The sequence below is a fragment of the Nitrospiraceae bacterium genome (assembly GCA_021373015.1).
In the GTDB taxonomy this organism is placed as follows: domain Bacteria; phylum Nitrospirota; class Thermodesulfovibrionia; order Thermodesulfovibrionales; family UBA1546; genus JAJFTJ01.
This window is the reverse complement of record JAJFTJ010000014.1, coordinates 115,343-230,685: the sequence shown is the minus strand read 5'-3', so window position 1 is coordinate 230,685 and position 115,343 is coordinate 115,343. Positions and strand designations below refer to the sequence as shown.

At 38.8% G+C, this 115,343-nt stretch carries 115 protein-coding genes, 1 tRNA gene and 4 pseudogenes (2 of these 120 running past the window's edge); 43 read left to right on the top strand and 77 right to left on the bottom strand.

Going from position 1 to position 115,343, the window contains the following annotated elements; translation table 11 throughout:
* The 5 genes in view from LLF28_06725 to LLF28_06705 are tightly spaced (at most 58 nt apart) and all read left to right on the top strand, a layout consistent with a single transcriptional unit that may run on beyond the window.
* Positions 1-110: the end of a class I SAM-dependent rRNA methyltransferase gene (locus tag LLF28_06725; GenBank protein ID MCE5195131.1), read on the top strand. 1,051 nt of this gene lie to the left of the window's left edge; the window shows 110 of its 1,161 coding nt (coding positions 1,052-1,161); its start codon lies off the left edge, out of view; it ends in the stop codon at positions 108-110.
* A 58-nt stretch (positions 111-168) separates the two neighbouring features.
* The gene (nadD, locus tag LLF28_06720; protein ID MCE5195130.1) at positions 169-849 is read left to right on the top strand and encodes a nicotinate-nucleotide adenylyltransferase; all 681 of its coding nucleotides are present in this window, start codon (positions 169-171) and stop codon (positions 847-849) included.
* Positions 850-877: 28 nt separating this feature from the next.
* A complete protein-coding gene (gene rsfS / locus LLF28_06715; GenBank protein ID MCE5195129.1) occupies positions 878-1,222 on the top strand; it encodes a ribosome silencing factor in 345 nt (114 codons plus the stop codon).
* Positions 1,223-1,252: 30 nt separating this feature from the next.
* Positions 1,253-2,563, top strand: coding sequence for a tetratricopeptide repeat protein (locus tag LLF28_06710; GenBank protein MCE5195128.1), 1,311 nt, complete (start codon positions 1,253-1,255; stop codon positions 2,561-2,563).
* Positions 2,547-3,167, top strand: a complete 621-nt coding sequence (locus LLF28_06705) for an RNA ligase partner protein (protein ID MCE5195127.1) — start codon at positions 2,547-2,549, stop codon at positions 3,165-3,167. The genes LLF28_06710 and LLF28_06705 overlap by 17 nt, the downstream gene beginning before the upstream one ends.
* Before the next feature lie 2 nt (positions 3,168-3,169).
* Here the strand turns inward: LLF28_06705 and mnmE are convergent, their stop codons facing one another.
* Positions 3,170-4,555 (bottom strand): tRNA uridine-5-carboxymethylaminomethyl(34) synthesis GTPase MnmE, encoded by a 1,386-nt coding sequence (mnmE, locus tag LLF28_06700; GenBank protein MCE5195126.1) that lies wholly within the window; start codon positions 4,553-4,555, stop codon positions 3,170-3,172.
* A 153-nt stretch (positions 4,556-4,708) separates the two neighbouring features.
* Here mnmE and LLF28_06695 point away from each other — a divergent pair, with 153 nt between their 5' ends.
* Genes LLF28_06695 through LLF28_06685 form a run of 3 tightly spaced genes read left to right on the top strand, consistent with a single transcriptional unit; the run spans position 4,709 to position 6,186 of the window.
* Positions 4,709-5,203 (top strand): hypothetical protein, encoded by a 495-nt coding sequence (locus LLF28_06695; GenBank protein ID MCE5195125.1) that lies wholly within the window; start codon positions 4,709-4,711, stop codon positions 5,201-5,203.
* Positions 5,204-5,231: 28 nt separating this feature from the next.
* Positions 5,232-5,684: a cupin domain-containing protein gene (locus LLF28_06690; GenBank protein ID MCE5195124.1), complete on the top strand. Its 453-nt coding sequence runs from the start codon at positions 5,232-5,234 to the stop codon at positions 5,682-5,684.
* Positions 5,685-5,697: 13 nt separating this feature from the next.
* Complete coding sequence (locus LLF28_06685; protein ID MCE5195123.1) at positions 5,698-6,186, top strand: hypothetical protein; 489 nt, start codon at positions 5,698-5,700, stop codon at positions 6,184-6,186.
* A gap of 15 nt (positions 6,187-6,201) precedes the next feature.
* On the opposite strand, the gene yidC is transcribed toward LLF28_06685, so the two are convergent.
* The 4 genes from yidC to LLF28_06665 form a co-directional block, all read right to left on the bottom strand.
* Positions 6,202-7,776, bottom strand: coding sequence for a membrane protein insertase YidC (yidC, locus tag LLF28_06680; protein ID MCE5195122.1), 1,575 nt, complete (start codon positions 7,774-7,776; stop codon positions 6,202-6,204).
* Positions 7,777-7,785: 9 nt separating this feature from the next.
* Positions 7,786-7,995: a membrane protein insertion efficiency factor YidD gene (yidD, locus tag LLF28_06675; protein MCE5195121.1), complete on the bottom strand. Its 210-nt coding sequence runs from the start codon at positions 7,993-7,995 to the stop codon at positions 7,786-7,788.
* Between the two features lie 95 nt (positions 7,996-8,090).
* Entirely contained in the window at positions 8,091-8,231 is a 141-nt protein-coding gene (gene rpmH / locus LLF28_06670) for a 50S ribosomal protein L34 (protein ID MCE5195120.1), read from the bottom strand.
* Between the two features lie 59 nt (positions 8,232-8,290).
* Positions 8,291-9,901 carry an MBL fold metallo-hydrolase gene (locus LLF28_06665; protein MCE5195119.1) on the bottom strand — a complete coding sequence of 537 codons (1,611 nt, stop codon included), beginning with the start codon at positions 9,899-9,901 and terminating at the stop codon, positions 8,291-8,293.
* A 104-nt stretch (positions 9,902-10,005) separates the two neighbouring features.
* Here LLF28_06665 and tyrS point away from each other — a divergent pair, with 104 nt between their 5' ends.
* Positions 10,006-11,223 (top strand): tyrosine--tRNA ligase, encoded by a 1,218-nt coding sequence (gene tyrS / locus LLF28_06660; protein MCE5195118.1) that lies wholly within the window; start codon positions 10,006-10,008, stop codon positions 11,221-11,223.
* 26 nt (positions 11,224-11,249) lie between these two features.
* On the opposite strand, the gene hemC is transcribed toward tyrS, so the two are convergent.
* Positions 11,250-12,209, bottom strand: coding sequence for a hydroxymethylbilane synthase (gene hemC / locus LLF28_06655; GenBank protein ID MCE5195117.1), 960 nt, complete (start codon positions 12,207-12,209; stop codon positions 11,250-11,252).
* Between the two features lie 138 nt (positions 12,210-12,347).
* Between hemC and mqnE the strand changes: the two genes are divergently transcribed.
* Together mqnE and mqnC are read left to right on the top strand one after the other, a co-directional pair.
* Positions 12,348-13,406: an aminofutalosine synthase MqnE gene (gene mqnE, locus LLF28_06650; protein MCE5195116.1), complete on the top strand. Its 1,059-nt coding sequence runs from the start codon at positions 12,348-12,350 to the stop codon at positions 13,404-13,406.
* A gap of 154 nt (positions 13,407-13,560) precedes the next feature.
* A complete protein-coding gene (mqnC, locus tag LLF28_06645; protein MCE5195115.1) occupies positions 13,561-14,610 on the top strand; it encodes a dehypoxanthine futalosine cyclase in 1,050 nt (349 codons plus the stop codon).
* Positions 14,611-14,637: 27 nt separating this feature from the next.
* Here the strand turns inward: mqnC and LLF28_06640 are convergent, their stop codons facing one another.
* The 3 genes from LLF28_06640 to LLF28_06630 form a co-directional block, all read right to left on the bottom strand.
* Positions 14,638-14,883, bottom strand: a complete 246-nt coding sequence (locus tag LLF28_06640) for a hypothetical protein (protein MCE5195114.1) — start codon at positions 14,881-14,883, stop codon at positions 14,638-14,640.
* Positions 14,858-15,556, bottom strand: coding sequence for an ABC transporter ATP-binding protein (locus LLF28_06635; GenBank protein ID MCE5195113.1), 699 nt, complete (start codon positions 15,554-15,556; stop codon positions 14,858-14,860). Before LLF28_06635 ends, LLF28_06640 begins: the two co-directional genes overlap by 26 nt.
* Positions 15,557-15,689: 133 nt before the next feature.
* Entirely contained in the window at positions 15,690-16,919 is a 1,230-nt protein-coding gene (locus LLF28_06630; protein ID MCE5195112.1) for a lipoprotein-releasing ABC transporter permease subunit, read from the bottom strand.
* Between LLF28_06630 and glgP the strand changes: the two genes are divergently transcribed.
* Positions 16,918-18,717, top strand: coding sequence for an alpha-glucan family phosphorylase (gene glgP, locus LLF28_06625; protein MCE5195111.1), 1,800 nt, complete (start codon positions 16,918-16,920; stop codon positions 18,715-18,717). The two genes, LLF28_06630 and glgP, sit on opposite strands and share 2 nt — an antisense overlap.
* Before the next feature lie 58 nt (positions 18,718-18,775).
* Here glgP and LLF28_06620 read toward each other — a convergent pair.
* Positions 18,776-19,183 (bottom strand): annotated as a pseudogene (locus LLF28_06620) (peptidylprolyl isomerase).
* Positions 19,184-19,367: 184 nt separating this feature from the next.
* Between LLF28_06620 and LLF28_06615 the strand changes: the two are divergent.
* Positions 19,368-20,597 carry an OFA family MFS transporter gene (locus LLF28_06615; protein ID MCE5195110.1) on the top strand — a complete coding sequence of 410 codons (1,230 nt, stop codon included), beginning with the start codon at positions 19,368-19,370 and terminating at the stop codon, positions 20,595-20,597.
* 11 nt (positions 20,598-20,608) lie between these two features.
* Here LLF28_06615 and LLF28_06610 read toward each other — a convergent pair whose 3' ends face one another.
* From LLF28_06610 to LLF28_06535, 16 genes are all read right to left on the bottom strand, one after another.
* The gene (locus LLF28_06610; protein ID MCE5195109.1) at positions 20,609-21,094 is read right to left on the bottom strand and encodes a methylated-DNA--[protein]-cysteine S-methyltransferase; all 486 of its coding nucleotides are present in this window, start codon (positions 21,092-21,094) and stop codon (positions 20,609-20,611) included.
* Positions 21,095-21,195: 101 nt separating this feature from the next.
* A complete protein-coding gene (locus tag LLF28_06605; GenBank protein MCE5195108.1) occupies positions 21,196-22,188 on the bottom strand; it encodes an inorganic phosphate transporter in 993 nt (330 codons plus the stop codon).
* Positions 22,181-22,798 (bottom strand): DUF47 family protein, encoded by a 618-nt coding sequence (locus tag LLF28_06600; protein ID MCE5195107.1) that lies wholly within the window; start codon positions 22,796-22,798, stop codon positions 22,181-22,183. Before LLF28_06600 ends, LLF28_06605 begins: the two co-directional genes overlap by 8 nt.
* A gap of 76 nt (positions 22,799-22,874) precedes the next feature.
* A complete protein-coding gene (locus LLF28_06595; GenBank protein MCE5195106.1) occupies positions 22,875-23,912 on the bottom strand; it encodes a carbohydrate kinase family protein in 1,038 nt (345 codons plus the stop codon).
* Positions 23,866-24,438: a hypothetical protein gene (locus LLF28_06590; protein MCE5195105.1), complete on the bottom strand. Its 573-nt coding sequence runs from the start codon at positions 24,436-24,438 to the stop codon at positions 23,866-23,868. Before LLF28_06590 ends, LLF28_06595 begins: the two co-directional genes overlap by 47 nt.
* Positions 24,435-26,234: an excinuclease ABC subunit UvrC gene (gene uvrC / locus LLF28_06585; GenBank protein ID MCE5195104.1), complete on the bottom strand. Its 1,800-nt coding sequence runs from the start codon at positions 26,232-26,234 to the stop codon at positions 24,435-24,437. Before uvrC ends, LLF28_06590 begins: the two co-directional genes overlap by 4 nt.
* Complete coding sequence (locus tag LLF28_06580) at positions 26,227-27,381, bottom strand: cation:proton antiporter (protein ID MCE5195103.1); 1,155 nt, start codon at positions 27,379-27,381, stop codon at positions 26,227-26,229. Before LLF28_06580 ends, uvrC begins: the two co-directional genes overlap by 8 nt.
* Positions 27,382-27,440: 59 nt before the next feature.
* Positions 27,441-27,980, bottom strand: coding sequence for an NADH-quinone oxidoreductase subunit B family protein (locus tag LLF28_06575; GenBank protein ID MCE5195102.1), 540 nt, complete (start codon positions 27,978-27,980; stop codon positions 27,441-27,443).
* Positions 27,980-29,548: an NADH-quinone oxidoreductase subunit C gene (locus tag LLF28_06570; GenBank protein MCE5195101.1), complete on the bottom strand. Its 1,569-nt coding sequence runs from the start codon at positions 29,546-29,548 to the stop codon at positions 27,980-27,982. Before LLF28_06570 ends, LLF28_06575 begins: the two co-directional genes overlap by 1 nt.
* Positions 29,548-31,038 carry a hydrogenase 4 subunit F gene (locus LLF28_06565; protein ID MCE5195100.1) on the bottom strand — a complete coding sequence of 497 codons (1,491 nt, stop codon included), beginning with the start codon at positions 31,036-31,038 and terminating at the stop codon, positions 29,548-29,550. Before LLF28_06565 ends, LLF28_06570 begins: the two co-directional genes overlap by 1 nt.
* On the bottom strand, positions 31,038-31,697 hold the full coding sequence (locus LLF28_06560) for a hypothetical protein (protein ID MCE5195099.1): 660 nt from the start codon (positions 31,695-31,697) through the stop codon (positions 31,038-31,040). Before LLF28_06560 ends, LLF28_06565 begins: the two co-directional genes overlap by 1 nt.
* Positions 31,698-32,615 (bottom strand): NADH-quinone oxidoreductase subunit H, encoded by a 918-nt coding sequence (locus LLF28_06555; protein MCE5195098.1) that lies wholly within the window; start codon positions 32,613-32,615, stop codon positions 31,698-31,700. It abuts the gene before it with no gap.
* A 1-nt stretch (position 32,616) separates the two neighbouring features.
* Positions 32,617-34,650: a hydrogenase 4 subunit B gene (gene hyfB, locus LLF28_06550; protein MCE5195097.1), complete on the bottom strand. Its 2,034-nt coding sequence runs from the start codon at positions 34,648-34,650 to the stop codon at positions 32,617-32,619.
* A gap of 66 nt (positions 34,651-34,716) precedes the next feature.
* Positions 34,717-35,586 (bottom strand): phosphatase PAP2 family protein, encoded by an 870-nt coding sequence (locus LLF28_06545; protein ID MCE5195096.1) that lies wholly within the window; start codon positions 35,584-35,586, stop codon positions 34,717-34,719.
* A gap of 6 nt (positions 35,587-35,592) precedes the next feature.
* Entirely contained in the window at positions 35,593-36,069 is a 477-nt protein-coding gene (locus LLF28_06540; protein ID MCE5195095.1) for an NYN domain-containing protein, read from the bottom strand.
* Positions 36,070-36,096: 27 nt separating this feature from the next.
* Positions 36,097-36,621, bottom strand: a complete 525-nt coding sequence (locus LLF28_06535) for a hypothetical protein (GenBank protein ID MCE5195094.1) — start codon at positions 36,619-36,621, stop codon at positions 36,097-36,099.
* Between the two features lie 66 nt (positions 36,622-36,687).
* On the opposite strand from LLF28_06535, the gene mnmG reads away from it, so the two are divergent.
* From mnmG to LLF28_06485, 10 genes are all read left to right on the top strand, one after another.
* Complete coding sequence (mnmG, locus tag LLF28_06530; GenBank protein MCE5195093.1) at positions 36,688-38,583, top strand: tRNA uridine-5-carboxymethylaminomethyl(34) synthesis enzyme MnmG; 1,896 nt, start codon at positions 36,688-36,690, stop codon at positions 38,581-38,583.
* A complete protein-coding gene (locus LLF28_06525) occupies positions 38,561-40,393 on the top strand; it encodes a diguanylate cyclase (GenBank protein MCE5195092.1) in 1,833 nt (610 codons plus the stop codon). The genes mnmG and LLF28_06525 overlap by 23 nt, the downstream gene beginning before the upstream one ends.
* Before the next feature lie 48 nt (positions 40,394-40,441).
* Entirely contained in the window at positions 40,442-41,200 is a 759-nt protein-coding gene (locus LLF28_06520) for an outer membrane protein assembly factor BamD (GenBank protein ID MCE5195091.1), read from the top strand.
* 326 nt (positions 41,201-41,526) lie between these two features.
* Entirely contained in the window at positions 41,527-43,779 is a 2,253-nt protein-coding gene (locus LLF28_06515) for a vitamin B12-dependent ribonucleotide reductase (GenBank protein ID MCE5195090.1), read from the top strand.
* Between the two features lie 17 nt (positions 43,780-43,796).
* On the top strand, positions 43,797-44,138 hold the full coding sequence (locus LLF28_06510; GenBank protein ID MCE5195089.1) for a hypothetical protein: 342 nt from the start codon (positions 43,797-43,799) through the stop codon (positions 44,136-44,138).
* A 55-nt stretch (positions 44,139-44,193) separates the two neighbouring features.
* Positions 44,194-44,574, top strand: a complete 381-nt coding sequence (locus tag LLF28_06505) for a hypothetical protein (GenBank protein ID MCE5195088.1) — start codon at positions 44,194-44,196, stop codon at positions 44,572-44,574.
* 1 nt (position 44,575) lies between these two features.
* A complete protein-coding gene (locus tag LLF28_06500) occupies positions 44,576-45,076 on the top strand; it encodes a hypothetical protein (protein ID MCE5195087.1) in 501 nt (166 codons plus the stop codon).
* Between the two features lie 71 nt (positions 45,077-45,147).
* Positions 45,148-45,681, top strand: a complete 534-nt coding sequence (locus tag LLF28_06495) for a hypothetical protein (protein MCE5195086.1) — start codon at positions 45,148-45,150, stop codon at positions 45,679-45,681.
* A 109-nt stretch (positions 45,682-45,790) separates the two neighbouring features.
* Complete coding sequence (locus LLF28_06490) at positions 45,791-46,003, top strand: hypothetical protein (GenBank protein MCE5195085.1); 213 nt, start codon at positions 45,791-45,793, stop codon at positions 46,001-46,003.
* Between the two features lie 29 nt (positions 46,004-46,032).
* Positions 46,033-46,482, top strand: a complete 450-nt coding sequence (locus LLF28_06485; protein MCE5195084.1) for a DoxX family protein — start codon at positions 46,033-46,035, stop codon at positions 46,480-46,482.
* A 7-nt stretch (positions 46,483-46,489) separates the two neighbouring features.
* On the opposite strand, the gene LLF28_06480 is transcribed toward LLF28_06485, so the two are convergent.
* Complete coding sequence (locus tag LLF28_06480) at positions 46,490-47,320, bottom strand: ParB/RepB/Spo0J family partition protein (protein MCE5195083.1); 831 nt, start codon at positions 47,318-47,320, stop codon at positions 46,490-46,492.
* Positions 47,292-48,071, bottom strand: coding sequence for an AAA family ATPase (locus LLF28_06475; GenBank protein MCE5195082.1), 780 nt, complete (start codon positions 48,069-48,071; stop codon positions 47,292-47,294). The genes LLF28_06480 and LLF28_06475 overlap by 29 nt, the downstream gene beginning before the upstream one ends.
* 159 nt (positions 48,072-48,230) lie before the next feature.
* Here LLF28_06475 and LLF28_06470 point away from each other — a divergent pair, with 159 nt between their 5' ends.
* Entirely contained in the window at positions 48,231-49,622 is a 1,392-nt protein-coding gene (locus tag LLF28_06470) for a transglycosylase SLT domain-containing protein (protein MCE5195081.1), read from the top strand.
* A 3-nt stretch (positions 49,623-49,625) separates the two neighbouring features.
* Here the strand turns inward: LLF28_06470 and LLF28_06465 are convergent, their stop codons facing one another.
* The 7 genes and pseudogenes from LLF28_06465 to serA all read right to left on the bottom strand — a co-directional run bounded on the left by LLF28_06465 (position 49,626) and on the right by serA (position 55,145).
* Positions 49,626-50,315, bottom strand: a complete 690-nt coding sequence (locus tag LLF28_06465; GenBank protein ID MCE5195080.1) for a tetratricopeptide repeat protein — start codon at positions 50,313-50,315, stop codon at positions 49,626-49,628.
* Positions 50,315-50,971 (bottom strand): histidinol phosphate phosphatase domain-containing protein, encoded by a 657-nt coding sequence (locus LLF28_06460; GenBank protein ID MCE5195079.1) that lies wholly within the window; start codon positions 50,969-50,971, stop codon positions 50,315-50,317. Before LLF28_06460 ends, LLF28_06465 begins: the two co-directional genes overlap by 1 nt.
* Before the next feature lie 62 nt (positions 50,972-51,033).
* Positions 51,034-51,504, bottom strand: coding sequence for a ComF family protein (locus LLF28_06455; protein ID MCE5195078.1), 471 nt, complete (start codon positions 51,502-51,504; stop codon positions 51,034-51,036).
* Positions 51,505-51,534: 30 nt separating this feature from the next.
* Positions 51,535-51,756: pseudogene (locus LLF28_06450) on the bottom strand (double zinc ribbon domain-containing protein).
* Entirely contained in the window at positions 51,720-52,253 is a 534-nt protein-coding gene (locus LLF28_06445; GenBank protein MCE5195077.1) for a PilZ domain-containing protein, read from the bottom strand. Before LLF28_06445 ends, LLF28_06450 begins: the two are co-directional and overlap by 37 nt.
* Entirely contained in the window at positions 52,246-53,538 is a 1,293-nt protein-coding gene (locus tag LLF28_06440) for an adenylosuccinate synthase (protein ID MCE5195076.1), read from the bottom strand. Before LLF28_06440 ends, LLF28_06445 begins: the two co-directional genes overlap by 8 nt.
* A gap of 29 nt (positions 53,539-53,567) precedes the next feature.
* Complete coding sequence (gene serA, locus LLF28_06435; GenBank protein MCE5195075.1) at positions 53,568-55,145, bottom strand: phosphoglycerate dehydrogenase; 1,578 nt, start codon at positions 55,143-55,145, stop codon at positions 53,568-53,570.
* 161 nt (positions 55,146-55,306) lie between these two features.
* Between serA and LLF28_06430 the strand changes: the two genes are divergently transcribed.
* From LLF28_06430 to LLF28_06420, 3 genes are all read left to right on the top strand, one after another.
* On the top strand, positions 55,307-55,591 hold the full coding sequence (locus LLF28_06430) for a hypothetical protein (GenBank protein MCE5195074.1): 285 nt from the start codon (positions 55,307-55,309) through the stop codon (positions 55,589-55,591).
* Positions 55,592-55,606: 15 nt separating this feature from the next.
* Positions 55,607-56,014, top strand: a complete 408-nt coding sequence (locus tag LLF28_06425) for a hypothetical protein (GenBank protein ID MCE5195073.1) — start codon at positions 55,607-55,609, stop codon at positions 56,012-56,014.
* Between the two features lie 77 nt (positions 56,015-56,091).
* A complete protein-coding gene (locus tag LLF28_06420; protein MCE5195072.1) occupies positions 56,092-56,361 on the top strand; it encodes an Lrp/AsnC ligand binding domain-containing protein in 270 nt (89 codons plus the stop codon).
* Between the two features lie 84 nt (positions 56,362-56,445).
* Here the strand turns inward: LLF28_06420 and LLF28_06415 are convergent, their stop codons facing one another.
* From LLF28_06415 to LLF28_06360, 12 genes are all read right to left on the bottom strand, one after another.
* On the bottom strand, positions 56,446-57,585 hold the full coding sequence (locus tag LLF28_06415; GenBank protein MCE5195071.1) for an alanine--glyoxylate aminotransferase family protein: 1,140 nt from the start codon (positions 57,583-57,585) through the stop codon (positions 56,446-56,448).
* 148 nt (positions 57,586-57,733) lie between these two features.
* Entirely contained in the window at positions 57,734-58,288 is a 555-nt protein-coding gene (locus tag LLF28_06410; protein MCE5195070.1) for a hydrolase, read from the bottom strand.
* A 108-nt stretch (positions 58,289-58,396) separates the two neighbouring features.
* Positions 58,397-60,367 (bottom strand): acetate--CoA ligase, encoded by a 1,971-nt coding sequence (acs, locus tag LLF28_06405; GenBank protein ID MCE5195069.1) that lies wholly within the window; start codon positions 60,365-60,367, stop codon positions 58,397-58,399.
* An 85-nt stretch (positions 60,368-60,452) separates the two neighbouring features.
* On the bottom strand, positions 60,453-62,192 hold the full coding sequence (locus tag LLF28_06400; GenBank protein MCE5195068.1) for a sodium/solute symporter: 1,740 nt from the start codon (positions 62,190-62,192) through the stop codon (positions 60,453-60,455).
* Between the two features lie 4 nt (positions 62,193-62,196).
* Positions 62,197-62,508 (bottom strand): DUF485 domain-containing protein, encoded by a 312-nt coding sequence (locus tag LLF28_06395; protein MCE5195067.1) that lies wholly within the window; start codon positions 62,506-62,508, stop codon positions 62,197-62,199.
* 55 nt (positions 62,509-62,563) lie between these two features.
* Positions 62,564-63,229 (bottom strand): 3'-5' exonuclease, encoded by a 666-nt coding sequence (locus LLF28_06390; protein MCE5195066.1) that lies wholly within the window; start codon positions 63,227-63,229, stop codon positions 62,564-62,566.
* Between the two features lie 39 nt (positions 63,230-63,268).
* The gene (locus LLF28_06385; protein ID MCE5195065.1) at positions 63,269-65,170 is read right to left on the bottom strand and encodes a DUF294 nucleotidyltransferase-like domain-containing protein; all 1,902 of its coding nucleotides are present in this window, start codon (positions 65,168-65,170) and stop codon (positions 63,269-63,271) included.
* A gap of 243 nt (positions 65,171-65,413) precedes the next feature.
* Complete coding sequence (locus tag LLF28_06380; protein ID MCE5195064.1) at positions 65,414-66,760, bottom strand: sigma-54 dependent transcriptional regulator; 1,347 nt, start codon at positions 66,758-66,760, stop codon at positions 65,414-65,416.
* Positions 66,753-67,745, bottom strand: a complete 993-nt coding sequence (locus LLF28_06375; protein ID MCE5195063.1) for a PAS domain-containing protein — start codon at positions 67,743-67,745, stop codon at positions 66,753-66,755. The genes LLF28_06380 and LLF28_06375 overlap by 8 nt, the downstream gene beginning before the upstream one ends.
* Positions 67,746-67,785: 40 nt before the next feature.
* Positions 67,786-68,205 (bottom strand): DUF350 domain-containing protein, encoded by a 420-nt coding sequence (locus tag LLF28_06370; GenBank protein ID MCE5195062.1) that lies wholly within the window; start codon positions 68,203-68,205, stop codon positions 67,786-67,788.
* A 14-nt stretch (positions 68,206-68,219) separates the two neighbouring features.
* Positions 68,220-69,353 (bottom strand): glutathionylspermidine synthase family protein, encoded by a 1,134-nt coding sequence (locus tag LLF28_06365; protein MCE5195061.1) that lies wholly within the window; start codon positions 69,351-69,353, stop codon positions 68,220-68,222.
* On the bottom strand, positions 69,353-69,727 hold the full coding sequence (locus tag LLF28_06360) for a hypothetical protein (protein ID MCE5195060.1): 375 nt from the start codon (positions 69,725-69,727) through the stop codon (positions 69,353-69,355). The genes LLF28_06365 and LLF28_06360 overlap by 1 nt, the downstream gene beginning before the upstream one ends.
* A 157-nt stretch (positions 69,728-69,884) precedes the next feature.
* On the opposite strand from LLF28_06360, the gene priA reads away from it, so the two are divergent.
* Positions 69,885-71,798 (top strand): primosomal protein N', encoded by a 1,914-nt coding sequence (priA, locus tag LLF28_06355; protein MCE5195059.1) that lies wholly within the window; start codon positions 69,885-69,887, stop codon positions 71,796-71,798.
* Between the two features lie 164 nt (positions 71,799-71,962).
* On the opposite strand, the gene LLF28_06350 is transcribed toward priA, so the two are convergent.
* From LLF28_06350 to LLF28_06330, 5 genes are all read right to left on the bottom strand, one after another.
* Positions 71,963-72,709 carry a class I SAM-dependent methyltransferase gene (locus tag LLF28_06350; GenBank protein MCE5195058.1) on the bottom strand — a complete coding sequence of 249 codons (747 nt, stop codon included), beginning with the start codon at positions 72,707-72,709 and terminating at the stop codon, positions 71,963-71,965.
* Positions 72,710-73,012: 303 nt separating this feature from the next.
* Positions 73,013-74,398, bottom strand: a complete 1,386-nt coding sequence (locus LLF28_06345; GenBank protein ID MCE5195057.1) for a cation-efflux pump — start codon at positions 74,396-74,398, stop codon at positions 73,013-73,015.
* Positions 74,399-74,524: 126 nt separating this feature from the next.
* Positions 74,525-75,745 (bottom strand): U32 family peptidase, encoded by a 1,221-nt coding sequence (locus tag LLF28_06340; protein ID MCE5195056.1) that lies wholly within the window; start codon positions 75,743-75,745, stop codon positions 74,525-74,527.
* Positions 75,732-76,751 carry a dephospho-CoA kinase gene (gene coaE, locus LLF28_06335; protein ID MCE5195055.1) on the bottom strand — a complete coding sequence of 340 codons (1,020 nt, stop codon included), beginning with the start codon at positions 76,749-76,751 and terminating at the stop codon, positions 75,732-75,734. The genes LLF28_06340 and coaE overlap by 14 nt, the downstream gene beginning before the upstream one ends.
* Positions 76,752-76,766: 15 nt before the next feature.
* Positions 76,767-76,973, bottom strand: coding sequence for a hypothetical protein (locus LLF28_06330; GenBank protein ID MCE5195054.1), 207 nt, complete (start codon positions 76,971-76,973; stop codon positions 76,767-76,769).
* Positions 76,974-77,119: 146 nt separating this feature from the next.
* Here LLF28_06330 and LLF28_06325 point away from each other — a divergent pair, with 146 nt between their 5' ends.
* From LLF28_06325 to LLF28_06300, 6 genes are all read left to right on the top strand, one after another.
* Positions 77,120-79,546: a TIGR03960 family B12-binding radical SAM protein gene (locus LLF28_06325; protein MCE5195053.1), complete on the top strand. Its 2,427-nt coding sequence runs from the start codon at positions 77,120-77,122 to the stop codon at positions 79,544-79,546.
* Positions 79,528-81,033: an Rne/Rng family ribonuclease gene (locus tag LLF28_06320; GenBank protein ID MCE5195052.1), complete on the top strand. Its 1,506-nt coding sequence runs from the start codon at positions 79,528-79,530 to the stop codon at positions 81,031-81,033. The genes LLF28_06325 and LLF28_06320 overlap by 19 nt, the downstream gene beginning before the upstream one ends.
* A gap of 84 nt (positions 81,034-81,117) precedes the next feature.
* Complete coding sequence (gene larE / locus LLF28_06315; protein MCE5195051.1) at positions 81,118-81,936, top strand: ATP-dependent sacrificial sulfur transferase LarE; 819 nt, start codon at positions 81,118-81,120, stop codon at positions 81,934-81,936.
* 1 nt (position 81,937) lies between these two features.
* On the top strand, positions 81,938-83,119 hold the full coding sequence (locus tag LLF28_06310) for a (Fe-S)-binding protein (protein MCE5195050.1): 1,182 nt from the start codon (positions 81,938-81,940) through the stop codon (positions 83,117-83,119).
* Positions 83,120-83,155: 36 nt separating this feature from the next.
* Positions 83,156-83,803 (top strand): fructose-6-phosphate aldolase, encoded by a 648-nt coding sequence (fsa, locus tag LLF28_06305; protein ID MCE5195049.1) that lies wholly within the window; start codon positions 83,156-83,158, stop codon positions 83,801-83,803.
* Positions 83,804-83,814: 11 nt separating this feature from the next.
* Positions 83,815-84,030: a hypothetical protein gene (locus tag LLF28_06300; GenBank protein MCE5195048.1), complete on the top strand. Its 216-nt coding sequence runs from the start codon at positions 83,815-83,817 to the stop codon at positions 84,028-84,030.
* 3 nt (positions 84,031-84,033) lie between these two features.
* On the opposite strand, the gene LLF28_06295 is transcribed toward LLF28_06300, so the two are convergent.
* The 3 genes from LLF28_06295 to rpmB are packed head-to-tail and all read right to left on the bottom strand — an operon-like array spanning position 84,034 to position 85,079.
* Positions 84,034-84,450: a Tim44 domain-containing protein gene (locus tag LLF28_06295; GenBank protein ID MCE5195047.1), complete on the bottom strand. Its 417-nt coding sequence runs from the start codon at positions 84,448-84,450 to the stop codon at positions 84,034-84,036.
* Positions 84,451-84,453: 3 nt separating this feature from the next.
* Positions 84,454-84,891 (bottom strand): DUF721 domain-containing protein, encoded by a 438-nt coding sequence (locus tag LLF28_06290; protein MCE5195046.1) that lies wholly within the window; start codon positions 84,889-84,891, stop codon positions 84,454-84,456.
* On the bottom strand, positions 84,891-85,079 hold the full coding sequence (gene rpmB / locus LLF28_06285; protein ID MCE5195045.1) for a 50S ribosomal protein L28: 189 nt from the start codon (positions 85,077-85,079) through the stop codon (positions 84,891-84,893). Before rpmB ends, LLF28_06290 begins: the two co-directional genes overlap by 1 nt.
* A gap of 120 nt (positions 85,080-85,199) precedes the next feature.
* Between rpmB and infB the strand changes: the two genes are divergently transcribed.
* The 4 genes from infB to LLF28_06265 all read left to right on the top strand — a co-directional run bounded on the left by infB (position 85,200) and on the right by LLF28_06265 (position 89,889).
* A complete protein-coding gene (gene infB, locus LLF28_06280) occupies positions 85,200-87,713 on the top strand; it encodes a translation initiation factor IF-2 (GenBank protein ID MCE5195044.1) in 2,514 nt (837 codons plus the stop codon).
* Between the two features lie 61 nt (positions 87,714-87,774).
* Positions 87,775-88,122, top strand: coding sequence for a 30S ribosome-binding factor RbfA (gene rbfA, locus LLF28_06275; GenBank protein ID MCE5195043.1), 348 nt, complete (start codon positions 87,775-87,777; stop codon positions 88,120-88,122).
* A complete protein-coding gene (locus LLF28_06270; protein MCE5195042.1) occupies positions 88,119-89,066 on the top strand; it encodes a bifunctional oligoribonuclease/PAP phosphatase NrnA in 948 nt (315 codons plus the stop codon). Before rbfA ends, LLF28_06270 begins: the two co-directional genes overlap by 4 nt.
* A 25-nt stretch (positions 89,067-89,091) precedes the next feature.
* Positions 89,092-89,889, top strand: a complete 798-nt coding sequence (locus LLF28_06265; GenBank protein ID MCE5195041.1) for a hypothetical protein — start codon at positions 89,092-89,094, stop codon at positions 89,887-89,889.
* Here the strand turns inward: LLF28_06265 and LLF28_06260 are convergent.
* Positions 89,873-90,097, bottom strand: a complete 225-nt coding sequence (locus LLF28_06260; protein ID MCE5195040.1) for a DUF167 domain-containing protein — start codon at positions 90,095-90,097, stop codon at positions 89,873-89,875. The genes LLF28_06265 and LLF28_06260 overlap by 17 nt on opposite strands.
* Entirely contained in the window at positions 90,060-91,154 is a 1,095-nt protein-coding gene (locus LLF28_06255) for a nitronate monooxygenase family protein (protein MCE5195039.1), read from the bottom strand. Before LLF28_06255 ends, LLF28_06260 begins: the two co-directional genes overlap by 38 nt.
* Before the next feature lie 402 nt (positions 91,155-91,556).
* Between LLF28_06255 and LLF28_06250 the strand changes: the two genes are divergently transcribed.
* The gene (locus LLF28_06250) at positions 91,557-92,000 is read left to right on the top strand and encodes a hypothetical protein (protein ID MCE5195038.1); all 444 of its coding nucleotides are present in this window, start codon (positions 91,557-91,559) and stop codon (positions 91,998-92,000) included.
* 58 nt (positions 92,001-92,058) lie between these two features.
* Here LLF28_06250 and LLF28_06245 read toward each other — a convergent pair whose 3' ends face one another.
* Positions 92,059-92,988 carry a radical SAM protein gene (locus LLF28_06245; protein ID MCE5195037.1) on the bottom strand — a complete coding sequence of 310 codons (930 nt, stop codon included), beginning with the start codon at positions 92,986-92,988 and terminating at the stop codon, positions 92,059-92,061.
* Positions 92,989-93,082: 94 nt separating this feature from the next.
* On the opposite strand from LLF28_06245, the gene mutL reads away from it, so the two are divergent.
* The 3 genes from mutL to LLF28_06230 all read left to right on the top strand — a co-directional run bounded on the left by mutL (position 93,083) and on the right by LLF28_06230 (position 97,413).
* On the top strand, positions 93,083-94,750 hold the full coding sequence (gene mutL / locus LLF28_06240) for a DNA mismatch repair endonuclease MutL (protein ID MCE5195036.1): 1,668 nt from the start codon (positions 93,083-93,085) through the stop codon (positions 94,748-94,750).
* A 111-nt stretch (positions 94,751-94,861) separates the two neighbouring features.
* A complete protein-coding gene (gene selD / locus LLF28_06235) occupies positions 94,862-95,800 on the top strand; it encodes a selenide, water dikinase SelD (GenBank protein ID MCE5195035.1) in 939 nt (312 codons plus the stop codon).
* Positions 95,800-97,413 (top strand): DUF1957 domain-containing protein, encoded by a 1,614-nt coding sequence (locus LLF28_06230; protein ID MCE5195034.1) that lies wholly within the window; start codon positions 95,800-95,802, stop codon positions 97,411-97,413. Before selD ends, LLF28_06230 begins: the two co-directional genes overlap by 1 nt.
* On the opposite strand, the gene LLF28_06225 is transcribed toward LLF28_06230, so the two are convergent.
* From LLF28_06225 to LLF28_06190, 8 genes and pseudogenes are all read right to left on the bottom strand, one after another.
* On the bottom strand, positions 97,377-98,294 hold the full coding sequence (locus tag LLF28_06225) for a LysR family transcriptional regulator (GenBank protein ID MCE5195033.1): 918 nt from the start codon (positions 98,292-98,294) through the stop codon (positions 97,377-97,379). The genes LLF28_06230 and LLF28_06225 overlap by 37 nt on opposite strands.
* Before the next feature lie 3 nt (positions 98,295-98,297).
* The gene (locus LLF28_06220; GenBank protein MCE5195032.1) at positions 98,298-98,696 is read right to left on the bottom strand and encodes a ribonuclease HI family protein; all 399 of its coding nucleotides are present in this window, start codon (positions 98,694-98,696) and stop codon (positions 98,298-98,300) included.
* Positions 98,693-99,421, bottom strand: coding sequence for a C4-type zinc ribbon domain-containing protein (locus LLF28_06215; protein ID MCE5195031.1), 729 nt, complete (start codon positions 99,419-99,421; stop codon positions 98,693-98,695). The genes LLF28_06220 and LLF28_06215 overlap by 4 nt, the downstream gene beginning before the upstream one ends.
* A 34-nt stretch (positions 99,422-99,455) precedes the next feature.
* Positions 99,456-99,531: transfer RNA gene (locus LLF28_06210), tRNA-Ile, on the bottom strand.
* 38 nt (positions 99,532-99,569) lie between these two features.
* A pseudogene (gene rpoD / locus LLF28_06205) lies at positions 99,570-100,295 on the bottom strand (RNA polymerase sigma factor RpoD).
* Positions 100,296-100,901: 606 nt separating this feature from the next.
* Positions 100,902-101,135 (bottom strand): annotated as a pseudogene (locus LLF28_06200) (hypothetical protein).
* Positions 101,136-101,151: 16 nt separating this feature from the next.
* On the bottom strand, positions 101,152-102,837 hold the full coding sequence (gene dnaG, locus LLF28_06195; GenBank protein ID MCE5195030.1) for a DNA primase: 1,686 nt from the start codon (positions 102,835-102,837) through the stop codon (positions 101,152-101,154).
* Between the two features lie 45 nt (positions 102,838-102,882).
* The gene (locus tag LLF28_06190; GenBank protein ID MCE5195029.1) at positions 102,883-103,842 is read right to left on the bottom strand and encodes a hypothetical protein; all 960 of its coding nucleotides are present in this window, start codon (positions 103,840-103,842) and stop codon (positions 102,883-102,885) included.
* Between the two features lie 86 nt (positions 103,843-103,928).
* Between LLF28_06190 and selB the strand changes: the two genes are divergently transcribed.
* Complete coding sequence (selB, locus tag LLF28_06185; GenBank protein MCE5195028.1) at positions 103,929-105,812, top strand: selenocysteine-specific translation elongation factor; 1,884 nt, start codon at positions 103,929-103,931, stop codon at positions 105,810-105,812.
* Positions 105,813-105,844: 32 nt separating this feature from the next.
* Here selB and aroB read toward each other — a convergent pair whose 3' ends face one another.
* The 11 genes from aroB to ispD form a co-directional block, all read right to left on the bottom strand.
* Positions 105,845-106,945 (bottom strand): 3-dehydroquinate synthase, encoded by a 1,101-nt coding sequence (gene aroB / locus LLF28_06180; GenBank protein MCE5195027.1) that lies wholly within the window; start codon positions 106,943-106,945, stop codon positions 105,845-105,847.
* Positions 106,935-107,444 (bottom strand): shikimate kinase, encoded by a 510-nt coding sequence (locus LLF28_06175; protein ID MCE5195026.1) that lies wholly within the window; start codon positions 107,442-107,444, stop codon positions 106,935-106,937. Before LLF28_06175 ends, aroB begins: the two co-directional genes overlap by 11 nt.
* 67 nt (positions 107,445-107,511) lie before the next feature.
* Positions 107,512-108,690 (bottom strand): chorismate synthase, encoded by a 1,179-nt coding sequence (aroC, locus tag LLF28_06170; protein ID MCE5195025.1) that lies wholly within the window; start codon positions 108,688-108,690, stop codon positions 107,512-107,514.
* Positions 108,691-108,709: 19 nt separating this feature from the next.
* Positions 108,710-110,860, bottom strand: a complete 2,151-nt coding sequence (gene pilQ / locus LLF28_06165) for a type IV pilus secretin PilQ (protein MCE5195024.1) — start codon at positions 110,858-110,860, stop codon at positions 108,710-108,712.
* On the bottom strand, positions 110,860-111,360 hold the full coding sequence (locus LLF28_06160) for a pilus assembly protein PilP (GenBank protein MCE5195023.1): 501 nt from the start codon (positions 111,358-111,360) through the stop codon (positions 110,860-110,862). The genes pilQ and LLF28_06160 overlap by 1 nt, the downstream gene beginning before the upstream one ends.
* On the bottom strand, positions 111,357-111,974 hold the full coding sequence (locus LLF28_06155) for a type 4a pilus biogenesis protein PilO (GenBank protein ID MCE5195022.1): 618 nt from the start codon (positions 111,972-111,974) through the stop codon (positions 111,357-111,359). The genes LLF28_06160 and LLF28_06155 overlap by 4 nt, the downstream gene beginning before the upstream one ends.
* A complete protein-coding gene (locus LLF28_06150) occupies positions 111,974-112,519 on the bottom strand; it encodes a PilN domain-containing protein (GenBank protein MCE5195021.1) in 546 nt (181 codons plus the stop codon). Before LLF28_06150 ends, LLF28_06155 begins: the two co-directional genes overlap by 1 nt.
* A complete protein-coding gene (locus LLF28_06145) occupies positions 112,516-113,568 on the bottom strand; it encodes a pilus assembly protein PilM (GenBank protein ID MCE5195020.1) in 1,053 nt (350 codons plus the stop codon). The genes LLF28_06150 and LLF28_06145 overlap by 4 nt, the downstream gene beginning before the upstream one ends.
* A gap of 87 nt (positions 113,569-113,655) precedes the next feature.
* A complete protein-coding gene (truB, locus tag LLF28_06140; GenBank protein ID MCE5195019.1) occupies positions 113,656-114,558 on the bottom strand; it encodes a tRNA pseudouridine(55) synthase TruB in 903 nt (300 codons plus the stop codon).
* A 31-nt stretch (positions 114,559-114,589) separates the two neighbouring features.
* Positions 114,590-115,054, bottom strand: coding sequence for a 2-C-methyl-D-erythritol 2,4-cyclodiphosphate synthase (gene ispF, locus LLF28_06135; protein ID MCE5195018.1), 465 nt, complete (start codon positions 115,052-115,054; stop codon positions 114,590-114,592).
* Positions 115,055-115,059: 5 nt separating this feature from the next.
* On the bottom strand, positions 115,060-115,343 hold the 3' end of the coding sequence (ispD, locus tag LLF28_06130) for a 2-C-methyl-D-erythritol 4-phosphate cytidylyltransferase (GenBank protein ID MCE5195017.1). 424 nt of this gene lie beyond the right edge of the window; 284 of the gene's 708 nt are visible here — the last part of the coding sequence; its start codon lies beyond the right edge, outside the window — the gene reads right to left on this strand; the stop codon is at positions 115,060-115,062.

Genomic DNA, 115,343 nt, shown 5'->3' with positions numbered 1-115,343 from the left:
CTGGGAAACAAATCAAGATTCTCGAATACCGGTCTCAGGCAAAAGACCACCCTGTTCTTCTTTCAGTGCCAGAAACAGAATATTTAAAATGTGCATTCTTGTCCTTATGATTCAAAATCCAAGATTCATTTCCTTGACAATCAAGTCTTATGCATGATAAGTAACTACATGAAGGCAAATAACAATAAAAACATATTGAAAATCGGAATATTAGGCGGGACATTCAATCCAATCCACATCGGTCATCTAAGGGCTGCGGAAGAGGTATTGGAAAAACTCAAGCTCAACTTCGTAATTTTCATGCCGTCAGGAAGTCCTCCTCTTAAAAACAACGGTCTTGCAGACGCAAAACACAGATATAAGATGACAAGGTTGGCTACATTCAGAAACAGAAATTTTAAGATATCAGACATAGAATATAAAAAAAAGAGCATATCTTACTCTGTGAATACACTTAAGCATCTTTATAGGTTATATCCAGATGCCTCGTTTTATTTCATACTAGGCATAGATGCTTTTCTGGAAATCCCTAAGTGGTGGAAGCCCAAAGAGCTTCTTAAGCTCACAAATTTTGTTGTTATATCCAGACCGCCGTTTAAATTTTCTGACCTTTCTTCTTTCCCTTTTTCAAAGATAAGTGAAAGTGTATTAAAAAAAATCGAAACTGGAAAAACAGGAATTTATAGAACAAAACTTAAGACTAATAGAGATGTGATACTTTTAAAACTTACTCCGCTAGAAATATCATCAACTGTGATAAGAAAGCTGATTAAAGAGGGGAAAACTGCAAAATACCTGTTGCCAGAAGAAGTCGAATCCTATATAATTTCTAATAAGATATACAGGTAAATCTTTACGAAAGGAGGCGTTAGCTTACATAAAAAGCAAAGCTAAAGCCCAAGATGCAGCAAAGGCAGCAATAGAGAAAAAAGCCGGGGATGTTTTAATCCTCGAGTTATATAAACTTAGTGTTATTGCTGATTATTTTGTTATTTGTTCTGGAAAAAGCACAACTCAGGTCAAGGCAATTGCAGACGGAATAAGAGATTTTTTTGATAAGAAGCATCTCCATTCCATAGGAGTTGAAGGTATTGCTAATAGTCAATGGATATTGATTGATTATGGGGATGTGATTGTACATATTTTTGAAGAAAACACCAGGGAATACTACCAGCTTGAAAAGCTCTGGCTTGACGCACCAAGGATTTCATATGAATCTTAAATTAATTTATTACAGAGGTTATTACTGCTGATGGGCAAGCTCTCTATTTTTATAGTGGTCCTTTTTCTTACCGGACTTGCGCTCCTTGCAATCGACAACAAAGAAATCACAACTATAAAAATTCCCTTTGATGAAGTCTATGAAATTCCGAAGATTGCACTGATACTTCTCTCAAGCGTTGCCGGGGCTCTTGCAATGCTCATCGTCTTTACAATAAGAGACACTAAGCGTTTTATAGGCAACTGGCAGCACCAACGCAAGCAGAAAAAAGAAGCAAGGGTGCAGGAGCTTTATTCAAGGGCATTAAATGCTCTTCTTGCCCATGCTGAAGATGAGGCAAAAGAACCCCTTGAAATAATCCTGCAGGAAGAACCGAAACATCTTCACGCACTTCTGAGGCTTGGGGACATTGCCTGTTCAGAAGACAATTATCAGCAGGCGCTAATTTACTACAACAAGGTATTTTCTGCCTATCCTTTGAATCTGGAAGTGCTTTTCGCCTTGGAAAATCTTATGGAAAAAACAGGCAGATGGGCTGATGCCTTGAATTACATTGAGAAGATTCTTGATATTGATGCAGACAATCTGGCAGCGCTGTACAAAAAACGCGCTGTTCACGAAAGAGAAGAAAAATGGGATGAGCTTGTTGATGTGCAAAAAACAATTCTGAAACACGAACATGCGGAAAAAGACCGCCAGAGAGAGCAGATAAATCTCCTTGGTTACAAATATGAATACGGACGCAATTGCCTTGAGAATGGAGAACTTGAAAAAGCGCGCAAAGCATTCAAGACAATCATGAGACTAAACAGCAGTTTCATCCCAGCATATTTGGGACTTGCTGAGGTGAAGCTGAGAGAAGGCGAGACAGACGAGGTTGCCGATTACCTTGAAAAATGTTATGAGCAGACATCCTCACTGATAATACTTGCAAGATTTGAAGATCTTCTTATAAATCTCGGCGAGCCTTCACGGTTGATAAGGCTTTATCAAAACCTTATTGCTAAAAATCCCCAAAATATTATGCTAAGGGTTTTTCTTGGCAAACTTTACTACAGACTTGAGATGATTGATGATGCAATCAGAACATTCGATTCCATCGATACAACCGGTGTTACTATGGCTGAAATACATAAGATAATGGGCGATCTTTACCTTAAACGCGGACAATGTGACTTAGCTGCCATAGAATATAAAAAAGCCATGGGCATTAAGCCTGCATTCAGACTTCCATATTGGTGCTCTGTCTGCGGATATTCTTCAAAGGAGTGGGTGGGAAGGTGTCCTGACTGCAGCAACTGGAATACCTTCAGCCTTAATATAGATGACCGTAAAATCTAAAAGAAGCACTGTTGTATTAGACACAAGCCTGTTCGTTAATCCGGAAGTTCGCGACAGTTTCGGTAAGACTCCTACAGAAGCGCTCGAAAATTTTTTATCAATCGCAGCACAAGTTCCAACACTTGAGTTTTACATGCCGCCTTCTATTTTTGAAGAGCTTCTGAATTTCATAGAACCTGAAAAGATATCTGGTGATCTGCTTGTGCTACTTCATCAAAAACCGCCTAAAAAATATGAACTTACATGCCCTGCATTTCTGCTCTATGAACTCATCGAAGATATCAGGGAAAGGATTAACAAAGGTCTCAGGGTTGCAGAAAAAGCTGTGAGAGGAGCTGCAAAATCAGGCGAAGAAGAGGTCGTGAAAGACTTGAGAAGAAAATACAGAGAGGCATTAAGAGAGGGCATCATCGACAGCAAAGAAGATGTTGATCTGATTCTTCTTGCACGCGAGCTTGACGCCCTGCTTGTTACTGCTGATCAGGGGTTGATAAAGTGGGCTGAAAAATTCGGCATAAGATGGCTCATCTCAGCAAAATTCAAAGAATATATGCTCAGCTCTATAAAACGCGCTGATTACCTTGCCTCTGTAGAAGCAGACTAAATTTATTTCCCGATACAGAAGCTGCTGAATATCCTGTTCAATATATCATCAGTTGTAACAGCGCCGATTATCTCTCCGAGTTTATCAAGACTGTCCCGAAGCCCAATTGCAATTATCTCAACAGGCTTGTCTGTATTAAAAGCCTCTACCGCGTCTTTAAGAGAATCATACGCTGCCTGAATTAAAGTCTTATGCCTTAGGTTTGTGATTATAATTCCCTCTTTGTGCTCATTCCAGTTTTTAACAGAAGAATTAAAGATTACATTTTTTAATTCATCTATTCCGTGGTCTTTCAGGGCAGAAATCTTTATAATGCGCATCTGATATTTTGAAAAAGCACCTTTGAATTTTTTGCAATTCTCATCTCTCATAATGTCTGATTTATTTATCGCAATAATAGTATTCCTGTCCTTAATCTTTTCCAGAACCTCTATGTCTTCATTTTTTAAATCATGGCTTCCATCTATCACAGCTATGATCAGGTCAGCATTTTCGATCGCGCTCAAGCTCCTCTTTACGCCTTCAATCTCTGCCATGTCATGAGACTCTCTTATTCCTGCAGTATCAATTACCCTGAGAGGCAAGCCATTGATGTTCAGATATTCTTCAATGATGTCTCTTGTTGTGCCCGGCATCTCGGTAACTATCGCCCTGTTCCGTTGAAGCAAAGCATTAAGCAAAGACGACTTTCCGACATTCGGCCTTCCTACGATTGCAACGGCAAGCCCTTCCCTGAAAAATCTTCCTTCGTCATAGCTCTTTAACAAAGATTCGAGTTCCTGAATAATTTTTTTTATCGCTTCTTTCATCTCATCTTTTGTAGAAATTTCTATCTCTTCATCAGGAAAATCGATATATGTCTCGACTGTAACGCAGAGATCTGTGAGTCTTTCTCTTAGATCAGAAATCTTTTCTGAAAGCCTGCCTTTTAACTGTTCAAGCGCAATCTTTCCTGACTCATCTGTCCTTGCTTTAATAAGGTCAAGCACTGCCTCTGCCTTACTCAAATCAATGCGCCCGTTTAAAAAAGCCCTTTTAGTAAATTCTCCGGGCTCTGCAAGTCTTGCGCCGTGTTTAAGCGCAAGCTCCAGCACTCTTCTTAGAGGAAGCATTCCTCCATGACAGTTAATCTCGACAATATTTTCTTTTGTATATGTATGAGGCGCAAGCATCACTGAAACAAGCACTTCATCGATTGTCTCTTTTGTTTCAGGGTCTTTTATCACTCCATGGATGATTTTGTGAGATGAGATGTTCGAGAGTTTTTTGTTTTTTGAAGAATGAAAAAGTTTCTCTGCAATGCGCACAGCGTCTTTTCCGCTCAGCCGCACAATGCCGATTCCGCCCTCTCCGAGCGGAGTAGAGATCGCGGTAATTGTATCATCCAACAGATTCATTCAATGATTATAACAGAATGAGAGAGGGGTGGAAAATTCAAGAAACATTGACATTTTTTGCTTTATCAATTATTTAAGAAAGTGGTATTATTTTTTCAATGGTAGTTCTTATAATAATAGTCGTAAAGCAAGAAAAATTGCTGTATGACACTAAAAAAAATTAAAACTATTAGCTGGGCTAAGGCTATTTTTCTGCTTGTATTTTCCCACAATAAATTGATTAAACATTCAGTTGATTGTGCAATTGATCGTGAAATTCGTTCAGCGTCGATTTCGACATATTTGACACCTAATCAAGAATATGATTTGCGCTCAAAATACAATAATTTATTTAGAGATTCCGTATCACGTATTCGTTCGTCATTGCTAAGGGCTTTTTGCTTAGTACTTCTTTCAATCATAGCTGCACTTTCTTCTGCAGTAGCATTTAATTCATTGTCCATTAATAAGTCTTCAATATTAAACAGCTGGCTCCAATATGGAGGAATTGGTTTACTTTTGTGGGCTACTTTAGGGAGAGCAGAGTCAGAGGCTGAAACTTTTGATACTGGCTCATTACCAGAGCTTGTGGATACGTGGGTTTATAGATTTCTATATATTACTGGTTCTTACTCTCTAATACTGTCGGTAGCATGGTAATATGATTGCTACTAAGCAAAATAGTAAAATGAATAAAATAAAAATACTACTTTATGTTTTATGCATTGCTTTATTTTTGACGAGTTACTCCTCGGCTGAAGAGGGAACTGGTATTATAGTAGATGTTTTATCGAAAACCAGTTTAAGCTGGGATAGCAAACCTCTGCCTGAATATTCAGAAGGAAAACCAGAGATAACAATATTAAAAATAAAAATCCCTCCCGGAGCACAATTGCCTCTGCACAAACATCCTGTTATAAATGCAGGCGTATTACTAAGCGGAGAGCTTACTGTGATAACTTCAGACAATAAGATACTAAAACTCAAAGCTGGAGAAGCGTTTGTTGAAGTTGTGCATACTTGGCACTATGGAAAGAACGAAGGCAGCACGCCTGCTGAGATTATAGTTTTTTATGCCGGAACCTCCGGCATGATGATAACAGTGCATAAGAATGATTTTACAGAGATAGAATCGAAATAATTCGGAGGTAGATATGGGCTGTTTGTTTGTTATCGTCTTAGGCGGAATAACAGCATTGATGATATATTTTTTCGGGTATGTTTCATGGGTCATGATACTCTTGGCATCGCTATGGTTTATTGCAGTTATTTTCTCTTTTATATTTGGACACCGAGGTTTTGGCGGCGGTGGAAACACTGATTTCATGATTATGATTGCAGGCATAGGCATTACAGCAGCTATAATCATTCCTAAGTACGAAGCTCAAAGACCTTGCAAGCAGGCAAAAACAGCTTTGATAAAACTTGCTGACGCTGAACATAAATATTTTTCCGAGAAAAAAACCTTTACCAGAGATTTCTATATTTTTAATCTGCCAATTAACCCTGGAGTTGATATTTCGATAGTAAAAGCGGATGAAAAGTCTTTTGTTGCTATCGCATCCCACAAATTATGTGATAAGTATAAAAATGGCCAGCCTGATGTGCTTATCTGGGATTCTGCCAAAGACGGACTCCAATAACAACTCTTTGCTGACTTATCCCTCTGCTTTTTCCTGTGCAAGTTTCTTGTTAACAAAAAACTGCTGGATGATTGAGAGGATATTATTCACAAGCCAGTAAAGAACAAGACCTGACGCAAAATTAATGAACATGACGGTAAATATTATCGGCATGAACATCATTATCTTTGCCTGCATCGGATCCATTGAACTTGGTGTCATCTTCTGCTGTATGAGCATTGTGATGCCCATGATAATAGGCAGAACATAATAAGGGTCTTTGACTGAAAGATCTACTATCCAGAATATGAACGGAGCATGTCTTAATTCAATAGCAATCGAAAGTATGCTGTAAAGCGCAAAGAAAACAGGAATCTGTAAAAGCATCGGAAGGCATCCGCCAATAGGATTGACCTTGTGCTTTTTATAGATTGCCATCATCTCCTGCTGCATTCTCTTGGGGTCATTCTTGTATTTTTCTCTGAGTTCCTGAACCTTGGGTTGGATCTCCTGCATCTTCTTCATCGACTTCTGGCTCTTATTTATCAGAGGGATAAAAGGAATTCTGGTTATAATTGTTATTAAGACTATTGCCCATCCGTAATTTCCCACAATATTGTAAAAGATCTTAAGAAGCCAAAAAAGCGGTCTTGAGATTATCGAGAAAAAACCAAAATCAATTATATGTTCAAGCCCGATATTGAGCTTCTTGAGAACATCATGTTCTTTCGGGCCTGCATATATAAGAAATGAATTCACATCAGCTTTAGTTCTTAATGCAATAACAGGAGTTTCAACCTGCTTCTGTGATTTTGGATCATTTACCTGTGGGGTTACTGTCCATGACTTTGCCTCTTCCACCTGCCCAAGAGGAACTATTGATGAAAAAAAGTATTTATCTTCCTGTGCAATCCATTTAATCTTCCCTTTGTAGCTTTTAGGATCCTTAATTTTTTTTGCTTCGAGCTCTATCCTCTCAGCTTCCTTGAGAAGTACCGGGCCTGTATGCGAGCCGTCTGTATTACTGTGAATGCCGAAATCACTTCCTACTGTAATCCAGTATTCAGGAAGGCCTTTTACCTCATCCTTCAAATCGAATTTATAAGAGTCGCTGTAGAATGTGTATGTTCTTTTTATCGAATATCCTGATGCTGTGTATTCAAAAATAACCGAACCTGTTCTGCTATTATTGTCGAGTTTCATGTTTGTTCCTGAAACCCTGAAATTTACATTCGAAAAATTGAAATTATCCTGAGAACCAATGCTTAAGGCAGGGACAATGCTCTGTCCTGACTGAAGCATTATCCCGAGCCCGTCTTTATCCTTATATTTCTTGAGTTCCCATTTTTTAATTGTTCCGCCTGTGGACGAAAGCACTGCAGAATAAAGCTCTGTATCTATTGTTATCTCTCTGCCCTGTGACTGCGCTGTTTGTTTGGCAGGGAGAATTGGTTTTTGTTTCTGTGGTTCTTCTTTTTTCTCTTCTTTTTTAACAGCCTCCTGTTCTTTTTGTTCCTTGATTGGCTGCTGTTTTGGAGGTGTGACGAAAAATTGATATCCAATAAGTACTGCTAATGAAAGGACTACTGCTATAAGAGCTCTTTTTTCCATGTATATTAATTACCTCACTGGATCATATCCACCCGGGTGGAATGGATGACATTTGAAAATTCTTTTAATTGTAAGATATGCGCCTTTTGCCGCGCCATATTTTCTTATTGCCTCTGCTGAATATTCAGAACAGGTAGGGGTAAACCTGCAACTGCTTGGAAGCAAAGGCGAGATCAGATATTTATATCCTCTTAAAAATGCCAGCAAAATTGCTTTCATTGTCTTACCTGCCTTTTTGCATACGATAAAGCTTTTTGCCGGCGAGGCACAATAGCATATCTTTTAAGAAAAAATACAAACAACATTTTGCTGTTTTAAGCAGTAAGTTTTTTTCTTCCCTTTGACCTTCTGCGCTTGACGGTGTTTTGCCCTCCCCTTGTGCTCATGCGCTCAAGGAATCCGTGTGTGCGTTTTCTCTTCTTTTTATGTGGACGAAATGTTGTATATGTTCCCATAGTTTTTCTCCGAGGAAGAAGTATACCCTTTTAACAAAAATAAAGTCAAGATTCAGCGTTTATTTCTCTGACAATGAATAATAATCCCCGTGCCCCGGGAATATAAATCCTGCATTGTTCTTTGAACTGCCTGAATGTTTAATAAGGGATTTAAGATCTTCCATCTCATCCTTGAAAACATTGCTGTTGCTGTTTGGGCTGATAAGGAGATATTTATAGACATTAAGGGTTTTTTTGTCCTCTTCTGTTAGACTCCTGACATTTAACAGATAATCCGCTGTGAAAATGAGTCCGTATTTTTTATTAAAGAAAAATACATTCCCAAGTATGTGGCCGCCGAGACTCTCGAGAACCATAAATTCCAGACTTCCGATTGAGAAAGTGTCTGTTACATTAAAAACCCCTGCTTTGTCTGTTGATGAAGAAGAGAAATATTTTATTTTATCAGGGAATCTGCACTCGCTGAATTTATTTACAAGTCTCGTATAATATTTGTTCAGATCCAGAAGCTTGCCCGCTGTGCCCGATGCCCTGTTGCCATTCTCAATAACATATTTTGATTCTGGATGCAGAAAAACTTCGGTTCCGAATTCAACAGAAAAATATCCTGACATTCCTGCATGGTCAGCGTCAGCATGGGTCAGATAAATTCTTTTTATTTTTTCAGGGTCAAGTGATTTTTTTCTTAAAGCTGATTTAAAATCTTCATAATAAATTCCATACCCAGAGTCAATCATTGTCAACTCGTCGGCATGTTTGAATAAATATATATTCTCGCTTGTCGGCATCTTGAAACCGTATATTTCCACATCGCCTATCTTAAGCGCAGGCATTTCCTTCATAGAAAAACGACTGCCTGTTCTGCTTCTGGAAGCAGAGGCAAGAGTCAGCACTTTCTCGAAAATGTCTATTGCCTCAAGATTGTTCCCTGCCTCAGAATAAAATCTCACAAGGTCCGCTGACAGTTCCTGAGAAGAATCAACCAGTTCTTTTATCTCATGAACATCACTGTCTGATAAAAGTTTTTTCAGCCTGAGGAAAAATTTTTCCACATGTTTGAGTCCGATTATGTATTCAACCTTTTCATTGTCAGACCCTCTGTATAGAACCCTGTATTGATAACCATTTGCATTTATCACATCAAGCAGCATATCTATTTCTTTTGTGTCTTTCGTGGCAAGTGCAATATTGGCAGCCTCAGGATCCATGTCCTCGTTGTAGAACATATAAATCACATTTGCATTATGTCTCTTAAAAAGCTGTGCAAATTCAGCAAGCGTTCCGGGTTTATTTAAAAGCCTTGCCTTAATCTCAAGAATGTTTTCGAGAGCTGTTATTTGAACATCATCTTTGCCAACAGCGCTTTTTTCAAAACTATATTGTTTGTCTTTAAGCATGCGCAGAAGTTCGTTAAGGTCTTTTTGCTTCTGCATCTGAACTTCAACAACCACCTTCGTGCTGTCCATAGAACGGTCATAGTGGAAAAAACTTATGTTCGCATTACACGCTGATATCAGCGAGGAAAATACCGCGAGAGAACCCGGCCTGTCATCGAGAAATACACGGAACTTTGCGAGCAGATCAGTCTCAAAATTTTCTTTCTTGGATTTGCTTATGTGCTTGTATATTTTTACTGGAAGTTCTTTTTTATTTAAATTTTCTTTCTTCATAGAAAGTTAATAATAACAACTCTGATTTTTTGCTGCAAGTGCATGCACAAAAAACAATCTTAATAAATTGACTATAAATGGCTTGAGAAGTTATCATAATTTTCATGAATACTCCTGAAAAGCAGCTCGAAATAATTAAAAGAGGAACTCTGGAAGTCATCGTTGAAAAAGAGCTCATCGAGAAACTAAAAAAATCGCATAAAGAAAACCGTCCTCTTAAAATAAAGGCAGGGTTCGACCCAACTGCGCCTGATATTCACTTGGGTCACACAGTCCTTCTTGAAAAAATGCGCCAGTTTCAGGAACTCGGACATGAGATAATTTTTCTGATAGGCGACTTTACAGGAATGATCGGTGATCCAACAGGAAGGTCAGAGACAAGAAAACCACTTACAGAAGAAGATGTCATTAAAAATGCTGAAACATATAAAAAACAGGTATTCAAGATATTAGATCCTAAAAAGACAAAGATTGTATTCAACAGCAAATGGCTTGCAAAAATGAACTCGATGGAATTGGTCAGGCTCGGTTCAATGCAGACAGTGGCAAGAATGCTCGAAAGAGAAGACTTCAAAAAGCGTTTTAAAAATGAGCAGGACATATCTATTTTGGAGTTCTATTACCCATTGTTTCAGGCGTATGACTCAGTGCATTTGAAAGCAGATGTTGAGCTTGGCGGCACTGATCAGAAATTCAATATCTTGATGGGAAGAACTCTGCAAAAAAAATACGGGGTTGAAGAACAGATAGTTGTCCTCATGCCTCTGCTCGAAGGGCTTGACGGAGTGAACAAGATGTCAAAGAGCCTTGGAAATTACATCGGAATCACAGAATCTCCAAAAGACATGTTTGGAAAAATAATGTCCATAAGTGATGCACTCATGTTCAGATATTATGAACTCTTGAGCCATATCTCAATTGAAGAATTGAAAGAGCTTAAGATCGGAATAGAAAAAGGCAGAATACATCCAAAGAATGCAAAAGAAAATCTCGCTCTGGAGATCGTTGAGAGATATCACGGCAAAGAAGCTGCATTGAAGGCAAAGGAAGAATTCGAACATATCTTTGGCAAAGACAAAGGTCTTCCTGATGAGATTCCAGTATTTGAACTCAAGTGGGATGAAGAAGAGATGTGGGTGCCAAAGATAATGAAACTCTCAGGACTAGTTTCGAGTACCAGCGAGGCAGTGAGGCTCATAAAACAGGGCGGGCTGACAATCGACGACAAAAAATTCGACAATCCAGATGCAAAACTCAAAAAAGGCAGTTATCTTTGCAAGGCAGGAAAAAGGAAGTTCTTGAAGATAGTGGAGAAAGATTAATAATCTATTTGTAATTAAAGCTGCAATCAGCCTGCTATTTCTCCGTTAACAGGTCTTATGTTCTGGCCGTAAACTTCATCCAATATCTTTTTTGCTCCCTGCAAAAGCAGATCCTCTGCAAGTTTAAGCCCCAGCTTCTCTGCGTCCTGAGTATTGCCTTCAATATGTGTCTTGATTATTCTGTCGCCTGTAACACTTCCAACAAGTCCGTCCATCACAATCCTGCTGCTAATTATTTTTGCATACGCTGCTATCGGCACCTGACATCCGCCTTCGAGTTTTTTCAGGCATGCCCTTTCAGCCCTGACACATATTGATGTATCTTCATGATTTAGAGGGGCAATTATTTTGTTTATGAATTCATCATCGATCCTGCATTCAATTCCAACAGCGCCCTGACCGATTGCAGGAAGGCTTATTGAAGGCTCGATTAACTCAGTGATCCTATCTGACCATCCGAGTCTTTTTACTCCTGCTGCAGCAAGTATGATTGCATCGAATTTCCCTTCATCAAGTTTTCTCAATCTTGTGTCGAGATTACCTCTTAATTGCTCTATTTTTAAGTCAGGCCGAATACTTAAAAGCTGAGATGCTCTTCTTAAGCTGCTCGTGCCCACAGTTGCTCCATGCGGAAGATCTTTAAAGCTTCTCATTTTTGATATAAACGCATCTCTTGGGTCTTCCCTTTTTGTGATAACCGCAAGATGAAGGCCTTTTGGAAAATCTGTAGGAACATCCTTCATGCTGTGCACAGCAAGGTCTGCGTCTCCCCTTAACAAAGCTTCTTCTATTTCTTTTACAAAAAGTCCCTTGCCTCCGACCTTTGCCAATGGAACGTCAAGTATTTTGTCGCCGGTTGTTTTTATCTTATTCAACTCAATCTTCAGTTCAGGATAAAGCTTGAGAAGTTCTGACTTGATCCATTCAGCCTGCCATAGTGCAAGCTTGCTTCCGCGTGTGCCGATCACAATTTTTTTCTGTTTCAATTAATGATTCTCCCTTATTAAAAATATTCGATTTGTTTTGTAGTATAATATCTTTACAGAAAAAGCTTCAAGAAAGACCTGAGCAACAATGAGCGAAAATTAATCCTATCTTCTAATAATTGTTCTATATGAGGAATAATGTTCCAGCAAATTAAAGACAAAATTCTATCAGGCATAAGACTCACAAAAGAAGACGGGATTGCGCTTTTTGAAAGCAACGACATTTTTAAGCTCGGGAAACTCGCTTCTTATTCTGAGAAAAAGAAAAACGCGAATAAAGTTTATTACATCAGAAACATCCATGTTAATCCCACAAACATCTGCGTGAACCGCTGTAAGTTCTGCGCATTCAGCAGGTCTAAAGGCGAAGACGGAGCTTATGAACTGACCATCAATGAGATTATCAAAAAACTTAAAGACACTGACTCAGCTTACACTGAAGTTCATATTGTAGGCGGACTTCATCCTGACTGGCCGTTTGAACATTATTGCGAAATGCTTTCGAAAATTAAACAGTCACTCCCAAAAATTTACATAAAAGCATTCACTGCAACAGAGATAGAATATTTTTCGAGAATAAGCAAGAAAAACATCAGTGATGTTTTAAATGAATTAAAGAAAAGCGGACTCGACACAATGCCCGGCGGAGGAGCAGAGATTTTCGAAACAAGCGTCAGGAACCAAATATGCCCTGAGAAACTCTCAGGAGAAGGATGGCTTGATGTCATGGAAACTGCGCATCACACTGGAATAAAGACAAACGCAACAATGCTCTACAGCCATATTGAAAAATATGAGCACAGGATAGATCATCTTATAAAACTAAGAGACCTTCAGGATAAGACTCATGGGTTTCAGGCATTCATTCCGCTTGCATATCATCCGAAAAATACTGAGATAGGCGGGGCTTACTCTTCGGGAATAGACGACTTAAAAACAATTGCTGTCAGCAGGCTTATGCTCGATAATTTCCCGCACATAAAAGCATACTGGGTCATGCTCGGAGAAAAATTATCCCAGATCGCTCTGCTGTTTGGCGCGGATGATCTTGACGGAACAATAATCGAGGAAAAGATAACTTATTCTGCAGGCGGATTGTCCAGACAAGCAATGACTGTTGATGAATTAAAGAACTTAATTAAAAAAGCAGGGAAAACTCCAGTAGAAAGAGATTCTTTTTATAAGAAGATAAATTGAATAATATGAACATAAAGCCAGAGTATAGTATTTTCGCTCATTCTCGCCCCGATAAGATCGGGACTCCGAGGTATTTTGCCTATTCGCTTTGCGAATTATACGGCAAAATAAAACCGCTCAAATACAACACCCTGACTTTGAATTTTAATAGACTATGAACAGAATAAATAAAAAACAAGCCTTAGAATTACTGAAGAGTGCTGATCTTCTTGAACTTGGACAGATGGCAGACGAGATACGAAAAACTCTTCATCCAGACAAGACTGTAACTTTTGTCGTAGACAGAAATATCAACTACACAAACATCTGCATAAACAAATGCACATTCTGCGCATTTTGGCGCGACAAAAAAGACAAAGATGCATATGTGCTCGACAGAGATTCTCTTTATAAAAAAATCGAAGAGACAATTGCATTGGGAGGCACACAGATACTTATTCAGGGAGGACTTCATCCTGATTTTGGAATAGATTATTACACTGAATTACTAAAAGATATAAAATCACACTTTGATATAAATATTCACGGATTCTCCCCGCCTGAGATCTGCTATATCGCAGACAGCGCTGACCTTACGATCAAAGAAGCGATAAGAATTTTAAAATCAGCAGGACTAGACTCAATTCCCGGAGGCGGAGCAGAGATATTGTCAGACAGAGTGCGGGAGATATTAAGTCCGAAAAAAATAAAAACATCTTCATGGCTTAAGGTGATGGAAGAAGCTCACAGACTCGGCATGAGAACAACTGCAACAATGATGTTTGGGAGTGTTGAAACAGAAGAAGATATTATCGAACATCTCGATGCAGTCAGAAATCTTCAGGATGGGACAAAAGGTTTTACTGCATTTATCCCATGGACATTCCAGCCGGGCAATACTAAATTTATCAAAGAAAAGAAGAAAATTGATTTTAATCAGGCAACTGCTGTTGATTATCTAAAAGTTCTTGCGCTGTCCAGAATCTATCTGGACAATGTTAAAAACATACAGGCATCTTGGGTAACGCAGGGATTAAAGATAGCAGAGGTTGCTCTCAGATTCGGCGCAAATGATTTCGGCTCGACAATGATTGAGGAAAATGTTGTTGCAGCAGCAGGGGTAAGCTACAGAGTATCAAAGGAAGATATTATTAGGACAATAAAAAACGCCGGCTTCAAACCCGCGCAAAGAGATACCACCTACAGAATCTTAGAAGAGTTCTAGACTATATATCCTTAGGCTATTGCTAGGTCAAACAACTCCGTTTTCTGAAATATTTTTATTCAGACGAATCGTCTCTGTCTCTTTTTTCCTTCGAACCCTAATATTCAGCATTTCAACACCTACAGAAAACGCCATCGCAAAATAAATATATCCTTTCGGCACATGCACATCAAAACCTTCTGCTATCAATGTAAAACCGATCATAAGAAGAAAATACAGATTATTCCATTTTGGGAATATATGACTTTTAGGCAGAACTCTTGATCTTTCCATCCACCATCTCTATAACCCTATGACACTGTTTAGCGAGAGATTCATTGTGAGTGACGATGATAAAGGTAATCTGTTTTTTGGAATTGAGATCTATGAGAAGTTTGAATAATTCCTCGCCCGTATGCGTATCAAGATTGCCTGTAGGCTCATCAGCAAAGACCACTTTTGGATCGAGTATCAATGCGCGCGCAACAGCAACGCGCTGCTGCTCTCCTCCTGAAAGCTCTCCGGGCCTGTGATCTTTTCTGTCATAAACACCCAGTTCTTTAAGAAGCCTTTCTGACTTTTCTGCAATTTCCTTATAGCTAAAACCGTTTGATTTTTTTAATTGAGAACCCATACTTATCAACCCTGGCATCATCACATTCTCAAGCGCTGTAAATTCAGGAAGGAGATGATGAAACTGAAAGACAAAACCTACAGAATTATTTCTGAAAGACGCTATTGACTGATCATCAAGAGAAAAAATATCTGTTTTATCATAAAGAAGTTTTCCTGTTGTGGGTTTGTCCAGCGTGCCAAGGATGTGAAGCAGGGTGCTCTTGCCAACGCCTGAGGCTCCGACAATAGCTATCATCTCTCCTGCTTTTATATGAAGGTTAATGTTCCTAAGAACCTTCAGCTCGCCTGCAGGAGTATAAAATGATTTTGATATATCTATTACTTCGATCATCCTTAACCTGTTATCTCATATATGCAGATGTTGCGAGAAAATTTATTATTTTTATTTATAAATACCATATAAATATAATCTAAATAATTTATCGAGTTAAAGAAATTTTCGAGTAATGTCTGCATATAAAACCTCACTCATACCTCAATGGCTCAACAGGATCCAGTTTTGCCGCCTGAAGCGCAGGATATATTGTTGCAAGAAAACTGATTGCTATTGCAGCGCCTGAGACAGAAAGAAAATCCGTCAGCTTCATCTTGATAGGCAGATGACTCAGATAATAAATCTCAGGAGGAAGTTTGATGACATTATTGAATGCGTAGCCGAGAACACATCCTCCTACGACTCCTATAATTGTTCCTGCAAGCCCGATTAAAAGCCCCTGGAGCATGAACACAGACATTATCCCTTTGTTTGTCGCTCCCATCGCTTTTAGTATTGCGATCTCTCGGGATTTTTCTATGACATTCATTATGAGAGTGCCGACGATATTGAATGATGCAACAAGAATTATCAGAACTAATATTACGAACATTGCAAGCTTCTCAAGTTTTAAGGCCGCAAAAAGGTTTTTGTTCATCTGCATCCAGTCCCTGCCGTAGTATGGAAAATCTAGGATTTTTTGAACCTGTTCTCTCACTTCCTTTGCCTTATAAACATCTTTTATTTTAAGTTCTATTCCTGTTATTGTGTTTCCGGTTCCGAAGAACTCCTGCGCAGGAGGTATCTCTGTCATAACAAGATTTGAATCATATTCAAACATACCGACTTCAAATATTGCAGAAATCTTGAACTGCCTGACTTTTGGGAGCATTCCCATTGGACCGATCTCTCCAACAGGAGAAATAATATTTATTATATCGCCCTTAAAAACGCCGAGATTGCTTGCAAGCTCTCTGCCGATAATGATTCCAGGTATGCCTTTTTCCGTTTTTAAATCTTCTATTTTCCCGCTCTTAAAATATTTTTTTATCTCGGTTGTTTTTGCCTCTTGGACAGGATCAATTCCTCTGAGTATTACTCCATGCCCCCTTTTGCCGTATGAAACCATTACCTGCCCCAAAACAAAAGGAGAGGCAGAAACCACATCCTTCTCTTTTTTTACTTTCTCGATCACAATGTTATAGTCGACTATGCCGCCTCTGTAATTGAGAATAACTACATGTGCATTTACGCCTAATATCTTTCTCTGAAGGTCTTCGTGAAATCCGCTCATGACTGAGAGCACAACAAGCAATGCCATAACGCCTACTGCAACTCCGCCTGCTGAGATTGCAGTGTTAAGCGAAATGCCTTTGTGCTTCTTTTTAGATCTTAGATACCTAAAGGCAATAAAAACATAATAGGGTAAAAGTTTGTGCATGAAAATGACTATATCATGGATTAATGGATTTGAACAAGACATCAGGCGTGTTAAAATACATTTAATGACTCCGGTACAAATAGAGCTTCAGGAATTTACAAGAGAACCAAAGATCGCTTATTTCTCTATGGAGATAGGCGTTGCCAATGATATTCCAACATACAGCGGAGGACTTGGAGTTCTTGCAGGAGATACCATAAGGTCCGGCGCTGATTTGAAACTGCCGATGGTGGCAGTCACACTTCTCAGCAAAAAAGGTTACTTCAATCAAAACATCGACGAAAAAGGCAGACAGATCGAATCGCCTGTTGAATGGGATCCGTCAAAATACATGATACTCCTCCCTGAAAAAATCGATGTAAATATAGAAGGCCGTTCTGTCACAGTGCAGGCATGGCTTTACATTGTTAAAAGTCTCAGAAACGGCAGTATTCCTGTCTTTTTTTTGGATACAGATATTGAGGAAAATTCTCCTCAAGACAGAGAAATTACTTCTTATTTATACGGCGGTGATCATTTATACAGATTAAAGCAGGAGCTTGTGCTTGGAATTGGCGGGGTAAGAATGCTCCATGAGCTTGGATTCGAGATAAAAAAATATCATATGAACGAGGGTCACGCAAGTCTTCTTACACTCGAACTTTTACTGAGATATAAACGGCCGATAGAAGATGTCTGGGACGAGAGGCTTGTCTGGGATGTTGACCGCGTGAAAGACATTTGTGTGTTTACAACCCACACTCCTGTTGAAGCAGGACACGACAAATTCTCTTATGACCTTTTGCTCAAAACAATGGGAGAACTTATTCCTGTTAATATATTAAAAGACCTCGGCGGCAAGGTTCTCCTCAATATGACTATGCTTGCGCTTAATCTCAGCGAGTTTGTTAACGGAGTGGCAAAAAAACACGGCGAAGTTTCTCAGAGCATGTTCCCGGGTTATCAGATTTCAGCAATTACTAATGGGGTACATTCATATACATGGACATGCGAAAGCATGAAAAAATTGTATGACAAATATCTTCCGGGCTGGGCAAATGAACCTGAGCTTTTTGTACGAATGAGCAGGATCCCTGAGGATGAATTATGGCAGGCTCATATGGAAGCAAAAAAAATCCTGGTTGATTTTGTTAATTCAGAAACAAATGCAGACATGGATTATGACACTCTTACAATCGGCTTTGCACGAAGGGCAACAGCGTACAAAAGGCCTGACTTAATATTTCATGATATCGAAAAGCTCGAAAGCATTGCCGGCAAAAAAATTCAACTGGTGTTTTCAGGCAAGGCACATCCAAGAGACGACCATGGCAAATGGCTTATAGAAAAACTTCATATTATTAAAGAAAGGCTCAAAGAAAAAATAAAAATTGTTTATATGCAAAATTACGATATGCAAAAAGCGCTCAAGATTGTGTCTGGGGTTGATCTCTGGCTCAACACACCTCTAAGACCTCATGAGGCATCAGGAACAAGCGGCATGAAAGCTGCTCACAATGGAGTGCCTAATTTCAGTGTGCTTGACGGATGGTGGATCGAAGGACATATTGAAGGTTTCACAGGCTGGTCCATAGGCCCAAGCCCTACTGAAACAACTCTTTCAAATGATATTGATGCAATTGACAAAAGAGATGCTGAAGATCTTTACAACAAACTTGAAACTATTATAATTCCTCTGTATTACTCAGACAAACATACATGGATCAGGGTAATGCAGAATACGATCGGGAAAAACGCCTATTATTTCAACAGCCACAGAATGATGAGAAGATATGTTACAGAAGCTTATATACGATAGACTGATTCTGTCTCTGCCGTGGAATTTTAAAAATCCGGCAGAGAGATCTAAAAACAATTTATGCTATTTCTATCACATTGATATCAAATATCAAATTCTTTCCAGCCAGAGGATGATTGCAGTCCATAACAAATGCAGCATCTGTTTTCCCGATTATTGTTGCCATAATCGTCTCGTTATTTGGGCCTTGAAGCTGAACATGCTCTCCTATTTCCGGCTCTGCTCCTTGAGGAGCCATTGCCCTGTCAAAATCAAATACCATTGTCTCGTCGTATGCCCCGTACGCTTCTTCTGCAGGAATATTAACTGTCTTTGTATCGCCTATATTCATGCCGATAACTCCCTGCTCAAAACCTTTTATGAGCATCCCGCTTCCTACTGTGAATTCCAGCGGCTCGCGTTTTTCCGATGAATCAAATATCGAGCCGTCTTCCAGCCTCCCGGTGTAATGAACCTTTACTTTATCTCCCTGCTTAACTGTTGCCATGCATTCTCCTTAGAATTTTCTTAGTAACAATAAAAACTTTCTTAACCTTTTGAAAATTTTTTTATTATAACCAAAAACTAAAATATTTTTTATAGGGCAATAAAAAATGATTATGTTATAATTTTTGGCAAGTATCTTGAAAAAGCCCTTATTGGAGGAATCAATGAACAGAGGATGGATCGTTACTTTTTCTGGCGTTGGCCTTAATCTTGCGCTTGGAGTTCTTTATGCATGGAGCATATTCGGCAAACAGCTGACTGAAAGTCTTGACAAAGGCGGGTTTGGCTGGACCAAAACAAATGCTACCCTCCCTTATACAATTGCTATTGCATGCTTTGCCTTTATGATGGTTCCTGCGGGCAAACTTCAGGATAAGTTCGGTCCGCGGATTATTGCAACATGCGGAGCCTTTCTGACAGGACTTGGACTTTTTGTAACAGGTTTTGCAAGTCATGATAATATTCTTTTTGCAATTATCGGCTTTGGAATTATAACAGGAACAGGACTTGGACTCGGCTATGCATCTGCTACTCCTGCAGCAGTAAAATGGTTTCCTCCTGAGAAAAAGGGGTTAATAACAGGACTTGTGGTAAGCGGGTTCGGCCTTGCGCCAGTCTACATCGCACCGCTCAGCAAATATCTTCTTGCAAATTACGGCATTAATAAATCTTTTATAATTCTAAGCGCCATATTTACTTTTTTCATGTTAATACTCACACAATTCATAAAAAATCCTCCTGCTCCTGTATGTGCTGTTAAACCTTCGACTCCAGGTGACCCATGCAGAGTTGATTACACATGGAAGGAAATGTTAAAAACCTCGAAATTCTATCTGCTTTATATACAATATGTTTGCGCTGCAACTGCAGGGCTGATGATAATAGGACATCTGGCAAAAATAATTTCTGTGCAATCAAACAACACAATTATCATAGGCCCGTTTTGTGTTGCAATGCTGGCAATATTCAATGCTGGCGGAAGAATCATTGCTGGTATTGTTTCTGATTATATTGGAAGAATCTTAACTCTATCTCTTGTTTTTTTAATGCAGGCAATTGTGATGTTCTTCTTCACTCAATTCTCGACTGAAGCAACTTTTGTTATGGGTTCTGCGCTTGTGGGATTTAATTATGGGGCTTGCCTTGCACTTTTCCCTGCTACAACAGCCGATTACTGGGGAACAAAAAATCTCGGTCTGAATTACGGCATCCTTTTTACAGCATGGGGCGTAGGCGGAGTTTTCGGTCCTTTGCTTGCCGGCAGGATTGCCGACATAACAGGAAATTATACATCAGCATACTATATTGCAGCTGTACTTCTGATTGTGGCAGTAATACTCTCAGGATTTTCTTATGCAAAGATCTCTTCGGAAAATTATAATGGCAAGAGCTGAGATAAATTTCATCAACCGATAAAATTGTAGTATTCTAGTTCGAGCAGTCTTCTCTTGATATCGACTCCTGATGAGAAACCGCCTATTGAGCCGTCAGACTCTATGATCCTATGGCAAGGATAAACTATTGGAATGGGATTTTTGCCCAATGCCCTTCCAACCGCCCTATTAGCCTTGGGCTTGCCTATCTGTTCTGCAATCCATTTGTATGTTCTGGTTTCACCGTATGGAATTTTCTTTAAAATATTCCAGACCTGTTTTTCAAAATCAGTTCCTTTAAGAAACACCACGCTTTGTCTGAAATCTCTTATCCTGCCTGCAAAATAATCATTAAGCTCTTTTTTAAATTGTTCCGGAACAGCGCCTCTTCTTGCGTTCGGTTTTTTGAATGATATTCCTGAAAGTCTTGGACCTGAAAACATCAGAAAAAGCTCCCCCAGAGGACTTTCAAAAACATCATAAAAAAGTTCTGCCTTTCCAGACGTCTTTATATTCATATGCTTTATGTCTTTTTAAAAAAGATATTTTCTTGCTTAATTTTATCACAATTCAAAGACAGTCATGAAAATCAGTGGAGATAATATTAGTATGGATTTTATTAAAGAATCATTGTAAGCAGCTTGCAGATTAACCATGCAATAACGCCGCATGCAGGAAGAGTCAGTACCCATGCCATTATAATATTACCGCCTACTCCCCAGCGAACTGCTGACAATCTCTTTGATGCCCCCACACCCATTATTGTAGATGAGATTACATGAGTTGTGGAAAGAGGCAGTCCGATTCGTGAAGCAACCTCTATTATTGTTGCAGCTGATGTCTCTGCAGCAAACCCGTCAATAGGCTTTAGATGCACAAGCCGAACACCCAGAGTTTTTATAATCCTCCATCCGCCTGCCACTGTTCCAAATCCCATCACTGTTGCACAAAGCATAATTACCCAGAACGGAACATGAAAATCAGCAAGATTGTAGTAACTTACAAGCGACATTGTAATAATACCCATTGTTTTTTGAGCATCATTGCTTCCATGGCTGAATGCCATATACGCAGCGGACATTATCTGAAGTTTGCCAAATAAAGAACTTACTGCAGCGAGAGCTGCCTTCTGGAAAAGCCACATGAGAAAAAGCATGAGAAAAAACCCAAATACTATTCCGAATATTGGAGAGATAATCAAGCCAATCAAAACCTTTAAAATACCTTTTGTCAGGATAACCCCTGTCCCTGCAGTGGCTATTGCTGCGCCTACAAGGCTGGAAATTATTGCATGGCTTGAAGAAGTCGGGAGACTAAAATACCATGTGATTAAATCCCATATAATTGCTGACAGCAGCGCTGAGATAACTGTTATCTGAGTAATAGACATTGCCTCTACAATCCCCGAACCAACGGTCTTGGCAACTGCGGTGCCTGTCAGCGCGCCGACAATATTCAGTATCCCAGCCATTATTACAGCTGTCTTTGGAGAAAGCACGCGCGTTGATACTGATGTTGCTATTGCATTTGCTGTGTCATGAAAACCATTAATGAAATCGAAGATTGTAGCGAGGACTATTACGCAGATAAGGAGGGTGAAAGAATCATGCATGCTTTATAACAATTGCCTCAAGAATATTTGCAACGTCTTCACATCTGTCTGAGGCATCTTCAAGATGTTCATATATCTCTTTCCATTTTATTATCAGAACCGGGTCTTTTATTTCATCGAATAATTTTCCAAGCGCATCCCTGAAGTCTCTGTCAATTCTGTTTTCAAGCCTGTTTATCTCTATGCAGTATTCCTGTACATAAGTATAATTCTTTTCTTTAAGCTTTTGTATTGCTTTGTGCATAACCTCAGTTATCATCAGCAGATCTTTTGACATAGAGATTGCTTCAGGAGTTGTTTCTCTAAGTTTAAAAACAAAGATTTTATCAGCAGCAGCCCAGATAAGATCAATAACATCGTCAAGCCTGGATGCAAGGGTATAGAGGTCCTCTCTGTCAATAGGAGTGATAAATGTTTTATTGAGCTTCCTCATTATGTCATGGATTATTATATCGCCTTCCTGCTCAACCTCATATATCGCCTTAGCCTTAGCCTCGATATCCGTAAAATCTTCCATGAGTTTGACCAGAAGGGTTGCCCCTTTTGTCAGGTTGGATGCAGCCTGATCAAATATCTCGAAAAAGTCTATGGTTTTTGGAAAAAGTCTCATATGAATCAACCAGAGATTAGAATATATAAAAAATTCAGTGATGTCAATTAAAACTGTTTTATGGGCCTATAAGCAGTTATTTTAGCTCTCCGAAATTATTGTTATACTTCGAGATAAAATTCCTATAAGTATATTTATGTTCCTGAGTGCCGTAATTTTCTATTGCATATGTTGCTGCTACTGCTCCCATCTTTGCAGCAGTTATTATATCTTTGCCCATTACAATCCCTTTTAAAATCCCTGCCCTGTAAGCATCCCCTGCGCCTGTAGGATCAACAACACTGCTTGTTTTGGCTGCTGGGATGTATTCTTCAACCCCATCCCGCGTTATAACAGAGCCTTTTTCTCCAAGAGTTGTGACTATTATCTTTGTGAGATTCAACAAACCTTTTTTATCAAAGCAGGTCTTTCCCATTATCATCTCAAGCTCATAATCATTTGTTATGAGCATTGCTGAACCGTCAAGCCATTCTATCAGATTATTCTTTTCCCATCCGGTGAGAGACTGCCCTGGATCACAGATATATGGAATGCCCTTCTTTTTATACACCTTCGCATACTGCATCATATCGTCAAGATTGCCAGGCGCAAGTATTGCGATGGAATGTTCAGGATGCACACCTTTGAACCTGTATTTTGATGGATATTTCATAGAACCTGGATTAAATCCAGTAATCTGGTTATCAGCCTTGTCAGTTGTGATATAAGCGGCTGATGTTAATTCCTCCCTTATTATCTTAATACCTGTTGCCGGGATTTTATTTTTTTTGAGCCACTCAAAATAATTCTTATAATCCTTTCCTATTGTTGCAAGTATCATAGGCCTTTCGCCAAGAAGACTGAGGGAATATGCGATATTTCCGGCAGTCCCTCCGAATTTTTCTATCATTCCGTTTACTGTAAAGCAGACATTTAGAATGTGTATCTTGTCAGGAAGGATATGGTCTGAGAATCTTCCGGGGAAATCCATAATCTTGTCATAAGCAATTGACCCAGAAATGTAGATAGTTCTCTCGCTTGAGAATTGTTTCGTTGTTTTATTTTTTTTTGAACTATATCGCTTTTCTTTATTGCTGTAATGCCTTGATTTCATCTTCAAGTCTTTTCTTGTCACTTTCAAGTTTCCTCTTTCTCACCATGTTCTGCTGGAACATTGATTTGTCCGCAGGAGTAAGCGTACCGCTTACAGATTTATTGTTTAAAGCCTGCACTCTTATCATTGTTTTCTTGAGTTCTGCCTCCACACCTGCAAGCTCTGCTTTTTTTCTCTCCAGTTCATCTCTGTTCTGATTCTCCTTCGTATCTTTTGGAGGTTCCTGAACAGGTTCTTCTTTAGTTGTCTCAACAGGAGGCAGTGGTTTTTCAGGCTGTTCAATGTCTTTTATCTCTTTTTTAGGTTCATCGGCTGTTTCCGTTATTTTAAGGATATCTTTTTCAGGAACGCCGAATATCCCTCCATCAAAATAAATTTTTACTTCTCCGTCTGCTTTTTCATAATAACTTGCAATTATGACAGAGCCGTTCTTCAGAAAAATTTTATAACCTGCATCAGATATTGACGGAATAATTATGGCAAATAAAAATAAAAACAGACCCAAAAAAAACTTTTTCTGAAAATCTGATTTAATTTTTTTCTTCATTTTTTTGCCCTCAACTCACCAAGAAGTTTTTCTGCAATGCCATTGTTAAAACCTTTTATACCTGCAATATCATCAATGCCGGCCTTTCTTATATCTTCTATACTACCAAAATGTTTTAAAAGTTCCAGTCTTCTTTTTCTGCCTATCCCTTTAATCTTCTCAAGCGGTGATTCCATTAATCTTTTATCCCTTAATTTTCTATGGAAACTGACGGCAAACCGGTGCGCCTCATCGCGGATTTTTTTAAGAAGCAGGGATAATGCGCTGTTGTCTCTAAGATCAACTGGTTTTTCCGATTTTAGAGTGAACAGCCTGTCAGGATTTTTTGCTATTGAAACAAGTTCTGTATTTTTTATCCCGGCTTCATCAAAGGCTTTTCTTGCTGACTGAAGCTGTCCGATGCCACCGTCAATAACCATTAATGATGGCAGTTTATGCTTAAGATTTTTAATTGTCCTTTCTGAAATCTCCTTCATCATCGCAAAATCATTCATGCCTTCAACATTTTTTATCTTCAGATGTCTGTACATGTCTTTTTTGAATTCACCTTCAGCCCAATATATAAATGCGCCTACTGACTCGCTTCCTGAAATTGTTGATACATCAAGAGCCCCAATACTTTTAGGCGATTTTTTTAATCCAAGCGTTTCCTTTAGCTTTGCAATCGAATCCTCAAAATCAATTCGAACTTTGTTCTTGAATGTTATTTTTGCGTTTTCCTCAGCCATTCTCAGGAGTTCTAGCTTTTTGCCTTTCTTGGGCATTGTCATCTTTATCTTCTTTTGTTTTTTGTCTTGTTTCTTAGAGCGGATTTCTGAAAGCCATGATGAAAGTATTACAGCTCCCTCAGGTTTTGTATTTGCGATAATCTCATCAGGCGGTATAATCTCATTCGTATAAAATTGCTCGATGAATTTGTGCAGTAATTCCTTCTCTGAGATATTCCCAATGCCTTTAAGATGAAAATTTTTTGAACCAATTAGAACGCCGTTCCGTATAAAAAAAACTTGGAAAACTGCTTCGTTCTCCTCTTTGTAAAAACCCATAATATCAATATCGCCTAGTTCCGGAGCAGCAACTTTCTGTGATTCCCATATTTTTTCGAGATTGCCTATACTGTCTCTTATCTTAGCTGCTTCTTCGTATCTCAATTCATCAGAAAGTCTTTTCATCTTTTCCCCAAGTTCAGCAAGGAGTTCTCTTTTCTTTCCCATAAGAAAAAACTTAACTTCATTCACAATGCAAATGTAGTCTTTTTTGCTGATGAGACCATTGCATGGAGCAGGACATCTCTTCATCTGATACTGAATGCATGGACGCATCGGCTTATCCAATGAATATCTGCATGGTCTTATCTGAAAATTTTTTCTTATGAAATTCAGAGCTTCCCACATATTTCCTGCAGGCACATAAGGCCCAAAGTAACGAGCGCCGTCTTTCTTTATTTTTCTTACAACCTCTAATCCCGGCCATGCCTCATTTATTGTGAGTTTAAGGTAAGGGTAATTCTTGTCATCTCTCAATACCACATTGAATTTTGGCTTGTGCTGTTTTATCAGGGTTGCCTCAAGAACAAGCGCTTCAAGCTCATTATTCGTTATCAGATATGAAAAGTCTTTGGCAGACTTGACCATTGCGGATTTTCTCATGTCAATGCCGGATGTTTTCTGGAAATAGCTCCTCAAGCGGTTGCGAAGATTTTTTGCCTTGCCTACATAAAGCACATTCTTCTTCGAGTCCTTAAAAAGATAGACTCCGGGTTTTTGAGGAACAGCAGTTGTTTTTGCCTTAAGCATCCCGCTTGATCTGTCTTATTACAAAAGGCGTAATTATTGTGGTTATTACAGACATAAGCACTATTGATACATAAATATCCTGATTGATTATGTTAGAAGTAAGTCCTATCAATGCTACTATCATTGCAACTTCTCCCCTTGGAGACATTCCAAAACCTATAAAAAGCGACTCATGCTTTTTGAATCCTGCGATCCATGCTGCAGCTCCGCATCCAAAGACTTTTGTTAGAACTGCAATTAAGAGCAGTGTCAGAAAGAATGGGAGCATATTGAATGTAAGCTCTTTCATATTTGTGAGTATGCCAAGGCTTATAAAAAATATTGCACCGAATATGACATGTAGATATTCTGCTCCTTCTTTAAGATCTTTGCTGTTTTTGAATTTTATTCCTTCAAGCACAGCGCCCGCCAAAAAAGCTCCTACAATTGCTGAGAGTCCTATTATCTGAGCAATGGATGCGCAGAAAAAGCAGAACATTATTGCAGCAATGAAAAGAAAATGGGTATGCTCTTTTGAAAATTTCATCTTATCAAGTCTTAAAAATAATTTTTTTAAATAGGGCGCGGCGAGGATCCCTGCAATAAGAAAAGCTATCGCTTCGACCGATATAATAAATATCTTTATAAATGCAAAATCTTCTCCTTTTACAAACTGGACAGCTACTGACAAGGCAATAAGTCCAAGTGCATCATCAACAACTGCTGCGCCGATTATCGCTTTTGCAACAGAGGTATTCAGTTTATTCATTTCCTTTAATACGCCTGCTGTTATTGCTATGCTCGTGGCTGTGAGCGCAATTCCAATAAACATTGCCTCTTTGAATCCATAGCCGAACATATATCCTAGAATATAGCCTGCAATCCAGGGGAATATTACTCCTGCCAAGGCTATAAAAAGATATTTTAATTTATATATCTCTTTTATTTTAAATTCCAGACCTATTGCAAAAAGAAGGATTATTGCTCCGAGGTGGGCAAGCATCTTTACAGCATCAGTATAATCAACAAAAGAAAATACGCTCGGTCCTATTATTATCCCGATGATTATAATTCCAACGATTGCAGACTGGTTGATCCTTGATGCAAGAAGATAACCTATGAGCGCAAAAAGCAAAACAAGGCTTATCTGCAATTCAATGCTTGTCATTGTTCAATCCTCTGTTCTTTGACTGATCAATATCATAATAGCATAAAAAGAAGTTTGTTCTATTTTATCTGAGCCTTGTTGTCAGCCAGCGCATCGAGCAGTTTTTTCAATGCCTGTATTATGTCTGAAGGGGATGGAGGACAACCTTTTATGCAGCAGTCTACAGGTATCACATTAGCAGCGCCGTTTGTTACAGCATAGCTGCCTTTGTAAATTCCTCCGTCAATAGCGCAGTCTCCGCACGCGACAACCAGTTTGGGTTCCGGCATCGCAAGATATGTTTTCCTAAGCGCAAGCTCCATCTGCCTGGAGACTGGACCTGTAACAAGCAGGATATCGGCATGACGAGGAGACGCAGTAAAATCTATTCCAAACCGCTGTATGTCGTAAATCGGATTTGAGAGAGCAGTGCACTCCCATTCGCATGCATTGCAAGAGCCTGAGTCAACCTGTCTAATCTTAATCGATCTTTTAAAACCAGTTTCTATTTTCTTTTTGGAAGAGATTATCTCGAGCATTTCATTATTACCTTTAAAATCTTCAGGGAATGGGATGGCAGATTTTTTAGTTAATAAATTTTTCAAGATTTCTTTGATCATTACATGTCACATCCTGAATAAGATAGATTAAAGCTCTTATTGCACAATGGGAAATCAGGCACAATATTTCCATGCACTGCAAAGGGAACCGCAGGCCAGTTGCAGAATGACGGGGACCTGAATTTAACTCTCAACGGTCTTCCGTTCTTATCCGCCTTTATCCAGAAAAACAACGACCCATGCGGCGTTTCTGCAAAACCAAGAGCAGATGAATATCCGGGGATGTTATTTGGTTGAACAGCCGGATCACCCTTGTATTTATTCTCAAGAAGCGAACTGATAATTGATATCGAGCACTCAGCCTCTTCAGCCCTTATCATCATTCTTGCCAGCACATCGCCTTTTGACATTACATGTTCTTCAAAAGCAAGCCTTTCGTAAAGCAGATGCGGATGAGTTTTCCTCAAATCATCTTCTATCCCAGATGCCCTTGCCGCAACTCCTGTTACTCCTAATTTTTGCGCGATTTCTTTTGAAAGCCTGCCTGTATTTTCTAATCTTTCTACATGTGAGACTGTTCCAAGCAGTAATTTCATCAACTCTTTGTATTTTTTTATTGCCATACTCAGAGTAGAAAAAATATCATCTTTGCACAAAAGAATATCCTTATTAACCCCGCCTATTATATTTACGCCTCTTAAATACCTGCTTCCTGTAAGCCTCTCATTAAGCTGCATAAGACTTTCTTTTATAGCCGCTCCTTTGGCATAACCGACTTGAAGTCCTGTTCCTGCGCACATATTTCCTATATCGCCGATATGGTTATACAGTCTTTCCAATTCAATCAGCAGCGTTCTTACTGCCTTTGCCTTTTCTGTTATTTCGGCTCCTGTCATTCTCTCGACTGCCATGCAATAAGCGCATGAGTAGGAATATGACGATGTTCCTGATATTCTTTCTGCCAGTTTTACTCCTTCTGTAAATCCCAATTTCTCAAAATGCTTTTCTGTTCCTTTATGCGTATAAAACAATCTAGATTCAAGAAAAAATATTGTCTCGCCTACTGCGCTGAATCTGAAATGTCCGGGTTCTATTATTCCTGCATGTACAGGACCGACAGGTATTTCATATATCCCCTCGCCTTTTACCTCCATAAAATTATATGGTCTTTTCTTAGCAATTCCCTTTCCCCATTCCTCAAGGTCAGCATCAGAAATATTCCAGTCTTTTCTCAAAGGATAAGAATCTTTTGGGAACGCATCATGAAAAACAAGACTTCGCGTGTCAGGATGTCCGTCTGGAATCAAACCTAACATGTCTTTTATCTCGCGTTCATACCAGTGAGCAGCAGGTATATCATGTGTTATTGAGGGGAACGCGTTATCTTCTTCGGTTAAAGAAAAATAAATTATAAAAAATCTTTCGTTTCCATAAATTGTGAATACAGAATAAATTTTAAATGTTCCGTCTATCTCTCTTTCATCAGTTCCAAACATCATCCTTAATATTGCGTTCTTGTCGTGGGAAAGATACGAACACACTTCCTTGAAATCGTTTTTCTTGATCTCTATGTAATATTCATTCAGATATTCTTTTGTTCTTTTCGCCTTTGCCAGAATCTTATCCATCATCTCACTCCAATAACACTAATACATGCCCTGATGGTTTTATCCAGAAATTCCGGTATTGAAACTCCGAGCATCAGAATCAGCAATGCCATTACGATCATAACACCGTTATTAAGCCATGACATGGGGAATTTTCGATGTTCGCAGCCTTCTTCTTTAGGAGGAATATTATTTTTGCCTTTAAAAAGTATCTTTCCGAATCCTGACATCATTCCGTAAAAAACAATCACAGCAAAGAAAAGGAACAAACCTACTGCGGCCCATAATCCTTTGTCAACACCAGCCTTGAGTATCGTGAATTCGCTTATAAATATGTTTAAGGGAGGCGAGCCTGCAAGAGACAGCACACCCGCAAAAGTAAGCATTCCAAGCAAAGGCTTTGAAGACAACACTCCATTTACATTTTCTATTTTTGTTGAACCATAACAAGCCTGAATCCTTCCTGAGGCAAAAAACATCAGCGGTTTTGATATCGCATGATTCAGTATGTGCAAGAGAGCGCCATAAAAACCCAGAACTCCGCCTATTCCAACACCAAGAGATACAATTCCCATATGCTCTATGCTGCTGTATGCCAGAAGCCTCTTATAATTTTCCTGCACAAGAATAAATACCGCAGATATCCCGATTGATATAAGGCCAAAAATAATAAGGAGATTTCCGGTGAATATCGCTCCTGTAGATGGTTCGACAATTGCGATTACCCTGATAATCCCATAGAATGCCGTGTTAAGCAGAATTCCCGAAAGCAGTGCGCTTATAGGGCTTGGCGCCTGGCTATGCGCATCAGGAAGCCAATTATGCATTGGAGCAAGTCCTGCCTTTGTCCCATATCCTACAAGAACAAAAATAAATGCCAGTTTCATTGTCGCAGGGTTAAGCCTGCCTGCTATTTCTTTAAGAGCTGTCCAGTTCAATTCTCCTTTAGTGCCGTTTACTGCAGTCGAAGCATAATAAATTATGAAAATGCCAAGCAGCGCAAATGTTATTCCGACTGTGCAGAGCATTATGTATTTCCATGCAGCTTCTATCGCAAGCTGTCTCTTTGTAAAACCAAGTCCGATAAGGATTGCAGATACAATAGTGGTTGCCTCGATGGCAATCCACATCAGCGCAAGATTGTTTGCAACTGTTACAAGCAGCATTGTGAATATGAAAATATGCAGAAGCAGATAATATCTTCTTATGCCTTTCACATCCATAAGTTTCATATCAAATTCATGTTCAAGATATCCAATCGAATATGCCGAAGAGGCAAGCCCTAAAAGAATTACAAGAACCATTATATAGACTGAAAGCGCATCCATATAAAGCATACCGTTTAAAGCAGTGCCGGGGTTGGAAACAAAAGAAAGGATTGTTGGGATTGCGAATACAGCAAGCGCTGACGCTCCCGCAAGATTTGCATATCCTACAAGCCTGTGATTTTTTAATAAATAGCAGACCGTGGCTGTGATAATCGGCATAAAAAGTATAATTATCATCGCCATTATCCTTTCAGCACCGTCAGCTTATCAAGATCTGAAGACATAAATGCTTTTCTGATCTGGACTGCGAAAAAACCCAGAATTATCACTCCCATAAGCAGATCAAACAAAACTCCAAGTTCTATAATCGTCGGCATCCCGAATGTCATCGAAAAACCGGCAAGAAAAAGGCCGTTCTCCATGAATAAAAGTCCTATTATCTGAGTTATTGCCTTGCGCCGCGTTATCATAATTAAAAGGCCTATCAGTATCACAGCAACAGATATCTGAAGTGCGTTTTTAGACACGCCAGTCACAAATACTCCCTCTCTTAAAGAAGCATATACTACTGCGACAAGTATCCCTGATATAACAAGCGAAAGTGAATTGCTTATGTAGGGATCAACGTCGTGTGTGATTTTTATCTGTCTGACTATCCTTTTCATGAATAAAGGTATCAACATTCCTTTGCTCAAAAAAGTGGTAACAGCTGCTACATAAAGGTGAGTCTCATTTATCATAAAAGCAATAATTGCGATTAACAATGAAAGAAGCCATGAATTCAGCATATAGGCCTTAACACAGGATTCGAGTCTTCTTATAGCATTCATACTGATAGCAGTAAGAAGTATTCCTACTGATATAAAGTCAATTATTGAAAATGTTTGTATCCAGTTTCTCATTTATTTCCCCATGATTGTATAAGTCAAAAGTGACAGCAATGCAAGCACAAAGGCTCCGCCAAGAAGCGACGGCAGTTGAAAAAATCTTAACTTTGCCCTGGTCGATTCTGCAAACGCCATTAGAAAAGTAATAAAAAGGATCTTCACAAAATATATTCCGCATGAAATTATAATATGTAAAGGTTGATTGCTCATGGAGATTCCAAAAGGTAAAAACACATCGATGGCAATCGTGAACAATAACATCTGTTTTATATATTGCGCCCATTCAATAATTGCAAGATATCTGCCTGAATATTCAAGAATCATTCCTTCATGTATCATCGTAAGCTCAAGATGAGTGTCAGGATTGTCTACAGGAATGCGTCCAGTTTCAGCAATGATCGCAACAATGAATGCTGCAAGCGCAAGGACATGTGCCGGAGAATATGAAATATAATCTGATGCAGCGATCCTTGCAATATTTGTAGAACCTGCTGAAATGGCCGCGGTGAATATGCTTAGCATCATCATCGCTTCAACAAGTATTGTAACTGTCATCTCTCTGCTGCTTCCTTCGCCTCCAAATGCAGTGCCTGCATCAAGGCCTGCTAAAGCCATAAAGAACCTTCCAAGCGCAAGGATATAAATCAAGGCTATAACATCACCCATCATAAAAAATGATGACTCGGCGGTTACAACAGGCACTAACATTACTGCAGTAACAGATGAAGCGAAAACAACGTAAGGCGCAACCTTAAAAATCCAGGATGTTACATTTGATATGACCATATCTTTTTTGAAAAGCTTTAAAAGATCATAATAAGGCTGAACAATGCTTGGACCGACTCTGCCCTGCATTCCAGCCTTAAATTTCTTTATTGTCCCGTTAACCAAGGGAGAAAACAAAATTATTATTAAAAATTGCATAAATTCCATCTTAGTCTCCAAATATTAAAAGAATTATAAGTGTTATCAATATGTAGCCTAGATAAAGATGCAGGCTTCCTGACTGCATCAATCTTACCTTATTAGCAATTCTCTTAATGAACCCCGTGACATTATCGTATATGTATTTATCTATGAATGGAGTTATCCCGCCGCTGTATTTCATTGCCTTAACAAATAAAGGCTTGACCAGATAAGAAATGTTTATTTCTCTTTTTGGAAGATAAATTCTTTTAAAAATTATTTTTATTGGTTTGGTAAATGCTGTTGATGTATATTGCATTCTGGGAGTAAGGGAAGGTATCCCGCAGTCCCATGAATCCGCATATGTTATCTTTCTTCCTCTGTTTACGATTCTGATAAATACCAGCAAAGCAATAAGCATCACGATCATTGTCAGTATTATTGACACAGGAGACAATGATGTAATCGCATTTCCTATCTCTTTTGATGAATCGCTGATAAAAATGAAAAAATTATCAGCATGAAGATATGACAACAAATCATTGTTAGTATTGTATCCGCTAAGGCTTCCGATAACTGAAGAAAGCATGTTTATTACTGTCCCGGGGAATATGCCAGATAAAAAGCATAACACAGCTAAAACTGCCATGCCTGCTGTCATTGAAGGAGTTGATTCTACGGCGTTCTCTGCCTGCCTGCTTCTTGGCATCCCGAGAAAAGAAATGCCGAACGCTTTTACAAAACAAGCAGCAGCAATAGCGCCTGTAAGCGCCAGCGCAGCTCCGCCTAGAGGAGTAATTATCTTTGCTAAAACAGAATCTGCCTGAAAGCCGAGAAGCAAAGACTGGTATGTAAGCCATTCGCTTACAAAGCCGTTAAAAGGAGGAAGGGCACAGATAGAGACAGAGCCTATCAGAAAAAATAATCCTGTATAAGGCATTGCCTTAAGAAGTCCGCCCATGTTTTCCATGTTCTTTGTATGTGCTGCATGCACAACCGAGCCTGCGCTCATGAATAAAAGCCCTTTAAAAATTGAATGGTTCAAAGCATGATAGAGCCCTGCAATCAAGGCTATGCCTGAAAGCAGATATAATCCGTTGGCATTGAATACCATTGAAGCGCCCACCCCGAGAAGAATTATTCCGATATTTTCGATGCTCGAATATGCAAGAAGCTTTTTGATATCATTCACTATAAGCGCATACAAAACTCCAAGCACAGAAGAAATCGTGCCTATTATAATTATGGTCACCCCCCACCATTCAGGTCCGCTCCCGAGCATGTCTATGCTTATTCTGATAAAACCGTATATCCCAGTTTTAATCATTACTCCAGACATCAAAGAAGAAATATTAGAAGGCGCTGCAGGATGTGCCTTTGGAAGCCATGTGTGGAGAGGAATAATGCCCGCCTTTGTGCCAAACCCGATAATAGAAAAAATAAAAATAAGATGCCTCAGGTTTTCAGGTATCTGCGAGGAGAGTTTTTTTATCTCAGCAAAATCCATGCTACCTGTCTGTCCGTATAAAAGCAGGAAAAGAATTATTATAAATGCAGTGCCGATATGGGTCATTACAATGTAAAGAAGCCCTGCCTTTGATGATTTTTCATCCCTTTCAAAAGTAACAAGAAAGTAAGAAAGAACAGACATTGTTTCCCATGATATGAGGAACGTAATAATATTGGCTGAAAAAATTACAGCGTACATGCTCAGTATAAACATGTTGTATAAAAATCCGAATAAGCCTTTGTTTGTAAAACTGCTTGTATACCCTATCGAAAATATGGAAACGCAAAAGGCAAGAACTGAGATCAAAATTGCAAAAAAACCTGAAAATGAGTCGCCGTGAAATTTGAATTCAAAGATTGAGGAAATCGGGAAAGAAAAAACATTCAGATTACTGCCTGATACAAGAGAAAAACTCAATATCCCAAAAATAACAGACCCTGAAACAGGGAGGAGATAGATATAGTCTTTTACTTTTTTAAGAGGCAGAAGTGAAGCAACCGCCCCTAAAATAAAAAAAGAAACCGCTATATAAAGAAAACTTTCAGGATCCATTTTAGGAATAACCTGTTAAGTATAAAATAAAAATGATTTTAAACTCAACATAAGCTCATTTGCATTCTATTTAAAATTTTTCTTTTCCCATTGGTTGTAATACCATTCACCTATCATAATCGTGAGAATCGCAAGCACTATGCCTGCTATAACATCAACAACATAGTGATAACGGCAATATACTGTTGCAAATACAAGCCCTGCAACCAACGGCAGGAAAATCCAGAATAATATTCTTTTGAATCTGTATGAAAGGTAAAGCACTGTGAGCGTGACCGCAGTGTGCCCGCTAGGAAAAGCATCCCGCTTTATTCCTTCAAGATCATTCAGGAGCTTCTGTATTGGTTCTGTTATTAAAAATCCCTGAAGTTCTTGTGTCTGTAGATGATCTATGGTGAATCTCGGGCCTAAAGCAGGCATAAGAATATATCCTATATAAGAAAGATAGAAACAAAAAAGCACCAAGAACAGCGATCTGTCAAATTCCTTGTCCTTCTTCCCTTTTATTAAAGCAATGCCGAGAATTATTGGCAGAAAATAATACGATGTGTATGAAAGCTGAAAAATGTCTGTGAGCACCGGATTAATTATTTTTTCAAGCGCCACTGTTGGATGAACACCAAACATCATGTAATCGAATTTTATTAGAAAAGGATCGACATCTTTTGGATTTACATGATGAACAACCCATCCGAGGCTGTCGAATAAAACAAGCACGCTTACCAGAGGGAAGATTATGTTATATGTAAATTTCAGGAATCGTGTTTTGTCCTTTATTAAAAAAATAAAAACCTGTGCAAAAATCATTATAAGATAAAGCGGTATAAGAATATGTCTTTGGGGAATTGCTGAGTTAAATGCAGTTGTTATAACCAGCAGGATAACAATAAAAGCTATTGTTACGATATCAGAAGGTCTCAATCTTAAAATTTTCATTTCCTTTTAAAGTTTATTAAGCGTTCTTTTTTTTATCTTGTTTCTTTTAGAAAGTTTGTTTGGACTTCCCTTTTTCTTCTGGGAATATTCCTCATCTTCAAGAAGCACATAATCTCTATTTAGAAACTTCTCGCTTTTTTCTAATACATTTATAAACTCATCGGCTGTTAATGCAACAGAACCCTTTGTCCACGCATGGTCAGATATCTCCCTGTCTGAACTGACAACTATCCAGTGCTTTTTTTCTGAGCTTACTATTCTTTTTATAACTGCATCCGCCTTCTCGCCAAGTCTTGAATATATAACATTCACTCCTTTTATTAGTGACTGGTTTTCGATTTTCCCGCCGCTTTTCCAGCCGTCAAATACAATGGTAACCTCATGGCCTTTTCCCTTTATGTACTCGCTCATTCTGTAGATAAGTTTTTCTCTCTGGGCTTCGAGGTCTCTGTGAAAAATGCCCATTAAGTTATAGCCGTCTATTATTATCGAAGAAATAAAATTCTCCTTCTAAAAGATTTGTTCATTCTCTGAGCCGTCAGATTTTACGGCTAAGATTATAAACCATACAATAGAGGAAATCATTATAATCCAGCCGAGCGTTTTAACGATTCCTGCAATGAGTGTGTCATACCTGAGCATATGCATACTTGTAAGGATTGTATTCCAGTCATGCTCTCCTCCTCCAACTAGCGGAAGCTGCATCTTCCTTGCATCAGCAATGTACACGGATATGTTAAGAAAATTTTCTCCAAACCAGAACGAGCTGAATGCAAATCCTGCTGTCTCTCTATAAAAAAAGAAATACGCTAGAATTCCAAATGGGATTGCGAGCTGCATAATAGTGCCTCCCCATATGCTTATGTTCTCGCCAAGAAAACTGAAGAAAACATGTCCGAATTCATGAAAAGGCAGATTCACATAATCAAGAAAAAGAAAACCATCCTCGTCAGTCAATGCATAAATCCAGAAAACAAGCGCAAGTATTACACCTGTAAAAAGTCCTGTCTTAGACACTGATTTCCATGAATTCATAGTTTATCCTCTGTCTTTCCTGCTAACATTTATACTGCTTCTTACAGTGTATAATACAATATCATTATGTTAAAAGATTCCAGCTATGACATTATCGTAATAGGCGCTGGTCATGCGGGATGCGAGGCTGCGCTTGCAGCCAGCCGCATGGGTCATAGAACATGCCTTTTTACTATGAATCTTGACACTATTGCCCAGATGTCATGTAATCCTGCTATTGGTGGACTTGCGAAAGGCCATATCGTTCGCGAGATAGATGCACTCGGCGGAGAGATGGCGAAAGTTACTGATAAAGCAGGAATCCAATTCAGAGTATTGAATAAATCAAAAGGTCCTGCTGTCTGGTCATTAAGAGCTCAGGCAGACAGGGTTCTGTACAGAGTCGAGATGCGAAGAGTGATCGAGTCACAAAACAATCTCGATATAAAGCAAGATTTGGTAGAAAAGATCGTTGCTGAAGACGGGAGTGTAAAAGGTATCATCACGTCGCTCGGAATTTTTTATGAAACAAAAACTGTTATTGTTACAACAGGGACATTCTTAAAAGGATTGATCCATATTGGACTTGAACATTTTTCCGCTGGCAGGGCAGGGGAATTTCCTTCAAACAATCTCTCTGATTCTCTTAAGAAACTCGGACTCGAGATAGGCAGATTAAAAACAGGAACTCCGCCAAGACTTGATGCAAAGACTATTGATTTTTCAAAGACAGAGGCCCAGTACGGGGATGACCCGCCAATTCCTTTTTCCTACAGCACAGAAAAAATTACGATTCCTCAGCTTCCATGTTACATAACATATACAAATTCCGAGACTCATCAGATAGTCAGAGAAGGTCTTGACCGCTCGCCGCTTTACAGCGGAAAGATTAAAGGAATCGGGCCAAGATACTGTCCCTCAATCGAAGATAAAGTGGTAAGGTTTTCTGAAAAATCCAGGCATCAGGTATTTCTCGAGCCGGAAGGACTGGATACAATTGAATATTATGCAAACGGCATTGCAACCAGTCTTCCATACGATGTGCAGAAAAAATTGGTTCGCACGATTAAGGGGCTTGAAAATACTGAGATAATGAGACCGGGTTATGCGATTGAATACGATTTTGTATATCCAACACAATTAAGACACAGCCTCGAGACAAAATTAATAAGCGGCCTTTTTCTTGCAGGACAGATTAACGGCACATCCGGCTATGAAGAAGCAGCAGCGCAGGGGTTTATGGCAGGCGTAAATGCATCGCTCAGGCTTCAGCGAAAAGAACCTTTTATATTAGCAAGGCATGAAGCATATATCGGAGTTTTGATAGATGATTTGATTACAAAAGGAACTTCAGAGCCTTACAGGATGTTCACCTCAAGGGCAGAATACAGGCTTCTTTTAAGACATGACAATGCTGACCTCAGACTTATGGAAAAAGGTTACAAGCTCGGTCTTATAGGCAGTGAACAGTTCAAAAAATTTGAGGAGAAAAAAAATCTGATCTCAGATGAAATCAAAAGACTCAAGAAAATAAGGGTAAAACCAGCCAGTGTAAACAGTTTCCTTGAAAATTTGAGCGCCTCTGCAATAACAGAAGACACCAGCCTTGAACATCTTCTCAAAAGGCCGGAAATCGGATATACTCTAATCAAGAACTTATCTCCTTCTCAAGCTATTCTTACTGAAGATATAGAGAAACAGGTGGAAACACAGATAAAATACGAAGGATATATAGTAAAACAGATAGAGATGGCAGAAAAACTAAACAAAATAGAGCAGAAAAAAATCCCTGAAGGATTTGAGTACAGTTCTATAAATGGTCTTTCAAAAGAGATACTTGAAAAACTCCAGAAAATAATGCCGGACAATCTTGGACAAGCAAGCAGGATTTCCGGAATAACACCGGCAGCGCTTTCACTGCTCATGATAAGCATAGAAAAACGCAAAAGACAGGAGAAGAATGAAACTAGAAAAACGCTTTAATTTTATAATCCTTTCAATCTTCTTTCTTCTTATCATGCTAAGCGTTACATCATTTTTTGCTATTATTTCAGATGAACACAAACCCGCAAATGTAGTTTTATTCACCTCCATAGGATACATACTGCTCACAGTCATAGGTTTCCTTTTCATTAAAACCTATCTGAGTAAAAGACTGGCCTTGCTCAGGGCTGCCTCAGAAAAAGAGCAGTCAGTCATAAGAGAACTCTCTATGCTCAATGAGATGATCGGCTTCGTAACATCAGAGATGAAGTTTGACACTATTATCGAAAGACTCCTTGAGATGACAAAAAATCTAATGAAGGCAGAACACTGTGGGATATTCTTATTTGAAGGCGAGAAAAGTGTATTTAAACTTTTTAAAACCACATTAAAAGAAATGGAAGAAGTTTCACCTGAGTGTATCAAAGCAATGCTTACATCCCCGCTGGGCAAGGTCATCAGCGAGGCACAGCCCTTAAGAATCAATAATTTCAAAAAAGAACTGCCGTTCGGACATATCCAGATAAAAAATGTACTTGCTCTCCCGCTTTCTGCTCCTGACAAGAATATCTCGGCTCTGCTTGTTGCAGTGAACAGAAAAGATGGTTTTACGCAGGATGACGAAGATACGCTGTTCAGTTTTGCATTTCAGGCATTTCAGGCATTAATGATGAATCAGGAGATTGCAAAGCTTGCAGTAACAGACGGACTAACCGGACTCAGCAATCACAGAACATTCCAGGAAATATTACATCTCGAAGTTGAAAAAGCAAAAAGATACAATAAAACCCTTCCTATTCTCATGCTCGATATAGATCACTTCAAATATTTTAACGACACTTTTGGACATCAGACAGGAGATGATGTTTTGAAAACAATTGCAAAAATTGTAAAAAACTCTATACGAAATGTTGACTTCGCCGCAAGATACGGTGGAGAGGAATTTGTAGTCTTGCTTCCAGACACAGGATTTGACGGAGCTGTCACAGTCGCCGAGAGAATAAGAAACAAGGTCAATAACTATCATTTTCCTGAAAAATCGGATAAACCGCAGTCGCTTACTGTAAGCATAGGTGTTGCCTATTTCCCTCTTGATGCCGCTGAAGCACCCGATATTGTTAGAAAAGCTGACCAGGCATTATATTTTGCAAAGCATCAGGGCAGAAATAAAGTCTGCACATACCAAGATCTTCTTGCAGGAGCAGCAAAAGAAATTCCAGAGGAATTAGATGAAATACTCAAGGATCCTGATCTTAAACATATCGAGAAAATCGGAACAGCTATTGATTCAAAATCAAATTATACAAAAGATCATTCGCTTGAGGTCGCAGCATACGCCACTATGCTGGGGAAAAAGATAAATCTTGATGAAAACGAGATTGCTTCTTTAAAAGTTGCAAGCATGCTGCACGACATCGGGAATATCGGGATACCGGATCACATTCTCAACAAAACTACGCCTCTGACAAACGAAGAAAAAAGCATAATACAGGGACATCCTGCGTTGGCCGAGATGGTTTTAAAAAGATATCCGCATGTGGAAGACATTGTACCTGCAATCTTATATCATCACGAAAGATATGATGGCAATGGCTATCCTCTTGGATTAAAGGGTGATCAGATACCTTTGCTTGCCAGAATACTCTCGATTGTTGAGGCATATCAGGCAATGCTTTCGCCAAGACCTTACAGAAAACGCATGTCAAAAAACGAAGCAATCGAAGAACTTAAAACTCATTCAGGCACTCAGTTTGACCCAATGATTGCTAATGCATTTATTCAATCTCTGGGGAATGATAAAGACCTTTAGAACAAAGAGCACTTGACTTAAGACACCCTCAAAAGTTTTAATACCTGTATGAAAATATTTAAAACAATATTGCTTATTCTATCTCTGGCATTTGTCATTTCATGTTCAGGCAAGACTTCAATACAGCCTGATGCGAAATTTGACGCAGAGAAGACATTTGCAAAAGCTAATGACCTTATCGAAAAAAAAGAATACGAGGATGCAAGAACAGTCCTTCTTGAGATAAAAAACAGAGACCATACAAAAAAATATGCTCCGCTTGCACAGTTAAAGCTGGCAGATACATTTCTCAAGGATGAAGATCCAGATCGTGCAATCGAAGAATACAGAAAATTCACAGAACTGTACCCTGATCATAAATATGCATCATATGCACAATATCAAATAGGAAATATCTATTTCAATCAGATTGACGGTCCTGAGAGAGGCTCTGGCGCAGCATTCAGGGCAATGGATGAATTCGAAAAACTGAAAAAAATGTTTCCTAGAAATCCATATAAGGAAATAGTTGAGAGCAGAATCGAGATGTGCAAAGACATAATCAGCGATTATGAATTTATTGTAGGAAATTTTTATTACAAAAAAGACGCATATAAAGCAGCCATTACAAGATTCGAAGGCCTGCTTAAAAAATTCCCTGAGACTAAAAAGGAGGCATCGGTACTTTATTATCTCGGCTTGTCTTATAAGGCTCTTGACAACAAGGAAAAGGCAGCGGAATATTTTAAGCGTGTTGTAGAAAAATACCCTCAAAACAACATTGCATATGACGCAAAAAAAGAATTGTCATCCCTGAACAAAAAATAGATCATCAGTTCTATCTTCAGGCAACACCAGCAGATTCCTTAACAATTCATCAACACTTGTTTTACAGGTAAAACCTTTTTATATTACAATGTTACAGAATTTCTATTTTTTCCTTGACACGTACTATATATTGTGTTTTAATTTCACTATATTATTTATTAGCACAACTTGTAGTTTGTCCAAAATGAACAGAGAGGCACTAATAATGAAGCTTTGTATAGGGCTTGAAGATTGGATTGCCTGTAGAAAATGTCTGGATTTATACACTTCAAAGAATTTAAGCAATAAAAAATAATTTTATTTTTTTAACCAGGAGGCATTATTTTATGAAGGCTTTAGACAGTGTTGTTCTTTCGCAAAACGCTTTAAAGGTCCTTGAAAAACGCTATCTTAAAAAAAACGAGGAAGGCAAGATCGTTGAAACGCCTGCCCAGCTTTTCACAAGGGTTGCCAAAAGCATATCTGCCGCTGACATCAACTATGGTAAATCTGAATCAGAGGTAAAACAGACAGAAACAGCATTCTATAATATGATGACCTCTCTGGATTTTCTGCCAAACAGCCCTACGTTAATGAATGCCGGAAGGGAACTGGGACAGCTGTCTGCCTGCTTTGTGCTTCCTGTTGGTGATTCCATGGAATCAATATTCGATGCTGTGAAGAATGCAGCAATTATTCATAAATCAGGCGGAGGAACAGGATTTAGTTTTTCAAGCCTTCGTCCTAGCGGTGATGTTGTAGGTTCCACAAAAGGCGTCTCTTCAGGCCCAATCTCGTTCATGACTGTGTTTGACGCAGCAACAGAGGCTGTTAAACAGGGGGGGACAAGAAGAGGAGCTAATATGGGGCTTCTGAGAGTAGATCATCCTGACATACTCAGTTTTATAACATGCAAAGATGAAAATACCAAGCTCAACAACTTTAATATATCTGTCGGCATTACAGAAGAATTCATGAAGGCATTAGATGAGGACAAGGAATATTCGCTCTTCAATCCAAGATCAAAGAAAACTGTTCAGCGTCTGAGAGCAAAAGACGTATTTAATCTCATAGTAAATCACGCATGGAAAAATGGCGAACCTGGCATTGTATTCCTCGACAGGATGAATGAAGGGAACCCTACTCCAAAGCAGGGCGAGATAGAATCAACAAATCCATGCGGCGAACAGCCTCTGCTTCCTTTTGAATCATGTAATCTTGGTTCTATTAACCTCTCTAAAATGGTTAAACAGTCAGATGAATGTCCTGAGATTGACTGGAAAAGATTGAAAGACACTGTATGGAACGCCGTGCATTTTCTGGACAATGTAATAGACATGAATAAATATCCTCTTAAAAAAATCGAGGAGATGACAAAGGCAAATAGAAAGATCGGGCTGGGAATAATGGGATGGGCAGACATGCTTATTCTGCTTCAGATTCCATACAACTCAGAAAGGGCTGTAAAACTTGCTGAAGAAGTAATGGGCTTTATACAAGCAGAGGGAAGAAAGGCATCTTCTGCGCTTGCTGAAGAACGCGGGTGTTTCCCAAATCACAAGGAAAGCATATACAACAGCAGAATGAAAGTAAGAAATGCAACAGTAACAACAATAGCTCCAACAGGAACTCTCTCTATAATCGCCGGATGTTCCTCTGGAATAGAGCCCCTGTTTGCAGTCTCATATGTAAGAACCGTGCTTGAAGGAACAAAGCTCATAGAGGTTAATCCTCATTTTGAGAAAGTTGCAAAAGAGCGCGGATTCTTGAAAAGAGAGCTTATGGAAAAAATTGCTGAAAAAGGAACGATAAAAAACTTTGAAGAGATACCGGAAGATGTTAAGAAAGTTTTTGTCACAGCGCATGATATCTCTCCAATGGAACACATAACAAGTCAGGCGGCATTCCAGAAATATGTGGACAACGCAGTATCGAAGACAGTCAATTTCTCCCATGATGCCGCACCAAAAGATGTTGAAGAAGCCTATATCCTTGCATACAAACTTGGCTGCAAAGGCGTTACTGTTTATAGAGACGGCTCTAGAGATGAACAGGTTCTCTCAACAGGGAAATCATCAAAAGACACAGGCAGGCAGCAGGTAGCAGAAGCCCGCACAACAGAAAAGGTAGTGCCGAGAAAAAGACCTGAGATGATAAAAGGCGCAACAAGGCTTATGAAAACAGGCTGCGGAAATCTTTATGTAACAATCAATGCGGACGACAAAGGACAGTTCTTTGAACTCTTTACATCAATGGGAAAAGCAGGAGGATGTGCTTCAAGCCAGTCAGAGGCGATCGGAAGACTCGTATCACTTGTATTCCGCTCAAACATAGATGCGCAGGAAGTTGTTAATCAGCTTAAGGGAATATCATGCCACCAGCCTTCATGGTGCAATGGCGGGAGGATTCTCTCGTGCTCTGATGCGATCGCAAAGGCAATCGAGAAACACTCTGAAGACTGCCACAAAGGCAACGGCAATGGGCATAAAGATGATTCTGACATTATGCTGGTAGGCGCATGTCCTGAATGCGGCGGCGCTGTTGAGCACGAAGGCGGATGTGCAGTATGCCGCAACTGCGGCTTCACAAGATGTACATGAGATTATAAGTTTATCCAATGTTTGAACATCATAAAAAACCATTAATAAGCAAAAAAGAGTTTATCTCAAGACAGATCCGTTATACTGGAATCTCCTTTATGGTGCTGCTGTTCTCGATCGGCTTAGGAACAGTGGGCTACAATCTTTTCGGCGGTCTTAAATGGATTGATGCATTCCTTAATGCATCGATGATATTAACAGGCATGGGGCCTGTTGACCATATTGAAACTGCCTCAGGAAAATTGTTTTCTGCTTTTTATGCTCTTTTCAGCGGCGTAGCCTTTCTCACTTTTATTGCCGTGCTTTTTGCTCCGATTTATCACCGTTTCATGCATAAACTGCATCTTGATGAAAAATAACTGACTTTGAGTTAGAATAATTCTATACACAAAAAACTAAACAAAGCGGTGTATTGTGCTAAAAAAATTTCTGCGTTTTGGACAATATCTTAGACAGAGAGGCTTGATTACATTGCAGGATATGATAAACGCACGCATCCTCCAGATAAGACATAATTCCAAAATAGGCGCTATTGCAAAAAATAAAGGCTGGCTTACAGAAGAAGAAGTAGACAAGATACTGATTAGACAGGAAGATGTCGAAAAAAAATTCGGGGAAATAGCCGTAGAGAACGGCGATCTGACAGAAAAACAGGTTGATCAACTTCTTGAGGAACAAAAAATAGATTATCTTTATTTTGGAGAGGCACTTGTAAAACTCGGTATTATTACGAAAGATGATCTGGCAGCCCAATTAGAAATTTTCAACAAACTGAGATTAAAAGATAAAAAATAAAATGGTCTTTGGTTATTACAAGCGTCTGACAGCAAATCAGAAGCGTATATATGATAAAAGTGATTCTATTGCCGCTGTGAAACTCCCTTCAGCAGCTGATTTCTTGCCATTGGTCAATGCTATCGAACAAGCGCTTAAAAAAGAAGACAGGGGGAATATAGAAATGCTTTCCCAGAAACTCATCATTGCCCTGGCATCAAGGCTCAGGACGCCCGGCATAAAGATGAGTGTTCTTGCAGTAAGGCCCCATAATTCAAGAGGCGAGCTTCACGGACTGTATAATCCTGCTGAGAGAAATTCTCCTTCTAAGATTACAATATGGATGAGAACTGCTCAACAGAAAAGGATTGTTGCATTCAAGACATTTCTGAGAACAGTTTTGCATGAACTCTGTCATCATCTTGATTATGAGCTTTATGGCTTTAGCGACTCTTTTCATACACAGGGCTTTTATAAACGTGAATCAAGCATCCTTAAACAGCTTTTAGTTGACAGGCAGTAGAATTCAGCTAAAATAGAATTGGGGGAACCAGGTTAATTTGTTTTATCGCCTTTATTTGTAAAGGAGGGACAATGAAAGTTTTTTTAAAAACCCTTGCAGCAATTTCCCTTATCTTTTTGCTCACGCCATTTTCATCAGCCGGTGAAAGATTAGCAGTAAAACAGGCAGCAACAGATGAAATAAAAGGTACTTTCACTCTTATAATGTTCGGAGGAAGACATTTCAATGATATCGAGACAGTTGCGATACTTGATCTTGAAGGCGATGAATACACAATAGAGCCGTATTCAGCTGAATATAATTACAAGGTGGAAAAGGGTCTTTCTGCAAGGGATGCCATTGCAAAGGCCGAACAATCCATAAACTGGCATCGTGCATACTGGCGGACAAACATTAGTAAGATACTGGACAAAAAGGGAAATGTAATTGGGTATGAGTTCAGACCTTATTACAAGCCTTACGAATTTGGTTTTGCTGATGTGCTTGATATCGATTACTTTTTAAAAGGAAATAAGGTGAGCGCAAACATCAGACTCATCCCTATGATCGAGCAGAAATTTAAGGGGTTTGATGGTGGAGATTTCAAGAACGGCTTCGGGAAATAATATTCTAAAGAAGCATATTTTTAAATACTTGTGGCTTTTACAAGAACTTGACAGTTTAAACAAAAGTGATAGGATGGTTAAATAAAACATCCTCTAAGGAGGTACGACCATGCCAAGAATTATTACTTATAAGTGCAGACAGTGCGGCTCTAGTGTTGTGGTTACAAAAGAGATGGGATCCAATGTAAGCCCTATTTACTGCTGCGGGATAGAAGCTGCTGTAATAGAATTCAGACCTAAAAAAAAATCTAAGAAAAAACCAACAGTAAAAAAGACAGTTAAGAAAAAACATGCGGCTAAAAAAAAGACTCATAAAAAATAGTAGGAATAATTCATCAAAAGGAGCTTTATATGCTTAAACTGCTTTTAAGAACAGACGATCTTTTCTCAACACTTTTTTTAAGGCTGGCATTGGGTTCTGTATTTTTTGCACATGGCGCACAAAAAGTTCTTGGTTTGTACGGCGGCACCGGCTATCAGAAAACCATCGAGATGTTCACAACACAGATGAGCTTTCCTCTATGGGTTCCTCTTGTTGTTATGGCTACTGAATTTTTAGGATCTATTTTTCTCATACTAGGATTCTTCACAAGGATAGCAGCCCTCGCAATTGGAATATCGATGGGGATATGTGCATATCTGTATCATTTACAGAATGGTTTTTTCATGAATTGGTCTGGAATGCAAAAAGGCGAGGGATTTGAATTCCATATACTTGTTATAGGAATAGCGCTTACGCTTTTGTTTAAAGGCGGCGGGCTTATGTCTCTTGACAGGCTTTTTGTATCTAACAAAAGATAAAAAAGCTCTAGCCCATTAATATATCAAGCAGCCTGTCCAACTCATCAAGGGAATAGTACTCTATTTCTATTTTTCCGCCTTTTTTCCCCTTATGAAGTATATGGACTTTTGTGCCAAGATTCTTGATAAGTTTATCCTCCAGCGAAGCAATCTGAGCATCCTTATGTTTGGATTTTGCTTTTTTTGCTGGGACAGAGCTTATTGTTTTTGAAAGCGCCTCAGCCTCTCTAACACTAAAGCCTTTGCTTAGAATTTTCCTTGCTGCCTCAACCTGCTGAGACCTTCCTTCTATTGATAATATTGCCCTTGCATGGCCCATACTCAGGGAGCCGTCAGATACCAGAGACTTTATCTCATCAGGAAGTTTTAGCAGTCTCATGTAATTAGCAACTGTTGCCCTTTCTTTTCCTACTTTTTCAGAAAGTTCTTCCTGTGTAAGATTGAATTCCTTCATGAGCCTGCTGAATGCCTCTGCTGTTTCAACAGGATTAAGGTTTTCTCTCTGTATATTTTCTATAAGCGCTATTTCAAGAGAGTCCCTTGAAGCAACATTTTTAATTATTGCAGGTATTTTTTTTAATCCTGCAAGCTGTGATGCGCGCCACCTTCTCTCTCCTGCAATCAGCCTGAAAGTGCCGTCGCCGGTCCTCGAGACAATGATCGGCTGGAGCACGCCTTTTTCTTTTATAGATACCGCAAGTTCTTTAAGGGCTTCATCCTTGAATATCTTTCTTGGCTGTTGTTCGCCCGGAAGTATACGGGTAATGTCTAATCGCAATATCTCTTCGCCCTTTTCAGGGATTAATGCCTCAAGCCCTTTGCCCAATGCCGTCTTCATTTAATATCTCCTTTGCTAACGATAGATAACTCTGTGCTCCCTTTGACCTAACATCATAAAGCAAGACTGGTTTGCCATGGCTCGGCGCCTCACTCAGAGCTACATTTCTTGGAATTACAGTATTGTATACCTTGCTGCCAAAATGCTTTCTGACCTCTTCTCCAACCTGATGTGCAAGCGTATTTCTAGAATCAAACATTGTCAAAACTATCCCCTCAATGTCAAGAGCAGGATTAAAAGAATTTCTTACAAGCCTGATTGTATTTGTAAGATGACTTAGACCTTCAAGAGCATAATATTCGCACTGCACCGGAATCAGCACAGAATCAGAAGCTACAAGCGCATTTAAAGTAAGAAGCCCGAGAGAAGGCGGACAGTCAATAATAATATAGGGATAACGTTCCTTTAATGTATTTACTAATTTTGAGAGTATAAACTCTCTTTCTTCTTTCCCAACAAGTTCTATCTCAACACCAAGAAGATCCACAGTTGAAGGAATAACAGATAAATGCTCCATTCTTGTTTCAGTTATTGCATCTGTCATGGGACATCTCTGTGCAAAGACATCATACAACGTTTTACTGATGCTGTCTTTTGCTATGCCAAGTCCGCTTGTAGAATTTCCTTGAGGGTCTGTATCAATTACAAGAATGTCCTTCCCCGCAAGAGCCAGAGAGGCTGCAAGATTAATGGCAGTTGTGGTTTTACCCACACCGCCTTTTTGGTTTGCTATTGCGATTACCCTGTTCATGATTAAAACCTGTTTATTATAGCAGTTTTAACCAAGTTGTAAAAACATTCATTAAATAATAAATATTCTCCTAGTTTTTTAGTTTTATATCTTACTTTATATCTTGATCAGCACAACTTACTTGACAAATCGAGTCTCTAAAGCTGAAAATTAAATAGTATGTATAAATTACGCGTTATTATCGTGCTGATTTTTGCTTTATTCTCAATTGCTTTTGTTTTTGCTGCTGAAACTCAGGGGGCTAATACCTCAGAAATTCAACCAGTAAATCCTGAGAAAATTTTTATTGATAAACCGAGCTTAAATACTCTACCTGAAATAACAAATTTGAAAACACCAGCGCCTCTACCGCTGCAAGATATAAAAACAACAAACATAGAAATTCCACCTGCAAAGGAAATAAAGCTTCCTGAGATCGAGAAAAAGATAACAGTGAAAAGTTTTTCACCATCCGAACCTTCCATCACACCATATAAATCAAATCCTGCTGCAGTCAAGGCTGTTGATAAAAACCTTTCTCTTTTCACAGACCGATTCAGAGATCATTTTGCTCTCTGGTTAAGCCGCTCAGGAAAGTATCTGGATATGATGAGGGAAATTCTCAAAAACAAAAACATACCTGAAGAGATTGTTTTTCTTTCATTAATAGAAAGCGGTTTTAATCCCTATGCTTATTCACGCGCAAGGGCAGTCGGCCCATGGCAGTTCATATCAGGGACAGCAAAAAAATATGGATTAATAATAGATTGGTGGAGAGATGAGCGAAGAGACCCGATAAAATCCACCATGGCAGCAGCAAACTACCTCAGTGATCTTTATGGCATGTTCGGATCATGGGATCTTGCCATGGCTGCATACAATGCAGGCGAAGGAAAGATAATGAGGGCGCTCAATCGTACAAAGACAGATGACTACTGGGCACTTTTAAAAACGCGTTATATAAGAAAAGAAACTAAAAACTATGTACCGAAATTTATAGCAGCAAGCATGATAGCTGTAAGCCCTGAAACATTCGGATTCACTGATATCGAGTATCACATACCTTTTGATTATGACGAAGTGACTTTAAAAAGTCCTATTGACCTTGATGTTGCTGCTCAGTGTGCAAATACAAGCCTTGAGACAATCAAGGAGTTGAATCCTGAACTAAGGAGATGGTGCACTCCTCCTCACACTCCGGAATACATACTCAGGGTCCCCAGAAATACAAAAGAACTTTTTATAGAAAACATGAACAGGATTCCTGAAAGCGAGAGATATACTCTGGAACTTTATACTATTAAAAAGGGAGATACTATATCAAAAATCGCCAAGAAAACAGGTGTGACTGCAAAGGCAATACTTGTACTTAATAATTTCAAAAACTCTTCAGTTCCCTTGAAACCGGGAACTGAAATCCTGCTGCCTCCAAAAGAAAAGTTTACAGCAGACAAGGAAGACAAGTACGAGATTAAAAAAGGAAACAGAAAATCAAAGAAAAAGACTGTGAAAACCAATGCCAACGATAAAATGGCATCTAACCCTCTTGGAAACAAAAAACCTTTAAATTAATATTTATTTCTTCGCTGCTTTTAGTCTTGCCTCTTCGGCAAATGGAGACTGCGGATAATCCTTTATGAGTTCCTCGTATTTCTTTTTTGCATCTGCCGTCCTGCCCATTGACTCCAGAATTTTCCCTGCTTCAATAAGTGCGAGATCCTTATATGATGTTGTTTTATATTTTGATAGTATATCAAGATATCTTAGTGATTCTGCCTTATCATCTTTTTTAAGACTTATTAATGCAAGTTTGTAGTATGTCAGAGGCACAAACATCTCATCATCAGGATATTTCTTATTGAGTTCATCGAGCATTTTAACTGCATCATCATATTTTCCCATCTCATAGTAACAGGCTGCCATATAAAAAAGAGCGACAGGTGATTTTTTTGCCTCGTATGATTTTTTGAAAAGTTCTCCTGCCTTTATAAATCTAGCTTCTCTCGATACAGGCTGTCTATTTGTAATTCCGTAATATGTTTTAAATGCTTCTTCCCCAAGTTTTTCTGCCTTATTGCTTGAAATTCTGTTGTAAAGAAAAATACCTGCAATAAGAAAAATAACTAAAACAGCACCAACCGAAATCAAAATAAAAATTTTGTTATTATCTGAAAAATATTCCATTGATTTTGAGATAAAGCTTCTGGTTGTTGTCTCGTTGATAGCATGTTTCTTTACAGTCTTCTTTTTTATTGCCTTTGGCATTAATTCCTCCTGAGTATCTTTTCTACTATTGTCTTTGAATTGTTAAATACAGCTTTGATCTTGTCTTCATCTATGCCTGCGCCAGCCAATATCTTTTTTGCCTTCTCAAGACTTATAAGATCATACGGACTGTGTGTATCAGTATTTATAACCAATGTCGCTCCATGCTTTATTGCCTCTCTTCCAACATGACCGTTTGTAAAAGAATGTCCTTTTCTTGATGTAATCTCAAGCGCAACGCCTTTTTCTTTTGCAAGTTTAATGTCATCTGTGGAGATAAGTCCAGGGTGAGCAAGTATATCAACGCCTGCTTCTATTGCAGCCCTGTTTGTTCCTTCTTTTACAGGCTCTGATGTTGTCTCTCCATGCACAACAACTATCTTCGCTCCTAGCTGTCTTGCCTCTTTTACAAGCGAGGATATTAGTGATGGCGGAACATGAGTTATCTCAACACCAGGAATTGCAGTTATTGATATGCTGTCTTTTAACGCATCAAGCACTTTAATGATTCTTGGTATAACAATATCAATATTAGACTGGTCAACATGGTCTGTAATTGCAATAGCTTTATAGCCTATTACAGACGCCCTTTGTATGAGCTCTGCCGGCAGAAGCTCGCCGTCGCTGAATAAAGTATGTGTGTGAAGATCAATCATTTTTTTGCCTTTTTTTAAATACAACAAGTATTCTAGCAAAATTCATTTTTAAAATCACCCTCTCACATCCTGCTTGGCCGTGCAAGCGTTACGACAATAACATCTTCTGCTCCTGCTTTTACAAGCACTTTTGAACATTCCCTTGCAGTAGCTCCTGTTGTCATAACATCATCTACAAGCAAGAGCCTTAGTCCATTTATTTTCTTTGCTTCAAAAGAACCCCTTAAATTTTTTATTCGCTCCTTGGCATTCAGACCAATCTGGGGAAGAGTTTCTCTTGTTTTAAAAAGCATGTCGATATAAATGGGAATCCTTAGTTTCTTTGAGAGCACCCTTGAGATAAGAAGCGACTGATTAAACCCCCTCGCTTTTAAACTATTGGCGCTTAATGGAACAGGCACGATACCGTCATATCTCGGAATGCTTAACTCAAAAAACAGACTGCCTAATGCGTTTGCAAGTCTTCTGAGCTTCGAAAATTTCATGAGATGTATTGCCTCTGCAAGTACATCAGCATATATCCCGTAATTCAAGACCTTTGAGAATCTTGGCCTCTGCTCAATGCATTCCTGACAAATAGTCGAATATTCGGATACCAGAGGAGCAGCGCATATACTGCAAGACGGGCCTGTATATATTTTTATGTTCTGCCAGCATTCGGAACAGATAGGAGAATGCTTATGATTATCAGAGGAATTTTTGCAGAAAGGACATGAGGAAGGATAAATCAGGTTTAATAAACTTGAAACTAAGCCATACCTGCGTGTTTTAGAGTTATTCCACACTTCCCGCACCTTGGACTCAGTGAAAGCTTTTGTTTAGCGACTTTATTTTTTACACTACAGCCCTTGCAAACTACTATGACATATTCTATTTCTTGTTCTGCCTTTGGTGCAGTTTTAGGAATTTCTGAAGACCCCTTCTCTGTTTTAAGATCATTCATGGCTGTATTTTCATCTTCAAACCTGTCTATTTGACCATGCATGAGTTTAATGTAATTTTGGTCTTTCTCTGTTATCAATATCCCCATGCCATTTTTAAAAGTGCTTATTCCTGTTTTTATTGTTCTCTTTACCTGACCCTGCACCTTTGCCATTGTACCGTCAGGAAGATATATCTGTACTTCTACGAATGTGCCCGGTATAAGGCCGTAACGGGTTCTTACAAAGAGTCCTGATTCTGATACATCACTTGTTGTTCCAGGATAAGTTTCAGTGCTTCTCCATGACTTGAATTTTACTTCAAGCCTTCTAGTACGCCGATCAGATTCCCTTTTAGCCATTGAACACCTTTTTTAAAACTATAAGTTCATTCCTCTTTTGTCCTGAAGATACAATGTGAACATCAATTCCCAGCTTCTTCTCTATATATCTTACGTATCCCCTGGCTGCTTTGGGCAGATGACTGAATTTTTTTGCTCCTGATGTGTTTTCTTTCCAGCCCGGCAGGTCTTCATATACAGGCTCGCATTTTTCAAATACATTTAATTCCTTTGGAAAGTTCTTGTATGTCTTCCCTTCGGATGTATATGAATCGCACACTTTAATTGTATCAAGCCCGTCAAGAATATCAAGTTTTGTAAGAACAATACCGCTCATTCCATTAATCATTACCGAATGCCTTAATACCACCAGATCAAGCCATCCGCATCTTCTCGGTCTTCCGGTTGTTGCTCCGTATTCTCCGCCTTTTTCCCTTATCTGCTCGCCAAGAGCGCCTTTCATCTCTGTTGGGAACGGTCCTTCTCCAACCCTTGTTGTGTATGCTTTAACAACTCCTATAACATTGTTAATTTTTGCAGGACCCACGCCCAGCCCTGTACAGGCTCCTCCTGCACTTGCATTCGAGGATGTTACATAAGGATATGTTCCGTGGTCAATGTCAAGCAGAGTGCCCTGTGCTCCTTCAAGTAGCAGATTTTTTTTCTCATCGATCATTTTATTAAGAATTAAATCTGTGTCAGCTATATAACCTGAAAGCCTTTCTGCGTATTTCATGTATTCGCTATAGATGCCTTCAATATCAAATGGCGGAAGATTATATATGGCCTTTGCAAAGGGATTTATATATTCAAGATTTATCTTAAGCTTCTCCTTGAAAATCTCAGGATAAAGCAAGTCTCCGATCCTAAGACCGGTTCTTGCAGTCTTGTCAACATAAGCAGGCCCTATTCCTTTTCCTGTTGTGCCTATTTTTTTTATCCCCTTAAGTCTCTCCTGTTCCTTATCGATTGCAGTATGGTAAGGCATTATTAAATGGGCGCTTCTGCTTAGAAAAAAGTTTTTACCTGTCTCTATCCCTCTTTTTTTCAAACCGTCAATTTCATTAATAAGCGCTGCAGGATCAACAACAACGCCATTGCCTACTATACAGACTTTGTCTTTATGAAGAATCCCTGAAGGGATAATGTGAAGCACAAACTTTTCATTTTTTATAACAACTGTGTGCCCTGCATTATGGCCGCCCTGATATCTTGCAACACCCTCAGCCTTTTCTGTTAGGACATCAATTATTTTCCCTTTGCCTTCATCCCCCCATTGCGCGCCAACAACCACCACCACAGCCATGTTCTTACCTCTCCACCTCTTTGATTAGATTAAACATTCAGCAGTTTTACAGATTTGACATTAGGCATTTTTTTTATTTCTTCAAGCTGATTGGATGTTATAGGAGTATCAATTGTCATTACTGATATTGCTGATCCTCCTGCGCTTTCTCTTCCAAAATGCATACGCGCTATATTGATGTTGTTCTTTGAAAAGAACGAACCAATATTTCCAATCACTCCTGGCTTGTCAATATTATAGATAAAGAGCATTATTCCCTCCGGGACGATCTCAACAGCAAAATTGTCGACTAATATTATTCTAGGCTCTTTCTTGCTGAGCAGGGTGCCGGCAATAACTCTTTCCCTGTCCTTTGTCTTTACCTTGATTACAAGCATACTCTGGTAATCGCCTGCATCACTGCTTTTCGTCTCTTTTACTTCTATTCCGCGTTCTTTTGCAATAACAGGCGCATTTACAAAATTCACTGTTTCTTCGAGTATTGGAGTAAGGAATCCTTTCAAGGCAGCAATCGTAACAGGCGCTGTCGCCAATTCAGAAGCATCACCCCTGTATTCAATCGTGACTCCGGTAACACCGCCTTCAAAAAGCTGGGATGCGAAACTTCCAATCTTCTCTGCCAGATTAAGGTACGGCTGCAATCTCACAACCTGATCAGCAGGTATTGACGGAAAGTTTACCGCATTTCTTATGGTTCCTCGTACAAGATAGTCTGCTATCTGTTCTGCAATTGCCAGTGCAACGTTTTCCTGAGCTTCTTCTGTTGATGCTCCGAGATGAGGAGTGCATATTACATTATCAAGCCCTATAAGTGAAAAATCTTCTGGGGGCTCTTTCTCAAAAACATCCATTCCTGCACCTGCAACTTTTCCGCTTTTAAGAGCTTCAAACAAATCTTTCTCATTTATTATTCCGCCGCGTGCGCAGTTGATTATTCTCACGCCAGGCTTCATTGTTTCAATGGTTTTTGCATTGATTATATTCTTTGTCTCTGGCGTAAGCGGTGTATGAACTGTTATGAAGTCTGCTCTTTTGAATACTTCAGCAAGCTCAACTTTTTCAATTCCAAGTTCCCTCGCTGTTTCTTCACTAAGGAATGGATCATAGGCAATAACAACCATCTCAAGCCCCTGCGCTTTTTTAGCAACCTGTGAACCGATGTTGCCAAGTCCCACTATTCCAAGTGTCTTATTGAAAAGCTCAACACCCATAAACTTCTTCTTTTCCCACTTGCCGCCTTTGAGCGATGCTGTTGCCTGCGGGATCATCCTTGCCAGAGAGAAAAGCATTGCAATAGTATGCTCTGCTGTTGTGATTGTATTTCCACCTGGCGTGTTCATGACAACAATGCCTTTTTTGGATGCTGCTGCTTTATCGACATTATCAAGGCCTGAACCAGCCCTTCCCACTACCTTGAGGTTTTTCGCAGCCTCAATAATTTCTGCTGTGACCTTTGTCTCGCTTCTTACAACAAGACCGTGATATTCACCGATGCAGGATTTTAGTTCATCAGGCTTCATACCAGTTTTGACATCAACAGTAAGCCCGGCTTTTTTTAGAATTTCAACGCCTTTTTCCGAAATTTTATCGCTTACCAGTACCTTCATTTCTAACATTTCCTCCAGAATTTATTGCCCTTCAAACCATTAAAGGATACCACACCAGCAAAAACATTGACAAGGCTTTGTTATCCTTTAAAATTTTCTAGACTTCCAGTCTTTAAATGCTAAAATATGAACAGAATTATATATTCACGGAGGGCAGAACTATGATGTCAAACATTCCAATAGACCTTTCTAAGGTTAGCAAGGAAAATACTGTAAAGGAAATCCTGCGTGCAGGAATCATTGCAGAGCTTGATGCAATCAGTCTTTATGAACAACTTGCAGCAATGACAGACAGGGTTGATATCAAGAAAGTTTTTATGGACATTGCAAAAGAAGAAAAAACACATGTTGGAGAATTTCAGGAATTGCTTTTAAGAGAAGACAAAGAACAAATTGAGGAATTAAAGCACGGCAAGGAAGAAGTCGAAGAACTGACAGGAAAATAAAAAAAGGAGAGAATCATGAATAAGAATATCAGAGTACTAGCAGCTGTTATTTTTGCAGTCTTTTTTATTATCTCTGCATCTTATGCTCAGGTAACTCATAAGTCAGACCTTAACGGATTATGGGTTACTACAACCAAAGACACTAATGATGCAACGGTCATTGTTTATCAAGAAGGGAATGAAGTAAGGATGATGTGCACATTTGATTACAATGGGAAAAAAGTTGCATGGTACAGCCAGGGAACAATCAATGGTAATAACGTCAAAACCCGCTTCAGGATTACTCCTAATACAAAACCGCAGGGATGGGAAAACGACGGGACACATGACCTCATTCTCTCGCCGGACGGAAATCTTCTTTCAGGCACAGGAAAATCTCTTTCTGGTTTCTCATACAAGATACAATTTAAAAGAATTAGATAAGATAATTTTAAAAAAGCAGAAATGTAAGATTCTGTTTACATATTTAAGGAGGCAAAACTAAAGAAAGGAAGAACAATATGACTACTGCGATTATTCTTATCAATGCTGACAGGCTGAAGATCAATAAAATATCCGAACATTTAGCAGAGATGAAAGAAATATCTGAAGTTTTTTCAGTAAGCGGAAATTACGACATTATAGCGATCGTTCGAGTGAAAAACAATGAAGAACTTGCCGCGCTCGTTACACAACACTTACTAACAATTGACGGCATTGTGAAGACAGAAACAGTGCTTGCCCTTAGAGCTTATTCCAGACATGATTTAGAGTCTATGTTTTCAATCTGAATTTTACTGAACAAAAATTTAAATAGAAAAACAAAAGGGGATGATATAATTATCCCCTTTTAAATTTACCCAAACCAATCAATTTTATTTCAACAACAATTCTTCTGCAACTGCAACACCTGTACCGAGTTTAACAGGATGTCCCATGCCTTTTAGCACCATCTCAACGCCGGCAACAGCAGTTATTACATCGAATGTATCTGCATAGCCGAGATGCGCAATCCTGAATACCTTGCCCTTAAGCTGGTCCTGTCCGCCTGCTGCTGTGATGCCGTATTTCTCGCGTAGATTTTTATATATTAGCTGTCCGTCAATTCCCTCAGGAGCGCATACAGCAGTGACAGAATTCGAAGGCGATTCTTTTGGATATAGTTTGAGTCCTATTGCCTGCATTGCTTTTCTTGTTGCATTGGCAAGTTTTTCGTGACGCTTGAATACATTTTCAAGGCCTTCTTTCTGGAGCATCTTGATGCATTCATTAAGCCCTATTATCAATGTTACAGGCGATGTAAAATTCGTCTGGTTTTTTGTGAGATTCTCGCGCTCTTTTTTAAAATTAAAATAAAACTTTGGTGATTTTGCTGTGTCTGCAAATTTCCATGCCTTCTCGCTTATCCCGACAAATGCAAGTCCCGGAGGAAGCATAACGCCTTTCTGCGAACCGCCGACAAGAACATCAATTCCCCATTCATCCATTTTTAAATCATGCGCAACCAAAGCTGAGATTGCATCAACTATAAAAATGGTGTTTGGGTATTTCTTAACTATCTTTGCAAGCGATTCTATGTCATGGTAAACGCCTGTTGATGTTTCTGATGCCTGCACAAACACGCCTTTTATTGAGGGATCTTTTTTAAGCTTTTCCTCAACAAGCTCAGGCTTTACAGCATGGCCCCATTCAACAACTATCTCGTCAACATTAAGTCCGTAGGCCTTGCATATCTTTGTCCATCTCTCTCCGAATTTACCGCCGTTTATTGTGATTACCTTGTCTCCAGGGCTGAAGAAGTTGTTCACTGAGCCCACCATACCGCCAGTGCCTGTTGAACAAAGTATCAGGACATCGTTTTTTGTCTGGTAAAGCCATTGCAGTCCTTTCTTTGCTGCATCCAAAACAGGAACAAAATCAGGCGCGCGATGATGTATCATCGGCATTGCCATTGCAAGCAGCGCCTCAGAAGGAACAGGTGTTGGTCCAGGTGCTAATAAATAACGTTTTAACATGGGAAACCTCCTTAAATATTAAGTGGACAAATAGTTTAACTTTGTGATAAAGACTAGTCAAGAGAGATTAGATGAAAATTTCAGAAAATAGATAATATTTCGAGCGTCTGTCTCAAACAAACCACTTTATCTTAAGTAATCAGTAGGCTTACTTTATCTTCTTTGCTATTGCCTTGAATTCTTCTGTTCCGGCTTTTTCAAGAAGCTGAAAAAGTACGGTCTCTGTGCATGTTATGACAGCGCCTGCATTACGCATAATCTCTATTGCTGTCTTGAAATTATCCTTTGTCCTTGAGCACACAGCATCTTTTACAATATGGACATCAAATCCATTCTTTATCAAGCTCAGGCATGTCTGGAGCACACACACATGTGTTTCCATACCTGTAAGGATAATTTTTTTCCTTTTTAATGCTGACAATGCTTCATTAAAAAAATTCTCGCCGCAGCAATCGAATGTGATTTTTTCTATCGGGTTATAAATAGGCAGTATATCTTTCAACTCGCTGATTGTCGGACCGAGTCCTTTTGAATACTGCTCAGTAACAACAATCGGGATACACTGAATTCTTCCGCACTCGATTAAATGAGAGCAGTTGTTGACCACCTTATCTTTTTCTTTCATAGCCTGCACAAGTTTTTCCTGAATATCAACAATAACTATAATTGCATTTTCTTTATTTATAAAAAATTTATGCTTCATATTTTCTTCCTATGAGCTTCCATAATGAATTTTTTAGATTTTTAATGAAAAGGGGGCGATAAGCCCCCTTTTCATTAAAACGTGATTACATCTGCTTAATCCTTAAGGCTAAAGCCTTCCTTTTAACAAAGACTCAACAACTGACGGATCAGCAAGAGTTGAAGTATCTCCAAGATCTTCTACCTGTCCATGAGCGATCTTCCTTAAAATTCTTCTCATAATCTTGCCGCTTCTTGTCTTGGGAAGAGCCGGTGAAAACTGCATCTTGTCAGGAGTTGCAATCGGACCAATAACAGTTCTTACGTGTCCGACGAGTATCTTCTTCAGTTCATCTGAAGGCTGGAAACCATCCTTCAAGGTTACATAAACATAGATGCCCTCTCCCTTTATATCATGCGGATATCCAACAACCGCTGCCTCGGCAACAGCTTCATGACTTACAAGCGCAGACTCAACTTCTGATGTGCCAATTCTGTGCCCGGAGATATTGATAACATCATCAATTCTTCCCATTAGCCAGTAATCTCCATCTTCATCAACTCTGGCGCCGTCTCCAGTCATATACTTTCCGCGGAATCTTGAAAAATAAACTTCCTTAATACGTTTGTTTTCAGGATCGCCGTATGTTCCTCTCAGCATTCCAGGCCATGGTTTCTCTATAACAAGATAACCGCCCTCATTCACACCTGCTGGGGTGCCATCTTCTTTGACCACCCTTGGAACAACACCAGGGAAAGGCCTGTTAGCTGAACTTGGCTTTAGTGTCATAGCGCCGGGAAGAGGAGTAATAAGTATTCCGCCTGTTTCTGTCTGCCACCATGTATCAACTATCGGAATTTTTTCCTTGCCCACATTTTTGTGATACCACATCCAGGCTTCAGGGTTTATCGGCTCTCCAACACTGCCAAGAACTCTTAGAGAAGATAAGTCGTGTTTATTCACCCAGCTTTCTCCTTCTCTCATCAAAGCCCTGATAGCTGTCGGCGCTGTATAGAAAATACTTACCTTGTGTTTTGCAACTATGTCCCAGAATCTTCCTGCATCCGGATAAGTAGGAACACCCTCGAACATCAGACTTGTTGCGCCATTGCTCAAAGGACCGTAAACAATATAGCTGTGTCCTGTAACCCAGCCGATATCTGCTGTGCAAAAATGTACATCCTCATCATGGTAATCAAATATCCACTTGAAAGTAAGATTTGTGTAGAGCATATACCCGCCGGTTGTATGAAGAACTCCCTTGGGCTTTCCTGTTGAACCTGAGGTATATAAAATGAATAGGGGATCTTCAGCATCCATCTTTTCAGGCTCGCAATAATTTGAGATGTCTGCTGCGCTCATCTCTTCATGCCACCATATATCTCTGCCCGGCTCCATGTCAGTGCCGTCTGCTCTTTTAACTACAATCACTTTTTCGACTGAAGGGCATTCCTGAAGCGCTTCATCAACATTAGATTTAAGAGGAATAAATCTTCCGCCTCTTACTCCCTTATCAGCTGTGACTACCATTGTTGACTTACAGTCCTGAATCCTGTCCTTTAATGCCTGTGCGCTGAATCCTCCGAATACTATGCTGTGTATTGCGCCAATTCTAGCGCATGCAAGCATGGAAATGGCAAGTTCAGGGATCATAGGGAGATAGATTGTTACCCTATCACCTTTTTTTACACCATTCTTTTTAAGAACATTTGCAAATCTGTTTACTTCATAATGCAGCTGCTGGTAGGTATATGTCTTGTACGAACCATCATCTCCCTCCCATACAATTGCAGCCTTGTTTTTTACAGGAGTGTTAAGATGTTTATCGAGGCAGTTGTATGAGGCATTAAGCTTTCCTCCGATGAACCATTTTATAAATGGTTTTTCAAAGTCATACTCAAGCACCTTGTCCCATTTCTTGTACCAAACAAGCTGCTTCTCTGCCATGTCAGCCCAGAAATTTTCAGTATCTTCGACAGATTTTTTATAAATCTTCTCGTAATCTTTAATGCTCTTGATATGGGCTTTTTCACTAAAATTTTTTGCTGGTGGAAATTTTCTGTTTTCAGCCAATAATACATCAATCTTTTCTTTTGACATCCCTACATTCTCCTCCCTCAAATTTGTTTATTGAATATTGGGCATCTGGGAATTCAGATGCCCAATATTATAGCTTTTTTGTGTATTACTCTTCTGCTCCTATCCCGATATATTCTCTAAGTTTTTCGCCTGCAAACTTCTCTTCTGCTTTCTTGTCTCTCCAAAGCAGCGAGACAATTATGCCGATTAAAAAAGCGGCAGCCATTGAATATATTCCAGGATTTTTAAGAGGGAATATAGCCTTAGGCATTTTCGCCTTTTCTGTTTTTATCTGTTCATCAGCCAGTTTCTTTTCTCCTGCAATTGAAGTATCAAGCGCTGCTAATTTTTCAGACTTAAGAGCAGGTGTTTTTTGTTTCTCCAAATCAGCAATCTTTGCACTGGATGTACTTTCTATCATCTTAATCTGATTTTCGACTGCTGTTTTCTCAGTCTTGTGAACTATGTCAACCCAGACAGTAGGACTGAGGATTATGAGCACAGTTGCAACAGTAAGGCCTGTGTATATGCTTGTCACAGCGCCCTTTGTTGTAAACTTTTTCCAGGTTATGGACATAAGCAATGCCGGGAAATTAGCGCTTGCTGCAATTGCAAAGGTAAGTCCGACCAAAAACGCAACATTCTGGCCTTTGAACATTATGCCCAATAAAACCGCAGCTATACCAAGACCTAAAGTGGCCATCTTCGCCATCTTTACCTCTTCTTTTTCTGATGCCTGTCCGCGCCTTATAACACCAACAAAAAGGTCATGTGAAAACGCAGATGCGCCTGCCAGTGTTAATCCCGAGACAACCGCGAGGATTGTTGCAAATGCAACAGCTGCCAAAAAGCCGAGGAAAGGTGTTCCTCCAAGCGCTTCAGCAAGCAAAGGTCCTGCCATATTGCCGCCTTTGTCAATGCCCATTATTATTTTCTGGCCAACCAGAACTGCTGCGCCAAAACCAATAGTAACTGTCAGTATATAGAAATATCCGATAAAACCCGTTGCATAGAATACTGACTTTCTTGCTTCTTTAGCGTCAGGCACTGTATAGAACCTCATAAGTATGTGCGGAAGGCCTGCTGTACCAAACATAAGCGCAAGACCAAGAGAGAAGGCATCTATAGGACTTGTTATCAGACCGCCTGGTTCAAGGAATTTTGAAGTATAAAGCTTCTCTGCTTGTCCGAATAAATCAGCATAGCTGAACCCAAACTTTGAAAGCGTCAGAAAAACAAGCAGTGTTGCACCGCCAAGAAGAAGAACTGCCTTGATAATCTGAACCCATGTTGTTGCGATCATTCCGCCGAATAGAACATAAGCAATCATTAATGCGCCAACAATAATGATAGCTGCTTCATAAGGCAGGCCGAACATCAGTTTTACAAGTGTTCCTGCGCCCACCATCTGAGCGATCAGGTATGTTAAAACTGTTACGAGCGAACCTGCTGCTGCTGCTGCCCTGATAGGTCTTTGATTTAATCTGTAGGCAACAACATCAGCAAATGTATATTTGCCCAGATTTCTTAACGGCTCTGAAATAAGGAACATAACAATCGGCCATCCAACAAGCCATCCAACAGAATAGATCAAGCCGTCGTAACCTCTTGTTGAAACCAATCCTGCAATCCCTAAAAATGATGCTGCACTCATATAATCACCTGCGAGTGCAAGCCCATTCTGAAACCCTGTTACATTTCTTCCAGCAGCATAAAAGTCTTTTGTTGTCCTTGTTCTTTTTGCTGCCCAGTAAGTTATTACAAGCGTGACGATAACAAACGCGATGAAAAACATTATCGCTATAGGATTTGTCTGCCCAATAATTGTTTGTGTAGCCTGCGGCATCTTATTATCCTCCTATCTTTTCTTTTATTTTCTTGACTAAGGTGTCATATCTGCTATTCGCCCAGAAGATATAGATACCTGTTAATACCCACGACAGAGCAATCGTACCCACTGCTATAGGGATTCCTACTGTAGTAGCTGTTCCTGCGCTCATCTTCTGTGAGAGAAACGGCTTGTTAAAAGCAATAAGCGCAATGAAACCGAAATAAATCAACAGTTCCACGACTGTTAGGGTAAGCGCTACCCTGTTCCTTCTTTTCAGCAAATCCTTGAAATCCTTGTCTTCAAGAATTTCGTGCACACTTACTTTAGCCATAAATTACCTCCTCCTGCAGTTTTATCTCAAAACCTTAATAGATTTTGGACTAAATCTAAAAATTACAGCTTTCTTCTGATTGACTGTATTTATCCGCTCCTTTTGAATAATCTCCAATTTTAAGAAGTACATCTGTAGTCTCAATCTCTGATTCTCTCAGCAATGGCATAAATCTCTGGAATATCTGTGCTGTAATAAAAGCATCTTTGATCGCATTGTGCATATCTGTAATCTGGATATCGAAACATTTTGCAATCTTGTACAATCCTGAGTCCTTTAAAAGATCTGCCAGGCATTTTTGTTCAGGGAATTTTTTTCTGAGACATCTGTAAAGCAGATATGTGTCTATTCCTGGATTTTTAATTGTAGTTCCAAAAAACTTTTTCATGTCTCTGTTTATGAAGCTCATATCTATTGCCAGAAAATGTCCGACAATAATATTGTCGCTGCAAAACTCAGAGAATTCTGAGAGGACTTTTTTAATTCCGGGTTTTTTACTGACCTCTGAATGAGTTATGCCGTGTATTAAAACGCTTTCTTTTTTTAGCTCTGTTTCAGGGTTGACCAGTCTATAAAACTTGTCTTCAAGGCTAATTCTTCCTCCAATCATCTTAATTGCAGCTATCGAGACAATGGAGTCTTTCTTTTCATCAAGGCCTGTAAGTTCTGTGTCAACCACGACATAATCAGCTTCGATAATAGGGGTTCTTTTAATCTTCATTTCTTTTCTCGCTGTATTGTCTGGAACAAATTATTTTATTTACCATATCAATGATTTATACCTTTCTATAATGCTGTCCTGAATTTTTGATACCAGGTGGAAAGCCTCTTTCATTGTCTTTTTTTCCAGATTACTGAGCTTCTTTGGATCAATAAAGTTGTCAGGATCACTGCCGCTTTGGATCTGTTCCAGCTGGTGCTGAATTCTAAGCAGCATAATAAATTCGAATGCATGTTCAATCTCTTCTGCATATTCTTTTGCCGTTGTATGGCTGTTTTTAAGAACGTTCAGTCTTTCAAGTGTTGATGTCTCCCTTATCCCTCTTTCTAGGCTGAAAAGTCTGACTATATCAACTAACATAGATACACCCTTTATTTTTAGATTAAGCATATCTTTATGTTCTCCGCTCTTTTCAACAACAAACGATTTGAGGAAACCAACAGGCGGCATGTTCTTAATTATCACATTAGCCAGATAACCAAGAAAAACTTTTTGATCTTTTAAAATTATTATCAGATGGTCTCTGAGCTTTTCTGCAAAACTTATCTCACCGTAAAGAGGCCTGAAGTCAAAAAATATCAGGGATTTCAGAATCGAATCCTGCACAGGTTCTGACACCCAGTTAGAAAAGTATTTTTTCCAGACCTTAAGAGGCTGGCACCATTGCGGATTTGTAGCCATATAATTTGCAGGGCAAAGAGGAAACCCGCATTTTAAAAGCCCATCTCTGATATGAGATGCAAATACGCTGAAATATACCTTTGCTTTTTCTGCTTCTTCCTTGGTATCCGTGTCGTCGTAAATTATTGCATTATCCTGATCTGTCTTGAACGTCTGTTCTTTCCTTCCTTCGCTGCCAAAAACAATCCAGCAGTAATTAACAGGAGGCTTGCCGAGCTCCCTTTCTGTTATATCAATTATCTTTTTTACAAGCCTGTCGTTTATCTCGCTTATTATTCTTGTTATATTGCTTGCCTTTGCTCCTTCTTTCAGTAGCAGACTGACAATCTTATTTATTTTTTTTGATACAGGGATAAGCCCTTCTATTGTCTGCTGGCTTTCGAGTTCTTTTACTATGGAGATTGGCGATATCCCCTGAAGCATCATCAGATCATGATTTGTTATTATCCCCTTGAGCTTGCCTTCGTCTACTACAAGAACATGATGAATGTTATAGCGCAGCATTTTGAGCAAAGCCTCAAAACAATAGTCACGCGCTTCAGCCTTTATCAAAGAACTGCTCATTATGCTTGTAACAGAGTCTGTTACCTGTCTTCCTTTGGAAACAACCTTGTCTCTAAAATCTCTGTTTGTTACAATTCCAACAGGCACACCTTCTGTTGTAACAAGCACAAGCGAACCTATTTTATGTTTCGACATTATCTCTGAGGCTTCTTTTATTGTGATGTCATTGGGAGCAGTGATGACCTTCCTGTTGCTGAGCTCTCCTATTGGAGTTGTGAAAAGCAATTTGTCTCCGCCTCCATAAAGCAAGCTCTTGTTATGCATCTCTTTGTATGTCTTATCTATATATTTATTGAGAAAGGACTTTAGAAAAAACTCTGTGACTGAAGGGTGGGTATCAAGAAGAGCAAGAATAGTCTGCTTATCTATCAGATAAGAGATTGTATCCTCAACTGCAATAACATTGGCAATTGATCTGTCTCCCTTAACCATTGAAAGAAGCCCAAACACATCGCCTTCTCCTCTATAATCAATTACAACTTCTTCATTGTCAGCAGATCTTATAAAAACCTTTACTCCGCCTTTTTTTATAACTCTCAGATACTCGCTTGCAGGACCTTCTTGATAAAGAATTGTCGAACCGCTAGGGTAGTATTCCATTGAAACCCCTGCAGCAATTTTTTTCAGCTCAGTGTCTTCAAGGAACTGAAAAGGAGGCACTTTTTTTAAAAATTCCACTACTTCTTCGAGAATCATACAGCCTTAATGAGCAATTAATATGCCTGCATTAAAAAATAGAAGATACCATTAAAAAATCATTAAAAATCAAGATGTTAACCATGGGATTGATAAAGCTTTGGAGATGATAAGCTGAGGTTATGCTACTTTTAGTAACGGTTGAATCATAATTAGAATGATTTCCCTTTATTCTTTAGGGACTTACAGTGCGTTACAATAAGTAGCATAAGCAGGTCTCATGTTTGAGAATAAAAGTAACGTTTACTGCTTTTTTGGTATATTCCATTTTTTTCTCTTTTCCCATAAGGCCTTGCGTGTTATGCCAAGCATGTCTGCCAGCTTCTGTTCTATGATATTATTCTGATGCCTTAAGATAAATCCCTTTGTATAATCTTCTATGGAAAGAGCCTTGTCCAGAGCCTCTGACATGAATGACTCTGCAGTTTTTATGCCTTCTGGCAGATGTTCCGGGTGAATAGTATCTTTGTCTGCAATAAGCACTGCTCTTTCAATAATATTCTGCATCTCCCTTATATTTCCCGGCCATGAATAATCCTTTAAAAGCTTGACTGCATTTTCATCTATGAATTTAACATTTTTACCTATGTCATATGCATATTTAACAAGAAAATGTTTGGCAAGAGCTATTATGTCACCTTTTCTTTCTCTCAAAGGAGGAAGTCTTAGAGTAACAACATTAATCCTGTAATACAGATCCTCTCTGAAAGCGCCTTCTTTTACAAGGGCTGCAACATCTCTGTTTGTCGCAGTTATAAATCTGATATCAACTTTTCTGGAGTGCACACCTCCAAGCGGTCTTATCTCATGGTCATCTATAACACGAAGCAGTTTTGCCTGCAAAGGCTGGCTTAATTCTCCAATCTCATCAAGGAAAAACGTTCCTCCATCAGCCTCTTCAAAAAGACCTCTCTTAGTTGCAGTAGCTCCGGTAAATGCACCCTTTGCATAACCAAAAAGTTCAGACTCAATAAGGTTCTCAGGTATTGCGCTGCAGTTTATAGCGATAAACTGTTTGTCGCGGCGTGAGCTGTTATAGTGAATTGCCTTTGCAAAAAGTTCCTTGCCTGTTCCAGTTTCGCCCAAAAGAAGAACATTGCTTTTTGAGTCAGCGATCTTCTTGACTTCATTAATAATTGCCTTTATCTCAGCGCTGTCACCGATTATTTTTTCGAAATCATAGGTTTCTTCTATCTTTTTCTTGATAAGAGTTTCAATAATACGCGCTTTTTCCTTGAATGCATTTCTCACAACTCTTTTTAATTCTTCGTAGATTATTGGTTTTACCAAATAATCATATGCCCCAGCCCTCAGAGCATCAACAGCCGTCTCAAGGGACGGGAATCCGGTTATTATTATTACAAGCTGTTCAATGTCGCGTTCTCTAGCTTTGCTCAAAAGCTCAATTCCGCTCATGCCGGGAAGAATTATATCTGCGATTATCAGGTCATAGAATGTATCATCAAGCGCTTTAAGCGCTACCTCGGCATTCTTGACACTGTCAACCTCATACCCATCGCTTAAAAAAATCCTTTCCAGCGATTCTCTAAGAGGATCTTCTTCAACAACTATGAGCAGTCTTTCAGACATTTTGCTCCATTGGCAGTCTTATAACAAAAGATGCTCCCTTGCCTCTCTCGCTTTTAACATCGATAGCGCCATTATGACTTTTGATTATATTTTTACTTACATTAAGGCCAAGACCAACACCTTTATTTGAAGATTTTGTTGTAAAAAATGCATCAAATATTTTATTGATCACCTCGCTGTCAATGCCAACGCCATTGTCCTTGAATTCGATATCAGCAAAACCTTCTGTCTTTTTTATTGAAATTTCGAGCCTGCCTCCATCCGGCATTGCATCCAGTGCATTTAACATCATATTGAGAAAAACCTGCTGGATCTGGTCAGCATTTACCTTCAGTCTAGGAATTTTTTCAAATTGTTTATGCAGTTCGATATTTTTCAATCTCTTGTCTAATTTCAAAAGATCAAGTGTCTGATTCAAAATCTCTGAAACATCTGCCGGTTTTTTTTCTAAGGGGGCTTCTTTAACAAACCTTCCAATGTTCTTTGTAATCCTGCTGAGTTTGTTTATCTCGTTGTTCATGTCTTCCAAAGATCTGTCCATCATCTCAATGCTTTCAGGAGAAGCGGTTTCCATATCCTTAAATTCTTTGAGCATAGAAGATATTGACGCAAGAGGATTAGCTGCAGCTGGTTTTGACTTCTGAGTCTGGGCCTCAGGTGTTTTCTTTTCGATTATCTCTTCAAATAACAAAATAAATCCGCCTGACTGGCCTCTGATCGATGTTATCTTCAGCGTAGTTCCCTTGCCTTTAGAATCATATATATCCACATTCTTTTGCATGCATGTTTTTACAATCTCTTCTGCAAGCCATGGAAGAAGATCGAGAATAGGCTTGCCAAGCGCATCTACTCTTTTTATTCCTGTAAGAGACTCCATCTTTCTGTTCCAGTAACGAACCAGTAAAGAAATATCTGTAGTAACAGTGCCGAAAAAAGCATTCTCCAGAATATTTGCCATCTGAGTCATTATATTCGGGTCTTTCATTTTTTTATCCCAAAGAAAAATTTATGATTCTTACTCAAATTTAATATGTCATGCAAGCGGCATTTATTATTCCTATTACCAGAGACAATACGCCCAGAAAAATTCCTTTTGATATATGATTCTCAGGTATGTCTTTTACAATTGTAGGAAAGATAATCTTAACTGCCAGAAAAGTGATTACCTGAATCACAAAAGCAACAAATCCCCAAGATATCATATCCAGCAGGCTCACACTGTGGGATATAGCGCTTGCAAGTGGGATTGAAAAACCTATTAATGCTCCGCTTAAACTGTAGCTTGCCGCAATATTCCCGTTGGATATCAGAATAAATTCTTTATATGGAGTTATCCACGTATAAACTCTCACAAAAACAATTAATAGACCAATGGCTGCAACAAAATACAGGAGAAAACTACCTACCCCTGCAAAAGACAAATTAAAATAAATCTTTTCAAACATAAGCTCTGTCCTCCTTATATAAAATAATGCGGCACAAATCTGCTTGTGTCTTTAGTTATCATTGTCAGGTCTTCTCTTATTCCTATGCCGGCTGGCTGGCCATCCACCATCCACGAGCCTATCACAGGATAGTTTCCATCAAAACATGGAAGTTCTTTTAATTCCTGATATACGTATCCCTCTTTACCGTAACTTCCTCCTGTTTCTTCAGAAGAAATATTCTTGCCGAATATCTTAATATTAGCGCCTTCTCTTGATAATAACGGTTTTCTCACATAGTTGTCTTTTATTTTTGACGATTCAAAATAGCAAGGCAGCAGGTTTGGATGTTCTGGATACATTTCCCACATGATTGCCATAATCCCTTTGTTCGAAAGGATCATCTTCCACGCAGGCTCAAAGAAATTCACTGTCTCATTTAGAACCATATCTCCAAATTCATCGCTTACTATCCATTCCCATGGGTAAAGCTTGAAAAGATATTTAATCTCCTCTTCATCAAGATCATAGAATCTTGATGTTTCCTTGCTAAAACCAATGTCATTAATATATATCTGCTTTGTAGCAATCCCTTTTTGGGAAGCAACATCTCTCATGTATTCTGTTGTCACAAAATCTTCTTTGTGGTGCTCAACGCACGTAAAATAAAGCTTATCAAAAATTCCCATCTTATTTTTTAATTTTAAAAATACATCTTCAAGTTTCTCATGTATCGAATTGAACTGGTCATATTTAGGAAAAACATCCTGAAGCCAGAACCATTGGATAACGCTGGATTCATATAATGCAGTAGGCGTATCAGCATTATATTCAAGAAGTTTTGGCTCTGATTTTCCGTCATAAGAAAAATCAAACCTGCCGTAAATGGTCAAGTCTTTTCTTTCCCAAGATTTCTTTATGAATTGCGCCCACTCTTTATTAATTCTCAGTCTGTGAAACAGGTCATTTTTTATAACATGTTCAACTGCGTTCAGACACATGTTATTCATATCTTCTGTTATTGCCTCGATGCGGTCGATTTCCTTGCTCTCGAATTCATAACAAACACCCTCATTCCAGTAAATTCCTCCGATTGAATGAAAAGAAAAACCCAAGTCTTCAAGGCTTTTCTGCCAGTTATTGCGGGGCGGAACCAAAACTCTTTTCATTACGATCTTGAGCTGTGAAACGAAGATGATTTCCCAAATCCGCCTCGGACAACATGCCTTGATGCAACAGTCCCTGTTGAATTATGGGAGAGAGCGCCTTCCTTAACATTAGAGAACTTTGCATTTGCCTCAAGCGGCCTTGGTGTGTTGTCACGACCAAGATAATAAGGATATCCTCTGTAGTAATAATACGAAGGACCCCACCATCTGTTTGTGGTGCGATCGTCCTGGCATTTGTCCGAACCCCAGTCTTCTGAACATTTTTCTTTTGATGTGTATATCTCTTGTTTTACTTCTTGTTCTTGGTCACATCCGGTTATCATTAAAGATACTGATGCTAAGAGGGTTAGGGCTATTTTTCTAGAACGTTTCATTTTTTATCAAAATCTCCCTATGTTTTGCTGAATTTTCACAGCTTCTGAATAATACAAAAAAAGAAAAATTTTTAAAAGAATTATTCCTTCTTTCTGCCTTCTTCTCGTGAACATTTTTGTATCTGATAAACCTTTGTTTTCTGTGCTAAAATCCATCATGGAATTTATTGATGTTGTTTTTCCTCTTAATCTTGGTCCTTTGACTTACAAATGTCCTGAACATCTGAATGAAAAAGCCCTGCCCGGCATGTTCGTTTCTGCGCCGTTAAAAAAACATATATCATTTGGAATTATACTCGGCAAATCCTCAAAAACTATAAAAGGTGAAATAAAAACCATAAGCGAGGTTCATGGTGAATCGCCTATGCTTGAGCCGCCTCTTTTAAATCTGCTCGAATGGATGTCAGACTATTACATCGCAAACAAAGGCATTGTTCTAAAAAGCATGCTTACAAAAGAAGTGTTCAAGCCAGTGAAGCAGCGCAAGTCTGTTAAAGCAGAAAAAGAAACTGAGATTCCAGAGATTCTCCTTGATGTAGATGAAAATATACTCTCGAAAATCAATGAATCCATATCACAAAAAGAATATAAAACTTTTCTTATGCATGCGCCGAGCTCATTGTATGAAATTTCATTCATGACAAAACTTTTAAAGCCTGATATGAAGGCAATTGTTTTAGTGCCTGAGATAGTACAGCTTAATCATATTGCGCCATATCTTAAAAAAATATTTGGAGAAAAGCTCTGTATTCTACACAGCAGTGTGACTAAAGGACAACGTTCAGAAGCATACTCAAAGATAATTTCCGGTGAATGCAATGTTGTGCTCGGAACACGCTCTGCAATATTCGCCCCTCTGAAAAATCCTTCCATGATTATTGTTATGCATGAGCAGAGCACCTCTTATAAAACTGAGGAAGGCTTCAGATACAATGCAAGAGACATTGCTGTAATGAGGGGGCTTCTTGAAAAAACCACTGTTGTTCTATCCTCAATCTGTCCGTCAATTGAATCCATATATAATGCTAAAAAAAATAAATACACACTTTTGAAACCATCGGCCATTCTCAAAAAACCTGCTATAAGAATCGTGAACATGTACAATGAAAAACAGCCAAACCCCAATCTCTCAAAAACAGTTGTTGACGCTGCTTCATCAGCAATAAAAAAGAACGAGCGGATAATGTTCGTGATAAATAAAAAAGGATACTCGATGCTCTCATGCAAAGAGTGCGAAAATATAGAGACATGCAGCAAATGCGGGATCCCGCTTGTATTGCACAATGAAGATAAATCATTGAGATGCAGTTACTGCGGTATCAAAACAAAAATCGTTGATTCATGCTCAAAATGCAAAAGTTTTAAGGTTGCGCTCACAGGCGCCGGCATCCAGAGAATAGAAGAGAGCATAAAAAAACTTTTCAATATCCAGCCAATAAGGCTCGACAGCGACAAGATACAAGGCAAGGCAGACCTAGAATCATTCTCTGAGATGATAAAAGGCGAGGCAATACTGCTCGGCACAAAACTTCTCACAAAAAGACTTAATCTGCATGACACACATGAAGGATTAGGCATGGCAGCTGTATTGAATGCAGATTTTTACCTGAACCTTCCTGATTTTAGGTCTGCAGAAAAGGCATATCAGGAGATATACGCCATTGCTGACAGAGTAAAGCCTGAAGGCAGGATATTCCTGCAAACCAGAATGCCGCAGAATGATGTTTACAGGTTTTTAAGAAACTATGATTATGATTCATTCTGCAATGAAGAACTGAGCAGGAGAAAGGCAATGCTATATCCTCCATATTCAAAGCTTGCGATAATTACTTTCAAGGGCAGGGATTACAACGAGAAAAAAGTAAAAGACAGAATCCAGAAGCTCTTAAAAGAAAATGAGGATATGGAAATTCTCGGCCCGTCACTTTCCATGACAAAAAAAGGTCAGAAGGAATATTCTCTGCTCATGAAATCTCCGACAAAAAATAAAGTTAATCTCGCTGCAAGGGAATTTTTGAAAATTGGAGAGGAAGAAAAGAACCTAAAAATCAATATTGCGATTGATGCGTGAGTGGTGAGTTTGCCTGCTTATCCGCAGTTTTTAAAAAGAGCCTGAAGCAATGATTTGTGTGATAGGAGTGTTTAACGCCTGAATTAAGCCGAGCTGCAAAGCGGCATCGGCTTAAAAGAGTTATTAGGCATGACGGATTTCCCCCACTTTCTGAGTCCCCCTTATCACCGCTTCATCAGCGCAAACACACCCCAGCCCAGGTATTCACGCGTATAAGCGGCGTAGCGCTCTGGTTCAGAGGTCAGTTTGGCTCGAACATCTTTCGCGAACTCGTCGTCGGGATTGGCTTCAAGCCATCGGCGCATGGTGAGCCATTTGGCCGCCTCGTATCTGTCCCAACTGTCTTGGTCTGCCAGAACCATTTCAACGACGTTGTAGCCGAGATGGCCGAAAGAGGTCAGAAGCTCTGGAAGCGCGAGAAAGTCGGAGATCGAGTTGGCAAGACACCCCTTGGCAACATCTTCCGTAGGCGGTGACTGCCGCCAGTAGGGCTCGCCGATGAGGATGATCCCTCCAGCACACAGGCTCTGCGTCAGAAGCTCGATAGTGCCTGCAAAACCCCCACCGATCCAAGTGGCACCGACACAGGCTGCCATACTAACCTTCTCTTCAGAGACATAGCCGGCAGCATCGCCATGGATGAACTTTACTTGATCCGCGACGCCGAGTTCTTTTGCACGGAGTTTCGCTTGCTCGGTGAACAACTGGCTCATGTCAATGCCAGTGCCAGTGATGCCGTAATCGCGTGCCCAGGTGCACAGCATCTCCCCCGAACCGCTGCCGAGGTCGAGCACTCGGTCCCCTGATTTCAGACGCAGCGCAGCGCCGAGAGTGGCGAGTTTTTCGGGTGTGAACGGGTTATGGATGCGGTGAGCACTTTCACTGATGTTGAAGATCCGTGGAATGTCCATTGCAGAAAATCTCCTTTAAGATGTGAATAGATTCAGTAACTGCTTAACAATATTATTAACTGGTTTCTTGATATCATACGAAAAGCAATAGAGCAAGACAAGAAAATTTGACAAATATCATGGGGGGTTAGGTCTTGAATTTTAAGGTATTGCCTGCTTTTTTTTGCATATGTTTTTTAAGGACAGTATTTATTGCATCATCAGCATTGCGGAATATCCCAAATTTAACATCTTCATTAGTCCTTTTATATATCTCTTAATGCTGCGATTGATGCGTAAATGAGCTGCTAAATCTAGCAGACTTTACTCTTTTGCAAAAAGGGGTTCGGCGTGAATAACAACTCTGCTGGTATTGGGGATCTTTTCATAGATCAGACGCTCAAGCCGGCTCGTAATCGAATGCACTTCTTCAAGGATGACATTGTCTTCAAAAGAACAGTGCAGAGATATAAAGAGTTTTTCTTTTTCTGTTTTTCTTATCTGAATATCATGAACCTCTTTAATTTTTTCGATGGTATCAGAGCTCTGAATGATTATATTTTTTTTCACAGCATCTTCCTCAGGAGATAAATGCCGGCTTGCTTTTTCCTCTACAGGCAAAGGATCGATATGCACGCTGATGTCCAGATCTCCGTCAAATTCATTTTTTATTTCTTTTTCGAGTGTGGAGACAACATCATGCGCTTCCTTGATTGTGAGGTCAGGCGCTACTTCAACATCAAATGCAATATGCTTTTTATCTCCTAAAATATCCGCAGAAACATCGTGCACATTGAGATTATGTTTTGAGCCTATTACTTGAACCCTCTCTGCAATAGTTTCGCAATCCAGAGCAATCGGTTTTGTATTAATTATAATATCAGCCTCAGGAATCAATTCTTTTATCTTGTTTTCGATGGTGCTGCAAATCACCCCGACATTTTCAAGAGTGAGCACTCTGCTTACTTTTACGCTCATTTCAACAAAAACAAAAGGGCCTGCCTGCTTAACTCTGATCTTTTCTATATCAACCACTCCGTTAACACTTTTAGCTATCTCAGTAATTTGATCGGTGATGCCCTCGGGTGCAGTGTCTAACAACACATCAATTGTTTTTTTGCCAAGACCAAAAGCTGCATAGGCAACTAATAATGCAACAGCTAAACCTGCAGCAGCATCAGCCCATTTCCAGCCTATTGCAACAAACACAAGACCGACCAGCACCATTACAGAGCTTAGAATGTCTGAGCTGAAATGCAGAGCATCTGCTTCTAATGCCTGGCTGTGAGTTTCTTTAGCAACTTTTTTTAATGCTCTAGCTCTGGAGAAATCAATAATTATGGAAAATACAATAACTAGTATGGAATACCATGTTACCTGTACTTCAACAGTTTTAGAAGTTAATCTATGAACTGCTTCATAAATAATCCATGCGCTGGTTATAAGTAAAAGACCTGTTGCAATTAAGGCAGTAACATTCTCTACTTTGGCGTGTCCGTAATGATGGTCTTTATCAGCAGGTTTATCGCTGACCCTGACAGCAAAATATGTCAGAGACGCTGCACCAAAATCCAGCCCTGAATGCGCAGCTTCTGAGATAATGCCTATGCTTCCTGTAACAATGCCAACAAACAGTTTTATTGCTGTTAAAAAAAAACTTGCTATGACTGAGCTCAGAGCAACTTTCTGTTTTTTTCCGGTGGATTCCATTAATTACCTCGTTATTATTGAATAAGCATGTCTGTCTAGACAGAAAAATATATATTCAGTCATATTAAAATTGTATCAGATTGAAGAAAGATAAATAAATCTAATAAATAAAAATGGACTTGCCAATCATGGCTGCTGCCTGAAATTCTTTTTCCTTCTTATCAGATCATTCGGCCTCACACCTTCTGGAACCTGAATAAAAACTATATCCTCATTTCTTGCCGAGGTAATATCATTGCCTTGTAAATTTTTTATTGAATTTATCTCAAAGCTTTTTTCTTCAAGTCCTGGAGAAAGATATTCTACGGACTCTCCTGCATCAAACCTGTTTCTCATCTCAACCTTTGCATTTCCGCTATTTATTTCAAGAACAATGCCTACCAGTTCATGGCTCATTCTGTAACTCTCTCCATCGAAATTGTATCCGTCATCAGGCTGCTTCCCAAAAAACATTCCTGTTGTATATCCCCTGCTGCTGAACATAGAAAGCTCTCTCATCCATCTTGGATTCACCTTGTAATCTTTCTCTGAAAGGGCATCTATCGCTTCTCTGTAAGTCTTTACTACACCTGCTACATAATTTATGCCCTTCATCCTTCCTTCTATTTTTATACTGTCTATTCCGGCATCAACGAGCAGAGGCATGTGCTCTATCATGCAGAGGTCTTTTGAACTCATGATATAGGTTCCTCTTTCATCTTCAAAAACCGGAAGATATTTACCGTCTCTTGTTTCTTCCATAAGAACATAATTCCACCTGCATGAATGAGTGCATTCTCCTGTGTTTGCGCTGCGAGAAGTAAGAAAACTGCTTATGTAGCACCTTCCTGAATAAGATATGCACATAGAGCCATGCACGAATACCTCGAGTTCTATTTTTATTTTTTTGCGAATCTCTTTTATCTCATCGAATGAAAGCTCTCTTGAAAGTATAAGCCTCTTTGCTCCAAGTGATTCCCAGAATTTTGCTGATTCAGCATTTGTGATATTCGCCTGCGTGCTTATGTGCAGCTTGATCTCAGGAGCTTTCTGTCTGAGCATGTTGAATATCCCGGGGTCAGAGACTATCACTGCATCCGGTTTAACAGTTTTTAGCAAGTCGACGTGTTCTCTTATCTCTTCGATATCTTTGTTATGAGGAAAGATATTTGCTGTGATATAGACACGGACATTGTTTTTGTGCGCATAATCTACAGCTTCTTTTAGTTCATCAGGATTGAAATTTCCTGCCTTTCCCCTGAGGCTGAACCTTGAATCACCGAGATACACAGCATCGGCGCCATAGTGTATCGCTATTTTTAGTTTCTCAAAATCTCCGGCAGGAGCAAGCAATTCAGGTTTTTTCATATTTATTACTAAGCATCTGTTTTGCCCTATTAATATCCTTTTTTATTTGCACTTCAAGAGCCTTTATGCTTGGAAATTTTTTCTCGTCTCTTATGCGCTTGATGAAATTAACCCTTAGTTTTTTCCCAAGCAGATTCTTTGCAAAATCAAACAAATGCACCTCATAATTCACAGCAGTATCTCCGAAAGTCGGATTTGTGCCGATATTCGCAGCGCCATTGTAAATGTGCTTATCAAAGATAACTTTTACAGCATAAACACCTTCTTTAATATCAGTTCCTTCCGAGACAGATAAATTTGCAGTAGGAATGTGAAGAATTTTACCACCCCGACCAGCGCCTTTAATAACTTTCCCTTCAATATAAAAAGGCCTGCCTGCAATCTTTTTAATTTGCTCGACCTTTCCTTCAGAGGCGAGTTTAGCTACCAGAAGTTTCCTGAATATCTCTGCTGCCTGTTTTTTTGTCTGCTGGAGAGTCTTGCTGTTATTCACAGAAAAATCAGACATCTTTATCTTTTTCTCTATAGGCATTTGGCATCCAAGCCTTTGTCTCGCGGTCTCAGGACTTATTCCGCTTTTGCCCAATCTTTTTAATGTTGTTTTCTTACCTGCAAAAACAGTGATTGTCCTATCGAAATTCTTCTCATAACCGCGCTCAAATATAACAGGAGCTTCCACTATGATCAGTTTGTTTTTGTTTTTTGGTTTTATTTTTATTTTTTGTATTTCTTTAAATACCAAAGGGTGAAGAATGTCTTCGAGCTCTGTTCTCAGCTTCTTGTTAATGAATACTTTTTCAGCAACTTTTTTTCTTATGACCTTGCTTTTTGCATCAAACACGTCATTTCCAAAAAGTTTTTTGATTTTATTAATAATATTTTTTTCATTAAGAAGCTTATGAACAAGAGTATCAGTATCAACTGTCAGCGCCCCAAGTTTTCTAAAGATAGCAAGCACAGCGCTCTTGCCCATGCCGTAATTCCCTGTTAATCCAGCAATAAACATGAAACTTATTATACCTTACTGCTTTTCCAGCTCTTTTCCTCTTTTGTGCATTGCACCGCCCTTGAAAAGGCATACTACAAAGACAATTATTGCTACGATAAGCAAGGGAAAATACAGAACAGTAGCAGTGAAAATGAAAAACCCATTTAAACCAAGGATTAGAATTACCAGTCCGATAAACTGAACCAAAAGCCCCATTGTTTTCATATTTTTTGCTTCCATTTGCCCTCCCTGTTTTTCATGCATTTTAGCTGAATTGCTATGTTATTTTAAAGATAAATTAGATTCTCCCAATTCGTACTCTATTTGCCATATGTAAAGTATACAGTCTTATTGTAAAACAAAGTTTTACAATGTTATCCTAAAATGTGAATTACTCTCTTTTTCAAAAACCAAGCAGATACATAAACAATGAGATAAACTCCATTCATAAACATGGAGAAGTCAATGTTGCGCTTGCATTCCCTGATGTTTATGAGATCGGCATGTCGCATCTCGGGCTTAAAATCCTATATAAAATAATCAATGAGCTTCCATACGCATCTGCGCAAAGAGCTTTTCACCCATGGCTTGACATGGAAAATGAGATGAAAAATAAAGGGATTCTGCTCTCATCGCTCGAGACACAAACACTTTTAAAAAACTTTGATATTGTCGGGTTCAGTCTTCAGTATGAACTTTCATACACATCTGTTTTGAACATGCTTTCTCTGTCAGGAATTCCTTTAAAAACATCTGAAAGAATTGATGGTGATTGGCCGCTTATTATTGCCGGCGGTCCATGTACTGTTAATCCAGCGCCAATGTCTGCTTTTATTGATGCATTTTTAATAGGCGACGGCGAAGAAGCTGTTGTAGAAATATTGGATGCATATAGAAAATGGAAAAAACAAGGAGACGGGAAGAAAAAGACAATTCTGAAATTACTCTCTGAGATACAGGGGATTTATGTTCCCTCTGTTCATAATTCTTTGTCATCTGAATATCTTGTTAAAAGGCGATTTATCGAATCACTTGATTCTGCCCCGTATCCTGATTCTCCGATCGTGCCTTATATGGGAATAGTTCACGACAGGGTGAATATCGAGGTTTCTAGAGGATGCACAATGGGATGCAGGTTCTGTCAGGCTGGAATTATTTACAGGCCTTTGAGAGAGAGAAGCCCTGAAAATATATTAAGAATAGCAGAGAATTCCCTTAAAAACACTGGTTACGACGAATTGTCTTTCACGTCTTTGAGCGCCGGCGATTACTCATCGCTTATTCCCCTGCTCAGAGGAGTCAACCAATGTTTTCATGGAAGAAACATATCTCTATCCCTGCCTTCATTAAGAGTTGGAGCTGTAAACAAAGAGGTTTTAAAAGAGATAAAAACAGTGCGGAAAACTGGTTTTACGATCGCGCCTGAAGCAGGAACAGCAAGACTGCGTTCTGTCATAAACAAAAATTTTTCAGAAGAAGATTATGACAGAAGCCTGAAACTTCTTTTTAAGGAAGGCTGGCAGAATATAAAGCTTTATTTTATGATCGGGCTTCCAACAGAGACAGATGAGGACATTGCAGCTATTCCTGAGATGGCAATGAAGGCTCTCAAAACTGCAAAAGAACACACAGGAAGATTCGTTAATATAAATATCGGGATATCTCCTTTTGTTCCAAAACCGCATACTCCGTTTCAGTGGTATGGTCAGAACAATATCAGCGAGATAAAAAGAAAGATGAATTATCTCAGGGAATTCTTCATGAGAAAAAAATTCAAATTCAAAAGCCATGATATGAACATGAGCTTGCTTGAGGCAGTATTTGCAAGGGGAGACGAGAAACTCTCTTTCTTGATTGAAAAGGCATGGTCGCTGGGATGCAGATTGGATGGATGGGGGGAGTCTTTTGATTTTGAAAAATGGCGGCAGGCAATGGATGAGACAGGAATTGATGCATCAGCATATGCAGAAAGAACATTTGAAAAAGAAGAGCGTCTGCCATGGGATTTTATCGATACAGGGATTAAAAAACAAATCTTATATAAAGAATATGAAAATGCTCTTAAAGAAAGCATAACGCCTGACTGCATGATCTCATGTTATGCATGCGGATTGAATTGCAAAAAAATAAAACAAAAAGATAATGAAATGGAAACCTCAGATTTTATTAAAACACCGCCTGTTGATGCTAATGCCCCAACTCAGTATCTTCGCATCGAATTTTCAAAAACAGGCGTCTTAAGGTATCTTTCTCATTTTGAGATTACAACCGCTCTTCTTCGTGCAATGAGACGGGCAGGAATATATCTTGAATACTCAAAAGGATTTCACCCATTCCCAAAAATGTCATTCGGTCCTGCTCTCAGCGTTGGTATTTCAGGCATGAGAGAATACTTTGATATGGAGATATCATCAGCATCTGGTATAGACTATACGATATCAAGGATAAATGATTTTCTGCCAGAGGGCTTAAAAATTAAAAACGCAATTTTAATCACAGCCAAGGAACAGTCCTTGAGCAGCTTTATATCCAGATATGAGTATGAGATAAAATGCTCTGATTCGTCTGTTGTAAATAATAAATCTCTTTCAGGGGTTGAGAATATAGAAATAGTGGATAATAATACAGTGAGGATAATATTGGCAGATAAAGAAGATAAAAAAGTTAAAGCAAGCGAGATTTTCTCAGAACTCTTCTCCGTGCCGTCTAGAGAGCTTGATATAACAAGGCTTGCAATGTATGGCAAAAATGCCTCTGATAACAGCTGGGTAACGCCAGTTGAAAGGTGCTTGACATGTCCGGCGAAATCCTGATCAATGCAGAAAGAGAAGAAGTAAGAGTCGGTCTTCTTGAAGGCGGACAGGTAGTCGAGTTCTACGTCGAAAGAAAACGCGATGCAAGTCTTGTCGGGAATATCTATAAAGGAAAGGTAGTTAAGATACTTCCGGGAATGCAGTCTGCTTTTATCGATATTGGGTTGGAAAGGGCGGCATTTCTTTATGTTGCTGACATAAGAACTGATGTTGAAGAATATACGCCTTTTTTAGAGGATGAAGAAAAAGATGAATCTCTTGAACTTATATCACAACAGGGAAGGTCTGATCTTTCGATAGAAGAGATTATCCAGTCTGGACAAGAAATTCTTGTTCATGTTTCAAAAGATCCCATAGGAAGCAAAGGTGCAAGGGTTACATCGTACATAACCTTAGCTGGCCGCTATTTAGTGCTTATGCCTAATGTTGAACACATAGGAATCTCAAGAAGAATATCCAATGAAGAGGAAAGAACACGGTTAAAAACTATTGCTGAGAATATAAAGCCGAAAGGCTACGGTCTGATAATAAGAACTGCAAGCGAAAGCTGCAGCGAAGAAGAACTTAAAAGAGATCTTGAATTTCTAATCTTGATATGGGAGAACATTCAAAGAAAAAAAGACAAGGTATCTGCGCCGGCTCTTTTATACAGCGACCTTGATCTTGTTTTCAGAAGCGTGCGCGACATGCTTACACAGGGAGTCGAACGCCTTATAATTGATTCTCCTGAAGAATACGAAAAGATAAGGGAATTCGTAAAAACATATTTTCCAAAACTTCTTGAAAAAATAGTTCTGCATGAAGGAAACGAGCCTATTTTTGACGCATTCGGCATCGAGCTTGATCTCTCCCGCGCGCTTGGCAGAAGGGTTTGGCTGAAATCAGGAGGTTATATAGTAATAGATCAGACTGAGGCAATGACAGTAATTGATGTAAACACCGGGAAATTTGTCGGCAAGGAAGGACTTGAAGACACAATATTAAAAACAAATCTTGAAGCAGTCAAGGAAATCGCATACCAGATACGGCTCAGAAATCTGGGGGGGATCATAATCATTGATTTCATAGATATGGAGAGACTTGAAAACAGGGATAAGGTTTTCAACGCCTTTCTTGAAGCAATGAAAAAAGACAGGGCAAAAAATACCATATTCAATATCTCAGAGCTCGGCCTTATACAGATGACAAGAAAACGCGTGAGGGAAAGCATTGGAAGAATCCTTTGTGAGCCCTGCCCTTATTGTGAAGGCAAAAATTATGTAAAATCTCCGCGCACAATCTGTTATGAAATATTCAGAAAATTATTTAAGATTGCAAGACACAGCACAGATAAGATTATTGTCACAGCGCATCCGTCTGTTGCAGAACTTCTCTCAGACGAGGAAAGACAAGGGCTTGAGGATATTGAAAATCGTTATGGCATAAAAGTAATAATAAAAGAAGATATCCATCTGCATCAGGAAAACTACGAGATTACCCAGTTGTGACGGAGCTAGAATTAATTAATTATAGAATTAAAAATTTCAGATATTTACCTCAGATTTTAACGTTGTATTTTTTAAGGTTTCTTAATGTTATACACAAAATTATCAAAACTCTTAGATATTCTGGAAAAAATGAGAACTGCTGTAATAGCATATTCCGGCGGTGTTGACAGCACATTTCTTATCAAGGCAGTAAAACTCTCCGGCATTAAAGCACTTGCAGTAACAGCATTTTCAGAGACAATGCCTGAGGATGATCTTGCATGCGCTAAAAAATTTGCAGGAGAAATCGGCATTGACCATAGAATAATAGGAACATCAGAATTGGATTCGGATAAATTCAGGTCAAATTCTCCTGACAGATGTTTTTTCTGCAAAGATGAACTTTTCACAAAGATAAAAGAGATTGCGTCAAACGAAGGATATGATTTTATTCTTGATGGAAGCAATCTCGACGATATGAAGGATTTTAGACCTGGGAGAAAAGCAGCAGGTAAATATCTTGTTAGGAGTCCGTTAGTCGAAGCAGAACTTACAAAAGATGAGATAAAAAAATTATCAAAAAAACTCAATATCCCGTTATGGAACAGACCGGCCTCTCCATGCCTTGCATCAAGATTTCCATATGGCGAGGCTATAACTCTTGAAGCTCTGAAGCAGATAAGCAGAGCAGAATCTTTTATTAAATCTCTTGGGTTCAAGGAATTCCGCGTACGGCATCACGGTGATACTGCAAGGATTGAGCTTAATAAAAATGATTTTAAAAAAATGCTCAACAAAAACATAAAAAAATCTGTGGTGGGAAAACTCAGATCTCTCGGCTATAAATTCATCTCACTCGATCTTGAAGAATTCAGAAGCGGGAGAATGAACGAGACAATAAAAATCTCCGAGGATATTTCCTGAATTGAACGAAATTTATCTGAAAGAGCTCCTCAAATGCGTTAAGTGCGGCGGATGCAAGGCAGACTGCCCTACTTATGACAATGATGAAACAGAATCAATGGCTGCAAGAGGAAGGCTTATACTTTTAAGAGAACTTCTTCTCAAAAGATTAAAACCCTCGCCAGAATTGAATGATATGATATTCAGCTGCCTTTTATGCGGCGCATGCTCAAATCTTTGTCCAAGCAATGTTGATATAACAGAGCAGATTTATAAAGGACGGCGTGTATTGAAGCGCAGCGATAAAAAAAGAAAACTCCATAGAATATTAACAAGGGCATTTATAAAAAGTCCTTCTCTCAGCTATAAAATATTACAGAGTCTTGGACATTTCATATCTCCTTATCTTTCTAAAAAAGGTTTTATACCCTCTAATTTCAATATTCCTGAGGCTCCGTTCAGAGTTACACAGCAGGTATACAAACCAAGCGATCCAATAGGAAGAGTGGCAATCTTCACAGGGTGCAGCATAAATTATTTCTATCCGTCATTAGGCGTGTCGCTTATAAATATTCTTCTTAAAGCCGGATATGAAGTGATAGTGCCAAGCGGAGAGGTCTGCTGCGGCGTTCCAATGAGAACACTCGGATTGGAAGAAGAGGCAAAGGCTGCTGCAAAAAAAAATCTCCGCATATTTAACAAGCTTAAGGTCGAAGCTGTGCTGAGTCTGTGTCCTACATGCATTGTTGCAATAAAGAAACACTATCCTAAGCTCGTTGGAGAAGCAATAAAAAACGCCGAGGACGCCTCGACCTTTCTTTTAAAAAAACTCGACCTTAAAAAAATATCGCCGATTAAAAAACATCCTTTGACCTTCACATATCATGACCCCTGCCATATGATCCATGAGTTGGGGATAAAAAATGAGCCGCGTGAAATTCTCAAGACAATCGGACTTTCTCTTACTGAGACGGAAGAAAAAGGCTGCTGCGGATTTGGTGGAACATTCAGCCTCTCGTTCGAAGATATTTCTAAAAAAATGCTGGACAAGCAGATCAAAAATTACAAAAAAACAGGAGCACACTCAATTATCACCTCCTGTCCAGGCTGCATGATGCAGTTCAGCAAGGTGTCAGATAAAATGCCTGTATTTCATATCATAGAACTTATTGAAGAAGCATATTGCGGAAGCGATGCGTTATAATATAAAGTCTTTCTAACATTTAAATCAGGGGGAAAAATGAAATTCTTTATCGACACAGCAAACATTAACGAGATAAAAAAAGCATGGGATGTCGGAGTAATAGACGGCGTTACAACAAACCCATCCCTTATTTCAAAAGAGGGCAGAGATCCTCTCACTATTTTAAAAGAGATATGCAGTGTTGTGGACGGTCCGGTAAGCGCAGAGGCAATAAGTTTGAAATCCGATGAGATGATAAAAGAAGGCGAATCTCTTTCCAAGATTCATGAAAATATAGTTGTTAAGATACCAATGACAGAAGACGGACTGAGAGCAGTAAAAAAACTTACAGCGATGGGAATAAAGACTAATGTAACCTTGGTATTTTCCTCAAGTCAGGCTCTGCTTGCTGCAAAAGCAGGCGCAACATATGTGAGCCCTTTTGTTGGAAGGCTCGATGACATCAGCCATAACGGTATGAATTTAATAGCCGAGATAATGGACATCTATGACAATTACATGTTCGATACACAGATAATTGTTGCAAGCATAAGAAATCCATTGCATGTTATAGAAGCTGCAAAAATGGGCGCGCATGTCGCAACAATTCCGTATTCAGTAATTGCACAACTCATAAAACATCCGCTTACAGATATTGGAATAGAAAAGTTTTTGAAAGACTGGGAGAAAGTTCCAAAAAAATAACAGAGGATCAAATGCCTATATACGAATACAAATGCAATAAATGCTGTGAGGAATTCGAAAAACTCGTTTTTGGAAATCAGGCTGTTAAATGTCCGAAGTGTGACTCAAGCGATATTAAAAAAAAGATGTCAGCATTTGGCATGAGCGGCGTTGAAAAACCTTTCGCAGGTTCGAGTTCTTCAGAATGTTCTTCATGCGCTAAAGGCACCTGCGGTTCGTGTAAATAATTTTTATTCCGGCTGTCTGAATGGATTAACCCTGAGGATCTTGCGAAGCTTTAATGAACCCGGTTCAAATATAAAAATTGCTGTTCCGCGCTCTTCTATTTCCTGCTTCCTGAGAGTCCACTTTCCGCTCCATGCTACTCTGAGTGTGACTGAGGATTTATCTATATCAACCCATTTGTTCTCAAAAGTCAGCTCTGCTGTGTCAAAATGTTTTATTGCGCCGAGTATTTCTCTGTAGCCTTCTTTTGTTGCATTCTTCTCTATAGTAGAGAGATCTCTTTTAAGGTAAGCATCTTTTATCGTCTCTGCAACAGCAAAGACTTCTTTTGCAGTCTCTGATTCTTCCGTGACTTTTTTAACTTCTGAACCGCAGGCTGTAAGCATGGTCAAAGCAATGATTGTAAGAAATATTTTTTTCATAATCTACGCAGACCTCTTAAATGTTAGAGACTTTTCTATTGCTTTTTTTATTTGTACTTTTAAATCTTCTTCTGGAATCACTGAAACAGTGTTTTCAATAAATGCTTTGTCGTCTATTGTCATCCTGCGCATCTCAGGTTTCGGGCCGCTCTGTTTCTTGTATGGAAAGACCCTGCCAATTTTTAACCGCACAGACTTTATCCCAAATCTATTCAGCTTCTTGACTATCGTCTCTTTGTAAAAACTGAGTTCCTGCATCCAGACAGCTGAATCAACATTTATAAGAAGCTCGCTTTCTTTCAGTGCTGCCGGCGATGTATGAAAAGACAAAGGCTTTTCAAATATCTCAGACCATTCCATTTTTATCTTTAAAAGATGGACATCTTCGCTGATGCCAATATTTCTTAAAATAGGGGCTAGAAGAAAATCCGCCCGTCTCACTAAACAGCCTTTTTAACCTTGCCTGAACGCAGACATCTCGTGCAGACATACGCCCTTTTTGTAGCTCCACTAACAGTTATTTTTGTGCGCTGAAGATTTGGCATTATTTGTTTCTTTGTTCTATTATTTGCATGGCTTACATTATTGCCAGTTGATCTCTTTTTTCCGCATACAACACAGTGTGCCATTAATGTTTCCTCCTTCCTGAACAGCTTATTTATTAAAATTGCTTTATCAAGGTTTTTTATGATAACATTTTGGGATTGATGTTACAAGGGTTTATAATATAGAAAGGGTTGTTATTAATTATGTCTAAAATTAAAGTCAGCGAGCTTGCCAAGAAGCTTGAAGTCGGCTCCAAAGAAATAATAAGCGCACTCTCAGCGCTTGGAATAACTGTAAAATCAGCTGCTGCCTCAGTTGAGTCTGAGATCGCTGAAAAAATAGAAAAGCAGCTAAAGAAAAAACCTGCTTCAGCTCCGTCTAAAGCAACTGCAAAAAAAACTGCTGCAAAAACTGAGCAAACAGAAAAAATAGAAAAGAAAAAACCCGCTGAAAAGAAAAAAACAGAGGGGAAAAAAAAGGAAGTAGAGCCTGACGAGAAAAAAACGTCTAGGATAAAGCTTTCAAAGCCCGAGAAAAAAGCAGTAGAAATTAAATCTGCTCCTGCTGTAACTGTCCCTTCACAAATCGTTGCACATACAGTTCAAAAAACTGGCAAGAAAAAAACAGAAATGCCTAAAAAAACAAGCCCTGCTGAAAAGAAATCAGAAACTGCAAGAATCGAAGAACAGCCTGAGATAATCAAAAAAATAATAGAAGAGGGAGCTGCCCCTTTGCCGGAAGAAGTTATTGAACTCAAGGTTCCTGACAGATTCATGAAAGAGATAGAAACAGAAAAGGTTGAGAAACTAAAAGGAAAACCTCAGATGCAGAGGGCATTCCAGGCAATAAGAAAAATAGAAACCAAGAAATGGGTTGAACCCAAAACCTTTAAAAGACAATTAAGATCCAAACCATACTCCAAGGAAGAACTGAAGCCGCAGCTGCTGCAGCAGGTAATACAGAGGAAAAAAACCCTGAAGCTCCGAGAGGGCACAACAGTAAAAGATTTCGCAGAGCTTATCAGCGTGAAGTCCTCTGATGTTATAAGAAAATTAATGGATATTGGTTTCATGGCTACGATTAACCAGCCTATTGATGTTGATGCTGCATTGCTTGTTGCAGAAGGTTTTGGCGTGAAACTCGAGATAGCCCGTGCAGATGATGAGCTGATCCAAGAGGTTCAGGAAGAGGATGTAACAAAGCTCAAACCAAGACCTCCCGTTGTAACAATCATGGGTCATGTTGACCATGGCAAGACATCTCTGCTTGACGTAATCAGAGAGACCAAGGTTACGGAGACAGAAGCAGGCGGTATTACACAACATATTGGCGCATATAAAATTACCATAAAAAATAAGGATATAGTGTTTCTGGATACTCCCGGCCATGAGGCATTTACTGCTTTAAGGGCGCGCGGCGCAAAGGTAACAGACATTGTTATCCTTGTTGTTGCTGCTGATGACGGTGTTATGCCGCAAACAGTCGAGGCGATCAATCATGCAAAAGCAGCAAATGTCCCTATCATAGTCGCCATAAACAAGATCGATAAGCCTGAGGCCAATCTGCAGAAAGTAAAAACAGAGCTCGCAGAACAGGGAATTCTTTCCGAAGATTGGGGCGGCCAGAATATTTTCGCCGAGGTCTCTGCCAAACAGAGACTGGGAATTGAGCACCTTCTCGAGATGATACTTCTTCAGGCAGAGGTTATAGAACTCAAGGCAAATCCTGATAAATTGGCAAAAGGCACAATCATAGAAGCAAAGCTAGACAAAGGCAGGGGCCCTGTGGCAACTGTGCTTATTCAGGCAGGAACTTTGCATGTTGGAGATGCATTTCTTGCTGGAAAAAGCGTTGGAAAAGTCAGAGCGCTTATTGATGACACTGGCAAGCGCATAAATGAAGCCGGACCATCAACGCCTATCGAGGTAATAGGATTCCCGTCTGTCCCAACCGCAGGCGAGGTATTCAATGCTGTTGAGGATGAGAAATGGGCTAGACAGATCGCTCTCACAAGGTTACATAAAGAAAGACAGGCAGAACTAGCAAAAGGAAGGAAACTCACACTAGATGAGCTTTATGCAAAGATAAAAGAAGGCGAAATAAAAGAATTAAACCTGATACTCAAAGCTGATGTTCAGGGTTCTGTTGAGGCAATAAGAGAAGCATTTGAAAATATTATACATCCGCAGGTAAAAGTAAGAGTTATTCATTCAACTGTAGGCGGTATAAATGAATCCGATATCATACTTGCTGCTGCATCAAATGCGATCATCATCGGTTTTAATGTAAGACCTGAATTAAAGGCCTCACAGCTCGCAGAAAGAGAAGGCGTTGATATAAGGCTTTATAACATAATCTACGAAGCAATAGAGGATGTCAGAAAGGCGCTTGAAGGACTGCTTGAACCTACATTAAAAGAAAAGATTCTTGGAAGAGCAGAGGTCAGACAAACATATCAGGTATCGAGACTCGGAACTATTGCAGGCTGCCATGTTATTGACGGAACTATCAACCGTGTAAGCGACGGGATAAGAATAATTAGAGACAATATTGTAGTTTACACAGGCAAGATCTCATCGCTTAAGAGATTCAAGGAAGACGTAAAATCAGTTCAAACAGGATATGAATGCGGAATAATGATCGAGAATTACAATGACCTTAAGGCTGGCGACATACTCGAAAACTTTATAATAGAGAAAATAGCAGCGAAACTGTAAATAAAAAGTTAAAGGCATATTGAGCTTTTCTGCTTTTAACTGTAAGTCTTAACTTAAACCTATGCTCCCATATAAACGCTCACAGAGAGTCGGCGACCTGATAAGAGAAGAGATTGCTGACATAATAATGAACAAGGTAAAGGATCCTCGCATCGGATTCATCACTGTTACAGGCGCAGAGATAACCGACGACCTCAAGCATGCAAAAATATTCATAAGCATTCTGAAAGAAGAAGAAAAAAAAATAACTTTTGACGTGTTAAATACTGCTAAAGGATTTATACGCTCTGAATTATCAAAACGCCTGAAGATGAAATTCATTCCCAGCATCTCATTCAGGATTGATGCATCAATTGAATACGGAAGCAAAATAGAAAAATTATTAAAAGATATTCGAGACAAAAATTGAAAGTACCAAAACAACTTATAACTTTTCTGAAAAAGGAAACTCATTTCCTAATAGCAACTCACATAAGTCCTGAAGCAGATGCTATTGGCTCATCACTTGCACTCTCAATGGCCATTGAATCTCTCGGGAAAAAAACAATTATATACGATAAGGATCCTGTACCTCCTGCATGCAGATTTCTCCCTGGATATGAAAATTTCGTTTCCTCTCTGCCAGACATTAATCCTTCTGCTCCGCTTGTTCTTGTTGATTGCAATAAACCTGAAAGAGCAGGACTTAGTGATTTAAACTTTTCTATTTCAGCAGTTATTGATCATCATGAAACAGAGAACGGCTTTGGTGATGTCAGATGGATAGAACCCAATGCCCCTGCAACAGGCGCAATGATATATCATGTAATTAAAGAATTAGGCATAAACATAACAAAAGAGATCGCTACCAATCTCTATGCTGCAATCTCTATTGACACAGGGACTTTCAGATACAGCAATACAACTCCTGAGGTTCTGAGAATAGGCGCAGAGCTTATAGAAATCGGCGTTGACCCTGCATTTGTTTCGGAGAATCTCTACCAGAGCTGGTCTGAGAACAGATTCAGATTACTTCTCAATACCTTGAACACTGTTGAGATTTATGATGATGTTGCAATCACAACAGTCACTGATGCAATGTTCAAAGGCATTGGCGCTGATCCAGCAGACACGGAAAATTTTCCTAACTTTACGCAGATGATGAAGCATATTAATATCTCAGTCTTAATAAGAGAGCTTGAAAAAGATTACTTCAAGGTCAGCCTCCGTTCAAAAAACAGAAGCATTAACGTTGCAAAGGTGGCAGAGATTTTTAATGGGGGCGGTCATAAGAATGCTGCGGGTTTCAGAATACGCGCAGATTTGAAAACTTTAAAGGAAAATATTCTCTCAGCAATACGTAAAAAATCTTAATAATTTCTTTTCACTAAATATTCAAATGGATTTAAAGTTATTACAAAATACCGGCAAAGAACTTTTGAAAGAGATATCTCTTTTTAAAAATCTCGATGAGCCTCAGATCCCTCTTGGTATTGGCGCTGCTGGAGACAAGACATTTCCTGTTGATAAAAAAGCTGAAGAAATAATCATCTCTGCATTCGAGAAATCAGGAGAGCCTTTCACAATTGTCTCAGAGGAAGCAGGAATGATGAATATAAATGGAGGCGGCAGAAAAGTTCTGATAGACCCTATTGACGGAAGCAAGAATGCGGTAAACGGTCTTCCATTTTACTGTGCGTCAATCGCAATTGCTGACGGCAATACAATCGGAAATATAGAAACTGCTTATATTATTAATCTCTCAAATGGCGATGAGTTCTGGTCAAATAAAGGCAGCGGTGCATTTTTTAACAACAAGCGAATCTACACTCAAAAAAATAATATTTTTTATTTTACTGCTTATGAATCAGAGCTTCCAAAGCGGGATATTCCTAAGATAATGCCTTTATTAGCTGAATCAATGAAAGTCAGATGTTTTGGTGCAACAGCCTTAGACCTTGCGTATCTTGCAAAGGGCTCAATAAGCATCTTTGCAACCCCGGCATTATCAAGAAGCTTTGATTTCGGAGGAGGTTGGCTTCTGGTAAAAGAAGCAGGCGGAGTATTCACTGATATAAGTGGTAATTCAATCGAAAACAAGGAGATAAGCATAAAGAAAACTGCATCATTGCTTGTTTCCGGAAATGAAGAGCTTCACAAGAAAGCATTAAAATTATTAGCTAGCCAATCTCTATAATCTTTTCTCTTGCCTTTTCGCCCCTGAGAATTTTTATGCGGCTTTTTCTTTTATTAAAATGCTCTGCAAGAATCGCTATTACTGCCTTATTTGCCTTGCCGTCTACTGCCGGCGCAGTAACATAGACCTTAAACAACTCTTCATTTTCAACAATCTGATTTTTTTTTGAATTAGCTGTTACTTTTATTTTTATTAGCTGTTTGCTCATATTCTTCCAGCAGGGATTTGACCAATTCTTTAACAGAAAGCAGTCTCTCTGCCCTATAAGCATTCTCACCTGCAAAAGCAAATCCGCTTTTCATATTTCCTTTTTGTGCATTCATTAAAGCGCGCGCAATGCAGTAAGGGCTGTTATTGTAATCACACGTTAAAATGCAGTGATAAGGACATTTAAATGGTTTCTTCTCTCCCTTATTCACATCATCTATAAACTGGTTCTTGATCGCCCTTCCCGGCATGCCAACAGGACTTTTGATAATAACAATATCTTCTTTTTTGGCGTCAAAATAAGCCTGTTTGAATTCCGGAGATGCATCACATTCATATGTTGTAACGAATCGCGTTGCCATCTGAACCCCTGAAGCGCCCATCTGGACGAATTTATAAATATCTTCACCTGTATATATTCCTCCAGCACAAATTACAGGAATAGATTTTTTATATTTTTCTTCAAATATTTTCACTTCATTTATTACCTCTTCAAGCATCTTTTCGAGTGAGAAGGAAGGATCCTTGAGCTGTTCTTCTTTAAACCCCAGATGTCCCCCTGCCATAGGCCCTTCAACCACAAATGCATCCGGCATATAGTCATATTTATCCAGCCATTTTTTTATAATGACTCTTGCAGCCCTTGCAGAAGAAATAATAGGAACCAGTTTTGTGCTTTTGCTTCCATTCAGGAATTGCGGGAGATTAAGCGGAAGACCTGCTCCTGAAAAAATTATGTCTATTTTTTCCTCAATAGCAGTTTTCACCATGGTCACAAAATTAGATGTTGCCACCATTATGTTTACGCCTATTATGCCCTTTGTCAATTCTCTTGCCTTCTGGATTTCCTTTTTCAGGGCTCTGATATTTGCGTCTATATAGTTTGTAAGGCCGTCAGGCTCAAAAAGTCCAATGCCAGCAGCAGAAATAACTCCTATTCCTCCTTCGTTTGCAACAGCAGATGCAAGTCCAGACAGAGATATTCCAACGCCCATCCCTCCCTGTATTATAGGAGTTCTTGCAATCAAGTCTCCGATCTTTAGTTCTTTTATATTCATTAGTTTTCGTTTCTTACCCCTTATTTTTTTAAAAAAATAAACATCTATGTCTTTTGTTTATGGAAATACAACCTGTATTCTGTTATCTCCGATATTGTTTACCTTCAAATCTTTATTGAAGTGTTTGCCTACACCTTTCATAATGTCTCCTTCTTTAAAATTTTGTCTTATATTTTAACATTTAATACATCACAGAGAGTGAAAAGTTTTTAGTTCCTTGCTTTATAAGTCTCATTTTGTGCCTTTTTCTTCTTGATTTCTGGCATTGTAATTTTATTCTAAAGGGTGTATAAATTTGGTAACAATCTGATTTTATGAAAGGTGGTGGTATAATTAACTGTTTTTTGAATGAATAAGTGCTATACAAAATATCGAAAAATTTTAGATTTTGGAGGTATCAAAATGCAACAAGCAGCAAAAATATTAATGCTAAGTCTTTTCATTGCTGTTTCAGCCTTTTTGATTATGACGCCGGATTCAACTCAGGCCCTTACCGAAAAAGAGATTATGGCTGCAACTCATATCGTCAATCTCGAGGCCACACCTGTATGGTTTAAGCCCGGACAGCCGATAGATTTTGTAATAAAAGTTAGATACAACGGCGGAACACAGGATGGATTCGACGTTGGTGTATTCCATGAAGGCCGTCTTGTTGGCTGGGAAACAAACAAGAGATTTAATAATGGCATGAACACTTTTAAAATTCATGATGCTAATTTTAAGGGTGACCTAGGTCCCTATATTGTAAAAGTCAGATACAAAGGCAGGATATTCACAGAAAAAAGATTTATCACAAAATCACATTGTTCGTTTACGATCGACCCTCAGGCAGCTCCTCCAAGATAATAGAAAAGACAGCTAAAAGGCAGGCTGCATTAAGCAGCCTGCCTCATAAAAACAGCCGCTATTCATAAACACTTTCATAGGTTAAATTGCACCTTGGGTCTGGCGCATTAATATCATTATAAATTAACAAGCTTATTGCAGGACATCCTCCATTACATGAATTAAAAACTTTACATTCCTTTTTTGGACAAGAATTTTTTTTCATACCTTTAAAAAAATCTAAGCACGGGTTTTTCATTAGCGTGTCAAAACTGTCCTCTAATATATTCCCAAATCTGAATTTTTCATTACGTGCTAGAAGATAGCAAGGAAACACCGAACCATCAGGCAACACCGATAGTTTTACAGTACCTGCCGGGCATCTTGTTTCATGCCTATCTTTTGAAACAAAACCTGAACAGTATACACCATCAACATTTTTATATTTATCTTTCAAAGTATTCAGTTTTTGTAAAAATTCATAAAATGGAATTGTTTCTTTAAGCTCTTTTTTAGTAATCGCATCCATAAATAAAATAAAATATGGAATCCCGGATTTCACATAATCAACAGCGGCATCAGGTATTGTTTTTTCAGCTGTGCATATTCCTTTAAGTATTGGTTTGTTTTTAACAATAAAATTATGCAGTTCATTAGAAATTTTTTTGCTGTTAACGGAGATACCTAGTGTAAGGGTATTTTTATTGTATTTTTGCAGCAGCAACTCTAATATATCGATATTAGACCCGTTAGAGCTTAGAAATACATGCATGTTTCTTTTGATTGGGATATCGATTAATTGTATTATTTCCGGATGAAGAGTCGGCTCGCCGCCCAGAATATCTATTTCATTTATTCCAGCATCTGCTAACTTATCAATTATTTTTTTATAATTCGCTTTATTGATTTCTTCATTGATTCCAATTCCTCTGTTAAAGCAAAAACTGCAGCTACTATTGCATCTTAGTGTAGGAAAGAACTGTATAAATTTAGGATAAGGCTTGTCCATTGGTTTTTGTATTTCATAATCCTATCATGCTAAAAGTGCAATATCAAGTAAATGTGCCACTTGCGAAATCTCATCCCAGCAATTAAAATGTCATATGCCTCAGATAAAGATTCTCTCTGTTGATTTAAGAAATAAAATTGCCGCAGGCGAGGTCATTGAAAGACCTGCATCTGTTGTAAAAGAACTTATCGAAAATTCCATTGATGCAGAAAGCACTGACATAAGAATCGAGATCCTGCACGGCGGGAAAAAGATGATTAAGGTTTCTGATAATGGGATTGGCATGGATAAAGACGATGCGGTTTTATGCTTTGAACAATATGCAACAAGCAAGATCAGGGATGAGTCTGATTTATTCAATATAACAACAATGGGATTCCGAGGCGAAGCCCTTCCTTCAATAGCATCAGTATCAAAAATAAAACTTGTTACAGGATTAAAAGAAGCAGTATCAGGTTTTTCTATAGAACTTCATGGCGGCGAATTAAAAAGCAAAAAAGATTCCCCTTCTTCTGGCACGTCAATTGAGATAAAAGATTTATTTTTCAATACTCCTGCAAGAAAGAAATTCTTGAAAACTAACACAACCGAACTTTACCACATAATTGATACTGTAACCAAAGAAGCCCTTTCTCATCCTGAGATTGGTTTCACCCTTGTAACAGATAACCAGGAAACAATTGTTCTGTCAAAGGCATCTGGATTGAGAGAAAGAGTAATGCAGATTTACGGTGACGAGCTTATGGCCGGATTAGTAGAAGTGAATTTGAACTATAATTCGTTGAACATGAGCGCCTTCATTTCAAAAACTGAAAATTTCAGAAGCAGCAAGGCTCATCAGTTTATTTTTGTTAATGATCGTCCAATAAAAGACTATTCCATATCACATGCTGTTTACAATGCATATGAAGGTATTCTTCCTAAAGACAAGCATCCTGTATTTTTTATATTTCTTGATATCAACCCAAAAATTGTCGACTTCAATGTGCACCCGACAAAAAAAGAAGTGCGGTTCGAGAACAAAGAAGCTGTCTACAATTTCATTAATGCAGGCATTAAGGATGTAATAAAAGAAAAAAGAGTTGAATACACAAGGCAATTTACTGAAGAGATGTCTCGGCCCGGGCACCAGCAAAATTATTCCAAACAGTCATTTATAAATACTGCTCCGGTGATTTCTGAAAATCTTGAGCTTGCATATAAGCCTTCTATTCCATTCGTTTATCTTGGAGATACTTTTGTTGCAATGTCAGGCAAAGGCGGGTTGACGCTGATTGATCATCATGCTGCGCATGAAAGAATAATGTATGAAAAATTTTTGAAGAAAATTAATCTAAGTTCTCATCAGCTGCTGTTTCCAAAACAGATTAAACTGTCTGCCAAAGAATATAAAATTATCCTTGAGAATGAAAATCTTCTCGATGAATTCGGAATTGACATTGATGATTTTGGACATGACACAATAATTATCCGATCTCTGCCGGATGAGTTGATGAATTCTGATATCAGGGGGATTCTCTCTGATATCGCATCTTCACTTATTGAAGGACTATCGCCTGAAAGATCCTTAAAGGAGAAAATTGCAGCGAGTATCGCATGTCATAGTTCTGTTCGCGGCAAAGAAATCCTTAATCAGGAAGAATTCTCAAGCCTCATTGCTGACCTCGATAAAACAGATTTCCCTGACCAATGTCCTCATGGAAGACCAACCAGAATTTTCTTTTCTCTTGATGATCTCAAGAAGTTTTTTAAACGTAAATAGTTGTATCCTTGATTCTAATCGTGTATCATCTTTTACATGGACTATAGACTGACAGAAAAAGTTAAAGCTGCCGGTTGAGCCGGTAAAGTAGGTCCGGCGGACCTCGAAAAGATTATTCACTCTATCAAACAGCCTGCGAGTAGAAATGTGCTTGTCGGGCCGGGTGACGACGCAGGGATTTTTTTGCTCTCAGGCAATACTGCGCTTGTCGAGACTGCCGACATAATAACTCCTGTTGTTAATGATCCTTTCACATTTGGAGCAATAAGCGCTGTAAATTCCCTTAGCGATATCTATGCTATGGGAGGAAAACCATTGACTGCACTTGCTTTGGCAGGATTCCCTATATGTGATTTTGAGACAACCCTGATCTCAGAGATTTTAAAAGGCGCTTTGGATACTCTGAATAGGTCGGGAACATATTTGCTTGGAGGTCATAGTTTTGAGGATCCTGAAATCAGATTTGGTCTTTCAGTGACAGGTACTATTGATAAAAATAAAATTCTCAGAGTTACAGGCGCTCAAGCAGGAGACATAATCATACTTACGAAACCGCTTGGAATTGGCATACTCACAACCTCTTTAAAAGGCAGGGCGCTAAGTAATGATGAGATTGAGCATGCTGTAAAATGGATGCTTACCTTGAATGACAAGGCATCTGAAGCTGCGCTTAATGCTGATGCAAGCTCTGCAACTGATGTAACAGGATTCGGGCTGCTTGGTCATGCATATAATATGGTTGCAGATTCAAAATTGGATATTGTTATTGAAAACAAAAAAGTGCCAGTCTTGGAAAGAGTAAGGGATATGGTTGTATCAGGAATGGTTCCCGGCGGGGCATATAAGAATCTTCTGTTCATTAAAGAAAAAGTGGAATTTAATCAGGAAATTAAAGAAGAGGAAAAGCTTATACTCACTGACCCTCAAACATCAGGAGGACTGCTCATAGCCTTGAAGCCTGAAAAAACAGACTTTTTTAAAAAAATGAACGTGCCCTTCAATGTTATCGGCAGGGTTGAGCGAGGTAATGGAAAAATCAAAATCATCTGATGTATAAAGGATACCTTAATCTTGTTCTTCACGCACACCTGCCTTATATAAGACACCCAGAACACGAATTCTTTCTTGAGGAAAACTGGTTCTACGAAGCTGTCATCGAAAGCTATATCCCCCTTATCGATGTTTTTAATTCTCTGCTCGATGACAGGGTTAATTTCAATGTTACATTATCATTCAGTCCATCGCTCGTTGAAATGTTTAATGATCCTCTTTTAAGAGAAAGATGTCTTAGACATATAAATAATCTTATCGAGCTTTCAGAAAAAGAAATTCTAAGAACTAAGGGAGATTCCTCTTTTGAGCCTTTGGCAAGAATGTATAACGAGCGCTTTAGAAGAATACGGTTTTTGTATGAGGATATCTACAAAAAAGACCTTACATCAGCTTTCAGAAAACTTGCTGAAACAGGAAATATAGAGATCATAACAACTGCTGCAACTCATGCATATCTTCCAGCATTCAGCAGTCATCTCTCTTCTGTAAGAGCTCAAATAAAAGTTGCAGCAGACACTCATGCCAAAAACTTTGGAAAAAGACCAAATGGGATATGGCTTCCTGAATGCGGATACTTTACAGGTCTGGATAAGCTGCTTAAAGAAACAAGGATAAAAGTCACTTTTCTCGAAGCGCACGGAGTATTAAATGGAACCCCTGTGCCAAGATACGGATTGTATAGTCCTGTTTCATGTCCTTCAGGAGTTATAGTTTTTCCAAGAGATATTGATTCTTCGAGGCAAGTCTGGAGCTCCATAGAAGGTTATCCTGGAGATTTTGATTATAGGGATTTTTATAGGGATATAGGGTTTGACCTGCCAGCCGATTATATAAAACCACAAATTAACCATGACAATATAAAAACATACACAGGAATAAAATACCATTCAATAACAGGTCCAAACTCTGAAAAAAATCCCTATATAAGAGAAAAGGCATTATTAAAGGCAGAAGAGCATGCTGAAGATTTTGTAAAAAACAGGAAGCTCTCTGTAGAATGTCTGAACTCAACAATGAAGTTCAATCCAGTGATTACAGCGCCTTATGATACAGAGCTGTTTGGTCACTGGTGGTTTGAAGGTCCGGAATGGCTGAATTTTTTATTTAGAAAAATAGATAAGACAAAAGAAAAGGATCTAACAACAATCACTTCTTCACAATATCTTGAACTTAAAAAAAACAAGCTGCAACGTGTGAATCCCTCAGCTTCAAGCTGGGGACACAGAGGATATCATGATGTCTGGATTAATGATTCAAATAAATGGATTTACAGACCCCTTCATGAAATAGCGGATAAAATGACTGAACTGGCAGATTCTTTTCCAAAAGCAGTCGGCATCAAAAAAAGAGCGCTGAAACAGGCAGCCAGAGAGATTCTGCTCTCACAGCACAGCGACTGGCCGTTCATACTGAAGACAGGAGTTGCAGCTGAATATGCAACTAAAAGAATTAATGGGCATATTGAGAAATTTAAAGATATTTATAGCAGAATGAAATCAGATTCGGTTACCGCGGAATGGCTGGAAAAGATTGAAAAAAAGGATATGATATTTTCTGAGATTGATTATAGGGTTTATTCAACCCAATTCAATAGTTTATCAAAAGGATAAGCTTTCAAGTATGTAAGAAACTCATCTACTGCATGAGATGAAATTGCTGTTTTTTGCATTACTAGCGCTAAGTCTCTCAGCAGTTTTTCTTCCTTGAAATGGAGTAATTTCAGTGTGCCGTATTTCATCTCTTTTCTTATTGCCCAGCGTGAAACTATCGACATTCCAACTCCGTCTTCAACAGCTCCTTTTATTGCCTCTGTGCAACCGAGTACCACAGTAACTTTCATTTCCTGCGGTGTGATGCTGTGCTTTGCAAGGTATTTCTCTATAACCTGTCTTGTCCCTGAGCCTTCCTCTCTCATGATAAAAGGTTCTTCTGTAATTTCAAGAATGGAAACTGTCTTTTTCTTTGCCCATGGATGTAACGGAGGGACAATAAGGATGAGTTCATCGCTAAGCAATTTTTCCACAACCAGTTTTTGTTTCTCAACATCACTCTCTACAAGTGCTATATCAATATTCCCTGCATTTAAAAACTCTATTATCCTCTTTGTATTTCCAACAAGCAGATGAACTTTTATGGTTGGATGTTTTTTCCTGAAGTCTGCTATTACGCTAGGGAGAAGGTAATTGCCTATTGTTGTGCTTGAGCCGATTCTTATACTGCCCTTCACAAGTCCTGTAATCTCGCCTATCTCTTTTTCAGCATTAGAATAGAGTCCCAGTATCTCCTTTGCATATCTGTACAGGGTTTCGCCGGCAGGGGTTAGTGTTACTGTGTTGCTTGCCCTTTCAAAAAGCTTGGTTTCATAGAGCTCTTCAATTGACTGGACAAGCAGACTGACTGCAGGCTGGGTAATGTGAATCCTTTCAGAAGCCTTTGAAAAACTTTTTGTCTCGGCTACGGTACAAAATACTTTAAGTTTATGGTCATCCATGTTTTACTTTAATGCTTTTATTGCCTTTTTTGCAAGCTTGTCTGCTTCGGCATTCTCTTCTCTGGGTATATGATCTATTGTGTATGCAGAAAAAGAAGCCAGTAGAGCCACTGTTTTTTGATAGAGTTTTGCTAGATTCTCATTTTTTACCTTATAAATGCCTTTTATCTGTCTTACTACCAACTCTGAGTCTAAAAAAATGGTAAGTTTCTCTATATTTAATTCTTTTGCCTTTGTAAGTCCCCTAATAAGGGCCGTATACTCTGCGATATTATTTGTGCTAATGCCTATATACTCAGAGAGTTCTAATTTTGCAGTATCATAGATGAGAACTACGCCAATGCCTGATGTGCCAGGATTTCCGCTGGATCCTCCGTCGCTGTAAAGAGTGCCTTCTTTCATACTGCATTGCTTTCCCCAGGAATCTGAACCCAGTATAGGATTCTCCTGCACTGAGGACACTGAATTATCTCTTCATTCTTTTTTATTTCAACGCACATCTGGGGAGGAATATTCATGTTACAGCCAAGGCATATCTCATCTCTTATCTCTACTACTGCAAGGCCTGCGCATGCCTTGAATACTGTCATGTAGTCTTTATATGCATCGGCATCTATTTTTTTTGCTGCCTCATCTCTTTTTGCCTTAAATTCTTCGAATAGTTTTTTTGCCTCAGCTATTTCTTTATCAACTTCTTTTTTAAGAACATCTGTTTTTTCTTTTTCTTCTTTGAGTTTTTTTTCTTCAGCTTCCAGCTTTTTACCTTCAGCATCTATTTCTTCCATAATTAATAGAATACCATCTTCAACTCCATAGCGTTCTTTTTCTATTGTTTCTATTTCTTTTAGGTGGGCCTGATATTCCTTATTGGTTTTTATATCTGTTGTGTGAGCTTTAATCTTTTTGATCTTGTCATTGATATCTTCTACTGCCCTTTCCTTGTCTTTTCTCTTTTTTTCTAAATCAAGATATTTCTGTTTCTGCTTATCAAAATTTATCTGCATTTCTTTGAATGAATTCTCTACTTCATTGAGTTTTAGGGGCATTAAATCAATGATCTTCTTTTCTCTGATTATTGTAGTATCTATAACCTGAAGCTCAATGAGAAGTTTTATCGTCTCTTGCACGCCACCTCCGCTAATAACGGGCTTTTCTTTTTCTTGGTGGGCCCACCAGGACTCGAACCTGGGACCAACCGGTTATGAGCCGGTAGCTCTACCAACTGAGCTATGGGCCCGTTAAGGGTATAATTGTAAATTTAAAGGTATGATTTGGTCAAGCCCTTTGAATAAAGGCTCTGAGCCACTTGTGACGCATGGGATGTCTTAATTTTCGTATTGCGCTTACTTCTATCTGCCTTATTCTCTCTCTTGTAACCTCAAATTCCTTGCCAACTTCTTCCAGTGTCTGAGGAGTGTCTTCTCCTATTCCAAATCTCTTTCTTAAAATCTTTTCCTCTTTTGGATTAAGCGTCAAGAGCGCCTTGTCTATCTGATCTTTGAGGTCATCAAGAATTGCGGAATCAAGAGGAGAAACTGCACCCTTATCCTCAATGAAATCGCTCAGGTGGCTGTTTTCCTCTTCTCCTATTGGTGTCTCCAGAGAGATGGGTTCTTTTGCTATCTTTAGAATATTTCTTACTTTTTCTACAGACAGTCCCACTCTGTAAGATATCTCTTCATGAACAGGTTCTCTGCCAAGTTCCTGCACAAGTTCCCTTGTTGTCTTTGTAATGCGGTTCATTGTTTCGACCATGTGCACAGGTATCCTGATTGTTCTTGACTGGTCTGCAAGTGCTCTTGTTACAGCCTGCCTTATCCACCATGTAGCGTATGTGCTGAACTTATAGCCCCTCTCATACTCAAACTTGTCACATGCGCGCATCAGGCCGATGTTGCCTTCTTGTATCAGGTCTGAAAAACTCAGCCCTTTCCCCATATATTTTTTTGCTATGCTTATTACTAGTCTGAGATTAGCCTCTATTAGCATTCTTTTTGATTCAAGCACTCCCGCTTCACCTTCATTTAGGAACTTCAGGGTCTTCTTCATCTCATCATACTTAAGCCCCACAAACTTCTCCTTCTTTGATATCTCTGTTCTGCAGTACAAATAATCATCAAGCAATGATTGTGCATTTTTATTAAGTTTTTTCGTATTTTTCTTTTTCAGAAGTTTTTCAGCGTAATATCCCAGTTGTCTGAGCTTTTTCTTAAGAAACAACATATGCTTGTCTATGTCTTCTGCTTTATTTATTGTTTCCCTGATCTCTTCAGCAAAAATCATTAGCGCATCATCTCTTAGTTTAAGATCATCAATTTTATGAAGTATGCTGCTCATGTTATCTTCAAGCTGTTTGTTTATTTTACTGCTAGAACTTGTATCTTTTGCTTTGAGTTTGCTTAGATAGTTTTTTCTTTTTTCATATAAATCCTTAAGCTGCGCTGTTATTGCAAAAAACCGCTTTCTTTCTTTATGGTTATCCTCTGATTCAGTTTCTTCATTATGAATTATCTCTCCAAGAGGCGCTTCGCCCTTTTCAATCAGCTCGCCTAGTTCTATCAGTTTCGTCATGGTAAATGGAAGCATGAAAACAATCTCTGCTATTTTTTTCCTGCCTTCTTTAATCCTCTTTGCTATTGTTACTTCTCCGTCTTTTGTAAGAAGCGGAACGCTGCTCATCTCCTTGAGATAAATTTTTAAAGGATCATACTCAGGCTCTGAAACCGGCTGACCTTTTACTTCTTCAATGAATTCATTTTCAACATCTTCAATCCCTTTTAACAAGTCAAATCCTTCTAGCTCCTGTTCTTCATTTCCAAAGTACTCGGGCTGCTCTCTCATGTGCTCCTCCCTTGTTTTAGTCATGACCCAATCTTTTGTGTTTTTCTGCCAGCAATGATTTTAAGAGCTGTAAATCACCTGCTGTTTTTGCTTTTTGGATCTTCTCATCCAGCTTCGAGTTTGCCATCTTCTTAAAACAGTCCCTGATATTTATGTCCACGTTCTCAAGGTCAAAACCCGGGCTTAAAGATAATCGTGTTACAATTGCTTTCTCCTCATCCTCCAGCCCAGCTAATATTGAATTCATATCTAATTTATCGGTTAAAGGCTTGATTTTTTTAAAAATTTCTTTTACCGTTGTATTTTCAATCTCGTCTATATCTATGTTTTCGAAGATATACGAGGCCTTATCCTGAAAAGCAATAATAGCGCTCAGGAGCAATACATCTTCGCTATATAAAAGATCTGATGTCTTAGCCTCATTCTTTCCCTGTCTGCCTCGTTCATATTTTTTTAGAGCTTGCGAATCTTTATTGGTTTCTTTTCTTATAGCCGTCTCGCTGACCCCTGATCTCTCTGAGAGTTCCTTTAAAAGTTCTTCCTTTAGAATCATGTCTTTGACATTGTTTATTATGCTGATCGCAGTTCTGATGTTATCTGTCTTTTCTCCTTTGAGCCCTAGAATAAAATCAATCATGGATTTTGACCTCGCAAGTGCTGTCTGAAAAGCAGCGCTTCCTTTTTTGCGAAGGAAGCTGTCAGGGTCGTCTCCTTCTGGAAGGAGCAGTATCTTTGACTTAAAACCATGCTCATATAGCAGACTAAGAGATCTTTTTGCAGCAGCAATACCTGCTGCGTCACTGTCAAAAACAAGAACAATCTTTTTTGTAAGTCTTCCTATTTTCTGGAGATGTCCTGACGTAAGGGCTGTACCAAGCGGTGCAATAACATTCCTGAACCCATGCTGATGGCATATTATGACATCTATATATCCCTCCACAACAATTGCATAATCTTTTTTCCTGATCTCATCCTTTGCCACATTAAGTGCATAAAGAGTTTCGCCTTTTTTAAAAAGCATTGTCTCGGGAGAGTTGAGATATTTTGGCATATCATTATCAATTGCCCTTCCTCCAAAAGCTATTACATCTGCATTTATATTAAAAATCGGGAACATCAACCGGTTTCTGAACACATCATAAAAACCTTTTTCCCCGCTAAAAACAAGACCTGATTGTGCAATCAGTGCGTCTTCATATTCCTTTTTTCTGAGATGTTCATACAAGGTTTTCCAATCCTTATCCGCATAACCAAGACTGAAATTTTGTACCATTTCTTTGTTGATCTCTCTCTTGTCCAGATAAGAGAGAACTGTCTTGGATTTTTTAAGTTTTTCCGGAAAATATCTGAGTGCCTCATTCTGGATCTCATGCAATTTGTCTTTTTTCTCTGTGAGCCCTGTCTCGAATTTGTATTCGGAAAGTTGTATCCCTGCTTTTTTGGCAAGCGTTTTAACAGCTTCCTGAAATGTCATATTCTCGTAGCGCATGACAAATCCTATGACATCACCTCCTGCATTACAGCCGAAACAGTGGTATATCTGCTTGCCAGGGCTTGCCATGAATGAAGGAGTTTTTTCTGAATGGAAGGGACAATTTGCCTTATAGTTCTGTCCTGACTTCTTAAGCTCAATATAATCTCCTATGACATCTATTATGTCCAGTCGAGACTTTATGTCTTCAAGAAGTTTATCTGACCTCATAAATTATGAGCGCAAGTACTATTTGTGCCGCTTTTTTTTATCTAACTAACTATTCCTGCTAGTTCTTTTAAAGCCTGAGCACTCAAGTATGTCAATTGATATGCCTTTAGACAGTTCGTCCAGTAGAAGATTGAGACCAAGAGTATCACTTGCTATATGACCGGCAATAACAACATTCAGATGGCTTTTTTCTGCCTCTTTCTTGTGTTCTTCGCTAAGATGCATGGCAACGATAGTATTCACTCCTCCTGCAGCAAGGCTGCTGAATATTTCCTTTGCACCTTCTGTTCCTCCAGTCATATCAACAAATATCTTGCCCGTCTTCCTTTCTTTTGAACCTATTAGAATTTTTGGGCCTGCGCCGTTATAGGCTGCTGTTTTATATTCAGGTATCTCTTTGAGCATATTAACGACTTCTTCAATTTTATAAGGTTTCTTGTCATCAAATAGTCTCTGAAGATAGGTTGCAACCATGTTGTCAGCAGGGGTATGAAGACATATGAAAGGGATGTTGAGAAGTCTTGCTGCATCTACAGCCCTGGTGTGATTAACAGGCATCAATCTCCTCTCAACTTCTTTTATCCTTGCCTCCATCAGTCCTTCTGCTATGTTTATAGGCACCCCGAATCTGTTAAGAATATCCGACTGCATCTGCATAACGGAATAGAGGTTTGCATAAGCCCTTCCTTCAGGATGATGGGCTATTACAAGATCAATATTTTTGCCTTTTGACTTAAGCGCATCAGCGAGAAGCAATTCCCCGGCTTCTATATCAACTCCAACAAGCGCTGATTTTACTTTCTCATCGCCTGTTCCATTCAAAATTCTTGAATCAGAATACGGATTGGATAAGCTTTCTTCGTCAAAAAATTCTTTATCTTCTTTGGATAATTTTTCGTGAGCCTTTTTTCTTGATTCAAGCTCTTTTAGAACAAATTCTTTGCCTCTGGGATCATTTTCTATGCCTTTAGATATTGCCTTGCTATACAGTTCTTTTAGAGTCATTTTAGAATCCTTTTTATAGAGTTTTTCTATTTTATTGTTTGTATTTTTATTTGTCAATTATTCATCTGATAAGTAAACTATTATTCATGCACTATGTAATATTGGGCACAGCAGGACATATAGACCACGGCAAAAGCGCTTTAGTGAAAGCCTTGACAGGGACCGACCCCGACAGGCTTAAAGAAGAAAAAGAACGCGGGATAACTATAGACCTCGGGTTTGCAGATCTAAAATATCCTGATGGATTGACAGTTGGGATAATAGATGTTCCGGGACATGAAAAACTTGTAAGAAATATGCTTGCAGGCGCAGGTGGAATTGACATTGTTCTTCTTGTAATAGCTGCAGATGAGGGAATAATGCCGCAGACCAGAGAGCATCTGGCAATATGCAATTTATTAAATATTAAATCCGGGTTGATCGTCCTAACAAAAACTGACCTTGTTGAAGATGACTGGATTAGACTTATTTCAGAAGAAATAAAAACATTTGTGAAAGACACATTCCTCGAAGGCACAGATATTATTCCAGTATCAGCAAAAACAGGGGAAAATCTTGAATTACTTAAAGAAAAGATAAAAGAAATTGGGTTAAAGGTTTCACCAAAACTCACTAACAGTATATTCCGTCTGCCAATAGACAGAGTATTCACATTAAAAGGATTTGGCACTGTAATCACTGGAACAGCGGTATCGGGCAGTATATCGGTCGACGACGAAGTGCAGATACTTCCAACAAATATCAAAAGTAAGGTACGCGGACTGCATAGCCATGGGGCTGCACTTAAAACCTCATATGCAGGTCAGAGAACAGCCATCAATCTATCCGGAGTTGATAAGGAAACATTATCACGCGGAGATGTGGTAATAACTCCAGACAAAATATTCCCAACAAAGCTCATTGATGCAAAAATTAATCTTTTGGGAAAAACCCCTTCATTGAAAACAAAAAGCCTTGTTCATTTTCATACAGGCACATCAGAGATAATTGCACGAATCATAATGTACGACAGAGATGAGTTAAAACAGGGTGAGAGCTGCTTCTGTCAGTTTAGACTCAAAGAGCCTGTTATCTGTATGTGCGGAGACAGATATATCATAAGAAGATTTTCACCTGTAGAAACAATTGGAGGCGGTGAAATCCTTGATCCATATCCTATTAAAAGAAAAAAGTCTGAAGGCATTGAAGACCTGGATGTTTTTGAAAAAGGAAGCCTTGATGAAAAGATCGAAGCAAAGCTTAAAAAAGCTGGCATTCATGGAATTCTTTCTGCAAGCATAGAGGGCTGGATAAACACAGATCTTCAAAAGATAAAAGATGCAATCTCCCTTTCAAAAGAAAAGTCTCTTATTAAACAAGTTGACAATATGCTTATACATGCAAATGAAATTTCTTCTGTCAAAGAAAAAATTAAAAAAGCACTCGACCAGTTTCATAAAAAGAATCCTCTAAGGCAGGGCATATCAAAAGAAGAAGTAAGGCTTCAGCTGAAGGTTGAGCAAAAGACATTCAACGCAATTCTAAGCTCGATGCCTGAAATTGCAATAGAAAAAGATATCCTCCGTATAGGATCATTTAATGTTTCTTTATCAGATGCCGAAGTAAAGACAAAGAAAAAAATTCTTGCTGCTTTAGAACAAAGCGGTTTTCAGCCGCCGTCCAAAGACGAACTTTCAAAAAATCTCTTGCTTCCACTTAAGCAGCTTGACGATATTTTGAAACTTATGACAAAAGAAAAAAGCGTTGTTAGAATCAATGATTCTTTTTATATAACAGCAGATGCTTACAACAAAATGCTTGATGCATTAAAAGATTTCTACAGCAAGAAAAAGGAAATGACTCTTGCAGAGTTCAGAGATATTCTCGGGACAACCAGAAAATATGCAGTTCCATTTGTCGAATATCTTGATTCAAGCAAGGTTACTTTGCGGATAGGGGATGTGAGAAAGTTTTTGTTGATAAAGAACTGAGAATTGTTTTTTATTTGCAGCAGTATTAAGATTCAAGACAGCAAGGCTTTTTTAATGATTTCATTGTCTGCCCCTTTATAAATCTTAACTTTTCCGATCTTCTCAGGCAGAATGAATTTTAGCTTTCCTCCAACAGTTTTTTTATCAAGCTGCATTGAGGATAAAAGGGTTCGCGTATCTATACCTGCTGGTATTTCTGATTTAAGACCATAAGAGTCGATTAAGTTTTTAAGTCTCGACACTGCTTTTTCGCTGAAAAAACCTAGTATATGGGATAGTCTTGCCTCAACATGCATTCCTATTGCTACTGCTTCACCATGAAGAAATTGTTTGTAGTCTGTTGCTGTTTCAATTGCATGTCCAATTGTATGGCCGTAATTTAAGATTACCCTTACCCCTGATTCTCTCTCATCTTTTGAAACTACATCTGCTTTTAGTTCACAAGAACGTTTAATAATATAACTCAATGCATTTTTATCAAGATTAAGAATTTTGCCTTTTTTATCCTCTAAAAACCTGAAGAGTTCTTTATTTTTTATTACGCCGTATTTTATTACTTCTGCAAGTCCGGCAAAAAGTTCTCTTTTAGGCAGGGTATTTAATGTATCTATATCTATCCATACGAGTTTGGGCTGATAAAAAGTACCGATCATATTTTTTCCAAGCTTATGATTCACTCCTGTTTTCCCGCCGACTGAACTGTCCACCTGCGACAAAAGGGTCGTAGGTATTTGAATGTAAGGAACGCCTCTCATATAAGTTGAGGCTGCAAAACCTGTTATATCACCGATAACTCCTCCGCCTAGAGCAACTATCGCTGATTTCCTGTCAAGCTTATGACTTAAAAGCCGGTCATAAATTCCCTGCATTGTCTTGAGGTTTTTATATTGTTCTCCATCAGGAATTATTACTGAAATAACATCAAAGCCTGCTGTTTTTAAAGAATTCAGCACAGTTTTTCCATATATGGCATTAACTGTATTGTTACTTATAAGTCCGATTCGCGAACTTAACTTGAAGGATTTTAGTTTGCTGCCAATGCTTGCAATGATCTTGCTTCCAATGCATATCTCATAACTTCTTGCGCCAAGTTTGACTTTTAAATGTTCTACCTTCTTGATTTTATTTTTCATTTTTAACTTTCCTGACAATCTCATTTGCAATTTCTAACGGTGTTTTATTTTCTGTGCTTATTACAATATCCGCTTTTTCATAGTAAGGTTCTCTTGCTTGCATCAGTTCCTTAATTTTTTCTAAGGGATTATCCACCTGAAGCAGCGGTCTTTGATTATCTTTTGCTGTTCTTTTGAGAATAGTTTCTGGTTCTGCTGTCAGACAAACAATAATTCCATTTTCTCTCAGCGCTCTCATGTTTTCCTCTTTTAATGGCGCGCCCCCGCCTGTCGAGATAATAGAATTTTTATTTTTTGAGATGAATTTTATCATTTCTGTTTCAATTTCCCTGAATCTGGATTCGCCAAGTTTTTTAAAGATATCCGCTATAGTCATTTTCTGTGACTGTTCAATCTTAGTGTCAACATCGATAGCGCTGCAACCGAGGATTTTTATAAGCATTTTGCTCACCTCAGATTTTCCCGTGCCCATAAAACCTGTAAGAACAATATTTCTCATATTGTGTTTTATAAATTATACCTTATGATTGAATTTTTTAGTGGATGGACTTCAAGTAAAAAATAAACTAAAAATTTGAAAGCTGTTTAAGATAAGAATTATAATTTCTTTTCACTTCTGAGAGACTGTCGCCGCCGAATTTTTCTAAAAAAGCATCAGCGATAACCAGCGCTGTCATTGCCTCGCTAACAACTCCTGCAGCAGGCACAGCGCATACATCAGATCGCTCATAAGCTGCTTTAAAGGTTTTTTTAGTGATAATATCAACCGAGCTTAGAGGTTTTCTCAGGGTTGGAATAGGCTTCATAGCAGCTCTTATGATTAAAGACATGCCGTTTGTCATCCCGCCTTCTATGCCGCCGGCATTGTTTGTTTTTCTGTAAAATTTTTTCTTACTGTAAAAAATCTCGTCCATAACTTCAGAACCCATCTCTGAACTCATCATAAATCCTTTGCCTATCTCAACCCCCTTGACAGCCTGTACTGACATCAATGCCTGAGCAAGCCGTCCATCCAGCTTCTTATCCCATTGTGTGTGGTTTCCAATGCCCGGAGGCAGGTTTGTAACAAATACTTCAAAAATCCCGCCAAGAGTATTGCCTTCTTTTTCTGCTTTGTCTATCAACTTTATCATTTCTTTTGAGATTTTTTTGTCAGCACATCTTAATTCTGATTTTTCTGCTTTTTTAAATGTTTCTGACAATTCTCTTTCTGATGCTGCAATCTTTGTTTCTTTTATTTTAATTCCGCCTATCTGAGTTACATAGCTGCCAATATTTACGTCAAATTCAGACAGAAACTTTTTTGCAATTGCTCCAAGCGCTGTACGCATTGCTGTTTCTCTTGCGCTTGAACGCTCAAGAATATCTCTTATATCGTGTGTATCAAACTTAAGCGCTCCTGAAAGGTCGGCATGTCCAGGTCTTGGCCTTGTAAGTTTCTTTGTTTTTTGACTGACTGAAGTTATCTCAGAACTCATAGTATCCTGCCAGTTTGGCCAGTCTTTATTTTGTATGAGAATTGTGATTGGTGAGCCTATTGTTCTCCCAAAACGAACACCTGATAGAATTTTTACGCGGTCTGATTCTATTTTCATCCTGTTTCCGCGGCCATACCCAAGCTGTCTTCGCCTCAGGTCTGTGTCAATATCAATTGCTGAAATAGAAAGCCCTGCTGGAATACCTTCTATTATTCCAGCCAGGGCTTGACCGTGCGATTCACCTGCAGTGAGAAATCTTATATGCATCTATATACTAATTATTTCTCTACTGTTTACTTACAATATTAGGGGTTATGAAAATTAGGAGTTCTGTTATATTAGGGCCTGCCGCTGTCTTTGTTTTAAATAACCACCCAAGAATAGGAATTCTACCTAATAAAGGTATCCCTTCTTCGCTTTCTACTGTGCTTGTTGTGTAAATTCCGCCAAGAACTAATGTCTCGCCGTTTTTCACAAGAGCCTGTGTTGTAACTTCTTTTTTCTCTATAGCATACCCCTGTGGTGTGAGTATCCCAAGTGAGTCATTAGTTGCATTTATTTTTAACTGCACATATCCGTCAGGTGTAATCTTAGGTGTAACTGTAAGTTTAAGCGTCGCGTTTACATATTCTGTCTTTGTGCCTTCAGCGCTTACTGTCTGAACTGGAATAGCTGTGCCTTGCTGGATAGTTGCTGACTCATTATCAATTGTTAAAATTTTGGGGTTTGAGAGTTTCCTTGATTTACCCACATCCTCCAATGCTGATAGTGAAAGATTAACCTGTAGAGTATTAGCACTACCAAGTAATAGATTCAAAACACCACCAGGATTTGTAGCACCTGCACCTGCAGATACTACTGGTGTATTCACAGAAAAACCACCACTGACCTGTTGTCCAATACTTTTTATGCCTGTTCCTGCAAATGTGCCTCCCCATTTTATTCCTAGCTGCTCGCTATATGTACTACTCACTTCTACCATCTTTGCTTCTATCATTACTTGGGGTTTCGAAACATCCATTATCGCTACAAGCCCTTTGATTTTCTCTATGCTTGTAGGCGTATCTTTAACTATCAGTGTGTTCATTCTCCCGTCAACAGTGATGCTTCCTCTTGAACTAAGCAGTTTCCCTTGTGTAATTGCTGTGCTTATCTCGCTTGCCATAGCATAATTTATTCTTATGACTTTTTGAATTATATCTTCAGATTTTTCTTCAGCGTCTTTTGCCTTTGCTTTTTCATCAGCCATTTTCGCAAATGTTGTAACAGGAGCGATCCAGATAATATTGCCGTCCATTGACTTCCCAAGGCTGAAAGTCTGGAGTATTATATCAAGAGACTGATCCCATGGCACATTCATAAGCTTCATCGTGATCTTGCCTTTTACCCCAGGGTCTATAACAAAATTATATCCGCTGATATCTGCAAGCAGCCTGAATATAGGGCCTATATCAGCATCCTGAAAATCAAGAGATATCTTCTGTCCTTTGTATTTCCCTTCAGGAATTATCTCGTCTGTTTTTGTAACGGTTTTCTTCTCTACAGCAGGGGCTTCCGCTTTAGATACAACCTGTTCATCTGCAGCTTTATCCTCAACATGGAAGGAGATCATTACATAATCTTCAACTGCCGCAACATCAAATTGTGTGTCTTTTATCATATCTATAACAAGCCTTGTCTTGTCCTTGTATTTGCCCACCCTTATACTTTTAAGCGGTGCCGGCACTTTTGCAGGCACAGATGCTATCATTTCAACACCAGGTATATCCAAAACAGCCCTGTTATCAAGCCTGAAAACATTTGGACTAAGCGCTCCATTGCCCTTGATCTTAACTTTCAAAATATTTTCTACTTTTTCGATATTCAGATCTGTAATTGAAGTCGCAGAAGGAAACTCCTTTACTGCATCTCTGTTGTATGCGGGTTTTTGAGTTTCAGCAACCGTTTCTTCTTTTACAGGTACAGGTTCTTCTTTCTTTATTTCCTTGTCTTCGGGTTTTGTTATCTCAGCCGTCTTGGTATCAGGCTCTTTTACTTTTATTATCAAAATATTATCTTTATAAGATGATTCCACAGCTGATGGGGATGCAAGTAGAATTTCAATTTTTGTTAAAATTGGTTCTTCTGTCTGTGATGGAGAGACCTCAGTTATGCCTGCTTTGTCAGAAGACTTAATCTTCTCCGGTTTAATTCCTAATCGCACATTCGGCAGTTCTGCAATTACCTTGTACGGATCAGTTGCTTTGTAAATCGTATAAGTAAACTGCTTATCAGCATTAATAACAATCTGATTGTCAGCTATATTTATAGCAGTTATAACAGGCAGCTGTGAAGATTGAACAGCTTTGTTGCCTTCTCCTGTTGTTGCACATCCTGCAACAAATATTAAAACTGTTGATATCAGATAAATTGTCCATTTCTGATTCATTATTTTCATTACTCCTCCTCATCGCGGAGCTTCAAAGTTGTTTCCTTTGGTTTGAGAACTCCCTTATAGTCTTTTATCTGTTCCCTAATTATAACAGCGTTTTTAGTTATCTTTTGAACTTTTCCATTATGGAGTCCGATTGTCATTCCTTCTCTAAGTGTGTAAGCTTTCCCGTCAGGGAGAACTATTGATGCAAAATTTCCTTTTTGATTCCATACAATACCCAGGATTTTAATCGAGGCAACATCATAGCTTTCAAGCGGCGTCTGTCCTTTCTTTGGTTTTTCTTCTGATTTAATAGCAAGAGAAACAAAAGGATCTTTTCTGCCTTTTTTATCATAAATAAAAACTTCTTCCTGTTTCTGCTCTTCTTTGACCTCTACAGTTTTTGCTGCACTCTGATAAGGTTTTGATGCAGCAGCCTTAGAAACAGGGGGTTTTTGATCGCAGGACAGCATGAAGATAACGCTGCTTATAAAAAACAGAAGTATTAAGATTGATCTGTTCATTTTTTCTTTGCCTCTTTTGCGTCCTTCTTTATATCTCCCTCCTTTACTGCTGTGAAGGTTGAGGCTTTGAAGCTTATGTCAAGCATTGCTTCGTCTTTCTTTATTTTTGGATTGCCAAGTTTTATATCTGCTATATTAACCAGTCTGTTTAATTTAGTAAGATTGCTAAAAAAATAACCGAGATTATGGTAAGTTCCCGAAAGACTTAAAGAAAACGGCACTTCTTCCACTATGCCGCTTGAATGTGCTTTTTTTGTTTCTGGTTTCCATGATAAAATTTCTATTTCTGATTTATATGCAATATCTGATATCTGTTTTAAAAGACTTGATACTTCTTTTTCTTCAGGAAGCTGCTCCTGAAGCTTTGCAAATTCTTTTTGGAGTCTTTCATTTTCAAGTTTCAATACATCCAACTTGGCTGCAAGCGCCTGGTTCTTTGCAATCTCTGCCTGTTGCGCAAGTATTTCACCATTAAGTTTTTTTATTTCCTTTGATTTAGGGATAACTGCCAATAATAGAGCAAGGATTACAATAATAACAGCCGGCACTATTGCTACGACTGTTCTAGCGCTCTGGGATAAGTTTTTTAGGTCAAGTTTTAGATTAATAGCCATTATATTTTTACCTTACAGGTCAATGTAAATTGATATGATGCTGTCTTGCCTGCTGCGCCTTTATCCTTTTGAGATCCCTGTAAATATATGTCTGTAAAAAGCTGCGATTTTTTAAGATTATCTACATAGTTAATAATATCATCATTCGTAAAACCCGCTCCGCTTATGTTAATGTTTGCTCCTGAGATAGACAAAGCTGTAATCCAGACACCTTGAGGTATCGTATTGTTTATCTCTGAGAGTATCTTTGCAGGCAGACTTTGATTCTTCTTTAAATCTTTTATTACATTAGTTTTTTGCTCGAGTAGTTTTTTCTGGCTCTCGTAATTCTCAACTTCTTTTATCTTTTTCTTTAATTCAGCAATCTGAACTTCATTTGATTTTTTCTGATCGCTAAGTCTGGACACTTGAGAATTTAAATACCATACACTGTAACCAGCCACAATAATTGCTGCAACCAAAAGTAATGCACCATAAATAATAAATGAAGGCAGGGCTTGAGCTTTCTTTTTGCGCTTCACAGATAGAAGATTTACTCTTATCATCTGTCCCCAGGCCTCCTGAGGGCAAGCCCTACAGCAACAGCAGCTATAGGAGCTATCTCCTGTATATATGAGATATCAAATTTTTTAGGGATGGATATGTTCCTGAATGGCTCTACAACTCTTGATTCCACGCCAATTTTCTCTGACAGATGTTTCGAGAAATCCCTTACAAGCGCACCGCCTCCGCTTAATATAACCTCATTTATCTCCTCATGCACTGTAGTGCTTTTATAGTAGTCCAAAGATCTCGCTATCTCATTGATTATATCTTCCGTAGCAGATGCCATTGCTGCATAGGCATCATTAGGTGTGACTCCTTCAACAGTTTCGCCTTTTTTCAATCTTTCTGCGATTTCATATGAAACTGAAAAAGCCTTCTGAATGGCCTCAGAATGAAGATTGCTTCCTGTAGCACTGTCTCTTGTAAATACAGAAATTCCGCCTTTAAGAATATTCATGTTGATTGTGCTTGCGCCAATATTAACTAAAGCAACATTTTTATTAGGCTCGATTTCGTAATTTACTTCATACATATTTTCAAGAGAAAAGGCGTCAACATCAACAATTACAGGGTTAAGCCCCGCCTCTTTCACAACAGTAACATATTCGTTGATTATGTCTTTTTTTACTGCAACAAGAAGAACATCCATCTGTCCCTGTTCTTCTCTTGGACCTAATATCTGGAAATCAAGGTTAACATCTTCAATATCAAATGGTATGTATTGCTCTGCTTCAAATTTGATTGATTCTGCAAGGTCTTCTTCTGACATCTCAGGAAGTGATATGCGTTTTATAATTACTGATGCATGTCCTGAGATTCCTACAACTGCATCTTTTGATTTTATCCGGGATCTTTCGATTAATTCTTTTAGCGCTTCGGCTAATCTGAGGGAGTCAATTATCGCTCCATCAACTATTATCTCAGTGGGAACAGGTAGAATATCCAGAAGTTCAAGCTCATAGCCTCTGCGGACTTCTTTAAGCTGAACCGCCTTAAAATAGTTAGAGCCTATATCTAAGCCTATAGAACTCCTATCACCAAAAATCATATATTATTAAATACCAAAAAAAAGAAAACTTGTCAAGCCTTTTTTTAGATTTATCAAACGCTTCCCTGAAAAATTTAATATATTGGTTTAAGATTTTGTCTTGTCAGTGTTGTATGGAATGCGATTAAGCATTCTATCAATGCAAATCTTTTTACCTTTAATCCTTCCGATTGCAAAAATTCTTCCATCAGGGTCATTGATTTTAATGTATGAATTCTCGGTAATATCGGAAAGATTATTCATTACTGTTCTGCCATGTTTAGCTCTCTGAAAGTTCGGAGCGTTCAGGGTGATTGATGTCAGATTTTTCAATGCTGCATCTATAGAATAAAAACCCTTAGAATGATCTGAAAGCTGATTCAATTCAACTGTGTTCTCTATGTTGAAATCTCCTGATCTTGTTCTCGTAAGTTCAACTATATGAGCGCCTACTCCTAGGATATTCCCAATATCATCACACAATGTTCTTATATATGTTCCTTTAGAACATAAGACTTTTATTTTTAAAAATGGTGGTTCGTACTTAATAATATCTAAGCTGTATATCGTTACCTGTCTTGGAATTCTCTCAATCTCAATTCCCTTACGGGCAAGTTTATAAATCGGCTCGCCATTCATCTTTACTGCTGAATACATAGGGGGAACTTGTTCAATTGTTCCTGTAAATTTCCGTAAAACCTCTATAATCATTTTCTCGCCAATAGAAAAATTATCCACTTTTTTAATTATTTTGCCCTCAGCATCAAATGTATCTGTTCTTTCGCCAAGTTTCATCACTGCAGTGTATTCTTTATTTGCATCTGTAAGAAGTTTTGAAATTTTGGTCGCTTCATTGACGCATACCAGCAGCACTCCTGTTGCCAGTGGATCAAGAGTTCCTGCGTGGCCCGCTTTTTTTACAGAAAGAATTTTTTTGACCTTTGTAACCGTCTGCTGCGACGTTATTCCTTTTGGCTTATTTATATTTATAACCAGGTTATTGTCAGTCATTAGATTAAGAGTTATGATTAGATTTTGTGATTTACAGTTTCTCTAAAACACAGACGGCATAAGCTGCGGCGCCTTCTCCTTTGCCGACAAACCCCATCCCTTCATTTGTTTTTGCCTTGATATTAATCATTCCGCTTGGAATACCCGCGCTGTGAATATTAGCTTTCATATTTTCTATGTAAAGAAGGAGTTTCGGTTTTTCCATAATTATAGTTGTGTCAATCCATGAAATTTTAAAACCATCTTCCCTACAAAGTTCAACTGTATATTTTAATAGGCTGAGGCTTGAAGCGCCTTTCCATTTATTGTCTGTATCAGGAAAATGCCTGCCAATATCTCCAAGCCCAATGGCTCCCAGTATAGCATCAATTATTGCGTGGCAAAGCACATCTGCGTCCGAATGTCCAAGCAGACCTTTCTCAAAAGGGATCTCAACACCGCCTATTATAAGTTTTCGCCCCTCAACAAGCCTGTGAGAATCATATCCAAAACCCATTCTTATCAAATCGCTTCTCCCTTGCAGCCCTTTTTTAAAAAAAGCTTTGCTATCTTGATATCTTCAGGTGTTGTTATTTTTATGTTCTTGTATGAACCCATTATTATTTTTATTTTTCCGCCGTAATTTTCAACAATTGCCGCATCATCAGTAAAATATAATTTCTTTTTCATCGCCTTTTTATATGCATTCATTAATACAGAGAAGTTAAAAATCTGCGGTGTCTGCACCGCCCAGAGAATCTCCCTGTTCAAAGTTTTTTTAACAAAACATCCTTCTGCCTCTTTTA

What these genes read in the sequence shown, in the direction of transcription:
- LLF28_06465 (MCE5195080.1), bottom strand. Translation starts at nt 50,315, where the DNA reads ATGCCAAAGGCAATAAAAAAGAAGACTGTAAAGAAACATGCTATCAAC.
- LLF28_06560 (MCE5195099.1), bottom strand. Translation starts at nt 31,697, where the DNA reads ATGAGAAACTGGATACAAACATTTTCAATAATTGACTTTATATCAGTA.
- LLF28_06365 (MCE5195061.1), bottom strand. Translation starts at nt 69,353, where the DNA reads ATGAAAAGAGTTTTGGTTCCGCCCCGCAATAACTGGCAGAAAAGCCTT.
- LLF28_06220 (MCE5195032.1), bottom strand. Translation starts at nt 98,696, where the DNA reads ATGAAAGAAGGCACTCTTTACAGCGACGGAGGATCCAGCGGAAATCCT.
- aroC (MCE5195025.1), bottom strand. Translation starts at nt 108,690, where the DNA reads ATGCATATAAGATTTCTCACTGCAGGTGAATCGCACGGTCAAGCCCTG.
- LLF28_06575 (MCE5195102.1), bottom strand. Translation starts at nt 27,980, where the DNA reads ATGATCAAAGAAATCTTGAAAAATTTATTAACTAAAAAATCTGCCATC.
- LLF28_06525 (MCE5195092.1), top strand. Translation starts at nt 38,561, where the DNA reads ATGAAACTAGAAAAACGCTTTAATTTTATAATCCTTTCAATCTTCTTT.
- LLF28_06705 (MCE5195127.1), top strand. Translation starts at nt 2,547, where the DNA reads ATGACCGTAAAATCTAAAAGAAGCACTGTTGTATTAGACACAAGCCTG.
- LLF28_06605 (MCE5195108.1), bottom strand. Translation starts at nt 22,188, where the DNA reads ATGCATGATTCTTTCACCCTCCTTATCTGCGTAATAGTCCTCGCTACA.
- LLF28_06640 (MCE5195114.1), bottom strand. Translation starts at nt 14,883, where the DNA reads ATGGAAAGATCAAGAGTTCTGCCTAAAAGTCATATATTCCCAAAATGG.
- LLF28_06350 (MCE5195058.1), bottom strand. Translation starts at nt 72,709, where the DNA reads ATGGACATTCCACGGATCTTCAACATCAGTGAAAGTGCTCACCGCATC.
- rbfA (MCE5195043.1), top strand. Translation starts at nt 87,775, where the DNA reads ATGCTCCCATATAAACGCTCACAGAGAGTCGGCGACCTGATAAGAGAA.
- LLF28_06420 (MCE5195072.1), top strand. Translation starts at nt 56,092, where the DNA reads ATGACTACTGCGATTATTCTTATCAATGCTGACAGGCTGAAGATCAAT.
- LLF28_06520 (MCE5195091.1), top strand. Translation starts at nt 40,442, where the DNA reads ATGAAAATATTTAAAACAATATTGCTTATTCTATCTCTGGCATTTGTC.
- nadD (MCE5195130.1), top strand. Translation starts at nt 169, where the DNA reads ATGAAGGCAAATAACAATAAAAACATATTGAAAATCGGAATATTAGGC.
- LLF28_06425 (MCE5195073.1), top strand. Translation starts at nt 55,607, where the DNA reads ATGAATAAGAATATCAGAGTACTAGCAGCTGTTATTTTTGCAGTCTTT.
- LLF28_06535 (MCE5195094.1), bottom strand. Translation starts at nt 36,621, where the DNA reads ATGAATTCATGGAAATCAGTGTCTAAGACAGGACTTTTTACAGGTGTA.
- LLF28_06225 (MCE5195033.1), bottom strand. Translation starts at nt 98,294, where the DNA reads ATGGATGACCATAAACTTAAAGTATTTTGTACCGTAGCCGAGACAAAA.
- LLF28_06495 (MCE5195086.1), top strand. Translation starts at nt 45,148, where the DNA reads ATGAAAGTTTTTTTAAAAACCCTTGCAGCAATTTCCCTTATCTTTTTG.
- LLF28_06330 (MCE5195054.1), bottom strand. Translation starts at nt 76,973, where the DNA reads ATGGAAGCAAAAAATATGAAAACAATGGGGCTTTTGGTTCAGTTTATC.
- LLF28_06260 (MCE5195040.1), bottom strand. Translation starts at nt 90,097, where the DNA reads ATGAGCAAACAGCTAATAAAAATAAAAGTAACAGCTAATTCAAAAAAA.
- LLF28_06245 (MCE5195037.1), bottom strand. Translation starts at nt 92,988, where the DNA reads ATGGACAAGCCTTATCCTAAATTTATACAGTTCTTTCCTACACTAAGA.
- LLF28_06665 (MCE5195119.1), bottom strand. Translation starts at nt 9,901, where the DNA reads ATGAAGAAAGAAAATTTAAATAAAAAAGAACTTCCAGTAAAAATATAC.
- LLF28_06510 (MCE5195089.1), top strand. Translation starts at nt 43,797, where the DNA reads ATGTTTGAACATCATAAAAAACCATTAATAAGCAAAAAAGAGTTTATC.
- uvrC (MCE5195104.1), bottom strand. Translation starts at nt 26,234, where the DNA reads ATGCTTAAGGCAAAAACAACTGCTGTTCCTCAAAAACCCGGAGTCTAT.
- LLF28_06685 (MCE5195123.1), top strand. Translation starts at nt 5,698, where the DNA reads ATGGGCTGTTTGTTTGTTATCGTCTTAGGCGGAATAACAGCATTGATG.
- LLF28_06145 (MCE5195020.1), bottom strand. Translation starts at nt 113,568, where the DNA reads ATGATTTTTGGTGATAGGAGTTCTATAGGCTTAGATATAGGCTCTAAC.
- LLF28_06485 (MCE5195084.1), top strand. Translation starts at nt 46,033, where the DNA reads ATGCTTAAACTGCTTTTAAGAACAGACGATCTTTTCTCAACACTTTTT.
- LLF28_06175 (MCE5195026.1), bottom strand. Translation starts at nt 107,444, where the DNA reads ATGAGAAATATTGTTCTTACAGGTTTTATGGGCACGGGAAAATCTGAG.
- glgP (MCE5195111.1), top strand. Translation starts at nt 16,918, where the DNA reads ATGAAAATGACTATATCATGGATTAATGGATTTGAACAAGACATCAGG.
- LLF28_06445 (MCE5195077.1), bottom strand. Translation starts at nt 52,253, where the DNA reads ATGGCTAAAAGGGAATCTGATCGGCGTACTAGAAGGCTTGAAGTAAAA.
- LLF28_06320 (MCE5195052.1), top strand. Translation starts at nt 79,528, where the DNA reads ATGTCCGGCGAAATCCTGATCAATGCAGAAAGAGAAGAAGTAAGAGTC.
- fsa (MCE5195049.1), top strand. Translation starts at nt 83,156, where the DNA reads ATGAAATTCTTTATCGACACAGCAAACATTAACGAGATAAAAAAAGCA.
- LLF28_06480 (MCE5195083.1), bottom strand. Translation starts at nt 47,320, where the DNA reads ATGAAGACGGCATTGGGCAAAGGGCTTGAGGCATTAATCCCTGAAAAG.
- aroB (MCE5195027.1), bottom strand. Translation starts at nt 106,945, where the DNA reads ATGAAAAATAAAATCAAGAAGGTAGAACATTTAAAAGTCAAACTTGGC.
- acs (MCE5195069.1), bottom strand. Translation starts at nt 60,367, where the DNA reads ATGTCAAAAGAAAAGATTGATGTATTATTGGCTGAAAACAGAAAATTT.
- LLF28_06690 (MCE5195124.1), top strand. Translation starts at nt 5,232, where the DNA reads ATGAATAAAATAAAAATACTACTTTATGTTTTATGCATTGCTTTATTT.
- LLF28_06630 (MCE5195112.1), bottom strand. Translation starts at nt 16,919, where the DNA reads ATGCACAAACTTTTACCCTATTATGTTTTTATTGCCTTTAGGTATCTA.
- serA (MCE5195075.1), bottom strand. Translation starts at nt 55,145, where the DNA reads ATGAAGGTACTGGTAAGCGATAAAATTTCGGAAAAAGGCGTTGAAATT.
- hyfB (MCE5195097.1), bottom strand. Translation starts at nt 34,650, where the DNA reads ATGGATCCTGAAAGTTTTCTTTATATAGCGGTTTCTTTTTTTATTTTA.
- truB (MCE5195019.1), bottom strand. Translation starts at nt 114,558, where the DNA reads ATGACTGACAATAACCTGGTTATAAATATAAATAAGCCAAAAGGAATA.
- priA (MCE5195059.1), top strand. Translation starts at nt 69,885, where the DNA reads ATGGAATTTATTGATGTTGTTTTTCCTCTTAATCTTGGTCCTTTGACT.
- LLF28_06395 (MCE5195067.1), bottom strand. Translation starts at nt 62,508, where the DNA reads ATGGCTAAAGTAAGTGTGCACGAAATTCTTGAAGACAAGGATTTCAAG.
- LLF28_06370 (MCE5195062.1), bottom strand. Translation starts at nt 68,205, where the DNA reads ATGTTTGAAAAGATTTATTTTAATTTGTCTTTTGCAGGGGTAGGTAGT.
- larE (MCE5195051.1), top strand. Translation starts at nt 81,118, where the DNA reads ATGTTATACACAAAATTATCAAAACTCTTAGATATTCTGGAAAAAATG.
- LLF28_06375 (MCE5195063.1), bottom strand. Translation starts at nt 67,745, where the DNA reads ATGAAAGACCCGAATATAATGACTCAGATGGCAAATATTCTGGAGAAT.
- LLF28_06360 (MCE5195060.1), bottom strand. Translation starts at nt 69,727, where the DNA reads ATGAAACGTTCTAGAAAAATAGCCCTAACCCTCTTAGCATCAGTATCT.
- infB (MCE5195044.1), top strand. Translation starts at nt 85,200, where the DNA reads ATGTCTAAAATTAAAGTCAGCGAGCTTGCCAAGAAGCTTGAAGTCGGC.
- LLF28_06475 (MCE5195082.1), bottom strand. Translation starts at nt 48,071, where the DNA reads ATGAACAGGGTAATCGCAATAGCAAACCAAAAAGGCGGTGTGGGTAAA.
- LLF28_06695 (MCE5195125.1), top strand. Translation starts at nt 4,709, where the DNA reads ATGACACTAAAAAAAATTAAAACTATTAGCTGGGCTAAGGCTATTTTT.
- ispF (MCE5195018.1), bottom strand. Translation starts at nt 115,054, where the DNA reads ATGGGTTTTGGATATGATTCTCACAGGCTTGTTGAGGGGCGAAAACTT.
- LLF28_06385 (MCE5195065.1), bottom strand. Translation starts at nt 65,170, where the DNA reads ATGATTCTCGAAGAAGTAGTGGAATTTTTAAAAAAAGTGCCTCCTTTT.
- LLF28_06340 (MCE5195056.1), bottom strand. Translation starts at nt 75,745, where the DNA reads ATGAAAAAACCTGAATTGCTTGCTCCTGCCGGAGATTTTGAGAAACTA.
- LLF28_06415 (MCE5195071.1), bottom strand. Translation starts at nt 57,585, where the DNA reads ATGTTAAAACGTTATTTATTAGCACCTGGACCAACACCTGTTCCTTCT.
- LLF28_06190 (MCE5195029.1), bottom strand. Translation starts at nt 103,842, where the DNA reads ATGACTCTAAAAGAACTGTATAGCAAGGCAATATCTAAAGGCATAGAA.
- LLF28_06590 (MCE5195105.1), bottom strand. Translation starts at nt 24,438, where the DNA reads ATGAAGAAAAAAATTAAATCAGATTTTCAGAAAAAGTTTTTTTTGGGT.
- dnaG (MCE5195030.1), bottom strand. Translation starts at nt 102,837, where the DNA reads ATGAGGTCAGATAAACTTCTTGAAGACATAAAGTCTCGACTGGACATA.
- LLF28_06295 (MCE5195047.1), bottom strand. Translation starts at nt 84,450, where the DNA reads ATGAAAAAAATATTTCTTACAATCATTGCTTTGACCATGCTTACAGCC.
- LLF28_06230 (MCE5195034.1), top strand. Translation starts at nt 95,800, where the DNA reads ATGTATAAAGGATACCTTAATCTTGTTCTTCACGCACACCTGCCTTAT.
- rpmH (MCE5195120.1), bottom strand. Translation starts at nt 8,231, where the DNA reads ATGGGAACATATACAACATTTCGTCCACATAAAAAGAAGAGAAAACGC.
- LLF28_06490 (MCE5195085.1), top strand. Translation starts at nt 45,791, where the DNA reads ATGCCAAGAATTATTACTTATAAGTGCAGACAGTGCGGCTCTAGTGTT.
- LLF28_06635 (MCE5195113.1), bottom strand. Translation starts at nt 15,556, where the DNA reads ATGATCGAAGTAATAGATATATCAAAATCATTTTATACTCCTGCAGGC.
- LLF28_06460 (MCE5195079.1), bottom strand. Translation starts at nt 50,971, where the DNA reads ATGATTGATCTTCACACACATACTTTATTCAGCGACGGCGAGCTTCTG.
- LLF28_06470 (MCE5195081.1), top strand. Translation starts at nt 48,231, where the DNA reads ATGTATAAATTACGCGTTATTATCGTGCTGATTTTTGCTTTATTCTCA.
- LLF28_06410 (MCE5195070.1), bottom strand. Translation starts at nt 58,288, where the DNA reads ATGAAGCATAAATTTTTTATAAATAAAGAAAATGCAATTATAGTTATT.
- LLF28_06390 (MCE5195066.1), bottom strand. Translation starts at nt 63,229, where the DNA reads ATGAAGATTAAAAGAACCCCTATTATCGAAGCTGATTATGTCGTGGTT.
- LLF28_06710 (MCE5195128.1), top strand. Translation starts at nt 1,253, where the DNA reads ATGGGCAAGCTCTCTATTTTTATAGTGGTCCTTTTTCTTACCGGACTT.
- LLF28_06430 (MCE5195074.1), top strand. Translation starts at nt 55,307, where the DNA reads ATGATGTCAAACATTCCAATAGACCTTTCTAAGGTTAGCAAGGAAAAT.
- yidC (MCE5195122.1), bottom strand. Translation starts at nt 7,776, where the DNA reads ATGGAAAAAAGAGCTCTTATAGCAGTAGTCCTTTCATTAGCAGTACTT.
- LLF28_06265 (MCE5195041.1), top strand. Translation starts at nt 89,092, where the DNA reads ATGGATTTAAAGTTATTACAAAATACCGGCAAAGAACTTTTGAAAGAG.
- LLF28_06300 (MCE5195048.1), top strand. Translation starts at nt 83,815, where the DNA reads ATGCCTATATACGAATACAAATGCAATAAATGCTGTGAGGAATTCGAA.
- coaE (MCE5195055.1), bottom strand. Translation starts at nt 76,751, where the DNA reads ATGTTTATTGCTGGATTAACAGGGAATTACGGCATGGGCAAGAGCGCT.
- mqnE (MCE5195116.1), top strand. Translation starts at nt 12,348, where the DNA reads ATGTTCCAGCAAATTAAAGACAAAATTCTATCAGGCATAAGACTCACA.
- rpmB (MCE5195045.1), bottom strand. Translation starts at nt 85,079, where the DNA reads ATGGCACACTGTGTTGTATGCGGAAAAAAGAGATCAACTGGCAATAAT.
- LLF28_06515 (MCE5195090.1), top strand. Translation starts at nt 41,527, where the DNA reads ATGAAGGCTTTAGACAGTGTTGTTCTTTCGCAAAACGCTTTAAAGGTC.
- LLF28_06150 (MCE5195021.1), bottom strand. Translation starts at nt 112,519, where the DNA reads ATGATAAGAGTAAATCTTCTATCTGTGAAGCGCAAAAAGAAAGCTCAA.
- LLF28_06565 (MCE5195100.1), bottom strand. Translation starts at nt 31,038, where the DNA reads ATGGCGATGATAATTATACTTTTTATGCCGATTATCACAGCCACGGTC.
- LLF28_06400 (MCE5195068.1), bottom strand. Translation starts at nt 62,192, where the DNA reads ATGCCGCAGGCTACACAAACAATTATTGGGCAGACAAATCCTATAGCG.
- LLF28_06500 (MCE5195087.1), top strand. Translation starts at nt 44,576, where the DNA reads ATGGTCTTTGGTTATTACAAGCGTCTGACAGCAAATCAGAAGCGTATA.
- LLF28_06345 (MCE5195057.1), bottom strand. Translation starts at nt 74,398, where the DNA reads ATGGAATCCACCGGAAAAAAACAGAAAGTTGCTCTGAGCTCAGTCATA.
- LLF28_06545 (MCE5195096.1), bottom strand. Translation starts at nt 35,586, where the DNA reads ATGAAAATTTTAAGATTGAGACCTTCTGATATCGTAACAATAGCTTTT.
- LLF28_06380 (MCE5195064.1), bottom strand. Translation starts at nt 66,760, where the DNA reads ATGTCTGAAAGACTGCTCATAGTTGTTGAAGAAGATCCTCTTAGAGAA.
- tyrS (MCE5195118.1), top strand. Translation starts at nt 10,006, where the DNA reads ATGAATACTCCTGAAAAGCAGCTCGAAATAATTAAAAGAGGAACTCTG.
- selB (MCE5195028.1), top strand. Translation starts at nt 103,929, where the DNA reads ATGCACTATGTAATATTGGGCACAGCAGGACATATAGACCACGGCAAA.
- LLF28_06615 (MCE5195110.1), top strand. Translation starts at nt 19,368, where the DNA reads ATGAACAGAGGATGGATCGTTACTTTTTCTGGCGTTGGCCTTAATCTT.
- mnmG (MCE5195093.1), top strand. Translation starts at nt 36,688, where the DNA reads ATGTTAAAAGATTCCAGCTATGACATTATCGTAATAGGCGCTGGTCAT.
- LLF28_06555 (MCE5195098.1), bottom strand. Translation starts at nt 32,615, where the DNA reads ATGGAATTTATGCAATTTTTAATAATAATTTTGTTTTCTCCCTTGGTT.
- mutL (MCE5195036.1), top strand. Translation starts at nt 93,083, where the DNA reads ATGCCTCAGATAAAGATTCTCTCTGTTGATTTAAGAAATAAAATTGCC.
- LLF28_06440 (MCE5195076.1), bottom strand. Translation starts at nt 53,538, where the DNA reads ATGGCTGTGGTGGTGGTTGTTGGCGCGCAATGGGGGGATGAAGGCAAA.
- LLF28_06600 (MCE5195107.1), bottom strand. Translation starts at nt 22,798, where the DNA reads ATGAGACTTTTTCCAAAAACCATAGACTTTTTCGAGATATTTGATCAG.
- LLF28_06580 (MCE5195103.1), bottom strand. Translation starts at nt 27,381, where the DNA reads ATGACAAGCATTGAATTGCAGATAAGCCTTGTTTTGCTTTTTGCGCTC.
- pilQ (MCE5195024.1), bottom strand. Translation starts at nt 110,860, where the DNA reads ATGAAAATAATGAATCAGAAATGGACAATTTATCTGATATCAACAGTT.
- LLF28_06255 (MCE5195039.1), bottom strand. Translation starts at nt 91,154, where the DNA reads ATGAATATAAAAGAACTAAAGATCGGAGACTTGATTGCAAGAACTCCT.
- LLF28_06570 (MCE5195101.1), bottom strand. Translation starts at nt 29,548, where the DNA reads ATGGATAAGATTCTGGCAAAGGCGAAAAGAACAAAAGAATATCTGAAT.
- LLF28_06160 (MCE5195023.1), bottom strand. Translation starts at nt 111,360, where the DNA reads ATGAACAGATCAATCTTAATACTTCTGTTTTTTATAAGCAGCGTTATC.
- LLF28_06610 (MCE5195109.1), bottom strand. Translation starts at nt 21,094, where the DNA reads ATGAATATAAAGACGTCTGGAAAGGCAGAACTTTTTTATGATGTTTTT.
- LLF28_06250 (MCE5195038.1), top strand. Translation starts at nt 91,557, where the DNA reads ATGCAACAAGCAGCAAAAATATTAATGCTAAGTCTTTTCATTGCTGTT.
- yidD (MCE5195121.1), bottom strand. Translation starts at nt 7,995, where the DNA reads ATGAAAGCAATTTTGCTGGCATTTTTAAGAGGATATAAATATCTGATC.
- LLF28_06155 (MCE5195022.1), bottom strand. Translation starts at nt 111,974, where the DNA reads ATGGCTATTAATCTAAAACTTGACCTAAAAAACTTATCCCAGAGCGCT.
- mqnC (MCE5195115.1), top strand. Translation starts at nt 13,561, where the DNA reads ATGAACAGAATAAATAAAAAACAAGCCTTAGAATTACTGAAGAGTGCT.